Here is a 115,343-nt window from a genome sequence, read left to right on the forward strand (position 1 = left end):
GTGTCATCTTCGCTTTGGTTGCAGTGCCTGCAACAGCTTCAAGAGGAGCTACCAGCCGCAGAATTCAGCATGTGGGTTCGTCCGTTACAAGCGGAGCTCAATGACAATACTCTCACTTTGTTTGCACCCAACCGCTTTGTGCTCGATTGGGTTCGCGACAAATACATCAACAACATCAACCGCCTGTTGAAAGACTTTTGCGGTCATGATGTGCCGAGCCTACGTTTTGAAGTGGGCAGCCGCCGGGTGGTGGCGCCAAAACCGACTCAAAAACGCACCGCTGCGGATGTGGCGGCAGAGTCTTCTGCGCCTGCGCAACTGGCGCAACGTAAACCGATTCACAAAACCTGGGATGATGATGCGGCCAATGCGCCGGAAATTACCTATCGTTCCAACATGAATCCAAAGCACAAATTCAATAACTTTGTCGAAGGTAAGTCGAACCAGCTCGGCCTTGCGGCTGCGCGTCAGGTCTCCGACAATCCGGGGGCGGCCTACAACCCACTGTTTTTATACGGCGGGACGGGTTTGGGTAAAACGCACTTGCTGCATGCGGTGGGCAACGCCATCGTCGACAACAACCCGAACGCCAAAGTGGTCTACATGCACTCGGAACGTTTCGTGCAGGACATGGTGAAAGCGTTGCAAAACAACGCGATTGAAGAGTTCAAACGCTATTACCGCAGTGTGGATGCACTCCTGATCGATGACATTCAGTTCTTTGCCAATAAAGAGCGTTCGCAAGAAGAATTTTTCCATACTTTCAACGCACTGTTGGAAGGAAACCAGCAAATCATTTTGACATCCGACCGTTATCCAAAAGAGATCAACGGGGTGGAAGATCGCCTCAAATCCCGCTTTGGCTGGGGGTTGACTGTTGCGATCGAGCCACCAGAGCTGGAAACGCGCGTCGCAATCTTGATGAAAAAAGCCGAAGATCACCAAATTCATCTGCCGGATGAAGTGGCGTTCTTTATTGCAAAACGTCTGCGTTCAAACGTGCGTGAGTTGGAAGGGGCGCTGAACCGCGTGATTGCCAACGCCAACTTTACTGGTCGCCCGATCACCATCGATTTCGTGCGTGAAGCACTGCGCGATCTATTGGCGCTGCAAGAGAAACTGGTCACCATCGACAACATTCAAAAGACCGTTGCCGAATACTACAAGATTAAAGTCGCGGATCTGCTCTCCAAACGTCGTTCACGCTCAGTGGCGCGCCCTCGTCAATTGGCGATGGCACTGTCGAAAGAGCTGACAAACCACAGCTTGCCGGAAATCGGCGACGCGTTTGGGGGCCGTGACCACACGACCGTGCTGCATGCGTGTCGTAAGATCGAACAACTGCGCGAAGAAAGCCACGATATTAAAGAAGACTATTCGAACCTGATTCGAACCCTGTCTTCGTAACATCACGCGATACTGAGCGCGGATGTGTCACGTCGTTTATCCAATCTCGTTTAAGAGCACACTATGAAATTTACGATTGAACGTAGTCACTTCATTAAACCACTGCAACAAGTCTCCGGCACATTAGGCGGGCGAGCAACGTTGCCGATTTTGGGTAACTTGCTGCTGAAAGTGGAAGACAATCAGCTCTCCATGACCGCGACGGATCTGGAAGTTGAACTGGTCAGCCGCGTGACGCTGGAAGGTGATTTCGAAGCGGGCACCACCACGGTGCCAGCGCGCAAATTCCTCGACATCTGCCGTGGTCTGCCGGATGCGGCGGTGATCACTGTGGTGCTGGAAGGCGATCGCGTGCAAGTGCGCTCAGGGCGCAGCCGCTTCTCTTTAGCAACCTTACCCGCCAGCGATTTCCCGAACATTGAAGATTGGCAAAGCGAAGTGGAATTGTCGCTGACCCAAGGCGAATTGCGTGGCCTGGTTGAGAAAACACAGTTTTCGATGGCCAACCAAGACGTGCGTTACTACCTCAACGGCATGCTGTTTGAAATTGACGGCAGCACCTTGCGCAGCGTGGCGACCGATGGTCACCGTATGGCGGTGTCGCAAACCGAACTGGGCGCAGATTTCGCCAACAAACAAATTATCGTACCGCGCAAAGGGGTACTGGAACTGGTGAAACTGCTGGATGCGCCTGAGCAACCAGTGGTGCTGCAAATCGGTAGCTCAAACCTGCGTGCTGAAGTGAACAACTTTGTGTTTACTTCCAAACTGGTTGATGGCCGTTTCCCGGATTATCGCCGCGTATTGCCGCAAAATACCAACAAAACGCTACAGGCGGGTTGTGATGAACTGCGCCAAGCATTTTCACGTGCCGCGATTCTGTCGAACGAGAAATTCCGGGGCGTACGCGTCAATCTGGATGGCGGCGAAATGCGCATTACCGCCAACAACCCAGAACAGGAAGAAGCCGAAGAGATGCTTGACGTCAACTTCGACGGCGAAGCGATCGAAATCGGTTTTAACGTCAGCTACGTGCTGGATGTTCTCAACACCCTGCGGTGTGAAAACGTGCGCGTCTCGATGTCCGATGCAAACGCCAGTGCGCTGATTGAAAACGTCGATGATGACAGCGCCATGTACGTGGTGATGCCCATCCGCCTGTAATTCATGACGATTGCGCTATGCCGCTTACTCGACTGATTGTTCAGCAATTTCGCAACATTAAAGCCTGTGATATTCCGCTATCATCAGGCTTTAACTTTCTTATTGGCCCCAACGGCAGTGGCAAAACCAGCGTGCTGGAAGCCATTTACCTGCTCGGTCATGGCCGCTCGTTCAAGAGCACGCTGACGGGGCGTGTGATTCAGAATGAGTGCTCAGAACTCTTTGTTCACGGTCGTTTTTTGACCTCGGATCAATTTGAGCTACCGATTGGCATTAATAAGCAGCGCGATGGCTCAACAGAGGTTAAAATAGGCGGTCAATCTGGGCAAAAGTTAGCGCAACTGGCTCAGGTGTTACCGCTGCAATTGATTCACCCGGAAGGGTTTGAATTGCTGACGGACGGACCGAAACAACGTCGTGCGTTTATCGACTGGGGCGTGTTTCACACTGAAGTGGCATTCTTTGATGCTTGGGGCCGATTCAAACGGCTCAACAAACAGCGCAATGCGCTGCTCAAGACCGCGAGCAGTTATCGCGAGCTCAGCTATTGGGATCAAGAACTGGCCAGACTGGCGGAAAACATCGACCAGTGGCGCGGGGCCTATGTTGAGCAGATGAAACGTGTGGCAGAGGAGTTATGTCGCACATTTTTGCCGGAATTCGAGATTACATTGAAGTATTATCGAGGCTGGGAAAAAGAGACGCCGTATCATGAGATACTGCAAAAAAACTTCGAACGTGATCAATTGCTTGGATACACGTTCAGCGGTCCTAACAAAGCAGATTTAAAGATAAAAGTGAACGGAACACCAGTGGAAGATGTTCTGTCACGAGGCCAGCTCAAATTGATGGTCTGCGCCCTGCGTGTCGCGCAAGGGCAGCATTTGACCGAGCTGACCGGGAAGCAGTGCATCTATTTGATAGATGATTTTGCTTCCGAACTCGATAGCCAACGTCGTAAGCGTCTCGCTGACTGCTTGAAAGCGACGGGGGCACAAGTTTTTGTAAGTTCTATTACTGAAAGCCAGGTTGCCGACATGGTCGAGCCGAACAGCAAGATGTTTCATGTGGAACATGGCACAATAGGGCAAGGATAAATAGTGAGAGAGTAACTCATGTCGAATAATTACGATTCATCGAGTATTAAAGTACTGAAGGGTCTAGACGCGGTACGTAAGCGTCCGGGTATGTACATCGGCGACACTGATGATGGCACCGGTCTGCACCACATGGTTTTTGAGGTGGTGGATAACTCGATTGATGAAGCGTTAGCGGGTTACTGTAAAGACATCATCGTGACCATTCACGAAGATAACTCGGTATCGGTCAGCGATGACGGTCGTGGTATTCCGACCGAGCTCCACCCTGAAGAAAAAGTGTCTGCGGCAGAAGTCATCATGACGGTTCTGCACGCCGGCGGTAAGTTTGATGACAACTCCTACAAAGTATCCGGTGGTCTGCACGGGGTTGGTGTGTCGGTGGTGAACGCCCTGTCGGAAAAAGTGGTCTTGACCATTCACCGCGGTGGCAAAGTGCACACCCAAACCTACCGTCACGGTGTTCCTGAAGCGCCATTGGCGGTCGTGGGTGATACCGATCGCAGCGGCACCATGGTCCGTTTCTGGCCAAGCGCTGAAACCTTTACCAACATCGAATTCCATTACGAAATTCTGGCGAAACGCCTGCGCGAGCTGTCGTTCTTGAACTCTGGCGTGTCCATCAAGCTGGTGGATGAGCGCGAAGACAACAAACAAGATCACTTCATGTACGAAGGCGGTATTCAAGCGTTTGTAAACCACCTGAACCGCAACAAAACGCCCATCCACGAGAAAGTATTCCACTTCAACTCTGAACGTGAAGATGGCATCAGCGTGGAAGTGGCGATGCAGTGGAACGATGGTTTCCAAGAAAGCATTTACTGTTTCACCAACAACATTCCACAGCGCGATGGTGGGACGCACTTGGCCGGTTTCCGTGCGGCGTTAACGCGTACACTGAACACTTACATGGACAAAGAAGGCTACAGCAAGAAAGCCAAAACCGCGACGTCGGGTGACGATGCGCGTGAAGGGTTGACGGCGGTCGTGTCGGTGAAAGTGCCTGATCCAAAATTCTCAAGCCAAACCAAAGACAAACTGGTGTCTTCAGAAGTGAAATCTGCGGTTGAATCGGCCATGGGCGAGAAGTTGAATGACTTCTTGGCAGAAAACCCATCGGAAGCGAAAATCGTGTGTAGCAAAATCATCGATGCAGCACGTGCGCGTGAAGCGGCACGTAAAGCACGTGAAATGACACGTCGTAAAGGCGCACTGGATCTCGCGGGCCTCCCCGGCAAACTGGCGGACTGTCAGGAAAAAGATCCAGCGTTGTCTGAACTCTACATTGTGGAGGGTGACTCAGCGGGCGGTTCTGCAAAACAAGGTCGTAACCGTAAGAATCAGGCGATTCTGCCGCTGAAAGGTAAAATCCTTAACGTAGAAAAAGCACGTTTTGACAAGATGTTGTCGTCGCAAGAAGTAGCCACGCTGATCACAGCGCTGGGCTGCGGTATCGGCCGTGACGAATACAACCCAGACAAACTGCGTTACCACAACATCATCATCATGACCGATGCGGACGTCGATGGTTCTCACATTCGTACGCTGCTGCTGACGTTCTTCTACCGTCAAATGCCGGAGCTGATTGAACGTGGCTACATCTACATTGCTCAGCCACCTTTGTACAAAGTGAAGAAAGGCAAACAAGAGCAGTACATCAAAGATGAAGAGGCGATGAACCAATACCAGATCGCACTGGCGATGGACAACGCAGAGCTGCACGTGAACGCTGACGCACCAGCATTGGCGGGCGCACCGTTGGAGAAATTGGTTCAGCAATACAATGCTGCCATCAAACTGATCGAACGCATGAGCCGTCGTTACCCGCATTCTCTGATCCATGAATTCATCTACATGCCACGCATGACGGCTGAAAAATGTCAGGATGAAGCTGGCGCGCAAGCGTGGACGCAACAACTGATTGATCAGTTGAACGCCAAAGAAGTGGGCGCGAGCCAATACAGCTTTACACTGGAACACAACGCGGAACACAACGTCTACTCACCGCGCATCAAAGTGCGCACACACGGTGTGACGCACGAATACCTGCTGAGTGTGGATCTGCTGAACTCCAAAGAGTACGGCAAGCTGGCTGAATTGTCTGAAGCGATGCATGGCCTGATCGAAGACGGTGCATACATCAAACGTGGCGAGCGTACACAACCGGTGGCGAGCTTTGCAGCGGCTCTTGATTGGCTGATCAAAGAATCACGCCGTGGCTTGTCTGTACAGCGCTACAAAGGTTTGGGTGAGATGAACCCGGATCAGCTATGGGAAACCACCATGGATCCAGAAACACGTCGCATGATGCAAGTCACCATCGATGATGCCGTGGGTGCGGATGAGCTGTTTACCACACTGATGGGGGATCAAGTTGAACCTCGTCGTGCGTTCATCGAAAACAACGCCCTGAAAGTGGCGAACCTCGACGTGTAGTCGGTTCAATCTAGGTACAAAAGCAGCGACAGGTTCGCTGCTTTTTTTATTTCTTGCCGCAGACAAATTGCAACTTTATCCCTCTTTTCACCCCTTTTCGATGCTTCCTCCTTCCTTTCTGAGCCCAGTTGCCACTTTGTGTCTTTTCTTAGGGTGGGGCGCCATTTTGTTCCGCTGGGCGCTTTTGCTTTCTATGGTGAACTCGCTATAGTGCAATGAGTTGGATAACAAAGCATCAAGGAGGCAGCAGATGGTTACGTTCCTGGCTTAAGCCGGGAGTGGCGTCACTTCCGGTTTACCTACCCAAGATTGTTGAATCGGTAATGCGTTCAAAGGAGCCATCATGTTCGCTCGTTTTATCATGGCATGTGGTGATGCCATACGCACCTGGTGGCTGACCAGCCGCTTTGTGACGTATCAGTCACCGCTGCGTTTGTTGCAACTGCAACACACCTGCGCGCTGCAGAAACGCTGTCGCAATGGCACGCGTATTGCGCTGGGAGATACGGTGCATTTGGTGGATACCGAACGTTATCATCAGTATCGCATGACGCTGGTGGCGTCTCATCAGCATCAACCGCTGTCCGGCCAGTTGGCTTGGGATTCGTACCTAGGCTCTGCGCTCATGGGGCGGGCGCGCGATGACGTGTTGGAACTCCGTATTCTCGGTCGTTCTCGCCGATATGCGATTACCGAAATTGTCTATGAAGTTCAGCCGCCAGCTCGTCCTTTGCGATGTGGCTGCGTCTTATGTCAGTGAACGGAGATCCTCATGAGTAAGCAGATGCAAAAGAAACCTCAAATGACCCTGAAAGAAAAACGTCGCCAGAAGCAGGAAAAAGCGCAGGAGAACGGCGTGATTAAATTGCGTAAATCACGCGGTTAATCGCCTCGAGTCTGGATAAAGTGCGAGAAGCCCGATCAATGATCGGGCTTTTTGATGATTGAAAAAAATTTTTGGTACATGGCTTGAAAGTACGCTGCGCGACCTTATATATGAAACTGAAGGGGATGCCGAATGGATTCCCACACCGTGGTGACGCGGGATCGCTCCGATGAGGATCAACGCCACTACACCATCAACCAATCAATGGCCTCATGTCTGAAGAATGAGGACCGTGCCTTAACCGATCAAGGTTAAGACTATTGCTTAATCAAGAGGATAGTATGATGAGAACTGTAGATTTCACGCCTTTATACCGCAACGCAATTGGCTTTGACCGTCTGTTGAACATGATGGAAGCCAACACCGCCAAAAATACACAGGGCGGTTACCCTCCATACAACATTGAACAGCAAGAAGAGAACAAATACCGCATTACCATGGCGGTGGCTGGATTTGCGGAGGATGAACTGGACATTACGCAGCAAGAAAATACGCTGATTGTGCGTGGTGAACGCCAGCCGGAAGAGAATAAAAACTACATCTACCAGGGCATTGCGGAACGCGATTTTGAGCGCAAGTTCCAACTGGCAGATTACGTCAAAGTGATTGGCGCAGTGATGGAAAAAGGGTTACTGCACATCGACTTAGAACGTGAAATTCCGCAGGCAATGCAACCGCGCAAAATTGCCATCAACGGCACCCAGTTGCTTGAGAATCAATAATGAAAAAGCCCGCTTCGGCGGGCTTTTTTATGCGCGGTGGTTAACCTTCCAAGTACGCTTTTTTCACTTCCTCGGCGATGATAGCAATGCCTTGTTGCATCGCGTCATCGTTCTGCACGTAGTTCATGCGCAGGCACTGATGGGCATGCGCCCAGTCTTCTTTTTGGCCGATGAAGAAATACTCTCCCGGCACGATCAGCACGCCACGTGCTTTAAGGCGACGGTAGAGTTCTAGGGTCGTGATGGGCAGTTCATCAAACCACAGCCACAGAAAAATTGCGCCTTCAGGCTTATGAATGCGAAAACGTGGGTCGTCGATCGCCTGTTGCAGCAAGGCCACCGCGCGCTGTGATTTCTGGCGGTAGAATGGCTTGATCACATCTTGGCTAAGCCGCAGCAGATCGCCTTTTTCAATGATGCGATGCGCCACCGCTGGGCCGACACTCCCCGGCGCCAAACTGATGATGCCATTCATGTTGGTCAGCGCTTGGGTGATGGCTTCGTTGGCAATCACAATGCCGCAGCGCACGCCCGGCAGCCCTAGCTTGGACAGACTCATGCACAAAATGGTGTTGTCGTTCCAAAAGGGTTCCACGTCTTCAAAAATGATGTTGGGAAACGGCACGCCGTAAGCGTTGTCGATGATGAGTGGAATGTTGTTGTCGCGCGCCAGTTGGTCCAGCTTATGGATTTCTTCTTCCGTCAGCACGTTGCCAGTTGGGTTGGTTGGTCGGGAGGCACAAATCGCCGCCACCGATTCATCGACGGAAAGCTGCTCAAAATCGACGTGGTATTTGAACAGGCCGTTATCGAGTAGTTCGATTTCTGGGTGGTAGGAGACAAAAATATCTTCGTCGATGCCCGCATCGCCATAGCCGATGTATTCCGGGGCCAGTGGCAGCAAAATTTTCTTGAAGCTGCCGTCCGGTTGGCGCCCGGCCAGCAAATTGAACAGATAAAAGAAGCCGCTTTGGCTGCCGTTGGTCAGGCTGATGTTTTTTTCGCTGATGTCCCAGCCGTACGTGTCGCGCAATAGTGTGGCCAGTGCTTTGACCAGCACATCTTTGCCTTGTGGGCCGTCGTAGTTGGTCATGGCAGCAATCAGAGAGCCGTCGGCCAGCATCTCTTCACTGGTGAGTTTAAAATAATCGAGCATTTCCGGAATCGCGGCCGGGTTGCCGCCACCGAGCATGATGGCGCCTGGCGTGCGCAGACCATCGTTTAAATCGTCCATTAACTGGGTTATTCCGGAGTACCGATTAAATTTCTCGCCAAAAGTAGAAAACTGCATGATTCGACTGCCTAAAGTGTTGTGTTTGTATCTTGTTGGTTAGCGGGAGGAATCTCCGCCATTTAGAGTAGTTCTTGAACATACCGCAATGTTTTTGACAGGCAAAGTACTATTTTGTTTTCGATCAAAAAACAAAGCCCGACTCTCTGGAGTCGGGCTTTGAACAAACCAAGTCGAAGAACGACGTTATTTCTGCAACAGGGAGATATCCGCGATTTGCAGGAACAGGTTACGCAGGTTATTCAGCAGCGTCAGACGGTTTTTCTTCAGCGCTTCATCATCGGCCATGACCATCACGTTGTCGAAGAACGCATCGACCGGTTCACGCAGACCTGCCAGTTGGCTCAGAGCCTGCTGGTAGTTGCCAGTAGCAAATGCCGGTTCCAGAGCTTCAGTCATCACTTCGACCGCTTCTGCCAACGCTTTTTCTGCGTCTTCTTGCAGCAGCGCCAAGTCAATCTCTTGCGCCAGCTCGCCGTCGAATTTCGCCAGGATGTTACCCACACGTTTATTCGCTGCTGCCAACGCTTCGGCCGCGTCGAGGTCACGGAAGTGCGACACCGCTTTCACACGGCGGTCAAAGTCAGCCGGTTTGGTTGGGTGGCGTGCCAACACCGCTTGAATGATGTCCACGCTGAAGCCTTCGTCTTGGTACCAAGCACGGAAACGGCCCAGCATGAATTCAATCACGTCTTGCTCAACATTGTCGTTGCTCAGGCGATCACCAAACAGTGATTTCGCTTTGGCGACAAGGTCGACCAAATCCAGGTTGTAACCGTATTCCACGATGATACGCAGTACACCCAGTGATGCGCGGCGCAGGGCAAACGGGTCACTGCCTTTCGGCGCTTGGCCAATACCAAAGATACCCACGATGGTGTCCAGTTTGTCCGCCATCGCGACAGCGGCAGACACGCCATTGGTTGGCAGGCTGTCGCCAGCGAAACGCGGCATGTACTGCTCGTTCAGTGCCACAGCTACTTCTTCGGCTTCACCGTCGTGGCGGGCGTAGTGCATGCCCATCACACCTTGGGTGTCGGTAAATTCGAACACCATAGATGTCATGAGGTCACATTTGGCCAGCAGACCAGCTCGTTTGGATTTCTCGACATCGGCACCGATTTGCTCAGCAATGTAACCTGCAAGCTCGGTGATACGATCGGTTTTGTCTTTGATGGTGCCCAGTTTTTGCTGGAAAATTGCCGTTTCTAGCTGAGGCAGGCGATCAACCAGTTTGCTCTTCAGGTCGGTGTTGAAGAAGAACTCGGCGTCAGCCAGACGTGGGCGAACTACTTTTTCGTTCCCTTCAATAACATGGCGAGGCTCTTTGGACTCGATGTTGGACACGAAGATGAAGTTAGGCAGCAGGTGCTTGTTGGCGTCGTAAACCGGGAAGTATTTCTGGTCACCTTTCATGGTGTACACCAGGGCTTCCGCTGGCACTTTGAGGAATTTCTCTTCAAATTTCGCCGTCAGGACCACTGGGAATTCAACCAACGAGGTCACTTCTTCAACCAGATCGTCTTCCAGATCGGCGATGCCGCCCAGTTCTGCAGCCGCTTTTTGGGCGCCGTCGATGATCATCGCTTTACGGGTTTCGTAATCGGCAATCACTTTACCGCGCTCTAGCAGGATCGCAGGGTACTGCGCTGCCGAATCGATGGTGAATTCAGGTTCACCCATGAAGCGGTGGCCACGGATGATGCGGCCTGATTTCACGCCGAGAATTTCGCCGTCAATCAGGGTGTCGCCAAACAGAATGGTCAGGGTTTTGACCGGACGGATGAATTGCGTTTCTTTATCGCCCCAACGCATCGGTTTGGCGATCGGCAGATGAGCCAGTGCTTTGGCAGCCATGTCGACAACCACGGCAGCGGTGTCTTGGCCTTTCACTTGCTCTTTAAACAGCAGCCATTCACCTTTGTCGGTGACGAGGCGTTCAGCTTGCTCAACGGTAATGCCGTTGCCGCGTGCCCAGCCTTGTGCGGCTTTGGTTGGGTTGCCGTCGGCATCAAACGCGACGCTGACCGCAGGACCCCGTTTTTCAACCACTTTGTCCGGTTGACCTTCTGCCAAGTTGGCCACTTTCAGTGCCAGACGACGTGGGGTGGCGTACCAAGTCACGCCATCGTGTGCGATGCCCGCATTGTTCAGTTCTGCAGTAAAGTTTGCTGCAAACGCTTCTGCCAGTGTACGCAGTTGTTTTGGCGGCAGCTCTTCCGTACCCAGCTCAATCAAAAATTCTTTTGCCATGTGACGTCTTCCCCTTACTTCTCTTCGGACTTTTTGCACATTGGGAAGCCCAGTGCTTCACGGGATGCGTAATAAGCTTCAGCCACTGACTTCGTCAGGTTACGAATACGCAGGATGTAGCGTTGACGTTCCGTGACGGAAATCGCTTTGCGTGCATCCAGCAGGTTGAACGCGTGTCCGGCTTTCAGAATGCGCTCGTATGCTGGCAATGGCAGTGGTTTTTCCAGTGCTAACAGGTGGAGACACTCTTTTTCGCATTGGTCGAAGAAGGTGAACAGGAAGTCGACATCGGCGTGTTCGAAGTTGTACGTGGACTGTTCGACTTCGTTTTGGTGGTAGATGTCACCGTAGGTCACTTTACCCAGTGGGCCATCGGTCCATACCAAATCATACACAGAATCTACGCCCTGAATGTACATCGCTAGACGCTCGATACCGTACGTGATTTCGCCGGTAACCGGCTTACACTCAAGACCACCCACTTGCTGGAAGTAAGTGAACTGCGTCACTTCCATGCCGTTTAGCCACACTTCCCAGCCCAGACCCCAAGCACCGAGTGTTGGGTTTTCCCAGTTATCTTCCACGAAGCGGATGTCGTGTACTTGTGGGTCAACGCCCAGCACTTTCAGAGAACCGAGATACAGCTCTTGAATGTTGTCTGGTGACGGTTTAATGATGACCTGGAATTGGTAGTAGTGTTGCAGACGGTTCGGGTTTTCACCGTAACGACCATCTGTTGGACGGCGTGAAGGTTGAACATACGCTGTAGCGATTGGCTCTGGGCCAAGAGCTCGTAAGCACGTCATTGGGTGAGACGTACCTGCGCCCACTTCCATATCTAATGGTTGAACAATGGTACAGCCTTGTTGGGCCCAATAATCCTGCAGCGCGAGGATCATACCCTGAAAGGTTTTGATATCGTATTTTTGCATAGTCAGGTTCGCGCGATTCTTCTGTCTGAATTGATAAAAAATAACGATCAAGTATACCGAGTTATTCCCCGACAAAGTAGAGGAAATCTTGCTTAATTAATCGGCGAAATTCTCTTTTCATGGAGTTTTTTGCCTTTAAGCTGCGCAAATTTCCTCGTGTTGACGCTTTTCGTCATCTTGGGGTTGAGAATTGTGCCGAGGCTGGATAGAATTCCCCCGTCTTTGGGGAGTAGCTTCTCGATCAAATGCCCTCATTTGATCGGTTCGTTCGTCAACACAATTGGTGCACAATCACCATGGCGTTCGAGACTCGGTGCCGACCGGGTTTAGCAAGACCTTAGACAAACATCACGAACCGGGGTGGGGCGTGTCTGTTTGTCTATGGTTATATAATTATCCCTGCCCCAATGAGCAAGTCGTGAGCGTTTTAGCTATCTCTATTACTACTGTTGCACTGGCCGAAATCGGGGATAAAACCCAGCTTTTGTCGTTATTACTCGCCAGTCGATACCGTAAACCGATCCCTATTATTGCTGCTATCTTTCTGGCAACGATTGCCAACCATGCTTTGGCGGCGTGGCTTGGGGTGGTCGTGGCCGATTATCTGTCGCCTGAGGTGTTGAAATGGGTGCTGGTGGTGAGCTTTTTGGCGATGGCCGCCTGGGTGCTGATTCCCGATAAAATCGATGATGACGAAGAGATTTCCAATCGGGGGCCGTTTGTGGCCAGCTTCATTGCCTTCTTTGTGGCGGAAATTGGCGATAAAACGCAAATTGCGACCTCCATTTTGGGCGCGCAATACGCTGATGCATTGTCGTGGGTGGTTCTGGGCACCACCATCGGTATGCTGCTTGCCAATGTGCCGGTGGTGCTGATCGGTAAATTGTCGGCCGACAAAATGCCACTGGGTCTGATTCGGAAAGTCACAGCGGCGCTGTTTGCGGCATTGGCCGTGGGCGCGGCGGTTTTCTAACCGATAAATATGCTGTGAAACAAACGATTAGCGACGGTCAGGCGCACGCAATTTCCGCTCCAGAGCGTGATATTCGCCATATTCGTGTCATACTTGTCATGCTAGTGTAAAGGGCAACCATCATCGCGAGAGGGTAGGTGTATGCTGACACGTTATATGGGTATGAGCGCCAAAAGTCAGAGTTACCTGTTTACTTTGGGTCTGGCGTTAACTTTGCTTGGCATGTCGCTAACGGACATGTGGTTACCGATGGTGGCGGGGGCCATCATTATGACGGGACTCACGGTGGAGTCGTGGATTCGTGTGGCGCACATCATTCCGTTGCATGAAGAAGTCCGTGCGATGCAAAAGCAGATTCATCGATTGCAAGCGGAAGTCCGCGCCATCGAACATCAGGAATAAACCAAAGGCTGCCTCGGGCAGCCTTTTTTGTCTGCTAGTCCAGCCCTTTCTTAATCAGGTACTGGTACGGCAGTTCGTCGGTTTTCGCACCGAGCAACTGATGATCCATAAATCGGCAGAAGCTTGGAATGTCACGCGTGGTCGAGGGATCGTCGGCCTTAATCAACAGGACGTCACCGTCGTTCATGGTACGAATTGTCTTCCTGACCATCATCACTGGCTCTGGGCAGCGTAATCCTTCCGCTTCTAACACCAATGTGGCTAATTCAGGATTAAAAGTCATGGTCAAACCTAATGGATGTCACAAATCAGGTCTAGATAATACTGGCGAAGAAAAAATATTCAATAAGCGCTTGGCAAAGTGATCTTTTTGTTTTAATTTAGTTAACAAGTTGGTAACAAATAACGAGGGGGTGCAATATGTTGACAGCACTAGACAGACTGACCATCTACTCGGTTCTGTGTTTTATTTCCTTTTGCGCCCTTGTGATGCGAACGCCAACCGAAACCTCATTGATGCCGCTACTCGGCGTGAGTGCTTCGCTATTTGGGATTTGGCTCGAGATGCATCGCTGGCAAGGTGCATCTGGTGAGCAAGAACACTAACACACACTTGTCAAACTACGCTCAATTACATTCCGACACTATCCCCATTTTTCTTGGGCTTCCCCGCTGAAAGGCGGGATTTTTTTTGCCTGCGATTCGGCGTTTTAACCAAGGGACGGTTCATCGCCCGGCCTCGAGACGTCGTCATAGATAATGCGGTTACGGCCGCTGCGTTTGGCCTCATATAAGCGCGCATCGGCAAGGGAGATGGCATCAGCATCGGCGCAGGAGGCGAGCCCTGCACTGAACGTCACTTGGTGCGGGCCTTGATGCCATTGGTATTGAGCGATGCTCAGGCGCAGTTGCTCCAACATCTCCAGCGCTTGCGATGGGGTTACGCGCACAAACACAATGATGAACTCTTCGCCGCCGTAGCGATAAATGCGCGTACTTTGCGGGGGGAGTTGTGCCTCGGCAATCGCGGCAAATGTTTTGAGTACGGTGTCGCCGGTTTGATGGCCATAGGTATCATTGATGGACTTGAAATAATCGATGTCCAACATCGCCACGAGTGTTGCCCCATCCTCGATGAGTGATGGCAGGTCGTTGTCCAGCGCACGTCGATTGTTCAGGCCGGTTAAGCCGTCGATCAAACTCTCTTTCCTCAACGTGTTGCGTCGCTCAGAAACCAAGTGAATGGCGTCGGCGATATTCAGATTGCCGGGCACCTGCGTAGCTTTCATTAAGCCGGTCACGAGATGCTTTTCGACCTGCTGGATTCTTCTTCTCATATACAGCCAGCACAGGGTGTTGATTGTCAGTGAGAAGGTCAGAAAATAGACAATGCTTTTGCTCTCATGAAACACAAAGCGGTTTAAGCTGCGTTTGGGCACTTCGTAGATCACATACCATTCCGGGTTGGAGAGGTTGGAATAGTAATAAAAGGCGCAATGGCCCTCATGGATGCCTGAATAGGCCGTGAGATCCGCGGCGGTGAGCGATGCGGCTGGGGGAATGCCCGCAATCAAGGTGCCTTCGGTGTCACTCAAAGACAAGCGTCCGCTGGAGGGGCCTTGAATGGTCTGAAAAAAGTGGGTGATCAAGGATGGGCGAATCGATAACGCAATCATGCCTTTGGGTTTTAAGGCCTGAGAATAAATCGGCAAAGAGACGTGAATGGCATGACCGCCTACGTCACTCGCGCGCGTGGAAAAGCTAAACTGCGCAGGCGAGCCATACGAGATGACCTTTTTAAACCACGGCTGCTGCTGAGGCGCGTCATTGTGCGGGGCGGCGGCGTTGGGTAACGCTGCCGTCATGAAGGTTTGCCCCTGTAGATCGCTAACGGTGATCGATTCGACATACGGTAATAAATGCAATGCATCTTGCATTTTCGCGTGGTGATGGCTGTTTGGGTCGGGGAATAACGTCTCGCGCAATTGGGTGGTGATCAGCACTTGATTGAGATTTTTTTCGTAGATCGACAGTGTGCGCGCGGTGGTTCGGCTCAAGTCGAGGACGAAATCGAGATTCAAGTTGTGGTAAGAATCGACAATCACTTCACGCTGAATCCAATAGGCACTGATGCCGCCGATGATGAGTATCGAGGTCATCAACCCAAAGAGTTTGTTCACCTTGGTGGCAATGCTTAAATGTTTCATGATTGCGCGCTCGGGGTTATCGCTGACCCGTTAATGTTGTTCTTGCCGGACTGTTTCGCGTGATAGAGCAATTGGTCCACCGCCGAGATAAATTCGGGGAGTGTTTCGCCATCCCATGATTTGAGGCCGGCGCTAAACGTAATGCTAGGCATGCCTTCACGCCATGCACGTGAGGCAAATGAGTGGCGGAAATTGTCCAGCAAAGCGTGCGCGCGTGCGGCGCTGATGCCTCTGAACAGAATGGCGAACTCCTCTCCACCATAGCGATAACTGCGCACCTGAATGTGATCAAAATAGCTTTTGGCCATGGCGGCAAACGCGCGTAAAACGTCATCGCCACACTGGTGGCCAAAGGTGTCGTTGATGCGTTTGAAGTTATCAATATCGATCAGCGCCAGCAACGTCACTCCCTCATCAGACAGCGCGCTGGCGAGGTCTTTGTCAAAGGCGCGGCGATTGAGGGCGCCAGTCAGTTCATCGAGCAACACATGGCTGGCCATCAGATCTGCGGCTTTATGGCTGTCATTGATGGTGGTGTCGACGAATTTATCAATCGATTGATTGTTGTCGTTGAGTTTTCGAATCACGTGGAAATAAAACAGCTTTAATTCTTCACACAGACTCCACCAAAAAAAACACAGCAGCGAAAGAGTGATCCCGACGACCACAAACAGAATAAGGCTCTCTTTGAACAGTGAACTGGTGAGTACGTCACCGTCCACGGCCATGATGATCGTCCAGTTGAGGTGATTTAATCGACTGTAATAGATTTTTTTGTGCTGTTGGTGATCAAAATACGCGCCGTCCTCACCGAGTTGGGTTTGGCTTAAGTCAAACAGGGCATTTTTGCTGCCCCAAACCACGGCACCGACGTTATCGACGACATACACATTGGTGGGTATGGTTTCTTGCATTTTGTCGAACAAGACATTCAGCCGCGCGGGCACGATATCAATCCCGATCACCGCGTAATTGGATGGCTCGTTAAAGATCACTTTGGAGAGCGTGGCGATACGTTCTTGAGAAAATTTATCCACGTAGAGATTGGTGTATTTAATCTGCTGATGATTTTCTGTGGGATCAATAAACCAAGGCCTGGACGCATGAGCATATATTTTATTGCGATTGATGATGGGTGCGTTGCCAAGCATTTTTTCTTTATCACCAATATATATCGCTGACGCCATGGGAATTAAATCCAAATAAAACAACAGCAATTCATTTAAATGAATGGCATTGTCTGTTGGTCCATATTTTGATTCCAATAAATGAATCATGACCTCAAGTTTCATTTCAATGTTAGAAAAAACATGTTCAACTTCAACTTTATAATCATTCAGCATTCGATGGGAAATATCATCATAAATACGTTGTTGATGATGCCATTGAAATAAGCTGGACGTCACACCAACCGTCACGGTCAGGACAAGTAGACTTAGAAAAAATCTGCTCTTCATTTAGGTCGTTAATATGTTTTTAAGCGTCGATAAAAACCACGCATGATCTTTAGTTTCATGTGTGGCGCACTCTTTTTCGAGTGGAGAAAAAGGCGGCGAATATAAACGAATTTTGGTGATTTTAGAAACATTATTGATCGATATTCGCTATTTTTGCGTGATATTAATAACTCCTATTGATCATATGGGGGCATGTAATTTGATTATGAAACGCACAGCATTCGATGTGGTGATTGATGGCGTTTTCATCATTTTTAGACAAGATATTGCGCATGATGATCTGTATTTGTCGCCGGTTAAAACGGCTACTCATGTGACGGTTTTACACGATGTACTTGATGATTGAGCGCTGATTCACGTCATCTGTAGAGGATTGTGCGCGTTATCGTTTGCGTAGCGAAAAATACATGTCGCAGGACGATGAGACTGAAGCCGCTTTTTACCCAACGTAAGGTTGCGTGGTTTTTTCTACGCGATTGGTTACACTCGAGTCAATCGAACTTGATGCTGGAAAAGAGTGTGGAATTAGAAGACATCTACCGTCGCGATCTCAATTTGCTGGTGGCGCTGCGCGTGTTGGTTGAAGAGTGCAGTGTCAGCAAAGCGGCGGAGCGACTGAACCTCAGCCAATCGGCGATGAGTCGTGTGCTTGGCCGTCTGCGTGAGCTGCTGGGCGATCCGCTGTTTACTCGTCAAGGACAGCACCTGATCCCGACGGAAAAGGCGTTGGCGTTTAATCGTGAACTTGGTGAGCCGCTGGAAAGCCTGCGTCAATTGTTGTCACCGACGGAATTTAATCCGACATCCTGCGATCAAACCTTTACCATTGCGACCACCGATTATGCGATGCAGACCATTTTGCCGTTTGCGTTGCCGCGTATCTATCAGGAAGCGCCCAATGTGGCATTTGAGTTTCTGCCGCTGCAACACGAGCGCTTGGTGGATCAGCTCACTTACGATGGCGCCGATCTGGCGATTTGTCGTTTGATTCGTTCGGTCGAACCACTGCAAAGTGAAGTGTTGGGACGTGTCGGGGTGTTGTGCTTGCTTTCGCGTCACCATCCGCTGGCACAGCAGTCGATGACCTTGCAAGATTACCTCGATTTTCCCCATGCGATGATTGCTATTAGTGATGGGGTGAAAGCGCTGCTTGATCAGGCGCTGGAAGGATTGCCCCCGCGGCGTATGGTGCTCAGGGCGTATCATTTGGAAGCGGCGCTGGCGATTATCGATACCATGCCGCTGATTATCACGGTGCCGGCGGACTTGGCGTATCTGGTTGCGGAACGCTATGACTTGGTGGTGAAGCCGCTGCCGTTTTCCTTTACGCCGTTTGATTATTCGATGATTTGGCACCCGCGCTGTGAGCATTCGCCCGCGCAGGAATGGCTGCGTAGTATGGTGAAGGAAGAGTGCAGTAAATTGATTGCCAAGCGGGTTGAAGACATGGGCTTGGACGAATCAAGGCCCGATTAGGGCCTTGAGATAGAGAATGTCGCGAGCGCGCAGATTACAGCTTAATCACCACGCGGCCGGTCACTTGACCATTGGTGATGTCTTCTGCGTATTGCGGTGCTTGCGCTAGGTTAATTTCAGTGCAGGCTTGCTCGAAGTAACTTGCCGGCAGCAGCTCAACCAATTTTTCCCAAGCGGCGATGCGTTTTTCGCGCGGGCAGTTCACGGAGTCAACCCCTTGCAGGCGAACGTTGCGCAGAATAAATGGCATCACCGTGGTGGGCAGATCAAAGCCACCCGCCAGGCCACATGCGGCCACGGCGCTGTTGTAGTTCATCTGCGCCAGCACTTTCGCCAGCACTTTGCTGCCGACGGTATCGACGGCGCCAGCCCACACTTGTTTTTCCAGCGGGCGTGCTGGCTCTTCAAATTCACTGCGGTCGATGATGCGAGCTGCGCCCAGTTTTTGCAGCAGCGGACCGTTTTGTGCCACGCGACCAGTCACTGCAGCCACTTGATACCCCAACGAGGCCAGCAGGGTGACGGCAACCGAACCCACGCCACCACTGGCGCCAGTCACCAACACTTCGCCATCTTGAGGTTGAATGCCCGCATCAAGCAGGGCTTGGACACACAACATCGCGGTCAGGCCTGCGGTGCCGATCATCATCGCTTGTTTACCATCAAAGCCTTGTGGCAGAGGCACCAGCCAGTCGCCTTTTAGGCTCGCTTTTTGCGCCATGCCACCCCAATGGTTTTCACCCACGCCCCAGCCGGTGAGGACCACATTGTCACCTGCCTGATAGCGTGCATCTTGTGAGCGGATCACTTTGCCTGCCAGATCGATACCCGGCACCATCGGAAACTGACGAATGATTTTGCCTTTGCCTGTGATGGCCAACCCATCTTTGTAGTTCAGAGACGAGTAGTCGACAGCGATCAGCACGTCACCTTCCGGCAATTGCGCTTCATCAATCTGCTCAATACTGGCCAGCGTACGTTTATCTTCTTGATTCAAAATCAGAGCTTGAAACATGGGGGTCTCCACACATGGTAAACATTGACTGTAGTCTAAATCTGATAGGTCTATGAAATAAATGAAACTTTAGCATGATATCTATGCGCAAAAAGCATAGTCAAAGTAAGGATATGGCGAAGAGAGAAAAACAAGCCACCGCAGTGGGTGGCTTGAGTCTTATTTAGCGAGGAAGAAACGATAGGCTGGGTTGTCGGTTTCATCTTTCGACTGATAGCCCAGTTCCACCACGTGCGCTGAGAAGCGCGCCAGATCGTCGTCACTGAGTTCAAAACCACATAACACGCGGCCGTAATCGGCGCCATGGTTGCGGTAGTTGAACAGGCTGATATTCCAGTGAGTCCCCAACGTGCTGAGGAACTTGAGCAGCGCGCCCGGGTATTCCGGAAATTCAAAGCTGTACAAGCGCTCACGAAGGGGTTTGGATGGACGTCCGCCAATCATGTAACGAATGTGCAGTTTGGCCATTTCATCATCGGACAGATCTTGCACCGGATAACCGGACTGACGCAGTTCGTGAATGATGGTTTTCAGCTCTTCCTGACCGCCCATCAGCCGCACACCAACAAAGATGTTGGCCAGTTGGTCATCACTGTAGCGGTAGTTGAACTCGGTGACCGCACGGCCGCCGATGATTTGGCAAAATTCAAAGAACGCGCCTTTGCGCTCAGGAATGGTGACCGCCAGCAGGCCTTCCCGTTTTTCACCCAGTTCGCAACGTTCGGACACGTAACGCAACCCGTGGAAATTGGTGTTGGCACCGGACAGCACGGTCGCCAGTTGCTGGTCTTGCAGCCCATGTTGCTCGGCAAATTTCTTCAGGCCCGCCAGTGCCAGCGCGCCAGACGGTTCGGCAATCGCACGTGTATCTTCAAAGATGTCTTTGACTGCTGCGCAAATCTCATCGCTGGACACGGTGATGTGGCCATCGAGGTATTTCTGGCACAGACGAAACGTTTCATCACCGATGCGTTTGACTGCCACGCCGTCGGCAAACATGCTGACTTGATCGAGCACCACCGGTTCACCGGCATCGAGCGCGGCTTTGAGGCAGGCTGAATCTTCCGGCTCGACCGCAATCACTTTGATTTCCGGCATCAGCTGTTTGACCAGCACCGCGACACCCGCCGCGAGGCCGCCACCGCCAACCGGTACAAAGATGTAATCGAGATGGCCGTTTTGCTGCAGCATTTCCATGCCGATGGTGCCCTGACCGGCAATCACCAACGGGTGATCGAACGGCGGCACAAAGGTATAGCCAAATTCTTCAGACAAACGTTCCGCTTCGGCTTTGGCTTCATCGAAGTTACTGCCAAACAGCACCACGTTGCCGCCAAATCCGCGTACCGCCTCGACTTTAATGTCCGGCGTGGTGCGCGGCATGACGATGGTGGTTCGAATGCCCAGTTTGGTGCCCGACAGCGCCATGCCTTGCGCGTGGTTGCCTGCCGATGCGGCGATCACGCCCGCATTTTTCTGCTCTTCCGTCAGGCTAGCCACCATGTTATAGGCGCCGCGCAGTTTGAATGAATGCACCGGCTGGCGGTCTTCCCGTTTGAGTTGCACCTGATTGCCAATGCGCGCCGACAGACGCGGCATGGCTTGCAGGGGGGTCACGTTCGCGACTTCATACACTGGCGCGCGCAGGATCTGGCGCAGGTAATCTGCGCCAGTTTGTTGAGTGAGCGTCATAGATGATTAGCCCTCAAGTTTGGATTTATCGCGCACCGCTCCTTTGTCAGCACTGGTTGCCATGCTGGCGTAAGCTTTAAGTGCAAATGAAACTTCACGTTGACGATCGACGGGTTTCCAGCCGAGTTGGTCTTGCGCTTCACGACGCGCCGCCATCTCTGCATCAGAAATTTGCAGTACAATCGAACGATTGGGAATGTCGATCGCGATGGTATCGCCGTTTTTCACCAAACCAATTGCACCGCCGTTGGCCGCTTCCGGAGAGGCGTGGCCAATCGACAGGCCTGACGTCCCGCCGGAGAATCGACCATCGGTTAGCAGCGCGCACGCTTTGCCAAGGCCCATGGATTTGAGGTAGGTGGTCGGGTAGAGCATTTCTTGCATGCCCGGGCCGCCTTTGGGGCCTTCGTAACGAATCACCACCACATCACCGGCTTTGACTTTACCGCCCAAAATGCCTTCAACTGCATCTTCTTGGCTTTCAAACACCACGGCTGGGCCTTCAAACTTAAGAATGCTCGCGTCCACGCCAGCGGTTTTCACAATACAACCATCGAGCGCGATGTTGCCTTTCAGCACGGCTAAACCACCGTCTTGGCTGAAGGCGTGTTCTTTAGTGCGAATACAGCCTTCCTGACGGTCATCATCCAGCGTGTCCCAACGGCAATCTTGCGAGAATGCCTGCGTGGTACGAATGCCTGCCGGGCCTGCGCGGAAGAAAGTTTTCACTGCGTCAGAGTCGGTTTGTTTGACGTCGTATTGCGCCAACTGCTCGGCCATGGACAATCCCAGCACGGTGCGCGTGTCATCGTGCAGTAGGCCCGCGCGTTGCAGTTCACCCAGAATGCCCATCACGCCTCCGGCGCGGTGTACATCTTCCATGTGATATTTCTGGGTCGACGGCGCCACTTTACACAGGTGTGGCACCTGACGTGACATGCGATCGATGTCGGTCATGTCGAAATTCACTTCACCTTCTTGCGCTGCGGCTAGCAGGTGTAGCACGGTGTTGGTCGAGCCGCCCATCGCGATGTCCAGCGCCATGGCGTTTTCAAACGCATCTTTGGTGGCGATGTTGCGTGGCAGTGCGGTGGCATCGTCTTGCTGGTAGTAACGCTTGGTCAGATCGACGATGCGACGGCCCGCGCTCAAAAACAGTTCTTTACGGTCTGCGTGCGTGGCCAGTAGTGAGCCGTTACCCGGCTGAGAAAGGCCCAGCGCTTCGGTCAGACAGTTCATGGAGTTGGCGGTAAACATGCCCGAGCATGACCCACATGTTGGACACGCAGAGCGTTCCACTTGCTGGCTCTGCTCGTCTGAAACGTTTGGATCGGCACCCTGAATCATGGCATCGACCAGATCGAGCTTGATGATTTGATCGGACAGCTTGGTTTTACCCGCTTCCATCGGACCGCCAGAGACAAAAATGGTCGGAATGTTGAGGCGCATGGACGCCATCAGCATTCCCGGGGTGATTTTGTCACAGTTGGAGATACACACCATGGCGTCAGCGCAGTGGGCGTTCACCATGTATTCCACCGAGTCGGCGATCAGTTCACGGGAGGGCAGCGAGTAAAGCATGCCGCCGTGGCCCATTGCGATGCCGTCATCGACCGCAATGGTATTGAATTCTTTGGCGATGCCGCCCGCGGCTTCGATTTCCCGCGCCACCATCTGACCGAGGTCTTTGAGATGGACGTGGCCCGGCACGAATTGGGTGAACGAGTTCACCACGGCAATAATCGGTTTTCCGAAATCTTCTTCTTTCACACCGGTTGCGCGCCACAGTGCGCGTGCACCGGCCATGTTGCGTCCATGGGTGGTGGTGGCCGAACGATACTTAGGCATAATCTTGTCTCCTTACTTCGCTTGCTCTGGGTATACGTAATCCAACCAGCCCCACTTGTCTTCGGTGGTGCCGTTGAACAGGCCGAAGTAGGCCTTCTGCATCGCTTCGGTCACCGGACCGCGTTTGCCGATGCCCACGGTGATTTGGTCAATGCTGCGTACCGGGACGATTTCCGCCGCCGTGCCGGTCATGAACACTTCGTCGGCTAGGTACAGGGCTTCGCGGGAAATATTGGTTTCACGCACGTTGTAGCCCATATCTTTGGCCAGCGTCATGATCGAATCACGCGTGATGCCCGGTAGGATGGAGCTGGTGGTCGGTGGCGTGAGGATCTCGCCGTTTTTGACCACAAAAATGTTCTCGCCTGCGCCTTCAGACAGGTAACCATCCACGCTCAGTGCAATCCCTTCTGCGTAGCCGTGACGACGCGCTTCGCCGCCCACCAGCAGAGAAGATAGGTAGTTGCCGCCCGCTTTGGCCGCAGTTGGAATGGTGTTCGGCGCAGCGCGATGCCAGCTGGAGATCATCGCATCGACGCCGTTTTCCAGCGCTTCTTCACCCAAGTACGCGCCCCAAGGGAACGCTGCAATGATGACATCCATTTCGGTGCCGGTTGGCGGACATACGCCAAGGCCCACGTTACCGACAAACGCCAGCGGACGAATGTAGGCGCTGTCGAGTTTGTTGGCGCGCAGTGTTTCGCGGGTCGCTTCCATGATCTCTTCTTGAGAATACGGGATTGGGAAGCGGTAGATCTTGGCCGAATCAATCAGGCGCTGAGCATGCTCACGGTGACGGAAAATGATCGGACCTTTAGGCGTGTTGTAGCAGCGCACGCCTTCAAATACGGAGGTGCCATAGTGCATGGCATGGGTCAACACGTGAACGGTCGCGTTGGCCCATGGCATCAGTTCTCCATTGAACCAAATGTAATCTGCAGTTTTTGTTGCCATGATTGCCTTCCTTAAGCACAAATCTTTTGTTGTAAGTTGTTATTTGGGAGCTCGTTGCCCTTGATGGGCGTCACATCAACGCTGCGAATGTCCCATAATTTTTCAATCTGATTAATCAGTGTCGAGATCGGACGATCGCTGTCGACGATGATCTCCACACTGGCAATTTTGCTTTCGTGGTTTTGCGTTGCCGCAACCTGCTTGATGATGAAGCCACGGTGACGAACCACACGCAGAACACGCTCTAGCAGCACCGGTTTATCGTCTGCTTTGATGTCGAGTAAATATCTTTGCATGAGGGCGTCTCCTAGGTGTTCTCTAACATATCATTGTTGGACGCGCCTGGCGGGACCAACGGCCACACGTTCTCTTCTTCATCGATCGCAACGTGCAACAGGTAAGCGGTTTTGCTGGCCAGCATCTCTTTCAGCGCCGGTTCCACTTCCGCTTTCGTGGTGATGGTTTTGCCCGGAATATCGAAGGCTTTCGCCAGCATGATGAAATCTGGGTTGTCATCGAGAATGGTTTCACTGTGGCGACCATCAAAGAACAGTGATTGCCACTGGCGCACCATGCCCAGACGTTGGTTATTCAGCAGCACCATCTTGACCGGGATCTGGCGACGTTTCAGCGTGCCCAGTTCCTGAATGTTCATCATGAACGAGCCGTCACCGGTGATGAGAATCGATGGGTCATTCGGGCGAGCCACCGCCGCGCCCATCGCGGCTGGTAGGCCAAAGCCCATGGTGCCAAGACCCGCCGATGAGATGAAGTTTTGCGGATCGCGTGGCTGAATGTGCTGCGCGGCCCACATCTGGTGCTGGCCGACGTCGGTCGAGACGATGGCGCTGTCTGGCATCATGTCTGACAGTTGTTTGAGCAGTAGTGGGGCAAAAATCGCGTCGCCCGGGTGGTCGTAACGCCATTTGAATCCGCTGCGCAGGCTTTCACTGTGGTGAACCCAAGGCGAGATATCGTGGCTCAGTTCAAGCTGAGGCAAAATGGTGTTGATGTCGCCGCGCAGCGCCGCATTGGCTTGACGCAGTTTGTTAAATTCCGCCGCATCGATATCGATGTGAATGACTTTGGCGTGGGGCGCAAAGGTATCCAGTTTTCCGGTCACGCGGTCATCAAAGCGCGCGCCGACGACGATCAACAGATCGCTTTCCTGCACCACTAAGTTTGCTGCCTTGGTGCCGTGCATGCCCAGCATGCCCAAATAATGCGGATCGTGACGCTCGATGGTGCCGAGGCCTTTCAATGTGCTGACGGAGGGCATCGGGTTCAGGCGCAAAAACTCGCGCACGGTGTCGGTGGCTTTGGCCAGTTGTACGCCGCCGCCGACATATAACACCGGGCGCTCGCTGTGCGCTAATAACTGCTGTGCATTCACCAGTTGTTGGGCATCGACCTGCGGGATCGCAGGCGGTGTAAACGCCGGCAAAACGGAAACCGGCGCTTGCCCCAATTGCACATCTTTGGCGATATCGACGATCACAGGGCCGGGACGACCCGCTTTGGCGACTTCAAACGCTTCCGCCAGCGTGGGGGCGAGTTCATGAATGTCGGTCACGAGGTAACTGTGTTTGGTACACGAGAGTGACATACCAATCACATCCATTTCCTGGAAGGCGTCAGTGCCGATGTGAGAACTGGCAACCTGACCGGTTATTGCAACGAGAGGGACTGAATCGAGGAAGGCATCGGCAAGGCCGGTGACTAAGTTGGTGGCGCCTGGGCCGGAAGTGGCCATACATACTGCCACGTCCTGTGTGGCTCTGGCCATGCCGATGGCGGCCATGGCGGCTCCCTGTTCGTGCCGACACAAGATGTGTTCGACACCGCCATCATACAACGCATCATAGATGGGCATGATGGCGCCGCCGGGGTAACCAAAAACGGTTTTGATTCCCTGTTGTCTTAATGCGGCTACGACTAATTGAGCTCCGGTCATCGTAAGCCTCCTGTACAGCGATCCGACTCGCTGTCTGTTGTGTTGTGTTTGCACCTCATGTGCGGCTCCCCATTCTTCCTGCCATGTCTGGTGAGAGATTCATCAGCATGTGCTTTTTTTAAGTCTAACAGTTGTAAAAAAACCCCCGGACTTTTCAGTGCGGGGGTTTTTTGAATCTGGTGTCTATTTTGCGCCCACAAGCCCCCGCGCGGTCATAATCAGGACCACGATAATAAGGCTAATCAGAGAGTTGAAACGGGCGTATAAGTTCATCGTAATAATTCTAAATGTTGTCGTAATATCATACGAAATTGTTTGCGTCTCTAGTGGTAACACACATCTCTGTTACATGACAAGAAAAAAGTCATTCTTTTTTCACATTCTCGTTTTAACCCGCCGCGTTATATAACAACTGTCGTCACCCGCAGCCGAGCTCAATCGGTGCGGTGAATGGTTTTTAATCAGTAACGAAGGAACGTCATGGGACTCGCAATTATTCACAGCCGCGCCAGCATTGGGGTACAGGCGCCGGCTGTGACGGTGGAAGTGCACATCAGCAACGGCATGCCGGGGTTTACGTTGGTCGGTTTGCCCGAGACCACCGTCAAAGAATCCCGCGATCGCGTGCGCAGCGCCATCATCAACTCCAAATTTGAATTTCCCGCCAAACGCATCACGGTGAATTTAGCCCCCGCCGATCTGCCCAAAGAGGGCGGCCGTTTTGATTTGCCGATCGCGCTCGGTATTTTGGCCGCTTCGGATCAGATAGCGCTGCCCAAACTGAGCGATCATGAGTTCATTGGGGAATTGGCACTGTCGGGGGAAATTCGCAGCGTCAAAGGCGTGCTGCCTGCGGCGCTGGCTGCCAATCAAGCGCAGCGCAGTTTGGTGGTGCCTCATCACAATGGCGATCAAGCTGCGCTGGTGGGGCAAGAGCAACATAAATCGGCGCGCACGTTACTTGAAGTGTGCGCTGACTTGTGCGGCCAGCAGACGTTGTCGCTGTTTCAAAGTGACGCGCATGACGCTAGCGCGCCGCGCGAGCGCGATTTGCAGGACATCATTGGTCAGCAGCAGGGGAAGCGCGCGTTGGAGATCGCAGCGGCAGGTAATCACAATTTATTGTTTCTCGGTCCGCCGGGCACGGGCAAAACCATGTTGGCCTCACGGTTGTGCGATCTGCTGCCGGAGATGACCGAGGCCGAGGCGATGGAAACTGCGTCGGTGGCCTCGTTGACGCAACAAGAAATCAATCAGCACAACTGGAAACAGCGCCCGTTTCGCGCGCCGCATCATTCCAGTTCCATGGCTGCACTGGTGGGCGGCGGTTCGATTCCTCGCCCCGGAGAAATTTCGCTCGCCCACAATGGGTTGCTGTTTTTAGATGAAATGCCGGAGTTTGAACGCAAAGTGCTCGATTCGCTGCGCGAACCATTGGAATCGGGCGAGATCATTATCTCGCGCGCGCAGGGTAAAACTCGTTTCCCAGCACGGTTTCAGTTGGTTGGCGCGCTCAATCCGAGCCCGACCGGGTATTACGAAGGCAATCAGGCGCGGGTGAATCCGCAGGGGATTTTGCGTTACTTGAGCCGTTTGTCGGGGCCGCTGCTGGATCGCTTTGATATGTCGATTGAAATTCCGGCATTGCCCAAAGGCACTTTGTCACACGGCGGCGATCGCGGTGAGCCGACGGCAGTGGTGCAGGCGCGGGTCTTTCGCGCGCGTGAAACCATGCTGGCGCGCAGTGGGAAAGTCAATGCGCTGCTCCACAGTCGTGAAATTGAAACTTACTGTCCGCTCAGCCAGCCGGATGCGGAGTTTCTGGAAAATGCACTGCATCGCTTGGGGTTATCGATTCGCGCCTATCATCGCATCATCAAGGTGGCACGCACCATCGCCGATCTCAGTGGCGAAGCACACATTCAGCGCGCGCATCTGGCCGAAGCGCTCGGTTATCGCGCCATGGACCGGTTACTCAAGCAGCTGACCGCCCAGTCCGTCTAAGCGCACACTGCGCTGACCTTTGGCTTGTGTATTTCTTTCAGCGGGCAAGCGCGTATAATGGCCCGCTGTTTTTTTACTCAATTCATTGATTCCTATAAATTCTATGCTTGCTTACCTTCTGCTTGTGCTCAATATTGTGCTGGTGATCCTCAATACGGCCTTCAGTTCGCTGCTGATCTGTGCGATTGCGCTGATCAAAGTGCTGCTGCCCACACCGAAACTGAAAGTCCTGGCCACTCGAATGGCAGACAAAGCGATGTGGCTGTGGGCAACGCTCAATGCGCGTATTTTATCGATGTCGAATCGGGTCGAGTGGGACATTGAGGGCGGGGAAGGCCTGAATCAGCAGGGCTGGTATTTGATGATCAGCAATCACCTCAGTTGGACGGATATTGTGGTGCTGTGCTGCGTGTTCAAAGACCGCATTCCGATGCCGAAATTTTTCCTCAAACAGCAACTGCTGTACGTGCCGTTTGTCGGCATGAGCTGTTGGGCGCTGGACATGCCGTTTATGCGTCGCTATTCGCGCGAATATTTACTGCGCCATCCCCACAAGCGCGGTCAAGATTTGGCGACCACGCGTCGCTCATGCGAAAAGTTTAAATTTCACCCGACGACGGTGGTGAATTACGTTGAAGGCACGCGTTTCACGGCGCACAAACAGCGCGCGACGCGCTCGCCGTATGACCATTTGCTGATGCCCAAAAGCGGCGGCATTGCCTATACGCTGGCGGCGATGGGAGAACAGTTTTCCAATATCATTGATGTCACGCTGGCCTATCCGGACAACACCGAGAAACCCTTTCGCGACATGTTGATGGGCCGCATGACGCGCATTGTGGTGCGCATTCGCGTGTTGCCCGTCGATGCGCAGGTGCGCGGTGATTATTTTCATGACAAACCATACAAACGCCAGTTTCAGCAGTGGTTAGGGCAGCTATGGCAAGAGAAAGACCAGCTGTTACGCACGCTGTATGCGCCAAAATCCGATGCATAAAAAAGGGAGCCAGCGGCTCCCTTTTGCAATGCGTTGAACTTACTTACCCAGCAGGAAGTTGATCAGCGCGAAGTATTCGTCGGTCGATTTCACGCCTTGGGCTTGTACTAAGTAGTGATTGTTGACGATCACTGACGGCACGCCAGTCAGGCCGCTGTCTTGGAACTGCTTGTCAAAGCGGCGTACCATAGAATCCACCGCGAACCCGTTGAAAGCTGCGTCGAATTTCGCACCATCGATGCCTTCATCGACAAAGATTTGGCGCAGTTCGGCATCGTTTTTCGGTGCTTTGTGCATGGTGTGAATGCGGTTAAACATCACTGGAATCATTTTGTCTTCGACATTCAGCGCAATCATGGTCGCGTAAGCTTTGCTCATCGATTTACCCATGTTGCCGCCCATGAATGACACGTGATTTTTTTGCAGTTTCACGCCTTCAGGCAGCTCTTTTTTCAACTGAGACATGATCGGCTCGAACGCATTGCAGTGCGGGCAGTAGAACGAGAAGTACTCGGTCACGCTCGGTTTCGCGGACGGTTCCAGGTCGAGCACTTTGTAATGCACCCCTTCTTTGAACTGTGCGGCATGGGCCGACAGGCTTAACATCAGGGTTGCAACCAGTGCAAACAGCTTTTTCATTGTGAACTCCATTATTACTTTGAAGGCTTGTTACCATTGTGGCATCAGAGAGAGCGGTGGCTCTTCCAATGCCGCGATTTGTTCTTTGAATGCCAGCACCTGGCTCTCCCAGTATTTTGGATCATTAAACCAAGGAAAGGCGAGCGGAAAGGCTGGATCTTGCCAACGTTTTGCCAACCATGCCATGTAGTGCACCATTCGTAGACCGCGCAGCGGCTCGATAAGTTTCAATTGATTCATGTTAAAATCGCAGAACTCTTGATAGCCTTCCAGCACGAGATCCAGTTGCATCAGTTTGTCGCTGCGCTCGCCGTTGAGCAACATCCACACATCTTGTACCGCAGGGCCATTGCGCGCATCGTCGAGGTCGACGAAGAGTGGGCCGTCACGCCACAAAATATTGCCGGGATGGCAGTCGCCGTGCAGGCGAATCAACGCTTGATCTGGTTGCCAATGCTGCTCAATGCGGTTGATCAGTAGATCCAGATCGTGGAAAAAGCTGTTTTCCAGATGCATGGGAATACATTGCGCGTTGTGCAGCAGCGCGCGCGGTTGATACAAGTATTCGTCCAACCCGATGGTCGGGCGATGCAGGAACGTTTTACTCGCGCCCACTTTATGAATGCGGCCGAGAAAGCGTCCGACCCACTCCAGCTGTTCTTCGTTGTCGACTTCAAACTGACGGCCGCCGACGCTGTTAAACAGCGCAAAATGGTACCCCTGATAATGGTGCAGTGACGCGCCGTTGATCACCAGTGGCGCGGCGAGTGGAATCTCGGCCTCGGCCAGCTCCAGTGCAAAGTCGTGCTCTTCCTGAATCTGTTCGATGCTCCAGCGCTGCGGGCGGTAGAACTTCACCACGAAGCGGCGGCGATCTTCATCGCTGAATTGATACACACGGTTTTCGTAGCTGTTGAGTGCCAGAAACCCTGATTCGGCGCGAATACCTATGCTCTCTAAGGCGTACCACATAAAATCGGGCGTCAGGGCATCAAACTGAAAATTTGCTTGTGTCATTGATTAAAAAGGGCTCATTGCTGAGCCCTTTTCCATGTCGAGTGTTTAAAGCTTTTTGATAAATCGGCTTTCCACTTGCATTGTGAATTGGTTGCTGTCATCGGTGAGTATAAACTGAATTGTCGCAACCGGAGAGCTGAGATTGTCAGGTTTGACCCCCAAACTCATCGGCAGGTTGAGCACTTCGCCCGGTTCGACCTGCACCGTTTGCTTGCCGTACCACGAGACGTCGGTCAGACCGCTGACATCAAGCGTATAGGTTTGGATGTGCTGCGTTTTGTTGATCACCTTGAGGGTGTAGGTGTTTTCAATCTCGCCGGAGCTGTTGGTGCGGAACAACTGGCTGCGGTCGCGAATCACACTGAGCCCGGCTGGATCCACCGCGGCCACCTGAGCAAAGAACAAGCCGATCATCACCAGTAACACCGCACCATAACCCAGCAGTTTCGGCCGCATCACTTTGGTGTGTTTGCCCGACAAGCGGTGCTCGGTGGTGTAGCTGATCAAGCCTTTATCGTAGCCCATGCGTGCCATGGTGGTGTCACATGCGTCAATGCAAGCCCCGCAGTTGATGCACTCATATTGCAGGCCGTCACGAATATCGATACCGGTTGGACACACCTGAACGCACAAATCACAGTCAATGCAGTCACCCAAGCCGAGCGCTTTGGGATCGGCTTTGCGTGAACGCGGGCCGCGCTGTTCACCCCGTTCGGTGTTGTAACCGACGATGAAGGTATCTTTGTCGAACATCGCCGATTGGAAGCGTGCGTACGGGCACATGTGAATACACATAATCGAGCGCATCCACCCCGCGTTGCCGTAAGTGCAGATGGCGAAGAACATCACCCAGAACACCGGCCAGAAGGTGGCGTTGAAGGTAAAGAAATCGATCACCAAATCGCGCACTGGCACAAAGTAGCCGACAAAGGTAAACCCGGTCGCCAACGCAATCGCAAACCAAGCGATGTGTTTGGCGGTTTTGCGCATCGCCAAATTGGCGGTCATTTTGTTGCCGTCTTGCTTGCGGCGTTTGTTGGCGCTGCCTTCGAGTTTCTCTTCAAACCAGATGTACATGAAAGTCCATACGGTTTGCGGGCACAAGTAACCACACCACACGCGGCCTAAAAAGGTGGTGATAAAGAACAGGCCAAACGCGGCGATCATAAACAGCAGCGCGAGCAGGGTTAAATCCTGCGGGTATAAGGTGGTGCCAAAGAAGTTGAACTGCTGATGACCGAGGTCGAGCAAAATGGCTTGGCGGTTGCCGTAGGAGATCCACGGAATCAAACCAAACAGCAGCAAGAGAAACCAGCCACCGTAACGGCGCAGTTTCTGGTAGGTTCCTTTGCTTTCGCGCACGTAAATGCGATTGCTCGGGTTGAATCGGTCGCCTTCCTGACCCTTGTGGGTCTTTGGGTTAAAGACTTTCGGAGTCACATCTTTGATGTCGATCTTATCCTGACTCATCAAATTATCCTTTTGGGCATCATGGTGTGATTTCTGGTGATCACACTCTTTTTGACATGGCTTAACCCGTCATACGCAAATGGCGCAGCAGGGGAGTATGGTTGCTTCATAAAGTGGTGATTATAGCGGCAATCACATTTTTATTTCTTTAACGCAATCAACCTTTAACAACAAATATCCTTACATTTTTGCCAGTTATCATTAACATTGCGGATAAAAAAAGAGCGGCCATGGGCCGCTCTGCATAATGAGGATGAGATTACTTGATGATGCCGCGGGCGCGGAGGATCGCGGTTTTAAAATCGTCTTCGTAGTCTTTTTTCAGGCCAGGAATGACCGCATCTTTGGCGCTGTTGCGCATCTTGAGATGGTAGATCAACACATCATCTGTGAGCTCTTCCAGTGGGCCTTGGTAACCGGCTTCCGCGGCCAGTTTGCAGATAAACGGGATCAGATTCAGCTCGGAATCTTTATGCCATTCTGGCTCCAGCAATTGCAACAATTCTTCGACGCGATGACACTTCATACTTTCTCCACATTTTTTGTAATGGTTTGGTGTAAAGGTATCAAATTGCGCACGGAATACAATCGGTGAAGGGGCGACACACTCAAATTGAGGACAAGAAAAAAGCGCAGGGTAAGCTGCGCTTTTTAATTAAGCGGCCTGGACCACTTTTGTTTCTGGCGATGCAGAGACTGCATTTTTCTCGACAAGAGTAGGCGCGGGCGCGATTTTTTTCGCAACCGGTGCAGCAGCAAAACCACTGCGACGGCGCATTGCACTACGGTTAGTGTGCGAAAACCTGACAGCTGTTGGGCGCATTCAGTAACCTAACGGTCAGGCATATCCATTGCCGATGTAATGGCCTGAATCATTATGAGTTGCTCTTCTGCATCTGAACAAAAATGAAGAAGGATGGCTCATTCTGGCGAACGCCAATCCAAATAATGACTCAGGAATAACGATATGCATGCATATCGAAGTTAGAGTAGCACCAAGTTTGCAAATGATCGATAGTTAACCAATGTTTATGTTAAAGAAATGCTTGTGGTGTGTGAGAATCGCCATTGTGTTCGCAATCTTTTCCGCTTTACACTGGGCGCTCAACAACAGGAGGTGTGTATGTCATTTCTGAAGAAAACCCTCGCCAGTTTTGGCATCGGTTCGGCGAAAGTCGACTCCGTCTTGCAGCAGGAAGCCTTGATCCCGGGCCAAACGGTCAAAGTGACCATTCACGTGTACGGGGGCGCTACAGCGCAAGCGATCGATAACATCGAACTCAAACTCTGCTGTCGTTACATTGCAGAAGTGACCATGGCGCGGGGCCGTGAAGAGGGCGGCAGCACGCGTCGCATGCCGCAAGCGCACACGCTGGCCAGTTGGTCGCTGCCGTATGCATTTACCATTGCAGCGGGAGAGACGCGCGATTTTGACGTCGAACTCGCCGTGCCATGGAACACGCCCGTCACCATTGGCGATGCCAAAGTGTGGCTCGAAACCGGGTTGGACATCGCCATGGCGATCGATCCGGCGGACAAAGACATGCTCACCGTCCGCCCTGATCCATTCATGGATGGCATTTTTACCGCCTTGGAAGAGCAAGGATTACGCCTGCGCCAAGTGGAGTGCGAAGCCGCCAAAGGATTTGCGCTGCCGTTTGTGCAGGAGTTTGAATTTGTGCCCACCGACGGCCCGTTTCATGGCCGCTGGCGTGAATTGGAAATCGTGGCTTATCGCGATAAAGACCAGCTGCAGATGTGGTTTGAGATCGACCGTTTTCAACATGGCGCAACGGGAATGTTGGCCAGCTTGCTGGGCAAAGGCGAGCTGAAACGTCAGTTGACGCTCCCCTGCACCTTGTCGCCAACGCAGGCGGGTGAACGCGTATTGCGGTTTCTAGATAGCCATTCCTAAGGTGAACATCGGTGTGAAACTTCTGGCTTACATGTGTACGCTGAATGTGCCATACTAGCGCCGAACTATCGCACGGATTGGGAAATCGTATGTCGAGTACTGCTTACAGCGTCAAAGAAGAAGTTGCCAATGCGATCAGCCATGGCATCGGCTTCATTTTGGGGATTGTCGGTTTGGTCCTGTTATTGGTCAAAGCGATGGATCACCGTGCGGATGCGCTGACTTTGGCCAGCATGAGTATTTATGGCGGCAGCATGATTGCGTTGTTTCTCGCTTCGACGCTGTATCATGCGATCCCGCATCAAAACGCCAAACGGTGGTTGAAAACCTTTGATCACTGCGCGATTTATCTCTTGATTGCCGGCAGTTACACGCCGTTTCTGTTGGTCAGCCTGCGCACGCCGTTGGCGTTTGGGCTGATGATCGTGATCTGGCTGATTGCGCTATTTGGCATCATCATGAAAATTGCGTTTGTGTACCGCTTTAAGCGTTTATCGCTGGTGACCTATCTGATCATGGGGTGGTTGTCGCTGATTGTGATTTATCAGCTGGCCCTGAATCTGGATGTGGGTGGGTTAACCTTGCTGGCTGCGGGTGGGGTGGTGTATTCGCTGGGCGTGATTTTCTATGTGGCGAAACGCATTCCGTACAATCATGCCATTTGGCATGCGTTTGTTTTGGCCGGATGCGCTTGCCACTTTCTGGCGATCTACCTCTATATCGACCCGGTTTAACGGGTCTCGACTTGGTTCACGCTGACGCGGATTTGATAGCGCGGCGCTTCAGCCACGTTCACTTCAATGGCTTTGCCGGCCACTGAGGCCTGCGGGCGCAGGTAGGTGTCGGCCATCCGTTTGATCGACTGCCAAATGGTGCTGGTTTGTGTGGCGAGCACTTGGCCTTGCTCATCCAGAATTTCAACTTTCAGTTCAATGTTGATCACCGATTGGCTGCTCTGGTTGGTGATCGCGGTGGGAAGCACTAAGCGGCCATCACGATAGCGCGCGCTGCCCAGCACAATGTCGATGCCAGAATTGCTTAGTTGCAGGGTCGGTTTGTCGCTGCCGAGCTCAATCATGCTGGCGCGCTGCGCTTTGACCAGCGGCGCTGCGATCACGGGTGCGGCGGCCACGACTGCTGTGTCGCTGGGTTGGACGGTGGGGGCGACCGGCTGCACGTATTGCCAAGTAAAGTCATCGTTCAGTTGTACGTCACGGCCATCTTGTAGCGTGACCACTTCGCTCGCCAGGGCAAGCGGTGCCCAGCTTGCCATCATCAACGTGATTAGGTTTTTCATCTGTATCCTTAACGTCGCCAGAACGCAGGGAAGAACAACACCAAAATGGTGAGGATTTCCAAACGCCCCATCAACATACCAAAACTTAAAATCCACTTCGCTGCGTCAGGCAGCGGAGCAAAGTTACCGGTTGGGCCAATCACACTTCCCATCCCCGGGCCAACGTTGGCCACGGCGGTGATTGCCCCCGTAATACTGGTGGTTGGGTCAAGCCCCATGACTGACAATGCGCCAGCGATGAGAATAATCGTGATGATGAACGTCACGCCAAACGCTACCACTGAGCGCACGATGTCTTCGTTCACTGGGCGCTGATTGTAGCGTTGCACGAACACGCCAGAGGGATGAATCAAGCACATCATCTGGTTTTTGAGCAGCGCAAAACAGATCTGAAAACGGAAAATCTTAATCCCGCCCGAAGTGGAACCGGAACACGCCCCCGCCATCATCAAAAATGCAAACAGCGTACTGGGCAGGGCGCCCCAAGCGGTAAAGTCATCCAAGCCAAACCCCGTGGTGGTCACCACCGAGACGATGTTAAACATCGAGACGCGTAGCGCATCCAACATTGCGTAGCCGTTATTGAAGTGGAGCCAGAAGGCGACAATCAGGCTGCTGATGATAAACAGCAGGAAGAAGCCTTGGACTTGTGCGTCTTTGAACAGCTCTTGTGGACGGCGCTTGCGCAGAGCTGTCACAAACAGCAGAAATGGCAGACCACCGAGGAACATAAACAGCGTTGCAACCCAATGCGAGCCGTTGGAGAAATGGTTCATGGAGCCGTCAGAGGTCGAGTAACCACCGGTAGACAGCGTGGTGAAGGCGTGGTTAATCGCGTCAAACAATCGCATGCCCGTCAGCATGTAACCGACAATGCACAGCCCGGTGAGCACCAGATACACCGCCACAATGTTTTTTGCCACAGTTTTGGCGCGCGGGCTGCTTTTATCGGACCAGTCGGAGGATTCGGTTTGGAACAAGCGCATCCCCCCCACGTTGAGCATCGGCAATACCGCCACCGCCATCACGATGAACCCAACCCCGCCAAGCCATTGCAAGATGGAACGCCACAGCAAAATACTGGGCGCCATGGTGTCGAGGCCACTCAGCACGGTGGAACCAGTGGTGGTTATGCCAGACATGGTTTCGAAGTAAGCGTCAGTAAAGCTGATGTGATTGATGAACACAAACGGCAACGCCGCGAACGCACTGGCGATGGTCCACACCAAACTGGTGATGAGGAACATATCGCGCACACTGAGGCGGAAATTCGACGTTCGGCCAATCGACAGGCAGATAAACGCCGCGATGTGGGTGATGATCACCGCTTGTGCGAAGTCGAGAAAGCCGCCGGTCCCGGTGAAAAAAGCCACCAGCGTGGGCACGTACATAAACAGGGCCAGTTTGGATAAAACCAACCCAATAACAAACATTATGGGGCGTAAATTCAGCATAACGCCAACAACCTATAGGAAAAACGGACTCGGTTGGAACAGGGCTTCCACGTCAGGCACGTATTTCTTGTCGACGAGGAACATCACCACGTGATCGTCCTGTTCAATGACCGTGCGATCGTGGGCGATCAGCACTTCTTCGCCACGCACGATGGCACCAATGGTGGTGCCTGGTGGCAGTTTGATATCACCCACCGCACGACCCACCACTTTGGAGGTGGTTTCATCGCCGTGCGCAATCGCTTCGATCGCTTCGGCAGCGCCGCGGCGCAGGGACGACACGTTGACGATATCGGCACGACGAACGTGCGTCAGCAGGGCTGAAATCGTGGCTTGTTGCGGTGAAATGGCGACGTCGATGACGCCCCCTTGCACCAGCTCAACGTACGCACCGCGTTGAATCAGCACCATCACTTTTTTCGCGCCCATACGTTTGGCCAGCATGGCGGACATGATGTTGGTTTCATCTTCGTTGGTCAGGGCAATAAATACATCGACCTGATCGATGTTCTCTTCGGTCAACAGCTCTTGATCGGCGGCATCGCCACAGAACACGATGGTGTTTTCCAGCTCTTCCGACAGCTGTTCAGCGCGTTGATAGTTGCGCTCAATCAGTTTGACGCTGTAGCTGTGTTCCAAACGCATGGCTAGGCTCGCACCGATGTTGCCCCCGCCGACAATCATGATGCGGCGATACGGTTTTTCTAGGCGTTGCAGTTCACTCATGACCGAGCGAATGTGATTGCTGGCGGCGACGAAGAACACTTCATCGTCCGCTTCAATAATGGTGGTGCCTTGCGGGCGAATCGGGCGTCCTTGGCGGAAAATCGCGGCGACGCGCGTGTCGATATGCGGCATGTGCTCTCGCAGTGCTGACAAAGCATTGCCCACCAACGGGCCGCCGTAATAAGCCTTGACCGCCACCAGACTGACTTTTTCATCAGCAAAGCTCACCACTTGCAGCGCGCCGGGGTATTGCACCAAACGCTCAATGTAACTGGTCACCAGCTCTTCTGGAGCGATCAGGTGATCGACCGGAACCGCGCCGGATTGGAATAAGGCTTCTTTCTCGGCCAGATATTCGGGCGAGCGAATGCGGGCGATACGGTTTGGCGTGTTAAACAGCGTGAACGCCACTTGGCAGGCCACCATGTTGGTTTCATCGGTGTTGGTCACGGCCACGAGCATGTCGGCGTCTTGTGCGCCGGCTTCACGCAGCACATCCGGGTGGCTGGCATGGCCGTTCACCACGCGTAAATCATATTTATCTTGTAGTTCGCGCAGACGGTCGCTGTTTTTATCCACGACGGTGATGTCGTTGTTTTCTCCGACCAGGTTTTCCGCCAGCGTGCCGCCGACCTGACCTGCACCAAGAATGATGATTTTCATACCTTATTCTCTTGTGATTGCACGCCAAAGGCAGCTCGAGAGCTGCCTTTGCATCGTTTTTTACGCTTGTTTTGTCAGCACGGCGTAGTAGAAACCGTCCATATCCTCTTCACCAGGAAGAATCTGGCGGCCCGGATTGTCGAGCTCTGATCCCACCAGCTGCGCGTTCGATGTGCGCGTTAAGAAGTCTTTCACCTGCAGTACGTTTTCCTGCGGTGTAATTGAACACGTTGCGTACACCAAAGTACCACCCGGTTTCAACTGTTGCCACATTGCGTCGAGAATTTCGCGTTGTAGCTCCGCTAATGCCGCAATATCTTCTCCGCGACGCAGCCACTTGATGTCCGGGTGACGACGAATCACGCCCGTTGCTGAACACGGCGCATCGAGCAGAATGCGATCAAACTGACCGCCTTGCCACCACTGTTCTGGGTAACGCGCATCGCCGCACACCACTTTTGCGCTCAGGTTCAAGCGCTTGAGGTTGTCATGCACACGCTTGAGGCGCGTGTCATCGCAGTCAATCGCCACGACGTCGCACCCGTGGGTCCGTTCCAGAATGTGCGCAGTTTTGCCACCCGGTGCGGCGCAGCAATCCAGGATCAGTTCGCCGTCTTGCGGTTGCAAATAGTGCAACGCCAGCTGTGCCGCGGCATCTTGTACCGACACCCAACCTTGGGCAAAGCCCGGCAGTTGCGTCACATCGCACGGTGCGGCCAATTTTAATGCGTCATGTGCTTGCGAATGCACACTGCTATCAATGTTTTCATGATTGAGCAGCGCTTGATAGGCATCGCGCTCATGGTGCTGGTGGTTGACGCGCAGCCACATCGGCGCTTTGCTGTTGTTGGCTTCAACAATCGCTTCCCACTGCTGTGGGTAAGCGTTTTGCAGCAATTTGAGCAGCCAACTTGGGTGGCCATATTTGCCCGCATTGTGGCTCATCGCCTCGGCATCTAACGCATCTTGGTTGCGTTGGTAGTTGCGCAGCACGGCGTTGATCAGACCACGCAAGCGTGGGCCTTTGAGATCTTGAGCGCCTTCAACCGTTTCACCCACGGCCGCGTGCGGTGGAATCCGCATAAAGCTCAGTTGGTAAATGCCGACCAAAATTAGATGGTGGAACACACGTTGTTTGCCCTTGAGTGGCGAGTCCATCAACGCATTGGCGATTGACTCCAAACGTGGCAAATAGCGCAGCGCACCGTAGCAGATCTCCTGCAGCAGCGCGTGATCGCGAGGACGGATGTTTTGTTGAGCCGCCGGAAGCGCCATCGACAAAGACTGACCTTTATCAACAACTTGAAACAGAACCTGAGCGGCTGCAGCGCGAACATTCATAGTTAAACCTAATACAAAAAGGAACGACCCTACGCTGTAGGGCCGTGAAATTAATTCAGTTGAGTGCCAACCTCAAACCAGCTGGCTCTGGCGTTGAGAATATCCTGCACCGGCAGGGCTTTTTTGCCTGGGATTTGCAGGCTTTCCAGCACCAGAATGCCTTCGCCAGTCGCGACATAAATGCCGGTTTTATCCGCTTGGATGATGGTGCCCGGCGCGTGTGTGCTGTTGCCCGTTTCAACGCGGCTTTGCCACACTTTGATCTGATTCTCGGCCACTGAAAAATGGCTCATCGGCCATGGATTGAAGGCTCGTACGCAACGTTCAATTGCTTGCGCGCTCAGTGTCCAGTCGATCTTGGCTTCTTCTTTACTCAACTTCTGCGCGTAGTTCGCCAGCGCGTCGTCTTGTTTGACGGCAACCGCTGTGCCTTGCGCGATGTCGCTCAAGCAGTCAACCAAGGCTTGTGGACCCAATTCTGCCAGCTTGTCGTACATGGAACTGCTGGTGTCAGAGGCGTCAATCGGCAGCTTGGCAATCTTGAGCATATCGCCGGTATCGAGGCCTACATCCATCTGCATGATGGTCACGCCCGTTTCTGCATCCCCCGCCCAAATCGAGCGTTGGATCGGTGCGGCGCCGCGCCAGCGTGGCAGAATAGAACCGTGCACATTAATGCAACCCAATTTTGGGGTATCCAAGACGGCTTTAGGCAAGAGCAAGCCATACGCGACAACGACCATGATGTCGGCATTCAATGATGCCAGCGCTTGCTTGGCTTCATCCGATTTGAAATTTTCGGGTTGATAGACCGGAATGTTGTGCTCGAGCGCCAGGTGTTTGACCGGGCTGGCGGTGAGTTTTTTACCGCGGCCAGCTGGGCGATCAGGTTGAGTGTAAACCGCAATCACCTCGTGCTCCGAAGACAATAACGCCGCCAAGTGACGGGCGGCGAAATCCGGAGTACCTGCAAAGACAATACGTAATGATTGGCTCAAGGTAACCTCTCTATATGCTTATTGATTCTTATCGTTGAAGCGTTTGATTTTTTCCAGCTTCTCTTTGATGCGCTTGCGTTTGAGTGGCGATAGGTAGTCGACAAACAGTTTGCCTTCTAGGTGGTCCAGCTCGTGCTGAACACAAATCGCGAGCAAGTCGTCGGCGTCAAAGGTGTACTCTTCACCATCACGATTCAAGGCTTTGACGGTAACTTCAGCAGCGCGTGCAACCAGCGCACGGGCGCCAGGTACTGACAGGCAGCCTTCTTCAATGCCGTCTTCACCGCGTTTTTCCAGAATCACTGGGTTGATCAGCACCATCGGCTCATCACGGGTTTCTGAAATGTCGATCACGACGATGCGCTGGTGAACATCCACTTGAGTTGCAGCAAGGCCAATGCCTTCTTCGTCGTACATGGTTTCAATCATGTCGTCGACGATCTTCTGAATCTCTGGGGTGACTTTCTCAACCGGCTTAGCAACGGTGCGAAGACGATCATCAGGGAATGTTAATACTTGTAATACAGACATATACACTCGAAAAATTGAACTGTGCCGAAACAGCTTAACGCTTGTTGGCTCAATTCTAGACATTTTATGACCTAAATGACAGCATCCTGCGAGATTTCTCCGAATCCTTCTTAATTCTTTCGACCAGGGAAGCAAGGTCATGCGTAAACTGACACGCCGTTTCGCCTCTATTTTATCCCCCCGATTATGGCCCGTTTGGTTGGCTTCATTGAGCGTTTGGGCGCAGCCTGCCCCGCCATTGGCGTTGAAAAAAGATGCGCCGACAACCTACACCGTGGTTCAAGGGGACACCTTATGGGACATTTCGGCGTTGTATCTCGACAGCCCTTGGTTGTGGCCGCGTTTGTGGCAAATCAACCCCGAGATCCACAATCCGGATTTGATTTATCCCGGCGATAAACTGACCTTGATTTGGCGCGACGGCCAGCCACTGTTGAGTCTCAAACCGATGGTGACGTTGAGCCCCAAAGTGCGTGTGGTAGAAAAACAATCCCTGCCTGCGGTGGATGAAGGGCTCTTGTTGCCGTATTTGCAAAATGACCGCTTAGTGAACAGCGCAGCGCTGACCCAAAGCTTGCGCGTGATGGGGGCGGGCGATGGACGACAATACCTCACGGCATCTGAGGCCGTGTACATTCCTGGCCCACAAACGCATGCGCATTGGGGGATTTATCGACCGATGGCCGAGTTTGTTCGAGACGATCAGGCGATGACGGCGATGCGCTTAATTGCCACGGCAGAGCTGGGTGAAAGCGGCCAGAACACCAGCGCGTTGCGGGTGCGTCAATTACGACATGAAATTCGCGTCAATGACATCGTCTTGCCAGAAACGGGGTTGGAAAGCCTCAACCTCACCACCTCTTTTTTCCCGCAACCAGCGCCGACTCAGTTGCAAGCCCGTATTCTTGGCGCGCTTGAAGGCAGTCAGTATGCCGGGCAACATGATGTGGTGGTGATCGACAAAGGCACGAATGATGCGTTGGTGCAGGGCAGCATGTTTACGCTCTATCACGCAGGTGTCTCGGTGTACGCGGATGATGGTCAGTATCGCTACGAGGCCAAGCGCGGCGATGATGAGGTGGCATTGCCTGCTCACCCCATTGGCAGTTTGATGGTGATTCGTCCTTATGCTGCGTTTAGTCTGGCGTTGGTCACGGAAAGCCGTGAGCCGATCGATATTACCGTGTTGGCGGTGGCGCCTGAGGCGGCGGATTTGGACGTGGCGGCAAACGTGCCCCACGCTGAGCCGGCGAGTTAATGCTAGAACGTGATCTGGCGGCGTGGCTGGCATTTAGCTTTGCTCCCCAATTGGGAATGCATCGATTACAGCGTTTGGCCAGCCGCCATGCGTTACATGACCTCAAACAACAGCTGGGTCGAGAAGGCGAAGCGGCCGGGCTCAAAGCCCATCAGATTGACTACCTACAGCAGCAAGCGGATCGTGAAGTTGATGCTTGCCTGCTTTGGTGTCAGCAAGCGGAACATCGCCACATCGTGACCCCATTTCATGCCCATTATCCGGCGCGATTAAAAGAGATTGCCGCAGCGCCTCCGGTGCTGTTTGTGGCCGGTCGACTTGACACGCTGTGCGCGCCACAAATCGCGATTGTGGGCAGCCGCAATGCCAGTATCGACAGTCAACACATCGCTCATCAATTTGCTGCGCAACTGGTTGAACATGGTTTGGTGGTCACCAGTGGGTTGGCGCTGGGCATCGATGGTTATGCCCATGATGGCGCCCTGAAAGCGGGCGGCGAAACCATCGCGGTATTGGGTTCAGGGTTGGGATGTATTTATCCGGCGCGTCATCGCACGTTGGCGGAGCGGATTATGGCCAGTGGGGCGGTGGTGTCGGAGTTTCGCCCGGATGCCAAACCGCGGCCTGATCACTTTCCGCGTCGCAATCGTATTATTAGTGGCTTGTCGTTGGGTGTTCTGGTGGTGGAAGCGGCCGAGAAAAGTGGCTCGCTCATCACCGCGCGTTACGCTGTTGAACAGAGCCGAGAGGTGTTTGTGGTCCCGGGCTCGATTCGTCATCCCAATTGCCATGGCAGTAACCAGTTGATTCGGCAAGGCGCGTGTCTGGTTCAGCACATCGACCACATACTCGATGAGGTTGGCCCCATGATGGATTGGAGCCGAAATCAGTCACAACCTGAGCAGACAGAACTTTTTTCTTGCTCATATCACGAAGAAGAATTGCCATTTCCCGAGCTGTTAGCTAACGTAGGGGAAGAGGCTACACCAGTTGATATTCTTGCAAACAGGACCCATATACCTGTCCAGGATGTCATGATGCAGCTCCTGGAGCTTGAGCTTTCAGGGCATGTTGTTGCAGTTTCCGGTGGCTATATTCGTAAGGGGAGGGGCTAGCTATGATGATGGATATTCTGATGTATCTATTTGAAACTTACATCCATAGCGATGCAGAGTTACAAGTGGATCAAGATGAACTCGAAGATGAACTGCTTCGAGCGGGATTTCACCAAAAAGACATCTATAAAGCCCTTCACTGGTTAGAAGAGCTGGCTGCGTTGCAGCAGACTGATGCACATTCCGCGATCGCAACCAGCGCGGCGACCTCTGTGCGTATTTACACCGCACAAGAAATGGAGCGTTTGGATACCGAATCGCGTGGTTTTCTGATGTTCCTTGAGCAGATCAAAGTGCTGACGCCTGAAACGCGTGAGATGGTGATTGATCGTGTCATGGGCTTGGAAACCAATGAGTTTGAACTCGATGACCTGAAGTGGATCATTCTGATGGTGCTGTTTAACGTGCCGGGGAATGAAAATGCTTACACGCTAATGGAAGAGCTGCTGTACAGCAAAGAGCAAGGTATTGTGCATTAAGCAGATCGGCGCGTGAGTAGTCCCCATGAGCGGTAAAATTGATCACCAGTTATTTTCAGCACAGGCGCTGACGCAAGAACCGTGTCCAAAATGCGGCGCAGCGTTACAACTGCGTCACGGCAAACACGGTCCTTTTCTTGGGTGCAGCCAGTATCCCGGCTGCGACTTCATCAAACCCCTGCATCAAAACGATGGTCACATCATCAAAGAGCTGGGTGTGCCGTGCCCAGCATGTGGGCATGAGTTGGTGTTGCGTCAGGGACGTTACGGCATGTTTATTGGCTGCAGTCATTACCCAGCGTGTCACCACATCGAATCATTTGATACAGCGCCTCAGGCGCAGGCCGAGGAAACGCAAATCCCCTGTCCGGATTGTGGTAAAGGCCATTTGGTTGAACGCAAAAACCGCTTTGGGAAAGTGTTCTATGCCTGTGATGCGTTTCCCAAATGCAAGTTTGCACTCAATCAACCACCCATGGTGGGGCAATGCGAGGCGTGCGGTTATCCGTTGCTGATTGAAAAGAAACTCGCCAATGGCACCAAGTATCAGTGTGCCGATAAAAAATGCGGTCACACCCAAACGGAAATAAAAAACGGCGCTTAATTGCGCCGTTTTTGTCCGTATGAAATGCTGGGGTTAGTGCTTGATTTGCTGAGCGACGGCCTGCACCGCCGGAAAAGCTTTGGGATCGAGAACTGCTGCCAGTTGACATAGTTTACGCTGCAATTCGCCACTGTAATCTGCAGTGACGTTGATGTGGCCCATTTTGCGTCCGGGACGTTTGTCTTTGCCGTACCAGTGAATGTGGCAGCCTTCCATCGCCAGTAGCGCTTCGGGCAAGGTGTCTTCACCCAGGATGTTAATCATCGCTGTTTCGCGAACCAGTTTGGTACTCCCCAATGGTAGCCCACACACCGCACGCAGATGATTTTCAAACTGACAGGTTTCTGCGCCTTGCTGTGTCCAGTGGCCAGAGTTGTGCACGCGCGGGGCAATTTCATTGACCAGCAACGTCTCCTGGACGTCGAAAAACTCCAGCGCCAGCACGCCAACGTAATTCAGGCTTTCAGCCACGGCAGTAAACATCTGCTTCGCTTGCTCTTGTAATTCTGGCGCATCAATAGCGGTCGACAGGCTGAGGACGCCGTTCACGTGCACATTCTCGGCCAGTGGATAGACCGCAATCTCGCCATCTTTGCCACGCGCGCCGACCAGTGACACTTCGCGGTCAAAGGGCACGAATTCTTCCGCCACAATCGCCTGATGCTCAGACGCCGCCAGTGCTTGTGCCATGTCGGCCCATATTGCGTCGCTGTCTTGTGGAGTTTTGAGGCGCCATTGACCTTTGCCATCGTAACCACCCAAGGCGGTTTTCAGCACCATGGGAATGCCGACGTCATCAATCGCAGCATCAAATTCAGCGCGGTTGGTGATCACTGCGTATTTGGCGTTGCGTACGCCTGCGTTGTCCAGCAGCGCTTTTTCCAGACGGCGATCGCCACCGGCTTTAATCGCGTCGGTACTTGGCAGAAATTTTCCGCTGCGCTCACACACGGCCAATACATCGTGAGGAATGTGTTCAAATTCAGCGGTAATCACATCCGCACCGGCAATTGCCTGTTCCAAACCATGGCCCAGCACCGCCTGAGTCAGCGGATGCACCACGTTCTGGGTATTGACGTCAAAGGCGGAAATGTCAAGGTTGAGCGGTGCCCCGGCCAGAGACATCATGCGCGCGAGTTGACCGGAACCTAAGACTAATACGTGCATGGATTAGTCCTCGGCTGGGTTTGGGTGAGCCAGTACGGCTTCGGTTTGTGCGGCGCGGAACGCTTCCACTTTTGCCATCACGCTTTCATCGAATGCACCAATGATTTGCGCGGCCAGTAACCCTGCATTTGCGGCACCCGCTTCACCAATTGCCAGCGTGCCAACCGCGATGCCTTTGGGCATCTGCACGATAGAATAAAGGGAATCGAGTCCCGATAACGCACGCGACTGCACCGGAACGCCCAACACGGGGAGGCTGGTGAATGCAGCGGTCATGCCGGGAAGGTGCGCGGCACCGCCAGCGCCAGCGATGATCACTTTTAGTCCACGCTCTTTGGCACTGGTGGCGTAATCGGCCAGAAGTTGAGGGGTACGGTGCGCGGAAACCACTTTGGTTTCGTAAGCAACACCAAATTGATCCAGCATCTCTGCTGCAAGCTTCATGGTTGGCCAATCCGATTTTGAACCCATGATAATGCCGACGGTCATCTCAAACTCCTTCAAGCGTTATAAATTAAGTGAGCGTTTGTGCGCGCATTATACGGGGATTTTGCTTTCAAGCAAACGTTTGCGCGGTGATTGAAAGCGTGGCGGTATAATTTATCCCGAATTAGATTTAGCCGTTGCGCCGGATAATTTGTACACTAGGCCGCAAATAAGAAAGTCAGCTCAATTTAGGAAACTCTGGTGAATAATTTTGAACATACACTGCAAGCGTTGCAGTCCGGTGAAGTGATCGCTTATCCCACGGAAGGTGTGTTTGGTGTCGGGTGTGATCCGGACAATCCGCAGGCGATTGAAAAGTTGCTGCAACTCAAGCAGCGTCCGGTCGAGAAGGGCTTGATTCTGATCGCGGCCTCATACCAACAACTGCTGCCTTATGTTGATGAAAGCCAACTGACGCAAGAGCAGTTGGAGCGAGTGCAATCGACTTGGCCGGGCCCGGTGACTTGGATCATGCCAGCCAGCGAGCGTGTTTCGCATTGGGTGAGCGGCCAGTTTGATACCATCGCCGTGCGCGTGACCGATCATCCGTTGGTGCAGAAGCTGTGTTTGGCGTATGGCAAGCCACTGACGTCAACCAGCGCGAATCTGTCGGGCCTGCCGCCGTGCATGACCACGCAGGAAGTCGAACAGCAACTCGGTGATCAGCTGGTGGCGATTCTGCAAGGCGAAACGGGTGGTCGTAATAAGCCCAGTGAAATTCGCGATGCCAAAACGCTCCAGGTTTTGAGACAAGGCTAAGTCAACAAAGGAAGTAACGATGCCAACCATCAATAAAGAAGCCGTCAAACAATTTCTGTTGTCGCTACAAGACAGCATTTGCCAGCAGTTGGAAGCCGTCGATGGCGGTGCCACATTTGAAGAAGATGCTTGGCATCGTGAACCTGGCGAAAAGCTCGGCGGCGGTGGTCGCACGCGCGTGATGCGCAACGGCCATGTGTTTGAACAGGGTGGGGTGAATTTCTCCCATGTGGCAGGTCAGCAGATGCCCGCATCGGCAACTGCGCACCGCCCGGAACTGGCCGGGCGCCGCTTTGAAGCCATGGGCGTGTCATTGGTGATGCATCCCAATAACCCGTACGTACCGACTTCGCACGCGAACGTGCGCTTTTTCATTGCGGAAAAAGAGGGTGAGGCGCCGATTTGGTGGTTTGGCGGCGGATTTGATCTCACGCCTTTCTATCCGTTTGAGCAAGACTGTCATGAGTGGCACCGTGTGGCAAAAGCGCTGTGCGCGCCGTTTGGTGATGAAGTCTACGCTGAGCATAAAGCGTGGTGCGATCGTTACTTCTACCTGCCGCATCGTGAGGAAACTCGCGGTATCGGTGGGTTGTTCTTTGACGATCTCAATCAGTGGAGCTTTGAGCAGTGCTTTGACTATATAAAGGCGGTCGGCAAAGGGTACACGCAGGCGTATCTGCCGATTGTTGAGCGCCGCAAAGTGACCCCGTATGGTGAACGCGAACGCGAGTTCCAGCTTTACCGCCGTGGCCGTTATGTCGAATTTAACTTGGTCTTTGACCGTGGCACGCTGTTTGGCCTGCAATCGGGTGGTCGCACCGAGTCGATTCTAATGTCGATGCCGCCGTTGGCGCGCTGGGAATACCGTTATCAGCCACAGGCGGGGAGCGCCGAAGCGGAATTACAGCAATTTTTAGTACCGCGCGAGTGGTGACAGCGCCAGTAGTGAGTGATAGGGTCGCATACAGCGACCCTCTTTTATTTCAGGCAGGAACATGGATTTTCAACACGATCAGTATGCGGTGTTCGGCAACCCGATCGGCCACAGTAAATCACCTTTCATTCATACCCTATTTGCCCGTCAAACCAATCAGGCCATGACCTACACCGCGCAACTCGCGCCCGTGGATGGTTTTGTGCAAGCCGCGACAGATTTCTTTGCCCACGGCGGTAAAGGGTGCAACATCACCGTTCCGTTTAAAGAAGCGGCGTTCACGTTTGCCTCGCGGCTGACGGAACGGGCGCAACTGGCTGGCGCGGTTAACACGCTCAAAAAACTCGATGATGGCGGCATTCTGGGGGACAACACGGATGGTGAAGGTCTGGTGCAGGATCTGATGCTGCATCAGGTGCCGTTGCAGGACGCGCGAATTCTGTTGATTGGGTCCGGCGGCGCGGCGCGTGGCGTGCTTAAGCCTTTATTAGATAAACAGCCCGCCAGCGTGACCATTACGAACCGCACCTTTGTCAAAGCGCAGCAGTTAGCGGAGAGCTTTGCGCCGTACGGTAAGGTGAACGCTGTGGAAATGGCGCAGTTGAATTCTGGTTTTGATGTGATCATCAACTCGACGTCGGCCAGTCTGGATGGTGCCCTTCCAAACATTTCCGTCGCGATTTTCAAGCCGACCAGTGTGGCGTACGACATGATGTATGGCAAAGGTCACACCATTTTCAACCAATGGGCATTAGACAGTGGTTGCGCTGAAGCGTATGACGGTTTGGGGATGCTGGTGGGGCAGGCGGCAGAAAGCTTTATGTTGTGGCGCGGTTTGCGTCCGGGGACGAAACAGATTCTGCGTGAACTGCGCAAAAATTTAGAAGGTTAATCATGAACCAATCGATCTTATTTCCGGATATACAAACTTGGAATGAGGAGCTGCAAGCCGTGGTGTTTCCGGCGCAACAAGCTGGTGCGTTGATTGAGTGTGTGGTGACGCTTGCCGAACTCAGCCGTCTGGCGGCACAGCCGATTGATGGTGAGCAACAGGCTTTAGCCATTTTTCAGACACTGCGTTTTGATTTGGAAGAGATAGCGGAAGCGCTGATTGAAGAAGAAGACTACAACCAGCGCGGACAAATCGACGTGATTAGCTAATATTCTCAACGGGCATTAGGTAGTCATTTTTACCGTTGACGTAGTTCTCAGCAGACTTCACTAGAAAAGCTCTCTCTTTCTCATTGAGGGGGCGAGCCTGTTTCACCGGACTACCTATATAGAGATAACCACTTTCTAAACGTTTTCCCGGCGGAACTAAACTGCCGGCACCAATCATCACATCGCTCTCGATGACGACGCCATCCAGCACAATGGTGCCCATGCCCACCAATACACGGTCGTGAATTGTGCAGCCATGCAGCATGACCTTATGCCCGATGGTCACATCTTCACCGATAATCAACGGATAGCCGTCGGGATTCTCGTGATTCTTATGCGTCACATGCAACACACTTCCGTCTTGAATATTGGTGCGCGCGCCGATCTCGATGTAATTCACATCGCCGCGCGCCGCGACCAATGGCCAAACACTGGCGTCATCGCCAAGCTGAATGTCGCCGACCAGAACTGAACTTTCATCGATATAGACACGTTCACCAATCTGCGGAGTGATACCTTTATAACTACGAATTGCGCTCATGACGCCTCCTTATTTGGGCTGTTCAGGGCAGTGTAAAAGAGAAATAGTAGTCGAAATAACCTGTGACGAATAAAAAACAGTCAAACAATTAAAAAATCAAAAAAAACGTGAAAAAGCGCTTGCCAATGTGAACTCGATCTCTATAATGCCCCCTCGCTGACACGGCAAAGCTTCGAAAGAAACGAAAGCAGTGGTTCAGCAAGGTCATTTTCAGAGCTGAAAAGCTCGCGAAAATAAACTGAAAAAAGTGTTTGACACGACAGTTTATCTCGCTAAAATGGCCGCCTCTTCCACGGTGACTCAGTCGCTGAAGCAGGAAGAAAGCTCTTTAACAATATAAACCTATCAATCTGTGTGGGCACTCGTTGATGATAATCAAAGATGATTCTAAAGAATCAACTTAGGTATCAATGAACTGAGTGACCAAGCGATACTTCGGTATCGGCACAGTCAATTCATTATCGTTCTGTTGGAACGATAATAGCTTTGAATTACTAAGGTAATTTGAAGTCAGTATTCATTGAGCCACAAAATCTTAAATTGAAGAGTTTGATCATGGCTCAGATTGAACGCTGGCGGCAGGCCTAACACATGCAAGTCGAGCGGCAGCGACAACATTGAACCTTCGGGGGATTTGTTGGGCGGCGAGCGGCGGACGGGTGAGTAATGCCTGGGAAATTGCCCTGATGTGGGGGATAACCATTGGAAACGATGGCTAATACCGCATGATAGCTTCGGCTCAAAGAGGGGGACCTTCGGGCCTCTCGCGTCAGGATATGCCCAGGTGGGATTAGCTAGTTGGTGAGGTAAGGGCTCACCAAGGCGACGATCCCTAGCTGGTCTGAGAGGATGATCAGCCACACTGGAACTGAGACACGGTCCAGACTCCTACGGGAGGCAGCAGTGGGGAATATTGCACAATGGGCGCAAGCCTGATGCAGCCATGCCGCGTGTATGAAGAAGGCCTTCGGGTTGTAAAGTACTTTCAGCAGTGAGGAAGGGGGTGTCGTTAATAGCGGCACTCTTTGACGTTAGCTGCAGAAGAAGCACCGGCTAACTCCGTGCCAGCAGCCGCGGTAATACGGAGGGTGCGAGCGTTAATCGGAATTACTGGGCGTAAAGCGCATGCAGGTGGTTTGTTAAGTCAGATGTGAAAGCCCGGGGCTCAACCTCGGAATTGCATTTGAAACTGGCAGGCTAGAGTACTGTAGAGGGGGGTAGAATTTCAGGTGTAGCGGTGAAATGCGTAGAGATCTGAAGGAATACCGGTGGCGAAGGCGGCCCCCTGGACAGATACTGACACTCAGATGCGAAAGCGTGGGGAGCAAACAGGATTAGATACCCTGGTAGTCCACGCCGTAAACGATGTCTACTTGGAGGTTGTGGCCTTGAGCCGTGGCTTTCGGAGCTAACGCGTTAAGTAGACCGCCTGGGGAGTACGGTCGCAAGATTAAAACTCAAATGAATTGACGGGGGCCCGCACAAGCGGTGGAGCATGTGGTTTAATTCGATGCAACGCGAAGAACCTTACCTACTCTTGACATCCAGAGAACTTAGCAGAGATGCTTTGGTGCCTTCGGGAACTCTGAGACAGGTGCTGCATGGCTGTCGTCAGCTCGTGTTGTGAAATGTTGGGTTAAGTCCCGCAACGAGCGCAACCCTTATCCTTGTTTGCCAGCGAGTAATGTCGGGAACTCCAGGGAGACTGCCGGTGATAAACCGGAGGAAGGTGGGGACGACGTCAAGTCATCATGGCCCTTACGAGTAGGGCTACACACGTGCTACAATGGCGCATACAGAGGGCAGCCAACTTGCGAAAGTGAGCGAATCCCAAAAAGTGCGTCGTAGTCCGGATTGGAGTCTGCAACTCGACTCCATGAAGTCGGAATCGCTAGTAATCGTGGATCAGAATGCCACGGTGAATACGTTCCCGGGCCTTGTACACACCGCCCGTCACACCATGGGAGTGGGCTGCAAAAGAAGCAGGTAGTTTAACCTTCGGGAGGACGCTTGCCACTTTGTGGTTCATGACTGGGGTGAAGTCGTAACAAGGTAGCGCTAGGGGAACCTGGCGCTGGATCACCTCCTTATACGAATGATTATTGCGATGAGTGTTCACACAGATTGATACGGTTTAGATGTGAAGAGTATCTTAGTGTCCCGTTCGTCTAGAGGCCTAGGACACCGCCCTTTCACGGCGGTAACAGGGGTTCGACTCCCCTACGGGATACCACGGGTCGTTAGCTCAGTTGGTAGAGCAGTTGACTTTTAATCAATTGGTCGCAGGTTCGAATCCTGCACGACCCACCATTTCCTGCCACAGGAAATCAAATAATGTGGGCGATTAGCTCAGTTGGGAGAGCACCTGCCTTACAAGCAGGGGGTCACTGGTTCGAACCCGGTATCGCCCACCACTCTCTAAGTATTTTTGGATAGGATAGCCAAACCACTTCAGTAAAACGGGTGTGGTTCGGATTTCTGACGCTGAGGATCCTTAGAAAGTGTTATTTTCGATAGAAAGTGGCATTGCTCTTTAACAATTTGGAAAGCTGACAAAACAACAATTTATTGTTGTTTGTAAAGTTCTCAATGTATTCCTTAACGGAATACACCAACAAACACATTCAAGTGTGCTTGGTATCGAAGCTTACTGATTCAGTAAGTCTTCAAATTGAGTCCGGCAAAATCAGTCACACACTCATGTAAATTAAATGTGTGACACCTAGGTTGTTTAACAACAACCCGAAACTCCTTCGGGTTGTATGGTTAAGTGACTAAGCGTACACGGTGGATGCCTTGGCAGTCAGAGGCGATGAAGGACGTAGTAACTTGCGATAAGCTCAGATTAGGCAGTAACAGCCACTTGAGTCTGAGATTTCCGAATGGGGAAACCCAACTGCATAAGCAGTTACTGTTAACTGAATACATAGGTTAACAGGGCGAACCGGGGGAACTGAAACATCTAAGTACCCCGAGGAGAAGAAATCAACCGAGATTCCGATAGTAGCGGCGAGCGAAATTGGATTAGCCCTTAAGCTTTACATGCGTCAGGTGAAGGTTCTGGAAAGGACCGCGAAACAGGGTGATAGCCCCGTAGCCGACAGCGCATGTTCAGTGAAATCGAGTAGGGCGGGACACGTGTTATCCTGTCTGAATATGGGGGGACCATCCTCCAAGGCTAAATACTCCTGACTGACCGATAGTGAACCAGTACCGTGAGGGAAAGGCGAAAAGAACCCCTGTGAGGGGAGTGAAATAGAACCTGAAACCGTGTACGTACAAGCAGTAGGAGCCTCCTTTGTGGGGTGACTGCGTACCTTTTGTATAATGGGTCAGCGACTTATATTCAGTGGCAAGGTTAACCATATAGGGGAGCCGTAGGGAAACCGAGTCTTAACTGGGCGTTCAGTCTCTGGATATAGACCCGAAACCGGGTGATCTAGCCATGGGCAGGTTGAAGGTTGAGTAACATCAACTGGAGGACCGAACCGACTAATGTTGAAAAATTAGCGGATGACTTGTGGCTAGGGGTGAAAGGCCAATCAAACTCGGAGATAGCTGGTTCTCCCCGAAAGCTATTTAGGTAGCGCCTCGGACGAATACTACTGGGGGTAGAGCACTGTTAAGGCTAGGGGGTCATCCCGACTTACCAACCCTTTGCAAACTCCGAATACCAGTAAGTAATATCCGGGAGACACACGGCGGGTGCTAACGTCCGTCGTGGAGAGGGAAACAACCCAGACCGCCAGCTAAGGTCCCAAATTACAGCTAAGTGGGAAACGATGTGGGAAGGCTCAGACAGCTAGGATGTTGGCTTAGAAGCAGCCATCATTTAAAGAAAGCGTAATAGCTCACTAGTCGAGTCGGCCTGCGCGGAAGATGTAACGGGGCTAAGCTGTAAACCGAAGCTGCGGCAATGCGATTTATCGTATTGGGTAGGGGAGCGTTCTGTAAGCCGTTGAAGGTGTGTTGTAAAGCATGCTGGAGGTATCAGAAGTGCGAATGCTGACATGAGTAACGACAAGGGGGGTGAAAAACCTCCCCGCCGGAAGACCAAGGGTTCCTGTCCAACGTTAATCGGGGCAGGGTAAGTCGACCCCTAAGGCGAGGCTGAAAAGCGTAGTCGATGGGAAACGGGTTAATATTCCCGTACTTCTTACAATTGCGATGGGGGGACGGAGAAGGCTAGGTGGGCCTGGCGACGGTTGTCCAGGTTCAAGTGCGTAGGCTTGAGAGTTAGGTAAATCCGGCTCTCTTTAAGGCTGAGACACGACGTCGAGCACCTACGGGTGTGAAGTCATTGATGCCATGCTTCCAGGAAAAGCCTCTAAGCTTCAGATTGTAAGGAATCGTACCCCAAACCGACACAGGTGGTCGGGTAGAGAATACCAAGGCGCTTGAGAGAACTCGGGTGAAGGAACTAGGCAAAATGGTACCGTAACTTCGGGAGAAGGTACGCTCTTGATGGTGAAGTCCCTCGCGGATGGAGCTGATGAGAGTCGCAGATACCAGGTGGCTGCAACTGTTTATTAAAAACACAGCACTGTGCAAAATCGTAAGATGACGTATACGGTGTGACGCCTGCCCGGTGCCGGAAGGTTAATTGATGGGGTTAGACTTCGGTCGAAGCTCTTGATCGAAGCCCCGGTAAACGGCGGCCGTAACTATAACGGTCCTAAGGTAGCGAAATTCCTTGTCGGGTAAGTTCCGACCTGCACGAATGGCGTAATGATGGCCACGCTGTCTCCACCCGAGACTCAGTGAAATTGAAATCGCTGTGAAGATGCAGTGTACCCGCGGCTAGACGGAAAGACCCCGTGAACCTTTACTACAGCTTGGCACTGAACATTGAACCTACATGTGTAGGATAGGTGGGAGGCTTTGAAGACGTGACGCCAGTTGCGTTGGAGCCGACCTTGAAATACCACCCTTGTATGTTTGATGTTCTAACTTAGACCCGTTATCCGGGTTGAGGACAGTGCCTGGTGGGTAGTTTGACTGGGGCGGTCTCCTCCCAAAGAGTAACGGAGGAGCACGAAGGTGGGCTAATCACGGTTGGACATCGTGAGGTTAGTGCAATGGCATAAGCCCGCTTAACTGCGAGAATGACGGTTCGAGCAGGTGCGAAAGCAGGTCATAGTGATCCGGTGGTTCTGAATGGAAGGGCCATCGCTCAACGGATAAAAGGTACTCCGGGGATAACAGGCTGATACCGCCCAAGAGTTCATATCGACGGCGGTGTTTGGCACCTCGATGTCGGCTCATCACATCCTGGGGCTGAAGTCGGTCCCAAGGGTATGGCTGTTCGCCATTTAAAGTGGTACGCGAGCTGGGTTTAGAACGTCGTGAGACAGTTCGGTCCCTATCTGCCGTGGGCGTTGGAAGATTGAAGGGGGCTGCTCCTAGTACGAGAGGACCGGAGTGGACGAACCTCTGGTGTTCGGGTTGTGTCGCCAGACGCATTGCCCGGTAGCTAAGTTCGGAATCGATAACCGCTGAAAGCATCTAAGCGGGAAGCGAGCCCTGAGATGAGTCTTCCCTGACGGTTTAACCGTCCTAAAGGGTTGTTCGAGACTAGAACGTTGATAGGCAGGGTGTGTAAGCGTTGTGAGGCGTTGAGCTAACCTGTACTAATTGCCCGTGAGGCTTAACCATACAACACCCAAGGGGTTTTGTAGTGGACTCAAAGCTAAGCGCATAAGAATGTGTTGAGAGAATAGAAAACAGCTTTCCGAATTTTAAGAATTTGCTTGGCGACCATAGCGTTTTGGACCCACCTGATTCCATTCCGAACTCAGAAGTGAAACGAAACAGCGTCGATGGTAGTGTGGGGTCTCCCCATGTGAGAGTAGAACATCGCCAGGCTTTAATATCGTTTTCAGATATTCATTTTAAGGAATAATTTGAAAACACAGCTAAAGATCCAGCATCATCTGTATAAGACTCGATTTTTAGTGACAATTTGTGGAGAGATGGCTGAGTGGTTGAAAGCACCGGTCTTGAAAACCGGCGATGGTTAATAGCTATCCTAGGGTTCAAATCCCTATCTCTCCGCCACTATTCAAAAAGCCCGCTGAGCAATCAGCGGGCTTTTTGTCATTTGTCATGGTGAAAATGAATCGTAAAAAAAGCCGCAGTGATTGCGGCTAGCATATTCAGTCAACAATACTGCGTTTGGATGACACCACTCGCCACAACGCTCGAACCAACGGATCATCGAGCTGTGAGCGCTTACAGCACACCCCAAGCTTGAATGGTTTGATCGGTGAGAAGGCGAGTCGCTGTACTTTCTCTCGCACAGGGCTGTTGTTGATCACCACGTCCGGCGCAATTCCGACACCACACCCCAAAGCCACCATGCTCACGATCGCCTCATGTCCGGCAATCTGTGCGTAAATGTTGGGCTTAATCTTCATCTTCTTAAACCAAGCATTCGCTCGATCCCGTGCGGTTCCGACTTCTGGCACAATGAAAGGTACTTGTGTCCAGTCAGGGTGCTCTTTTTGTACTTCTTCGACAAAGCTGCTGATGCCAATCGGCGCGATCACCGACAGTGGGATTTCGCTGATGGTTTCAAACTCAACCCGGGATGGCAGACTTTCTGGCATGGCGGAGATGGCGATATCTGCTTCATCATTGAGGATTTTATCGATCGCTTGTGCTGGATCGCCTGTCAGCAGTTTGAATTCGATGTAGGGATGCTTTAAACGAAAAGCATTCAGTAGTTCAGGCAGATGACTGTAGCTAGCGGTCACGGAGCAAAAAAGGCGAATCTCACCTTTTAATTTGGCTTCTTGATCATTGAGTTCGAATTGAAACTGACGCCATTCATTGATCATGCGCATCGCGACAGGCAGCAGTTTGCTCCCTGCTGGCGTGAGCTCAACGCTTCGGTTGTCGCGGACAAACAGAGCATGACCAATCTCTTCTTCCAGTTTCTGGACCTGACGGCTGAGCGCTGATGGACTGACGTGCATCGCGGTCGCGGTTTTACTGAAATTCATGCTGTCACACAGATGCAAAAACAGCTGTAAAGTTTTAATGTTCATGGGAACTCGCACGTTGCATTAATTGCAATAACTAATTGTGAATATATCACTTTGAGCAACTGAATGTCTGTTTTAGTATGAATTCATTCGGTGCAGAGCCACCGGCCTAATGGAATAACGATAAAGGAGCACCCTCATGGCTAACTATTTCAATACGCTAAACTTACGTGAACAACTTGATCAACTTGGCCGCTGCCGCTTTATGGCGCGTGAAGAATTTGCAACCGAAGCAGATTACCTGAAAGGCAAGAAAGTCGTCATCGTGGGGTGTGGTGCTCAAGGCCTGAACCAAGGTCTGAACATGCGTGATTCGGGTCTGGACGTTGCTTATGCTTTGCGCCAAGCGGCAATCGATGAAAAGCGTCAGTCGTACAAAAACGCCAAAGACAACGGCTTTGTGGTTGGTAGCTATGAAGATCTGATTCCACAAGCTGACCTCGTAGTTAACCTCACGCCAGATAAACAACACTCTAATGTGGTTGAAACGGTGATGCCATTGATGAAACAAGGTGCAGCACTGGGTTACTCACACGGCTTCAACATCGTGGAAGAAGGCATGCAAATTCGTCCAGACCTGACGGTTGTGATGGTGGCGCCAAAATGTCCAGGTACGGAAGTGCGTGAAGAGTACAAACGTGGCTTTGGTGTGCCAACACTGATTGCGGTTCACCCAGAAAACGATCCAAAAGGTGAAGGTTGGGATATCGCGAAAGCATGGGCTGCTGCAACTGGCGGTCACCGTGCGGGTTGTCTGGAATCCTCGTTCGTTGCGGAAGTGAAATCGGACCTGATGGGTGAGCAAACCATCCTGTGTGGCATGCTGCAAGCCGGTTCTATCGTGTGTTACGAGAAAATGATTGCTGACGGTATCGAACCAGGTTACGCCGGTAAACTACTGCAATTTGGTTGGGAAACCGTGACTGAAGCGCTGAAGTTTGGTGGCATCACGCACATGATGGATCGTCTGTCGAATCCGGCGAAAATCAAAGCGTTTGAACTGTCTGAAGAGCTGAAAGATCTGTTGCGTCCACTATACAACAAACACATGGATGACATCATCTCGGGTCACTTCTCAAGCACCATGATGGCCGACTGGGCGAACGATGACGTGAACCTACTGGGCTGGCGTGCAGAAACGGCGGAAACAGCGTTTGAAAACTACCCAGCAACGGACGTGAAGATCGCAGAACAAGAGTACTTCGACAATGGCATTCTGATGATTGCGATGGTTCGCGCTGGGGTTGAACTGGCCTTTGAAGCGATGACGGCATCTGGCATCATTGATGAGTCGGCGTACTATGAATCACTGCACGAATTGCCACTGATTGCGAACACCATCGCTCGTAAGCGTCTGTACGAAATGAACGTGGTGATCTCTGATACGGCGGAATACGGCAACTACCTGTTCGCTAACGTTGCGACGCCGCTGCTGCGTGAGAAGTTCATGCCAAACGTCGGCACGGACGTGATTGGTAAAGGCTTGGGTGAAACATCAAATCAAGTGGATAACGCGACGCTGATTGAAGTGAACAGCATCATCCGCAACCACCCTGTGGAATATATCGGTGAAGAACTGCGTGGCTACATGAAAGACATGAAGCGCATCGCAGTGGGTGATTAATCACTCGGCTTAAAAGAATTACAAAAGCAAACACAACAACATAAAAAAGAAAAAGGGCTTAGTCGCAAGACTAAGCCCTTTATATATTCAGCGTATCCGCTGCCAATGACATTCTGGCCGAATGGCCTTATTTATCCGCCAGTTTAGCTTCCAGCTCGGCGAGCTTGGCTTCCATCTCGGTCAGTTTTTGACGTGTGCGCAGCAGGACTTGAGTTTGAACGTCGAACTCTTCGCGGCTAACAACATCCAGTTTATTCAACTGTCCTTGAATCACTTGGCGCACTTTTTGTTCCACGTCCGCACCCAGCTCTTTCACTGGCTGAGGCATGGATTCGTGAATCTGCTTGGCAATTTGCTCAAGTTTTTTTGGATCAAACATGCGGTTTTCACTCCTATATTTATTCCGCTCATTCTATGCAATTCGTCGTGGAATGTCGTTAATTGCGACCATAAAAAAGGCCACCGAAGTGGCCTTTTGTGAGTCAGAAACTCTTTAGTGATTTACTTGTTCTCTGCCAGTTGGCGTTGTGCGGCTTTCGCTTCATCAACTCGGGCCAGTTTCTCCAAGTCTTTGTCTTCGACAAACACAGGCAGCGGTTTGTGTTTCTCTGCCAAGTAGCTGTAAATCACTGGCAGGACGAACAGGGTAAAGATGGTCCCGATCGCCAGACCAGCGACGATGACAATCCCGATACTGAAACGCTGCGCGGCACCGGCACCGGTGGCGTACATCAACGGGATCAGACCTGCAATCATCGCTGCGGTGGTCATCAGAATCGGACGCAGACGCACTTTAGCCGCCGCCATGACGGCATCAATACGATTGAGTTTGTTGTGCAACTGCTCTTCTTTGGCCACTTCACAAATCAAAATACCGTGCTTGGTGATCAGACCCACGAGGGTAATCAAACCGACCTGCGAGTAAATGTTCATGGTTGCCATCCCCCACGCCAGCGCAATCAATGCACCACAAATGGCAAGTGGCACCGACACCATGATCACGATCGGGTCTTTGAGTGATTCAAACTGAATCGCCAGCACCAAGAAGATGATCGCCAGGGCCAGACCAAACGTGGCATACAACGCGCTGCCTTCGGTCACGTACTGACGGGCTTCACCCATGTAATCGTGATTGTACCCTTTCGGCAGTTTGGTATCAGCGATGTTCTCGAACCACGCGATGGCATCCCCCATGGCAGTGCCGGGCGATGGAACCGCTCCTACGGTTGCTGAGTTCAACTGGTTGAAGTGTGGCAGCGCACGCGGCTCAGCCACGACATCAATGTTGATCAAGCTACCCAGCGGCACCGCTTGCCCATCTGCGCCGCGAACGTAGTAATTGTTCATCGACTCTGGGTTCAAGCGCCATTTACGTTCAACCTGTGGAATCACTTCGTACGAACGGCCGTTCAGGTCGATACGGTTGACGTAACCGTCCGCCATCATGGTGCCGAGCGTGACACCGATGTCTTGCATGGTGACACCATACGCGCCGGCTTTGTCCTTATCGATGTTGATTTTCATCGTGGCCGAGTCGTAGTTCAAATCCAAGTTGGAGTACACAAACAGCGGACTGTTTTGAACTTCGGTCAGCACGTCGGTTGCAATGGTAAACAAGCTCTCAAATGCGTTGGGCGTCGTGATGACAAACTGAATCGGCAGGCCTGAACCTGCACCCGGCAATTCCGGCATCTGGAAGGCGGTGACTGCCATCCCCGGAATGTCTTTCACCAAGTTACCCACGCGTGTGGTCACTTCAGCCTGGCTCGCTTCACGCTGGCTCCAAGGGACCATTGACGCGATACCAAACGCTTGGTTGGAATCTGGCACCCCGGTGAAGACCTGCGCAAATTGCACTTCTGGCTGATCGGAGAGAATCTTGTTCACATCCGCCATGGTGTTGGACAGGTAATCCAAGTTCGCATTGGATGGACCGGTACCCAGCAGCATGACCACGCCTTTATCTTCCGATGGTGCCAGTTCACTTGGAATGAACTTGAACAGCACCGGCAAGCTACCAAACACGATGATCGCAAACGCAATGACCACCGGTCGGTGTTGCATGACCGCACGCAGCATTTTTTCATAGCGGTTAGTCATTTTGTCCAGCACGTGGTGCACTTTCTGTTCAAAGCGATTCGGTTTTTCATTCGCTTTGAGCATTTTTGAACACATCATCGGCGACAGCGTCAGTGCGATAATACCGGACACAAACACGGAACCGGCCAGCGTGAGGGCAAACTCTTTAAACAGCGACCCGGTGATCCCGCCCATCAGCGCGATAGGCGCGTATACTGCACCCAGCGTGAGCGTCATGGCAATCACGGGCACGGCGATTTCACGCGTCCCGATAATCGCGGCGCGGAATGGGGATTCGCCTGCCTTGATATGACGGTCGACGTTTTCCAGCACCACGATCGCATCATCCACCACCAAGCCGATGGCGAGTACCATCGCCAGCAGGGTCATCAAGTTCCAGGAGAAGCCCATCGCCTGCATCACCATCGCCACACCAATCAGCGACAGCGGAATGGTGACGATAGGAATGATCACGGCGCGGAACGAACCCAGGAACAAAGTGATCACCACCAGAACGATCACTGCCGCTTCGATGATGGTTTTAATCACTTCATGAATCGATTCGTTGATCGCAACGGTGGAGTCATACAACACGTTCATCTTGATGTTGCTTGGCATGTTGCGTTGTAGCTCTGGCAAGATCTCCAACACATCTTTGGCGATGTTGATTGGGTTTGCACTGGGCGCAGCGTTGATTGCGGCAACCACCGCTTCTTGGCCGTTGGCACTCGCCCGGTATGTGTCGTGGCTTTTCGCCAATGTCACGTTGGCAATGTCGCCCAGACGAGTCACGTTCCCGTCTTCGGTTTTCACCACCAGACTTTTCAGCTCGTCGACGTTCGAGACTTGCGTATCGGCACTACCGTTAAACAGCACGAATTCGCCTATCGCTTGACCGGTAGCCGATTGGTAGTTGTTGGCACTCAGAACACTCATCACGTCGGTGGCGGTCAGGTTAAACGCAGCCATTTTGGCTGGGTCGAGCCACACGCGCAGGGCGTATTTCAGACCACCGTACAGATCGATACTGGAAATCCCGTTGATCGAGTACAGCTGAGGGTTGGTTACACGTTGCAGGTAATCGGTGATCTGACTCGAATCCAGTTCATTACTGGTAAAGCCGATGTAGAGAACCGCGGTGGTGGAACCGGTCGACATGGTCACTGTTGGGTCTTCCGCTTCTTTAGGAAGCTGAGAGCGCACCGAGTTGGTTTTGGCCAGCACGTCAGACAACGCCGCATTCGGATCGGTGTTGAGCTTCATGTTGACCGTGATTTTCGAAGTCCCCAAGACGGATTGCGACGTCATGTAGTCGATGTTATCGGCCTGAGCAACCGCCTGTTCCAAAGGCTGGGTAATAAAGCCTTGAATCAGATCGGCACTCGCACCGTAATAACTGGTACTGACGGTAATCACCGTATTGGTCATTTCCGGATATTCACTGACCTGCATTTTGAACACCGCTTGCAAACCAAGCAGCGCAATCAAAAAGCTGATCGAAATCGCGAGTACCGGACGTTTAATAAAAACATCAGTAAAGCGCATACATCCTCCGCTTACAGCATTGGGGTTTCAGCAGGAGGCGTTGTTGCATTGCTTTCGACAATGCGAACTTTGGCGCCATTACTTAAACGAACCTGACCTGAGGTCACCACCACATCGCCGGCTTTCACGCCATCAAGAATGTGGGCAATGTCTTTGGTTCGCTCACCCACTTTCACCACATGCTGCTGCACGCGTTTCACGCCATCTTCTTCGGTCACAACAAACACGTTGTTGCCGTACAGTGTAAAGGTGATTGCGGTTTGTGGCAGCGTGACCTGATTTTCCAGTTTCGGCAGAATGATGCTGGCGCGCGCAAACATACCGCTGCGCAGCTTCCCGTCGCTGTTTGGAATATCGGCTTGCACTTGAATCAGACCACTTTGCACGCTCACTGCCGGTTCAATGGCCGTGATCGAGCCGTGGAACGAAGTGGCTGGGTACGCATCGACAAAAATGTTCACGTCCTGACCCATCGAAATGCGCGAAATGTCTGTTTGTGGCACGGTAAAACGTAAACGCATCACGCTGGTGTCTTCCAGACGCACGATGTCGGTGCCCGGTTGCAAGTACTGACCCAGGTAAACATTACGAATACCGACCACGCCAGCAAATGGCGCTTTGATTTCGCGACGGGCAATCGAGGCTTTCAGGCTTTCGATGTCGGCAGACAAGGAGTAGTAATTCGCTTCGGCATCATCAAATGATTCTTTAGAAATGGAGCCTTTTGCGTACAGACCTTTGTAGCGTTCGTATTTGGCTTTCGCTGCCGGTAAGCGGGCCTGAGAACTTTTCAGGTTCGCTTTCTCGACGTCGGAATCCAGCATGACCAGTGGTTGGCCTTGAGTCACTTGTGTGCCTGACTCAAAGGTGATTTGGTCGATGACACCGCTGGTTTCTGTCGTCAGCGTGACGCCCTGATTGGGTTCAATAAAGCCGATGGCATCAATGACCGGAATCCAATCCACAGGTTTCACTTCGGTCACTGTGATTGGAAATTCTGCTTCAGGGCGATTGGCCATGTATTCAGCAATTTTCTTTTGCTTAAACAAATTGAAACCTATCACGCTGCCAAACAGCAGAATCACGATAAGTATCATGAAGAATGTCCACTTTTTCATTCTAGTGAGAACCCCAGTTTAGTGTTGAATGATTGTGTCCCAACAGGCTTCAATTACTGCCTGAAGGTCGTCGTTGCTTAGTTGGTACAAGCCGGACGCATGTTTTTGCGCCAAGGCGACAGTCGTTTCAAAACTTAGCGCCGCGAGGATTTGATTATCCAGCGGTTTGAATAAGCCTTGTGCTTTACCTTGATCGAACAGCAAATCGACTTTGGTAAACATTTTCCTCTCAAGTTCCTTAATGTTGCAACCAGTTGTTGTGGGTAATGATTCATATTGAACATAGTTGCAAATCAGATCACTGTCCGAGTTCGCCAAACTCCAGATGTTCAGCCACATGGTACGAAAACGCTGTTTCAGCGGCATGTCATCGCTGACATTGTCCTGCACAGCATCCGCAATTCGGCGACTGACATGTAAACGCACTTCACGCAGCAGATGTTCCTTATCGTCGAAGTAGCGATACAACGTTCCTGCGGCTACATCGGCTTTTCTCGCTAATTTGTGCATCGACAAACCACGAAACCCCAATTCTGCAATCAGGGTTTCCGCCGATTCAAGAATCGCCAGTCGCTTGTCAGTTAGTTGATCAGGCACAGAAAAATTCCGTAGTGAATGAACGTTCATCCATTATAGCTTATATTCTGCTCCTTTTTGCAACACAAATGTGCAGTAAAAATAAAGCCACGGTTTTTTCTTTGTGTGGAAAGCAGCGCCGACGGGCATTATCATTAGCAGCTTGAATAAGCAGACCCAGAGAGCAACATGAAGCTGAATCCAAGACAAGATGAAGCCGTGAAATACGTATCCGGTCCGTGCCTGGTTTTGGCGGGGGCTGGCTCGGGCAAGACTCGAGTAATCACCAATAAAATTGCCTATTTGGTTCAGCAGTGTGACTACAAGGCGCGCCATATCGCAGCCGTGACGTTTACCAATAAAGCCGCGCGAGAAATGAAAGAGCGCGTGGGTCAAACATTGGGGAAAGCCGAATCCCGTGGTTTGATGGTTTCGACTTTCCATACTCTGGGGCTCAACATCATTCGTCGCGAATACAAACAGCTGGGCTTAAAAGCGGGTTTCTCGCTGTTTGATGATCAGGACCAGTTGGCCCTGCTCAAAGAGCTGACCGAAAAACAGCTCGATGGCGACAAGGATTTGCTGCGCCAATTGACGAGCACCATCTCCAATTGGAAGAACGACATGCTGTCGCCGGAGCAGGCCAAAGCGCAGGCGCAGGGTGAGCAGCAGCAACTGTTTGCGTTTTGCTACGAGATGTATCAAAAGCAGATGCAGGCGTACAACGCACTCGATTTTGACGACTTGATTTTGATGCCGGTGCTGCTGTTGCGTCATCATGATGAGGTGCGTCAGCGTTGGCGCAACCGCATTCGTTACCTGTTGGTCGACGAATACCAAGACACCAACTCCAGTCAATATGAGCTAGTGAAATTGTTGGTTGGGGAGCGTGGCCGTTTAACCGTGGTGGGGGATGATGACCAGTCGATTTACTCATGGCGCGGCGCGAAGCCCCAAAACCTGGTGTTGCTTGGCCAAGATTTTCCGAATCTGCGTTTGATTAAACTGGAACAGAACTACCGCTCCACCAGTCGGATTTTGCGCGCGGCGAACATTTTGATCGCCAACAACCCGCACGTGTATGAGAAGTCACTGTTTTCCGAGATTCCCGACGGAGAAAAACTCAAAGTCGTGCTGGCGAATAATGAGGATCACGAAGCGGAAAAAGTGACGGCGGAGATCATCGCGCACAAATTCCTCAACCGAACCGAATATCGTGATTATGCGATTTTGTATCGCGGGAACCATCAGTCACGCTTGATTGAAAAATCCTTGATGCAGAACCGCGTGCCGTACAAGCTCTCCGGCGGCACCTCGTTCTTTTCGCGCGCTGAAATTAAAGACATCATGGCTTATCTGCGCGTGTTGGTGAATCCGGACGATGACAACGCGTTCTTGCGTATTGTGAACACGCCGCGGCGTGAGATTGGGCCAGCGACCCTAGAAAAACTGGGTAGTTACGCCAACATGCGTGGCAAAAGCTTGTTTGAGTGCAGTTTTGAGTTGGGGTTGGAGCAGCACCTGTCCGGTCGTGGTTTGGAGAATTTGCGCCGTTTTACCCAATGGTTGGTGGCGATCGCCGACAATGCCGAACGGGGTAATACCGTCGATGCGGTGCGTTCGTTGGTGCGTGACATTCATTACGAAGACTGGTTGTACGAAACCTCCTCCAGCGCTAAAGCGGCGGAGATGCGGATGAAAAACGTCTCGGATCTCTACTCGTGGATTGTGGCGGATTTGGAAGGTGACAATTACGATCAGGAAGAGAAAACCCTCAAAGAGGTGGTGCAACGCCTCACCCTGCGCGACATGATGGAGCGCGGTGAAGAAGATGACGACAGCGACGCGGTGCAACTGATGACGCTGCATGCTTCCAAAGGGTTGGAGTTTCCGTATGTGTATTTGATTGGTGCGGAAGAGGGCATTTTGCCCCATCAAACCAGCATTGATGAAGATAACGTCGAGGAAGAACGCCGTTTGATGTACGTGGGTATTACTCGGGCGCAGCGGGAACTGACATTTGTGATGTGCAAAGAGCGGCGCCAGTTTGGTGAATTGCTCAAGCCGACGCAGAGCCGCTTTTTGGATGAGCTGCCGTTTGACGATGTCGAATGGGAAGTGAAGAAAAAACCGCTGTCGCAAGAAGAGCGAATGGCCAAAGGTCAGGCACACATTGCCAACATTCGCGCCATGTTTAAGAAGTGATTGGCGACCGCACGTGAATAAAAAAGGCTTGGAATCTCCAAGCCTTTTTTGTGTCTGGTCTACTTACAAACCTTCAATCATGTGCTCGATGGCAGCCATGATTTCATCATCGCTACAATCCATACATGTGCCTCGTGGCGGCATCAGGTTCAGACCGTTAATCGCGTGTTGTTGCAAGACGTCTTTCCCTTGTGCAATACGCGGAGCCCAATCACCGGCGTTACCTTTGATGGGCGCGCCACTGACGCCAGATGCGTGACAGGCAATACAAAATGTGCCATAAACTTTAGCGCCATCACGAGGTCCGGTCGGTTCAGCGACAACCGGTTCACTGCCCGCCAAGTACACATCCCCAACGGGTTTGATGCGTTCGGCAATGGCGTCGTAATCGGCTTGGCTGGTGGCAAATGCTGCAGTAGAAAAGGTTAGTGCAGCGAACAATACGCTTAAGACTGATCGAGACATATCCATTAAACTCACTTTACATTCCAAAGGTAAGTGCTGCTTACCCAATTATTATTTAGCGTAGGGCGATTTAAAAAGCGATCAAAGCTGTTAAATCAATGTAAATATTGGGTGATTATATCCCGATAAGTTGTTGCAATAAACAACAAGTTGCGATCTTCAGGGGCTTAGTCACATCCTTTGTGTGGGGTTATTGGCAACTAACTGACGAAAAAGACGCCAAACGATAAAAAAAGTTGAAAAAGTACTAGACGCCCTTGGGGGATATCCGTATTATTCCACTCCGCCGATAGGGCATGCGCCCGTAGCTCAGCTGGATAGAGCGTTGGCCTCCGGAGCCAAAGGTCGAAGGTTCGAATCCTTTCGGGCGCGCCATTTCCCGGAGGAAGATCGGTAACAATTGATAGTGGTGGCTATAGCTCAGTTGGTAGAGTCCCGGATTGTGATTCCGGTTGTCGCGGGTTCGAATCCCGTTAGCCACCCCATTTGTCGGTGAATAGCGCAGTTTGGTAGCGCATCTGGTTTGGGACCAGAGGGTCGGGGGTTCGAATCCCTCTTCACCGACCACTCTTTATCTAGTTAGGCTTTAATCGCGTGACTAGTTCGGCAAGCAGCCGGTTACACAAATTGATGGTGGCTATAGCTCAGTTGGTAGAGTCCCGGATTGTGATTCCGGTTGTCGCGGGTTCGAATCCCGTTAGCCACCCCATTCTTTTAAAGAATAAAAGCTCGGTGAATAGCGCAGTTTGGTAGCGCATCTGGTTTGGGACCAGAGGGTCGGGGGTTCGAATCCCTCTTCACCGACCACCATTCAAAGCCTCGTCAGAAATGACGGGGCTTTTTTGCATTTGTAATTTGTAGGATGTTGGAAGCTGCGTTTGCTTTTAGCAGGCGCGAGTCGTGGGCTGGAGCGCCAGTCCGATCGAATCCTCATTCACCGACCATCATTCAAAGCCTCGTCAGAAATGACGGGGCTTTTTTGCATTTGTAATTTGGATGTTGGAAGCTTGGGCACTTGGAGGCTGAGTTTGCTTTTAGCAGGCGCGGGTCGTGGGCTGGAGCGCCAGTCCGATCGAATCCCCGTTCACCGACCACCATTCAAAGCCTCGTCAGAAATGACGGGGCTTTTTTGCAATTGTAATTTGGATGTTGGAAGCTTGGGCACTTGGAGGCTGCGTTTGATTTTAGCAGGCGCGGGTCGTGGGCTGGAGCGCCAGTCCGATCGAATCCTCGTTCACCGGCCATGATTCAGAGCCGCGTCAGAAATGACGGGGCTTTTTTACGTTTGTAGTTTGGAAGCTGGAAGCTGAGTTCGCTTTCATCACGCTCGGGTCGTGGGCTGGAGCGCCAGTCCGATCGAATCCCCGTTCACCGGCCGTTATTCAAAGCTTCGTCAGACATGACGGGGCTTTTTTGCATTTGCATGTGTGGTTTAGATACTTGGTAGCGCATTGGTGCACTCACTGGTGAGCTCGGCTTGAATGCGGCGTGGCAACGAGCGTGATGGTAGTGAAAAGGTTTTCCTGGGTGCGAGCGTCCACCGTTTGCGGGGCGATGAGGTGGGGGCATCCGTCACGAAGATGCCGGAATGGCATGCGCTTAGCGGTGATTAATTTTATCGATGTCAGGGAATGGTGCTGTTTCTGTGGTTCATTTGGCATTTTCTGGTTTTATGCGTTTGCGACGCCTGAAAGCCATCTAAGCTCTATGAGTCGAGTGAACCGCGAATGGCGAGTGTTGGGTCGTGGTGACGGTGAAATCCCTGCTTTTTTGTTTTAGATAGTTCTCGATAATCATGCTAATTAGTTTTGAAAGTTTGGTTTTATACACTGGTTTTTGATTTTAATTCCAAGATCTAACGCTTAGGTAATGGATTTCACTTGGCGGTTGTTTCTTTATTGTTAAAAGTCATTGTTTGCATAATTGTGAACAAATATGCGTACAGTCCTATTTACAATATTTTTATATTTACTCGGAATATAGAGTTTAAAACTATATGAATCGGTATGAATTGGCGTGCTAGAAACGGCTTTGATTATTTATATATGTAATTTAAATGCATAACAATTCGACAAAGCTGCTTTATTTTTGGCCGTTATCGATTTTTTATCCTCTCAATGTTGCTTTTCTGTGAAATATTTGCCAAATTGATGACCTTGTAAATTGCCAGAATAATGTACTGGTAAGAATGGATTCACTTGTACTCGTGGTGAGACGACCAATTCAGGTCGTGCGCCGTGAGTCTCAGACAGGGCAGAAAACTGCCGAAGCAGTAGAGGTCTGGTTAGATGTCACTTTTAGAAGTTAAAAACCTTCGTATTGAATATCCGTCACGTCACGGCGTCCATGCCGCGGTGAAATCGCTGTCATTCAACATTGAACGCGGTGAAATCGTGGGTGTGGTTGGCGAATCTGGCGCGGGTAAATCGACGGTGGGCAATGCCATCATCGACTTGCTCAGCCCACCGGGAACCATCGCCGGAGGCGAGGTGTTCCTTGATGGCCAAAAAATCTCCGGTTTGTCCGCAGACAAGATGCGCGCGGTTCGTGGATCTAAAATTGGCTTCATCTTCCAAGACCCAATGACGTCTTTAAACCCACTGTTTACCGTCGAGCAGCAGCTCAAAGAGACCATTCACGCCAACATGAAGGTGAGTGATGATGAGGCGTACCAACGGGCGCTGTCTCTGATGCAACAGGTGGGGATTCCTCAACCGGAAAACCGTCTGAAACAGTACCCGCACCAATTTTCAGGCGGCATGCGTCAGCGTGTGGTGATTGCCATTGCGCTGGCGGGCGAGCCGGATCTGATCATCGCTGATGAACCCACCACCGCGCTGGATGTGTCCATTCAGGACCAAATCTTGAGCCTGATTCGCGAGCTGTGCATTCAAAACAATGTGGGCTGTATGCTGGTGACGCATGATATGGGCGTGGTGTCGAACGTTACGGACCGCGTGGCGGTGATGTATCGCGGGGAGCTGGTGGAATTTGGCCCAACCGCCAAAGTGCTGGGCGACCCCGATCACCCCTACACGCGCAGCCTGATTTCGGCCGTGCCACGTTCAGACATCAAACTGGATCGCTTCCCGCTGGTGACCTACATCGAAGATGTGGGCGATCATCAATCACTGGATATCAAAAATCACTGGTTGGGTCAGAGTCAGGATCAGCGCCAATACACCGGCCCGCTACTGAACGTTGAACATGTGAACCTGCGTTTTGTGACCAAAGACTCGCTGTTTGAAAGCCGCCGGGAGTATGTTCAGGCGTCAAACGACGTAAGTTTTGAAGTGTTTGAAGGCGAAACTTTTGGTTTGGTGGGAGAATCGGGTTCGGGTAAATCGACCATTGCGCGTGTAATCGCGGGGTTGTATGAACCGAATGATGGTCGCGTGACCTTTGAAGGCATCGACCTCACGGCGATGAAATCCGAGAAAGAGCGGCGTCCGATGCGTCGTCAGATGCAGATGGTGTTCCAGAACCCATACACGTCCATGAATCCGCGCATGAAGATTTTCGACATCATTGCCGAGCCGATTCGTTTCCACAAATTGACACGTAACGAAGCGGAAACTCGCCAGATCGTGAACGATCTGTTGGATCATGTGGGTTTGGGGCGTCAATCGGGCGTGAAGTATCCTCATGAATTTTCGGGCGGTCAGCGTCAACGTATTTCGATTGCACGTGCGCTGGCGACGCGTCCGCGTCTGCTGATTTGTGATGAACCGACGTCAGCGCTGGACGTGTCCGTTCAGGCGCAAATTCTTAACCTGCTGAAAGACCTTCAGGATGAGCTGAATTTGACCATGCTGTTTATCAGTCACGATTTACCCGTGATTCGCCAGATGTGTGATCGCGTGGGTGTGATGAAGATGGGTACGTTGCTGGAAGTGGCACCGACCGAACAGCTCTTTAATTCACCGTCGCATGAATACAGCAAGCAACTGATTTCCTTGATGCCTGAATTTACAGGCTTGAGAGAAGATGTAAAAACGGCATAAGCCGTATCGGATTACCCATTCATTGGAATGGGGATTGATAAACAGAAGCAAATACAACAACTAGGGATTCGGATTCCCGCATAAGGAGTTATGCAATGAAAACCATGAAAAGCAAACTAGCAGTGGCTTTAATGGCAGCTGGCTTGAGCTTTGCGGCAAGTGCTGCAGACATCACAGTGGCTTACGACGCAGACCCAGTGTCTCTTGACCCACATGAACAGCTGTCTGGCGGTACGCTGCAACTGTCTCACATGGTGTTTGATCCACTTGTTCGTTACACGCAAGATCTGGATTTTGAACCTCGCCTGGCGACCAGCTGGGAACGTTTGGATGACAAAACCGTCCGTTTCCACCTGCGTGAAGGTGTGAAATTCCATTCGGGCAACACCATGACTGCAGATGATGTGGTGTGGACGTTTGACCGCCTGCAGAACTCTCCTGATTTTAAAGCGATTTTTGAACCGTACGAGAAGATGGTGAAAGTGGATGCTAACACCGTTGATTTGGTGTCAAAAGGCGCGTATCCGCTGGTGCTGCAAACGGCCACTTACATCTTCCCAATGGACAGCAAGTTCTACACGGGCAAGACTGAAGACGGCAAAGACAAGAGCGAAATCGTGAAGCACGGTAACTCGTTCGCTTCTACGCACATTTCGGGTACCGGTCCGTTCATCGTGACGCAACGTGAACAGGGCGTCAAAGTGGACTTTGAACGCTTCAAAGATTACTGGGATAAAGATTCCAAAGGCAACGTGGATCACCTGAAACTGGTGCCAATCAAAGAAGACGCGACTCGCGTGGCAGCGCTGCTGTCTGGCGACGTGGACATGATTGCCCCGGTTGCGCCAAACGATCACAAACGTGTGGAATCGGCGAAAGGCGTTGATTTGGTGACCCTGCCGGGCACGCGTTTGATCTCGTTCCAAATGAACCAATCCAATAACGAAGCGCTGAAAGATGTGCGCGTTCGTCAGGCGATTGTCTACGCGATCAACAATGAAGGTATCGTGGACAAGATCATGAAAGGCTTTGCGACAGCAGCCGGTCAACAGAGCCCGAAAGGTTACGCGGGTTACAACCCTGAGCTGGTGCCGCGTTACGACCTGAAGAAAGCCAAAGCGCTGATGAAGGAAGCGGGTTACGAGAAAGGCTTCACGTTGACCATGATCGCACCGAACAACCGTTACGTGAACGATGCGAAAGTGGCACAAGCAGCGTCTGCGATGCTGTCTAAGATCGGCATCAAAGTTGACCTGAAAACCATGCCAAAAGCGCAATACTGGCCTGAGTTCGACAAATGTGCGGCAGACATGCTGATGATCGGCTGGCACTCAGACACCGAGGATTCAGCGAACTTCTCTGAATTCCTGACCATGACGCGTAACGAAGAGACTGGTAAAGGTCAGTACAACTGTGGTCATTACTCGAACCCAGAAGTCGACAAATTGGTGGAAGCGTCTAACGTAGAAACTGACCCGGCGAAACGTGCGCAAATGCTGCAAAACGTAGAAAGCATTCTGTACAAAGATGCGGCATTCGTGCCACTTCACTGGCAGAACCTCGCATGGGGTGCGAAATCAACACTGGATATCAAACCAATCGTCAACCCGATGGAATTCCCATACTTCGGTGACTTGGTCGTGAAAGAGTAATTTCGCACACACTGCGTGAATGAGGCCTTTCGAGCTTCGGCTTGAAAGGCCCGTTGACGGCTTTGGTACTTAACTTTGTTTCAGTCGGGTTAGGTGCCATTTTTGAGACTGAATTTAATTCATGGGCGGTGCGTTGACCCGCGGTGAATTTTTCATGGAAAGTTAAGGGGCAAGGAATGTTTTCGTTTCTGGTCAAGCGCCTGTTTCAGGCACTGATAGTGATGTTTGTGATCAGTTTGGTGGCGTTTGCCATTCAGGATAACCTGGGCGATCCGCTGCGTGAGCTTGTCGGTCAATCGGTTTCGGAAGCAGAGCGTCAAGCGCTGCGTGATGAGCTGGGCCTCAACGATCCTTTCGTGACTAAATACGCTCGTTTTGTGACCGCTGCAGTGCACGGTGACTTGGGCACATCTTACTTCTTCAAGCGTCCTGCGGTAGAAGTGATTCTCGATAAATTGGTGGCGACGCTGGAACTGGTGTTCGGGGCTTCGTTAATCATTGTTATCTGTTCGATTCCGCTTGGGGTGTATTCGGCAATACATCCGAAAAGCTTCTTTACCAAACTCATCATGGCGGGCAGTAGTATCGGTATCTCGATCCCGGTGTTCCTGACGGCCATTATGCTGATGTATGTGTTCTCGATTGAGCTTAACTGGCTACCGTCCTACGGCCGGGGTGAAACCGCCAACTGGCTGGGCTGGGATTCGGGCTACTTTACACTCGATGGCTTGGCGCATCTCATTTTGCCGTGTGTATCACTGGCTTCCATCATGCTGCCACTGTTCATTCGCTTGGTGCGTGCGGAAATGCTCGAAGTGCTGAGCTCGGAATACATCAAGTTCGCGACCGCCAAAGGCTTGCCGATGAACAAGATTTACTATCAGCATGCGTTGAAAAACACCATGCTGCCTGTATTGACGGTCGGTGGGGTGCAAATCGGCACCATGGTGGCCTACACCATTTTGACCGAGACCGTCTTCCAGTGGCCGGGCACCGGCTTTTTGTTCCTTGAAGCGATTAACCGAGTGGATACGCCGCTGATCACCGCTTACGTCATTTTTGTCGGCCTGATTTTTGTGGTGACCAACACCATCGTCGACCTGCTGTATGGTCTCATCAACCCAACCGTTAACCTGACTGGCAAAGGAGCATAATCATGAGTCAAGTAGCTGCTGCTCCTTCACGTTGGGAGCGTTTTAAACAATCGGATTTTCTGTACTACTTCTTGCGCGACAAAGTGGCGATGTTCAGCTTCGCTGTCTTTATGGTGGTGCTGGTGGTCTCTTTGGTGTCGCCGCTGGTGGCGCCGACCAACCCGTATGATTTGTCGTCGATCGACATCATGGACTCCGAGTTGCCGCCATCGTGGATGGAAGATGGCGACGCGCGTTTCCTGTTGGGGACGGATAACCAAGGGCGCGATATTTTATCCACCATTCTGTACGGCTCACGTTTGTCGCTGACCATCGGCTTTTTGGCGGTGGGGCTGCAACTGTTCCTCGGCATTGTGATTGGTTTGTCTGCGGGTTACTTCGGTGGCCGTATCGACAGCTTCCTGATGCGTTTTGCGGACGTGCAGTTGTCGTTCTCGACCATGATGGTGGCGATCATTGTTTCGGCCATTTTCAAGGCCAGTTTTGGCAGTGAGTTCTTCAGCGAATACGCGGTGATCATGCTGGTGGTGATCATCGGGGTGGCGGAATGGCCGCAGTATGCGCGGACCATTCGTGCGTCGGTATTGGCCGAGAAGAAGAAAGAGTATGTCGAAGCGGCACGCGTGATGGGCTTTAAATCGCCACGCATCATGTTCCGCCATATTCTGCCCAACTGCTTGTCACCGATTCTCGTGATCTCGACTGTGCAAGTGGCAAACGCCATCATGTCGGAAGCGGCACTTTCTTTCCTCGGATTGGGGTTGCCGGTCGACCAACCATCGCTTGGATCGCTGATCAGTATCGGTTTTAACTACATCTTCTCGGGGTCTTGGTGGATCACCATCTTCCCGGGGATTGTGCTGGTGACACTGGTGTTGGTGATCAACCTACTCGGCGACTGGTTGCGTGATGTATTTAACCCAAAAATCTACAAAGGTTGATCAGAGTCGATTGATTTTGTTCATATAATCTACCTAAACTAAGAGTCGTAAGTGATTACGGCTCTTTTTTTGCATCTGTCACTGAACATTGAGCCATAACCATTGTCACTAGAATAGGATAACCATGGATATGAGAGTGGTCGTGATGCCTAAAGTCACCCATCGAGTTCTATTAAGCCTGTCTTGTTGTGCCGTGCCTTTCGTTACTTTACCGGCGCACGCCAAGGATTTTCTGTGCGATGCGACACAAGCATCAAGTCAGCAGTTGCCCGTACTGGATAAAGCTTGTCCGATCGGTCAAGGCTTATGGGGGAACTCGGCCCCGAAAGGCAAGGAATCAAATTTCTGGATTCAGTGTGGTTTGCTGGCGGAACCGCTGTCAGTCGACAAAGCCAAAGTGCTGTATCAAAACATGTCGACCGATGTATGGATGAAGCCGGAAGCCAAAGGCCAACGGTGTTTAATTGGTCCGTACACCGATTATGCCAAAGCGAAACGCGATCTCGCTGGTGTGCGCAGTGTGCCGGGTTACAAAGAAGCCTTTATCCGTGAAGTGCGAAAATCGGGTTCGGTGACGGCGCCCGTTGCGAAAAAACCGGCGACCGCAGCCCCCCGTACGCCCGCCGCAGCGCCGAAAAAAGTGACCCAACCGGCGCCCGTTCAAGCCGCGCCAGCGCCAGTCAAGGCCACCGCAACGGTACCGAGTCAAACACGCCCCACGCCTCCCAAAGCGGCCAATGGCGATGTACTGCTGCGCCATCAAACCACGTTGAATGGCCTCACGTACGCAGTGCCATACACCATGGCGGACAACGTGCAGTTCTACATGGAACACAATTTGGCGTGGAACCGTTTGAGCTACGATGGGGCAGAAAAGCTGTGCCGGAGCCAAGGCATGCGTTTGTCGACCGAAGAGGAGTGGAAGCAACTGCTCAACTCGAAAGTGATGGAAAACGAACAGTGGCCGGTCTATTTGCCCTATTGGGGATTCAACAAGAAAGGTTTGTTTACCAACGGCAAGATCACCAACCTCAAAGGCACGTCGCTGCTGAATGTGTTGTGTGTTCAGTAACGGAACGCCACATTGGCTGAGCCATATCAGCCCGATGACATAGAAAAAGGCCGAATCTGAGATTCGGCCTTTTGGTGATCACTTGCGGTGACTCGCGTCGCGTGATTAATCTTTAGAGATTGGCAAGGATTCCACGACCGCATTCATCAACGCTTTGTCTTCGCTAAAGAGGCGGAAGAACGGTGCCGATTGGTATAGATACTGCGCTTCTTCATCCCAACCCATGGAAATGTAGAAGTCACCAAAATCGCGGTACACATAGCGAATGCGTGTTTTTTGGTCTTCTTCTGTTTCGATAAACTCAGCGTAGCTGTAGCCTTGCTCATCGGTTGAAATCGACCACGTCCCTGGCGTATAGAATCCCGTTGGCAGAACCGAGTTGGTTTCAAACTCACCTTCGGTCAGTTGGTTCTCCGCGTATGAGTAGCTCAGCTCTGGGCCATCCAACGCTTCAATGAATTCTTTACCCGCTTCGACGAACATCTGGTATTCCGTCACACCCGCATAAACTTTGGTCTCTGCCGCAATCTGGTTGGCGAATTTAGTCGGCGTTCCGTCCAACCAGAACAGTTCTTGGCTGCCCACTTGAATCAGGAATTGGTCGCCATCGGTGTTTTGGTACAACACTTTGGCCTCAAAACCACCGAAGTTGCTCAAAGAACCATCGCTTTGCAGTTCGACGCTCCAACAATCTTTATCCGCCGCTTGCACGTAGGTGCCGCTCACTTCGTCCAGTTGGGCTAGGCGATCAAACGCGGTTTCGTTGTTCCACGTGTTGGTGTCACTGATGTTGGTTTTGTATGGGTCACTTTGTGCGTCCGTTCCCCAACACATTTGCAGTTGACCATCGTTGTTGAGTAGCGCCGCGTAACCTACTTCGCCATCGATGTCAGCAAAGCTGCCCATTTTCCACTCTTGGTTATTGAACTGCTTGAGGGTAAAACCAAGTTCTGGTGTTTCTGGCTCTGGTTCCACGCCGTCCATAATTTCAGGCAAAGTGAAGCTGGCGCTCACTTTGGCGGCTTCGTTATCCAGGCCGTAAACCACGAACGTTTGTCCGGCTGGGTAGGCCTTGTTGGGTGTCCCAGCAATCGTGACCACGGCTTGGCTGGCATCCACGTTGATACTGAGGCCGTCTGCGCTGATGGTGCCGACTTGGTAGTCGCTGATGGTGCCATCGCTGTCGCTAAATAGGCCCGCTAGGCTTAATGTCTGTTCGAACGCGACCCCTTGTTGGAGTTGCCATCCATCGACGATCGCTTGCAATTGCTCTTGTGTGTCTTCTTCCACAACAGGCAGTTGGTTGGTCGAGGTAATGGTGAGCGTCAAAACCACCTGGAGGGGAGAGGTCAGCGTCTCACCTTGTGAATCCACATCGTTGGCTTGCAAGGTGATGGTGAATGAACCGCTTGCCGCGACTGGGTTGACCGCGCCCAATTGGAGTGTGTTGTTCGAGACACTGACAGAAATACCGGTGTCCCCCAGTTGCGTGGTGCTTGTGCTGACGGTTGGGGTGGTATTGTCTTTATCATTGAACAGACCGTCGAGCGCCAACGAAAGGCCCGCAAAGCTCTCGTTTTTCGCAAGGGCGGCTGCACTGAGCTGCAATTGCAGTGATTCTGCGACGGTTTTATCCACCGTCAATTTGTAGTTCAACTGCGTGCTGGCGTTGTTGCTGTCATCGATGGTGATCACCGGTTTGTAGGTGTTGGACGTCAACTGCTCTTCATCCATGCTTTCCACTTGCGTTTGCGCTGCCGCCACGATGGTGGCCGCTTGAGCATGGTAGTTGTCACCCGCCACGGCTTTCGATTCTGTCAGGATCTGCGCGGTTTTGTGCAGTTTGCTGTTGGCCTTATCGCCAGACACAAAGTCACTGTAGACGTCGTCGACTTGATCGGAAATCCCAAGGCTCACGGCGACACTGGTTTTCGCGGCTTCTTCATCTCCGCCGTTGCTGCTCATTTCAATCGCCACCAAATCGGTGATCGGCGAAATCACGGTAGATGAGCTAGGGGCACGGAAGACGACTTCATGGGTCATCACCTGATCAGCATTATCCGAATCGTAGGTGTAGATGCCCACGTATTTTGAGTTGTAGTTTGCCAAGGCAGTTTGCGCCGTCCCGCCCGGGATCAGGGTTTGCAGGGCAAGTGAGCCGCTGATTTCGGTGTCGGCCGGTAACGTGTATTGACCGTTCTCATCGGTTAAATCGAAAATCGTATCGGTGCCGATGGTGAGCACGCCATCGTTGTTGGTGTCATCGAACACAACCGCCTGATAGAAGTAACCATCGAATGCGGTGATGGTGGTACCTTGCGCCGCGGTCTCGCCGCTGCTGCCATCAGAACCACCGCCACAGCCACTCAATGCCATCGCCACTGACACTGCCAGTAAAGTCATTTGTTTCATTATTATATCCCTGTCGATTTCAAATCAGATCGCTGACACATTGTTATTCCGCACTGCCACTGCTGAGTACGGAACGAAATACGTTGTGGGCAACTTTCTACCTGTTTGAATTCGCGCTTTCAATATACGGAAATTAAATAAAAACCCGTAAAATAATTTATTTTTTTATGATTCATGCGATGTGTGACAACGATGAACAAATAAGCATCAGCGGTTAGTGCACCGGTTGGCGATAAATCAGGTTGATTTTGAACGTTTCCAATAAATGGGCATATTCCGGCCGCGGGCGCAAAATGTAGGTGTATATTTCGCCATCTAACGGGATGTCGTATTCGGAATATTCCAGATCGGAGGACAAATTGGTTAGGTGCTGCGGGTTTTGATATTCAAAGCAGGCGGGCGGATAGTTGCCATAATAATCCCCCGAAAAGACCATCAAGGTTTGCTGATATTCCGTCATGCCCGTCAGTGAGGAGAACGCAAAATACGGTTCAAACTGGCGACACGATAAGTTACCAACTTCAGCGGTAATATTTAAGTCGGAATCCGCAGGTTGATAATAGTCCGGATTATCGAGGCGGCGGTTATAGATGTAATTCATCATGCTCACCCAGTAATAATGGTGTTGTTCATTCAGCATCAGGTAGTCAAACCGGCTCGTTTGATACAAATATTGGCCGGTCGTGACGTTGAGGCGCGCTTCGGCAGCGGCCGGGACGTCCATCAAGGTGTCGGTTTCATAGCGGTCACCGTTGTAGCTGGTGACCAGAAAATTCGTCCCCGACCCCATTCGCGCGGTGTAGCTTTGTCGAAACGTCCAACGCATGAAGGTGTTGGAGTCGAGATCGAAATCAATGTCTTGAGGGCGCCGTTGGTAATAGCCCACCTTTTTAAAGTCACTTGGCGTTGGGCAAGTGAGGCGGCTTTGGCTCATGGCATAGAGCACCGTGCCATGGTCAAGATAGAACCCTTCGCAATACAGGACGTCGAAGTCATAGCGTTTTCCACCTAATTCGCGGGTGGTGTGAATGCGATATAAATACTTGTTCTCCAGCTGTTGGCTGTCTTGCTGCTCTTCGACATCAATGTTGGCGAGAGTAAAACTCACGCTTTGCCACGCCTCTTCCTGATGGTGGTCGTCGTTGGCTTCGATCAACACCGTGACGGCGCTTAAGTCCGGTTCAACGAGGCCGTTGAGTGTCAGAGACTGCGCCAGTGCCAACTTGAGCGAACGACTGTTGATGGAGACACGGTAAGTGATCAAATCCCCCTCCGGATCGCGAAACAAATCATCGATGTTGATCTGGTAATGCGCCGAATCGGTGGTGCTGAGTTGCCACGTTGCCATGTCCTCGCTGATGCGCTGGTAAGCTTGTTGATTGAGTTCAGGCGGTTGATTGGGGGGCTCGTCGCTGGCGAGTGCATGTTCGCCTGCGCTGATGATGATCTCGGTGCCGATGCCGCTGGACAGCAATGCCTCCAGTGGTGTCTCTTCCTCGGCGGCGTCTGGCAATGGTGCGGTGGGTAGTGGCGTGGCATCCAAGTCGCGCTGGGCGTTGTCAGGATCGGCTGCCGATGAGGCGCGCTGGCTTGGGGCGGCCGAGTCGGTCAAATTCAAAGCGTCACTGCGCGCCGCCTGAGGACGTGCTTGGGATAGAGCGGCTTGAATGGCGCGCTCGATGGTATCGAGCGGGTTGGAATGACTCGGCCAGCATAACCACACGCCGAGTACCGTGGAGGCGAGGGGCAGCAGTAGGCGCATCATGAACTGAGTCTCGATTGAAACCAACACAGCGCGAATTTGAGGTCTTTTTCAATCAGGCTGCGGCTGCACTCGAGCAGCTCACTGATTTCATCGATTTTCATGCCAATCAGGTATTTCAGCTTTAAGGCGTTGGATTGGCGTGGGTAGCGTGCGCTAAAGGTGTCCAACGTTTTGTCCATGATGATCAGTTGTTCAAACGACGCCGCGGCGTTTTTCTCGGCTACTACCGTGACGGGCAGGCGTTTTTGTGCCTGCTTATGACGGGCATGATCAATCAAAATTTGGCGCATGATTTTGGCCGCTTTGAGATAAAAGTCGCGGCGGTGATGAACATCATCCAGCGTCGATTGTGATAAACGCAAATAGGCTTCATGCACCAAGGCGGTAGTGCTGTGAATGCTGTCGTTGATGACGGGATTGCCATCGCCGTATTTGCTGATATTGCGGGTTTGCTCTTGCTCGGCCAAACGGCGTAAATGGGCATAGGCGATGCGGTATAGCTCGCTCTCGGCACGTTTGTCACCTTGTTTCCAGTGATGTAGCACTTGGGTAAAAGGGGTGTGGTTCATTGGCTGTCCTTATGTTGCCGTGTGAATTCGTCGACGCTGAGGGTTTGCATCGACTCTTGCCCATCCATGGCACGATGTTTTCGTTGTTGATAGCGATAGAGAATGCCTTGATCCCATTGCGCGCCCGCGGGCAGGTATTCCCAGCTGGTGTATTGGGGGCCGCGTTGAGGGTCAAACCAGGTCACCGTGAGGTTGAGGTCGGCCAGGGTCAGTGCCGACGCGTTGGTGTTCAGCCACCACATGTCTTTGTACTCAGTGGTCACGTCCTGTGAGTAAGCGCTGGGCTGCTCAGGGCATTGCGTGGTGCCGGTTGGCCCCCGCAACACCGCATGTGGGCCGACTTTCAAACATTGATGCGCCATGCCCGAAGCAAGGTAGCGGGTGCGTAACCAGATCCCTTGATACGGGATGTGATCCCCTTTGCCTGTGGGGTAGGTGAACCACATCATCTCACTGCGATTGCTGTGGCGGACGTTGGGGGTGTGGCCCAAGCCTTGTGCTTTTTCCATATACAGCTGCGTGGTCGGGTCGAAGTTCATCGCGATGGTGCGGTACTTCCAATCCCCGTCGTCGTCAAAGTCTTCAATATAGAAGCCGTTCAAATCGTTACGCGTGCAGCCGTGCCGGGCGCAGCCAATCAAGCCGCCTTTAAACGAAAAATCATCCAGCGGGGTCGATTGCATTTGGCGCAACCCATGTTCCGGTCGCAATTGGCAGCCGTTGAAGAAGTCCCCCAACGCCGGGTATTCGATCAGCGTGTTCCCACGAACGGCAAAGCGGACGATGCCCACCGGGCGGTGGTAATTCGGGTGATTAGCACGGTCGAGGTTATAGGCGCAAATTTTGCCCTGCCAGTCTTTTTTCGGCACCAGGGTACTTTCAAACTGCACGCCGAGTGGGCGGTAGACGATTTGATCCGACGTGAAGTTGTCGGTGATGTATTGCTGGCTTTGGGTCAGGTGTTCGATGGCTTCGCGGGCGGAAACCAAGGGTAAATCCAGTTCGTCGAGGTGCTCGTCGATGAACGACAAATCAATCTGCTTAAGTTGCTGCAGAAATTTTTTATCCGTTAAGGCATCGCTGAGCAGTTTGATCTCAGCGTTGTTTTGCGGCGTCGCGTCGAGGGTCAGTAACAGCCGAGTCATGTTGATGCTGCGGTTGACCTGCGTGCTGGCTTGCGTGGGTGTGATGACCTCCTGACCGCTGAGCGTACTGAGTAAGTATCCGTTGTCATCTTGACCGAGGTAAAAATAGATGATGTCACCCGGTCGGTATGAAAATTTCCCTTGGTGCGTGGTGCCACTCAGCCCCGACGTGGTTTTATAAAATAAACCCGTGACCGGCGCGTCAATGAAGTGGCCTTCTCGCGTCTCGGCGCTCGCCAACACAGGAGGGAGGGAAAGGAGGCCGAACATCAGCCAAAACAGGGCAAATCGGGTGGTCATGGTTTCGTCGTCGCGGTGGAATCGGCCAAGGCCGTGTCATCGGGTGGTGTAGGAACCGGTGTGATCAACGCCAGCAGCATTTTTTGTTTGATGTGCTGGGGCAAGTCGGGGTTGGAGAGCACGCGTAAGCGCGTGATGGCCAACATGGCTTCAATGGTCAAGGGTTGATCGTGGGAATCTTTGCTGTGAAACAGCAGCTGCGTGAGTTCAAACAGCATGTTCTCGGAGATTTTCTTCTCTTGTGAGAGCTGGTGGTTTTTGTCCACTACGGCGTAAGTAAAGCTCGCTCCTGATGCCAAGAGTAGCGAGACCAGCAAGCAATAAAATGGCCGCCGCTGTATCAAGCGACGCAGGATATACACCGGTTGATGCTGCTTGAGTGAGATCGGTCGCAGCGCCAGAATGTGTTCTAAGTCGTGGCGCAGGTCGCCAACGCTGAGATAGCGCTGCTCAGCTTGAGGGGCGATGGCTTTCTCCACCACGTGTTGCAAATCCGAGTTGGCGCGTAGCCTTGGAAACAAACACTGCAGAATCTTGCCCAATGAATAGACGTCACTTTGCTGCGTCAGGTAGTCCCCTTGCTTTTGCTCTGGGCTGGCGTATTGATCACTAAACGCCAAAAGTGACGAGTCCTCGTTGGGCAACGTATTCTGCTTGAGCTTCTGCGTCAGGTTGAAGTCGATGAGCTTCGGCTGACGCGCTGCATCAATCAGTATATTTTCCGGCTTGAGGTCGGCGTGCAGAATGTGATGGTCATGGGCATGCTCAACCGCCTGACACACCTGAATGAAGAGCTTGAGTTTCTCTTGAACCGATAACGTCTGCTGCTGAAGATACGCATCCAGCGTTTGCCCCTCAATACGCTCCATCACGATGTACACCTGATCGCGAAACAGACCGCCATCGTAAACTTTCGCGATGCCGGGGTGGTTGAGGCGCGCCAGAATCTGCGCTTCGGTAAACAGCGCCCGTTGGTCGAGGTGGTGCACGATATGAGGCTGAATCAGCTTGATGGCCAGTTGCTGTTCATAGGTGTTGTCATCACGCGTGGCAGAATAAACCAGCCCTAAGCCGCCACGTCCAATCTCTTGATGCAGGCGATATTTGTCGATGACTTGGCCGCTGTAATCGTAGTGGTCTTGCACCCAGTCGTTGGCGTGCTCGGTGAACACATGTGGTAGCTGAGTGGTTTGTAGCTGATGAATCAATGGGAGCACTTGCGCATGTAAGGCGGGCTTCTGTTGGCGAAGCTGGCCGAGTGCGGCCGTTTGTTCAGCGTCAGTGAGATCAAGCCAATCATAAAAAAATTGGGTTGGAGAGTCAGTCGAGCACACGGATTTGTTCAGAATGGATCGTAATGCGCCGTAGTGTATCGAAAATGTGTGCAAAAGGTGAAATATTTCTTAATCTTGGTACGTTTTGTTGCGGAAAAACTAAGCAATACGGGTGAAATTCATCACTGAGCGGAATGAAATAAAAAAGCCACTGACCCGCTTGCGCGGATCAGTGGCGAGGGTTCGCTTGTGTGTCTCTTAGGCGTCGGTTGGAATCTTATGCGGTTTGGTGCGGAACAGTTTCATCACCATCACAAAGAACACCGGCACGAAGAAGATCGCCAGTATGGTTGCGGCTAACATACCACCGACCACACCCCAGCCAATCGCGTTACGGCTGGCAGCACCTGCACCGGTACTCAGTGCCAGTGGCAGTACGCCGAGGATGAACGCGAACGAGGTCATCATGATCGGACGCAAACGCATTCGACACGCTTCGACCGTTGCGTGCACCAGATCCATGCCGTCGTCATACAAGTCTTTGGCAAACTCCACGATCAAGATGGCGTTTTTCGCCGACAGACCGATGGTGGTCAACAGACCCACTTGGAAGTAGATGTCGTTCGAGAGCGACTTCATCGTCGCCGCTGCAATCGCACCAAAGACGCCCAGTGGTACCACCAAGATGATGGAGAACGGGACGCTCCAACTTTCGTACAACGCAGCCAGGCTGAGGAATACGATTAAGATAGACAAGGCGTATAGGAACGGCGCTTGTGAACCGGTTTGGACTTCTTGGTACGAGGCGCCCGTCCATTCTAGGCCAATGCCTTCCGGCAGTTGCTTCACAATGTCCAGAATCGCCTGCATGGCATCACCGGTACTCTTACCCGGCGCAGCGGAACCTTGAATGTTCACGGCCGGTACACCGTTAAAGCGTTCCAGACGAGGTGAACCAAAGGTCCATTCGGTGGTGGCAAAGGCATCAAACGGCACCATGTCGCCATCGGCGTTCGCCACATGCCACAAGCTCAGGTCATCTGGATTCATGCGGTAAGGCGCATCGGCTTGTACGTACACTTTCTTCACACGACCGTTGTCGATGAAGTCGTTGACGTAGCTCGAACCCAGCGCTGTTGACAGGGTGGAGTTGATGTCAGACACGGACACACCCATGGCCATCGCTTTTTCGTAGTCGATATCAATGCGGAACTGTGGCGTATCTTCCATACCGTTCGGACGTACTTGAGTCAGGTTCGGGTTAGAACCGGCCATGCCCAAGAGCTGGTTACGTGCTTCGATCAGTTTGTCGTGGCCCAAGTTCGCGGTATCGGTCAAGTAGGCATCAAAACCACTCGCGCTACCCAAACCTTGAATGGCGGGCACGTTGAACGAGAAGATTTGCGCTTCTTTGATTGGGGCAAACGCCGGATAAGAGCGTCCAACCACAGCATCTACCGACAGCGCCGGATCCGTCCGTTCACTCCAGTCTTTGAGACGCACGAACGCCATACCCATGTTCTGACCTTGACCGGCGAAACTAAAGCCAGCCACGGTAAACACCGATTCAACCGCGTCTTTTTCATCTTCTTGGAAGTGTTTACGCACTTTGCCCATCACTTCCAGCGTTTGTTCTTGTGTGGCACCCACAGGCAATTGAACAATCGACAAGAAAATACCTTGGTCTTCTTCCGGTACAAAGGAAGTGGGCAGACGTGTCCACAACGTGGCGAGTACACCAATGATCACGATGTACGCCAGCATGTAGCGTACGCGGTGGTTTACACCACGATTCACCGTGTTCTGGTAGCTCTCAGTGCCGCGATCAAACCATGTGTTGAACCAAGCCAGCGGGCCGCGTTTTACGTGGTGCGCTTCGCCTTTCTTGATCGGTTTGAGCAAGGTCGCACACAGGGCTGGCGTCAGAATCATCGCCACCAGGACCGACAGAACCATTGACGAAACAATGGTCAGCGAGAACTGACGATAAATCGCCCCCGCGGCGCCCCCGAAGAAGGCCATCGGAATGAATACCGCACTCAGGACCATCGCGATCCCCACCAGCGCGCCGGTGATTTGCCCCATCGATTTACGCGTCGCTTCACGCGGTGACAACCCTTCTTCGCTCATCACCCGTTCCACGTTCTCAACCACCACGATCGCATCGTCCACCAGCAAGCCGATGGCGAGGACCAGACCAAACATGGTCAACGTGTTAATCGAGAAGCCAAACGCCGCCATCACCCCGAAGGTCCCCAACAGAACCACCGGAACGGCGATGGTTGGGATCAAGGTGGCGCGGAAGTTTTGTAGGAACAGGTACATCACCAAGAAGACCAGCACAATCGCTTCCATCAGCGTGTGCACCACTTCCTCAATCGAGATTTTCACGAATGGGGTGGTATCGTACGGATACACCACTTCGATGTTCGATGGGAATGTGGGTTGCAGTTCAGCCAGGCGTGCTTTCACCGCATCGGCGGTTTCCAGTGCGTTGGCACCGGTGGCCAGTTTCACCGCAATACCAGAAGCGTATTTGCCGTTGTACAGCGCAACCGCTTGGTAATCTTCAGCGCCCAGTTCCACACGCGCCACGTCTTTGAGACGAATTTGCGCGCCGTCGGTGTCCACTTTCAGCAGAATGTTTTCAAACTGTTTGACGGTGGTAAAACGGCTTTGTGCAGTAATGGTCGCGTTCAGCTGTTGACCTTCAAGCGCGGGTGTGGCGCCCAACTGGCCCACAGAAACTTGCGTATTCTGTGCGCTGATGGCGGTTTTCACTTGCGCAGGCGTCAGCTGGAAGTTGTTGAGTTTATTCGGGTCGAGCCAGATACGCATCGCGTGCTGCGCACCGAACACCTGAACTTCACCCACCCCTTGTACACGGCTGAGCGGGTCTTTGACCTGCGAAACCATGAAGTCGGCGATTTCGGTGTTGTCCATGCTGCCGTCGTTAGAAATAAAGCCTACCACCATCAAAAAAGCCTACCACCATCAAAAATGAGCTGGAGGACTTCGCGACGGTGATCCCTTGTTGGGTCACTTCGGTCGGTAGCGTTGCTTCCGCCAAAGACAGCTTGTTCTGTACTTGAACCTGCGCGATATCAGGATCGGTACCTGATTCAAACGTCAGTGTGATGCTAAAGTTACCCGCCGAGTCACTGGTGGCCGACATGTACAAGAGATTGTCGATACCATTCATGTTCTGTTCGATGGTCTGCGTCACGCTGTTTTCCACCGTTTCCGCAGAGGCACCTGGGTATGAACCGGACAACGACACCGCTGGGGGCGCGATATCCGGGTATTGCGAGACGGGCAGTGTCATGATTGACAGCACACCGGCCAGCATGATGATTATGGCGATCACCCACGCAAAGATGGGGCGATCTATGAAAAATCGAGCCATATCTTATTGTTCCTTAGAGGCTTCCAGGACGTTCGCGGTCACCGCGCTGCCCGCATGAACTTTTTGCAGGCCTTTGACAATCACAAGATCACCTGCGTTCAAACCCGAATCAATCAACCATTGGTTGCCAATCGCACGGCTGGCGACCACAGTGCGGCTTTCCACTTGGTTTTGATCGTTAACGACGAATACGGACGCCTGACCACGCGCATCGCGGCTGACGGCCGATTGCGGGATCAAAATGCCGTTGTCACGATGTTCGGTCGGTACCGCTGCACGCACATACAAACCCGGCAGCAGGAACTGATCGGGGTTCGGAATGGTGGCGCGCACGTTGACGGTGCCGGTTTTCTCGTTGACAGACACTTCGGCAAATTGCAGCGTAGCGCGTTGCTCGATTGGCGTACCATCATCCAAGAACAGTTTGATGCCAGCGAGTTCCTGATTCTCTTTACCCGCAGACTGGCGCAGTTTCAGCAGTTCATTACTTGGCTGAGAAAGGTCGACGTACAGTGGATCTAGTTGCTGAATGGTAGCCAGCGCATTGGTTTGGTTGGCAGTCACCAGCGCACCTTCAGTAATCAGGGTACGACCGATACGACCAGAAATCGGCGCGGTAATTTTGGTGTAATCCAGATTGATTTGCGCTGAATTGACGTTCGCTTTAGACGCTTCTACAGAAGCCAAGGCTTCTTTGTAGCTCGCTTGAGCATCTTCGTAATCTTGTTGGCTGACCGATTTTTTGGCCACCAGTTCACGGTAGCGTTTCGCTTGAAACTCTGCCTGAGCCAGGGTGGCTTCTGATTTCGCCAGATTCGCTTTGGCACTCGCCAATGCGGCTTTGTAAGTGGACGGATCGAGTTCAAAGAGCACCTCGCCCTTGTTCACCATGCTGCCTTCAACGAACAGACGATTGGTCACAATGCCACTCACCTGTGGACGCACCTCCGCAATGCGGTAGGCACTGGTCCGGCCCGGTAGCGTACTGGTGACTTCAACTGGTTGGGTGTTAATTTGAACCACATCCACCGCAACTGGGGGTGGCGCACCATTGCTGGCGGCTTGTGGTGTGGCTTCTGGCTGACATCCAGCAAGCGCAACTGCGGCAACAATTGCGGTCAGCCATTGTTTAGAAAAGGCTTTACCGTCGCCCATAATCTTTCTCTCCTTTACCACTTAGAACGCATTAAGCTCAGTGACTCATGTGGGTATACGTACAATTCAACGCTTTTGATTCACAGGCTCAAATGTCTTTGTGAGAACGCTATTTAATCGCAAGGCCGCTCGAAAGGATAATGTAACCCTAGTTAACAATGGGTTAAGAATCGTCATGAATCGGCTGCTGACTGAACTCTGTCATTTATTGCACAAATGGACAAGCGAATTTTACTATACAGTTGGATAATTAACTACAGAAGTTTATTTCCCGTACAAAATTGGCTCATGATTGTCGCATTGAATGCATGATGATGCATGCGCAAATTTTATCCATTGGCGATTTTTTCATCGATGAGAATGACATGACGCGATCAAAAAAGCGATGCCGGAAAACCGAACATCGCTTGTGTGGGCCGGGGGTTAGCGGCGTTTGAGCCGTTGCCAATGCGGCTGCACGTGTTTCAGCCCATCGGCGGCACGGCGCGCCATCCTTGCCGGTTGCGGCGTGCGTTGGTGCTCTTGCGTGGCGTAACGATTGAGCAGGGCAATCGTCGCTTGCGGCGAGTCACGCAGCGCACGTTCTAGCCGTTGCAACCACACATGATGACGTTGTTGATGGTACGTGCTGGTGCTGTGGGTCGCGATCTGCTGCCAATGCTGAATACATTGCCCCAGCATGATCAGAGTCAGGCCACTTTCGCCATGTGCGGCCCAATTGAGGCCATTTTTTCGCGTGATGGCAATCAACTTGAGCACACGATGCTTCATGCGCGCTTGCCAGAAGTGAAAGGGGATTGCATGTTGAATCAGGGTGGGCAGCGCATGCCACATGGCATCCATCAAACGTTGTTGGCGGCGCAACAAGTTGGTGGGGAAAATCAGTTTAAATGCCAGCAGCGCCAACATGGGGCCAGCGATGACCGCCAGCGACATGGTGATGGCGTGCGCAGCATCGGCGCTGTAGGGTTGGTGCGGCTGCGACATCAACAAGAAAATCATAAAGTAGTCCATTGACCCCGAACTGAGGCGGCGATGGGCAAACGGCACCACGCCCAACAGAATCAGCGGCACCATCATTAGCAGCATCTGCAATTCATTGGCCGCCATCGGCCACAGCACCAACTGACAAATCAGGTTCGAAATACCGCCGACAATCTGCCACCAGAAGATATGCGTCATGATCAGCGCTGGGTTTTCAAAGGTGGAGAACAGCGTCACCATCACTGATGCTCCCAGTAGCACGTACGCGCCAATTGGCGATCCGGTCCATGCCCAACCGAGGCCCAGCAACACCATTAAACTGGTGGTGCGATACATGGCCTGCGTGGCGCCAACCCAGTCGCGGTGGAGCACCACTTTGCCGGTCGCAGCAGTGATCTCCAGTTTGCCTGATTGACGAAACGTCTTGCGGCCTTGCAAGGCTTGGCTCAGTTCATTCAACGCTTGTGACAGCAGCAAATCGTCGCACTCTTCATCGGCGCGTTGCAAATGCACCACCACCTGATCGAGCGGCGATTGCAGTTCGTGCGCGTTGATGGCGTGTTGAATCTCGCGCAGGAAAGCGTTGTGGTTGACGCGCGAACCTTGGTTCATCAGCCAAGTCAGTATCGAGATCAGGGCAAACACCACCGAACGCAGGGTTTGCACCGTGCGGCGTGAACGAATTGACCCGACGCTGTGCGGATCCAGCGCTTCTTCAATCTGCGCGGCTTCCAGCATCAAATGTTCTAGTGGCTGAGAGAGGGGCTGCTGCCGCGAATGCTGGGTGAGCGCTTGCAAGACCGCAATGGTGAGCGAGCGCACGCGCCACACCAAGGCATCTTCATCGCTGCGACGGGCAAACAGCAAGCCCACCAACAGCGCGATGAGCACCCCGGTCATCACGGTGAGCAAGCGGTCGGTGCCCAGCTCGAACATGTCGGTTTGGTTGGCGGTACCGAGCAGCGCCACCAGCGAAGCCGAGTAGCCAGACAGCAGCGTCGCGTAACTGAACAGGCCATGAATCACGTTGCCCGCGCCGGCGCATAAGCCGACCCACACCGACAGCCCCAGCGCCAGCAGCAAAATGTTGTCCCCGGCGACTGACACCAGCGTGACCCCGACGATTGTACCAACCAGCGTGCCGATAAAGCGGAACAAGCTTTTTTCCAGCAGCATGCCGCGCCCGGGTTGTGATGCCGCCCAAACGGACATCGCTGCCCATTGCGGGTGCTCTAAACCAAGCGCCCAGCCGACGAACAGCGCCGCGCACGATGCCAGTGCGGTGCGCAGCGCAAACGCTAAGCGACCCGCATCCAAGCCGAGATTTGCAAGTTGAGCGTTCATGGTGTGCCCTCAGTCCTTAGTGCTTGAATTTGGTGATGAGGCCGCCGAGCACTTGCCGCATGACCTCAATCTGTTCATCGGATACATCGGCCAACATGTCGGTTTCGATCGCCAGCAGTTCTGCGCGCAGCGACACGACGTGCTCACGCCCGGCTGCGGTGAGAAAAATGCGTTTCGCGCGGCGATCGTACGTATCTGCTTGACGCTCAATCTGGCCTTTTTGTTCGAGCGTATCGAGCAAGCGGACCAAGGTGGAGCCTTCCATGCCAACTGAAGCGGCGAGTTCTTTTTGGCTGATGCCATCGCCAAATTCATCTAAATGCAGCAGCGGGGCCCAACTGATGTCTTTGATGCCCGCTTGCGCCAGACGTTGATCGAGGTGGCGGCGCCACAGACGCGCCGCGATGGAAAATTGAATACCAAATTTGTGTCGAGACATAATACGTTTGATTGATATAGTTTGAATTCAAACTATATGGATAAATCCGCTGCGGATCAACGCAGAATTGAGGGCCAAGGCTGAAATGCAGGCATAAAAAAGCCCCGCAGTCTCTGCAGGGCGTTGATATGTTTGGCGTAAGCCAAATGCATGCTTATGGCTTCAGCGGTTGAAGCATTAACGCATGGTCACGAATTCTTCGCTGCCTGTTGGGTGAATCGCCACGACCGCGTCGAAATCGGCTTTGGTGGCGCCCATCTTCATCGCGACGCCAAAGCCTTGAATCATCTCATCGACCGCAAAACCGATGCCATGTAGGCCAACCACGGTTTCTTCTGGTCCTGCGCACACCAGCTTCATTTTGCAAGGCTGACGGTGCTGAGTCACCGCGGTGTACATGGCCGTAAAGCCGGATTGGTACACTTTCACGTTGTCTGCGCCGAATTTCGCGATCGCGTCGGTTTCTGTCAGGCCGATGGTACCGATGGGCGGGTGGCTGAACACCACGGTCGGCACCAGATCGTAATCCATTTTCGCATCCGGCTTGTTGTTAAACAGGCGCTCAGACAGCTGACGACCCGCTTTCACGGCCACAGGCGTCAGTTCGATGCCGCCTTCCATGATATCGCCAACACAGTAAATGCCGTTAACATTGGTGGCTTGGTAAGCATCGACTTTGATGTAGCCTTGCGCATTGGTTTCCACACCCGTCGCCGCGAGGTTAATCGCATCGGTCGCTGGGTGACGGCCAATGGCCCAAATCAGGGTATCGACATTGCAGCTTTCGCCGTTTTCTAGATGCAGGGTCAGACTGCCATCGGCTTCCTTAACCACTTCTTTTGGCACGCTGTGCGTGTGCAGTTGCGGGCCTTCTGCCGCCATCACTTCCACCAAGGTGTCGATGATCATCGGGTCAAAGCTGCGCAGGGGCGACTCTTTACGGCAGAACAGGTGCGTTTCGGTGCCCAGTGCGTTGAGTACGCCCGCGATTTCTACCGCGATGTAACCCGCGCCGACGACCGCAACTCGTTTTGGCTGTGCGCTCAGTTCAAAGAAACCGTTGGAGTCGATACCGAATTCGGCACCCGGAATATTCGGAATGGTTGGGCGGCCACCGACGGCGATCAGAATATGATCGGCGGTGTAATGCTCCCCATTGACTTCCACGGTGTTCGCATCGACGAACTTGGCAAAACCGCGAATCACTTCGACTTTGTTGTTGCCCAGCACGCGATCGTAAGACTGGTGAATACGACCGATGTACGCCTGGCGGCTTTCTACCAGTTTGGCCCAGTCGAAGTGTTTCACGTCCACATCAAAACCGTAATCTGCCGCGTATAGGTTCATCGCTTCTGCGACCTGAGCGCCGTGCCACATCACTTTCTTCGGCACACAGCCGACGTTCACACAGGTCCCGCCAAGATCTTTGGCTTCAATCAGGGCGACTTTGGCGCCGTACATGGCTGCACGGTTGGCTGAGGCGATACCGCCGCTGCCGCCACCGATACAGATATAGTCAAAATGTGTTGCCATTACTTTCTCCAATTTGGGCTCATCGCGAACAGGTTCGCATTCAGCCTCTGTTATGCATATATCCAACGACCTAATCTAGGTTAGTTGGGGGTGGATTGCCAAATTGCAATCCCAGTCGCTGAGTCTTGTTGAGCGGTCGCGACCTTATTCAGGCACAATCCAGTCCACTTTATAGTGACCGGTGGCCGGCGCAATTACTTCTTTCAGGAACGGCAGAATGCTTTGCATCTGGCTTTCCAGTTTCCACGGCGGGTTGATGACAATCATGCCCGAGGCGGTCATGCCGCGCTCGTTGGTGTCGGGGGACACGCCGAGTTCAATTTGTAAGATTTTGCGAATGCCGAGGCCTTGCAAACCTTCAATCATGTCCTCGATGTCGCAGCGGTTCACCACCGGATACCAGATGGCGTAAATGCCGGTCGCCCAACGCTTGTAGCTTTGCGCGATCGCCTGCACCACATCGCGATACTCTTTGGCGAGCTCATACGGCGGGTCAATCAGTACCAGACCACGGCGCTCTTTCGGCGGCAGGCTGGCTTTCAGGCGGGCAAATCCGTCTTCTTTGAAAATTGCCACTTGGCGATCGCGGTGAAACTCCTGCTCCAGCAGCGGGTAATCGCTCGGATGCAGTTCCGTCAGCACCATGCGGTCATGGCTGCGCAGATGCGCGCGTGCCACACGTGGTGAACCTGGGTAGTAACGCAGCTCGCCATCGTCGTTGAGCGCTTTAATCGCCTCGAGATAGCTGTGAATATCTTCCGGGACTTCGGTTTGTTGCCACAGGCGGGCGATACCTTGTTTGTATTCACCGGTTTTTTCTGACCATTCGTGGGTCAGATCGTAGCGGCCGACACCCGAGTGCGTGTCGTGGTAGACAAAGGGTTTGTCTTTCTGCTGCAGGGCAGACAGGATCAAGCTCTGTACGATGTGTTTCACCACATCCGCGTGGTTTCCGGCATGGAAACTGTGTCGGTAACTTAACAAATTGCGCTCTCTCACCCAAAGCCGGGTGCTGGTCAGTTCAAAAAACAGTTCGCCTGATTATACGCCAGTATTGAAAATTGCTGAACCTGACTATATCTATTAACGTAATAGCCAAAGTCTTCTTTGCTGGCGCACAGGTGTATTGATAACGTACGCTTAGCAAATCATCGAATGAATGAAGGCGCTTCGTCGCGCCCGTCTCCATGACTTCAGGTACCGTGATGGTTCGTCACGGACTCTCTTTTATGAAAAGGAACGTTATATGTCTAATCCACTTCTGACCTTTACGGATTTGCCACCGTTTTCTGCGATTAAGCCAGAGCACGTCAAACCAGCGGTTGAGAAGGCGATTGAAGATTGCCGCGCGCGCATTGATGCGGTGCTGGCAGGCAACGCCGAGCCAAGCTGGGAGAGCGTGATTGCGCCGATTGAAGAAGTGGATGATCGCTTAAGCCGTATCTGGTCGCCGGTCAGCCACATGAACTCCGTGATGAACAGCGATGAGCTGCGCGATGCCTACGAAAGCTGCCTGCCGATTTTGTCGGAATACAGCACCTGGGTTGGCCAGCACAAAGGGCTGTTTGACGCCTACAAAGCGATCAAGGCCAGCAAAGCGTTCGCCACCTTGAGCCGCGCGCAGCAGAAAACCATCACCGACGGCCTGCGTGATTTCGAGTTGTCGGGCATCGGTTTGCCAGCCGCTGAGCAAAAACGCTACGGCGAAATCAGCAAACGCATGTCGGAGCTGGGCTCTAAATTCTCCAACAACGTGCTTGATGCCACCATGGGCTGGACTAAGCAAGTTACCGACGTGAACGAACTGTCAGGTATGCCGGAATCGGCGTTGGCGGCGGCGCAAGCGGCGGCAGAAGCCAAAGGGCTGGAAGGTTACCTGCTGACGCTCGACATTCCGTCTTACCTGCCGGTGATGACTTACTGCGACAACCAAGCGCTGCGTCAGGAACTGTATGAAGCGTATGTGACCCGCGCCTCCGATCGCGGCCCGAATGCCGGAAAATGGGACAACAGCGAAATCATCGCTGAGCAGTTGAAACTGCGTCACGAAATCTCGCGCATGCTTGGGTTTAATACTTACAGTGAAAAATCACTGGCGACCAAAATGGCTGAATCGCCAGAGCAGGTGCTGAGCTTTTTGAATGATCTGGCCACCAAAGCCAAGCCGCAAGGCGAGCGCGAAGTGGAAGCGCTGCGCCAGTTCGCCGAGCAAGAGTTTGGCGTCACAACGCTTAACCTGTGGGACATCGCGTACTACAGCGAAAAACAAAAGCAGCATCTGTTTGAAATTTCCGACGAAGAGCTGCGCCCTTACTTCCCAGAACACAAAGTGGTGAGCGGCCTGTTTGAAGTGCTCCATCGCGTGTTTGGGATGGATGTCAAAGAGCGTCAGGGCGTGGATACTTGGCACGAATCGGTGCGTTTCTTCGATATTTTCGACAGCGAAGGCGCGCTGCGTGGCAGCTTCTACCTTGATTTGTACGCCCGTGAACACAAACGTGGCGGCGCGTGGATGGATGAGTGCCGTGTGCGCCGCATCAACGCAGACGGCGAACTGCAAACGCCGGTCGCGTACCTGACCTGTAACTTCAACCGTCCGGTGGGCAACAAACCGGCGCTGTTTACCCACGATGAAGTGGTCACGCTGTTCCATGAAACTGGCCACGGCATTCACCACATGTTGACGCAAGTTGAGGTGGGGTCGGTGTCTGGCATCAACGGTGTGCCGTGGGATGCGGTCGAGCTGCCAAGCCAGTTCCTCGAAAACTGGTGCTGGGAAGAAGAGGCGCTGGCATTTATCTCTGGTCACTACGAAACTGGTGAACCACTGCCGAAAGCGATGCTGGAAAAAATGCTGGCTGCGAAGAACTTCCAATCGGCGATGTTTATTCTGCGCCAATTGGAATTCGGTTTGTTCGATTTCACTCTGCACACCACGTACGATCCGGAAGCCGGTCCGAAAGTGCTGGAAACGCTTGCCGACGTGAAGAAGAAAGTGGCGGTGCTGCCAAGTTTGGAATGGAACCGTTTCTCGCACAGTTTCAGCCATATTTTTGCTGGTGGCTACAGCGCGGGTTACTACAGCTACTTGTGGGCTGAAGTGTTGTCGGCTGATGCGTTTTCTCGATTCGAAGAAGAGGGGATTTTCAACCGTGAAACGGGTTTGAGCTTCCTCAATCATATTCTTGAAATGGGCGGCAGCGAAGAGCCGATGGAGCTGTTCAAACGCTTCCGCGGCCGTGAACCGCAGATCGATGCGCTGCTGCGCCACTCCGGCATTGCAGCCTGAGTCGCGATCTTGGCGCAGTTAACCAAAGCATGACAATAACCCCGCTCCATGGAGCGGGGTTATTTGTTATGGTAAAGCCCATGACGGATGACGTCGTTCACAGGAGATCGATCATGAAGGGAATTTACGGCGCGCGATGGGGTCAAGCGCTCTCGATGAGTGCGTTGCTGGCGTTACTGACATTGACGGCGGGCTGCGCTGAGATGAAACAAGCAGGCACCGACGTCGGTCACGCCACCCGCGACGCAGCGACCGCCATTGGTCATGCCACCCGCGACACCACCAAAGCGATTGGGCATGCGACGCGCGATGCGGTTAACTCGGTAAAAGACGATCTCAATGCTGCAGAATAACGCGCTGCCACTTGCGGCTCAGCCAGTGATCCAGCGACAGACGACCCGGCCCCCACACGACCACCATCAATAACATGAATCCCCACAGCTGGTGGTCGGTAAATCCTTGTTGCCATAACAGCGGATACGACACCACTGCCATCGCATTGACCGCAAACAGCGCCAGTGCGCTGAACCGACCGAAAAGCCCCGGCATCAACAGCAGCGGCAGCGCCAGTTCGGCGCCGGTGGCCAGATACGCGGCGAGCTGCCACGGTAGCAGCGGCACCTGATATTCCAGTTCAAACAAGTACAGCGTGCTGTCCCAGTTGGCGATTTTACTCATCCCTGATTGCCAGAACACCCAGCCGGCCCAGATGCGGCACAGCAGTAAAAGCAGGCTGGCGAAGTCGCGTTGCAGCCAGTGGCACAGGGCATGATAACGGTGCATGAAGTCAGCCATGTCGGGCTCCTTAGTTAATCGTGAGTATTGGGGGCGGCTACACGAAAGCCAGCGACAATTTCCATCGCCATGATGGCGGGCAACGCTGCCAGTGCATCCGGATGAATCTGCCCCAGTGGCGCGCGCTGATGCATCGCCAGCAGCAGTTGATACGTCGGCTCATCCAGCGCTTGCGTCCACGGCTCGCCCTCGGCCGTGCAGGCGATGATCCCCGACTGAAGCGCATTGATAGTGAGCTGGTTCAAGTCGTCATCCCGCATCGCACGCTGCAAATCAAACAGCGCAAACGGCGCGCAAAATGGTGTGGCCCACGGCACCAACTCAAACACCAGCTGTGGTTGCTGTTCCGGCGTGACCTGACTCAGCGTGCTGAGTGGCTGATAGTTATTGCGCGGTGCCTGTGCGTATTGTTGCTGCACGTGGTCCAGCGCCCATTCAAACCGCGCCAGTGCCGCGGCATACGGCGCGGCCTGCATCACGGGCTGCGCGCGTTCAATCACCGCCGCAAACCCTTCGCCATAGTGGCTGACATCACCGCGGGTCAGCGGATGCGACAGCACGTATTCGCGCGCCAGCGCGGCAAAACACTCGTCGCCCAGCACCGCCAACAGCATCGGATAGGTGGCTTCGAGCACTTCGCTCAGGCTGATCACACGGTTGTTGCTATAAATCTGCAGTCGCTCATCGGCGCTCAAGCCGTCCGCGATAATCGCGCATTCGTCGCCGCCCGCCTGATAGTTGAGGCCGCGGGCAAACTGCGCCTGCAATTGCGCCAGCGTCATGAGGCGCTCCTTATGCCGCGTTCGGCATCAATCGCATGCAGGCGTGCGGCCGCTTGGTGCGCTTCGCCCAGCAGGACTTCAGGCGCTGGAATATCCAGATCCCACTCAATCAGGGTGCGGCGCGTGCCGTGCTGACGGCACCAGCGTTCAAACAGTTGCCACACCGCGTCACTCACCGGGCGGCTGTGCGTATCAATCCAGATGTCGCCTTGCGGCAGCGTTTTGACTGAGTAACCCGCAAGATGAATTTCATCCACGGCACTGGCGGGAATGGCATCCAGATACGTCTGGCTGTCAAAGCCATGGTTAAACGCCGACACATGCACGTTGTTGAGATCGAGCAGCAAACGGCAATCGGTGCGCTGCTGCACCGCGCGCAAAAATTCCCACTCCGGAATGGTGGAGTGGGAAAAACGCAGGTAGCTGGACGGGTTCTCAATCAGCAGCGGGCGACCCAGTGCGTGCTGCACCTGATCGACATTGCGGCAGAACACCGCCAGCGCCTCTTCGGTGTAGGGCAGTGGTAGCAGGTCGTTAAAATAGTGGCCGCCGTTTTCGCTCCAGCTGAGGTGATCGGAAATCAGGATGGGATCGATGTCATCGACTAACGTTTTGAGCTGTGCCAGATGTTGCGTATTGACCGCCGCCACCGAACCGAGTGATAAGCCGATGCCGTGGCAGCTGATGTCGTAGCGCTCACGCAGGCGGCGCAAATCGCGCCTGGCCGGGGCGTGCGGCTGAAAATAGTTTTCGCTGTGAATTTCCAGCCAGTTCAACGGGGTCGGTTGGCTGAGAAAATGGCTCATGTGTGGGCTGCGTAACCCCACGCCGACCTGAGGGTGAGAGTGCGTTGAGTGCATGGCCATGTCCTTATCACGGGGTCAGGGAGAGAAATCGAGTGCGCCGCCAGCGCCGCGCACTCAAGTCGTCGCGTGCGATTACTTCGCCATGGTGCTGCCGCCAGCCAGTTTGTCGCACAGCCCTTTGGGGACCACGACAAATGCATCTTTCTGATGATCCATTTTTGACGTGCCGGCGCAGGAGCTGGATTTGGTCGCGCAGTCATTTTTGCCCGCTTTCGCCACGCCGTAGCATTTTTCTTTCTCTGCCGCGGCAGCTGGCGCTGCGGTTAATAGAGTGCCCCCCATGGCTAGGAGGCCAGTGATTGCTGCGGTGACGGCTAGGTTTGATTGTTTCATCTTTATTTCCTCGAGACGGTTCCTTGGTCGTTAGCGTCGCAGGCCGTTGTTGTGGCTTGCTTACCCAAAAAAGAGAGGCAGGCGCGCGGAAAACTTTCACCACGCAAATAGGAAAAATCGAGATATTGATAAAATAAATAACTAAAGCGATGATTTATCGAGTGATTTAATGTGTGATTTTTTTTGAGATTTTTTGCACGCCGCAGCCGTTTGCGGCAAAGCGCAGGGAAATTCAAGGCAAATTTCGCTCGCTTGGGTCTCGCTGCGTTTAGGGGTATAATCGTTCAAATTATGTATAAATAACCAGTAGCTAAGCCATGATCGATCCCTCTCTTTTACTTGACGGTTTAAACGACAAACAACGCGAAGCGGTGGCCGCACCGCTAGAAAACCTGTTGGTGCTGGCAGGGGCCGGTAGTGGCAAAACCCGGGTGCTGGTGCACCGCATCGCTTGGTTGATGTCGGTTGAACAGGCCTCGCCGTTCTCCATCATGTCCGTGACCTTTACCAACAAAGCGGCGGCGGAAATGCGCGGCCGTATTGACGAGCTGATGATGGGCAGTTCATCCGGAATGTGGAACGGCACGTTCCATGGCATCTGCCATCGCATTCTGCGTGCCCACTATCTCGACGCCAAACTGCCGGAAGATTTTCAGATCATCGACAGCGATGACCAGCAGCGTCTGCTGAAACGCCTGATCAAAGCGCAGAATCTGGATGATAAACAGTGGCCAGCGCGTCAGGTGTCGTGGTGGATTAACGGCAAAAAAGATGAAGGATTGCGTCCGGCGCACATCGATGCGTATCGCGATCCGGTGACTCAGACTTACCTACAACTCTATACCGCGTATCAAGATGCCTGTGACCGCGCGGGGCTGGTCGATTTCGCTGAAATTTTGCTGCGCGCGCTTGAGCTGCTGCGCGACAACAAACACATTCGCGAACATTATCAGGCGCGCTTTAAGCACATTCTGGTCGACGAATTTCAAGACACCAACAACATTCAATACGCGTGGCTACGTATGATGGCGGGGCCGCAGTCGCACGTGATGATCGTGGGTGATGACGACCAGTCAATTTACGGCTGGCGCGGCGCGAAAGTGGAAAACATCGAGAAATTCACGCTCGAATTTCCAAGCGTGAACACCATTCGTCTTGAGCAGAACTACCGCTCGACCAAAACCATTCTTGAAGCGTCCAACACCCTGATCGCCAACAACACCGAGCGTATGGGCAAAGAGCTGTGGACCGATGGCAACGTCGGCGATCCGATTTCGGTCTATTCGGCGTACAACGAGCTGGATGAAGCGCGTTTTGTGGTCGGCAAAATCAAAGAGTGGCAGGACAAAGGCGGCATTCTCAATGACTGCGCCATTTTGTACCGCAACAACGCCCAGTCGCGGGTGCTGGAAGAAGCCCTGCTGCAAACCGGATTGGCGTACCGCATTTATGGCGGCATGCGCTTCTTCGAACGTCAGGAAATCAAAGATGCGCTGAGCTATCTGCGCCTGATGAACAACCGCAACGACGACACCGCCTTTGAGCGCGTGGTCAACACGCCCACCCGTGGTCTGGGCGATAAAACGCTGGATACCGTGCGCTTTGCGGCGCGCGATCGCGGCTGCACGTTGTGGCAAGCCAGCGTGCAGTTACTGGAAGAGAAAGTACTCACGGGCCGCGCGGCCTCAGCACTGAGCCGATTTGTTGAACTGATCAACGCGCTGGAAGATGACAGTGCCGAGATGTCGCTGCATAGCCAAACCGACCATGTGATCAAAACCTCGGGTCTGTTTGAGATGTACCAGCAGGAAAAAGGCGAGAAATCCAAGGCACGTATTGAGAACTTGGAAGAGCTGGTGACCGCAACGCGTCAGTTTGAAAAACCGGAAGAAGCGGACGAAATGACCATGCTGACCGCGTTCTTGACTCATGCGGCACTGGAAGCGGGTGAAGGACAAGCGGATGAATTCGACGATGCCGTGCAACTGATGACGCTGCACAGTGCAAAAGGTCTGGAGTTCCCGTTGGTATTTATGGTCGGCGTGGAAGAGGGCATGTTCCCGAGCCAGATGTCGGCTGAAGAAGCGGGGCGCCTCGAAGAGGAGCGTCGTCTGTGCTACGTGGGCATGACCCGTGCGATGCAGAAGCTCTACATCACGTACGCGGAAATGCGCCGCCTGTATGGACAGGACAAATACCACAAGCCATCACGCTTTATTCGCGAGTTACCGGAAAGCTGCCTTGATGAAGTGCGCATGAAAGCGCAAGTCAGCCGCCCGGCCAGCAGCGGCCGGTTCAGCCAGAGCGCGGTGAAAGAGAACTTCAACGAAACCGGCTTTACCCTTGGGTCACGTGTGCTGCATCCGAAATTTGGTGAAGGCACCATCATTAACTTTGAAGGCAGCGGCCCGCAAAGTCGCGTGCAGGTTGCCTTTAACGGCGAAGGCATCAAGTGGCTGGTCACGGCGTATGCCAAGTTGGAAAAAGTCTAACTCGACGGATGAGTCACGAAAACCCGGTCAGCGTACCGGGTTTTTTATGTCCGCCGCCGACGGATTTTGAGCGTCAGAAAAAGAAAAACCCCGAGGGGCCAAAGCCCTTCGGGGTTATAGTCTTACTCGCAGCAATCCGGCTACTAATAGGTGCTCCCTGCATCTATTCCTTGATAAGTATGCTGTATCCGTCAGCGTAATCCGTTCATCGCCATCCTAGCGGTGTCCTTGATCGTCCTGATCTGCTAACTATCCTGGTTAGCTCTCATCACTTGGTCCTTGAGCGGTGTCCTTGGCATCATCCTGATGCTGAGTCCTTGCCTCGTCCAGAGGAGTCCATTGCCATTCCCTTGTCGTCACCATCCTAGTCACGATTGAGTCCGTTCAATGTCCTGTTTGCTATCCGTGCCGATCATTCATCCTGAATAACCGTATCTTCTTCCTGAAGATCACCAATCCGTAGTGATTTCCTGTTCCGTGTCAGCATCCTTCCGACACGATTCATCTTACGGATTTCGTACTTTGGAGCAATGCTAGGAAATCGTTTGCTTAGCGATTTATTTTGCGCTCACACGATGATTTTATTTAAAAACAATCACTTAAGTTTTACGGTGTGCCATTTTGCCAGATAAAAAGCGAGATTGCCCCATTGCTTTGTGCGAGATCTCTTACACGGCGAGGGGCAAATCGATGACACAAAGATCACTCGCCGATCGCGGCCCCTTCACGGCGAGGATCCGCTGCGCCTTCCAGACCTTGTGCCGTGATGCGAATCGCGTGCAAGCCGGAGTTGAGATCGCGCACGGCGACTTTCACGCCCATCTGCTCCAGTGCTGGTTTGAGCTGCTCCGCTTGGGTGCCCTGTTCGACATCGGTTTCCCCAAAGCGGTTGAGCACATGCGGCTGGTCAATCGCGCGCTGAATGTCCATGCCCCATTGTAGATGGGCAATCAACGCCTGCGCCACATAACCGATGATGCGGCTGCCACCCGGTGACCCGATGGCTAAGTAAGGTTGCTCGTTGTGTAGCACAATGGTTGGAGCCATCGAAGAGCGCGGCCGCTTGCCCGGCTCCAGACGGTTGGCGATTGGGCGGCCGTTCTCGTGGGTCGCAAAGGAGAAATCGGTCAGTTCGTTGTTGAGCAAAAAGCCGCGTACAAACAGACGGGAGCCGAACGCGTTTTCGATCGTGGTGGTCATCGACACCACATTCCCATCGCGGTCGACGATGTTGAAATGGCTGGTGGACGGCAGTTCGATGGACTGATCGGGGCTTTGCAGCATCGCATGTTGCCAAGGGGGCGTGCCAGCTTCGGCGTGGGTTAGGGCTTTACCCGGCTGAATCAGCTTGGCGCGCTGTGCCAGATAGCCGGGGTCGAGCAGTCCTTCCGTTGGCATCGGCACATAATCCTGATCGGCCATATACAAGCCGCGGTCGGCAAACGCCAGGCGTGAGGCATCACCAATCACCTGCCACGATTTGGCGCTGCTGGCGCCCCAGCCTTTGAGGTCATATTGCTCGGTCAGTGCCAGAATCTGGCCGACGGTCAGTGCGCCGGAGCTTGGCGGCCCCATGCCACACACCTGATAGCTTTGATACGGCGCGCACACGGCTGCACGTTGTTTGATTTGGTAAGCATCGAAATCATGCTGCGCCAGCACACCCGGATTGCCCATCGCGGTCTGAACCGTGTGGATGATGTCTTCGGCGATTTCGCCTTGATAAAACGCTTTGTCACCGCGCTGGGCGATGGCGCTCAACGTGGCGGCGTACTCGGGGTTTTTCAGCACGCTGCCTGCGGTCAGCGGCGAGCCATCGGGCTGAAAGAAATAGGCTTTGGTGGCGGGGAAACGGCTCAACCGCTGCTGATCGTCGGCAATCAGCGTGGCAAGGCGCGGGCTGACTTCAAATCCCTCTTGTGCCTGTTTGACCACTGGCTCAATCAAGCGCGCCCAAGCCATTTTGCCGTACAGACGATGCGTCTCCCACAGCAGTTTGACGGTGCCCGGCGTGCCGACGGAGCGGCCACCGACCACGGCATCGTAAAATTTCAGCGGCTGGCCGGCGCGGTCGAGAAACAGTTGCGGCGTGGCGTCGAGCGGCGCGGTTTCGCGGCCATCAAAGGTCGTGAGCGCCTTTTGCTTGGCATCCCAATACACCAGAAAGGCGCCACCGCCAATGCCGGACGACTGCGGTTCGACCAAGCCCAGCATCAGTTGCACCGTTACCATGGCGTCGATGGCGTTGCCGCCATCGCGCAGAATTTGCGCGCCCGCTTCGGCGGCGAGCGGGTTAGCCGCGGTCACCATCCAGTTCTGGGCGTTCACCAGCTGTTTGCTTGCCAGTCCGCTGCTTTGCTCAGGGGCAATCGCGTCGGTGGCTTGATTGGGGGCGGCTTGCGCGGCGAAAGAAAATATCAGCCCTGACGTGGCGAGTGTGGCGAGAGTCCACTGCATACGCTTCTCCTTGTTGTCATGATCAACAATCAGCGTGGCAGGGGACGTGGTGTTTTTCTAGCCAAAGATGATAAATATGCAACCTTGACTCAGAATTGAGGTCAACCGAGCAAGTCCGTCAGCGATTGCCACAGAATCATCACGCCGATCAGGGTGAAGATCACGCCGCACAGCAGATCGATATACCGGCTGGCGGCCTGCAATTGACGCTGCAAACGTGGGGTGGACAGCATCCACGCCAGCGTCGCAAACCACAGCAGCGACAGGCTCCATAAGATCAGTAAGGCTAGGCTTTTGCCCCCCGGTGACATGCCTGCCGGCACCAAGGTCGACATCAGACTGACGAAAAACACCAGCGCTTTCGGATTTAGAAGATTAGTCATCAAGCCGCGCGAGAAGGCTTGGCGTTTGTTGCTCAGCAGCAGCGCCGGTTTGCTCGATAACTCGCCCGGGGCTTGCGACCAGTTGGCCAGCGTCGCCCGCAGAGCGCCGCTGCCGAGATAGAGCAGATAGCTGCCGCCACACAACTGCACGAGGGCAAACAGCAACGGCTGCTGATGCACCAGATAGCTGACGCCAGTCAGGCTCAGCAGCGAGTGCAGTAAAATACCGAACGACAAACCGAGGGCAATGTAGACACCGGTCTGGCGGCCATAACGCGTGGCATTTTGGACCACCAGCGCGACATCGGGGCCGGGGCTCATCAGGGCGATAAAGTGCACCGTCGCAAGGGTCATAAGAATACTGGCTTCATTCATAAACGGATCTCCAACAACTGATGCCGTCATTGTGCCAAGCGCGCGTTCGCGCCGCTTGTAAAATTCTGACACTCAGTGCGCGTTGACCGCGGAAGGAGAGACGCCGTAGGTGTGTTTGAATGCTTTGGTGAAATGCGCCTGATCGTAAAAGCCGACCTGATGAGCCACGTCGGTGCCGGGCAGTCCTGCTTTCACCAGTTTCATGCCTTGTTCGAGACGCAGGCGGGTCAGCCAGGCATACGGTGTCATGCCGGTGCGCGCTTTAAAATGGCGCTGCAATTGCGTTGGCGTGAGATCGCACAAGCTGGCCAGCTGCGCTAAGCGCACGGCTTGGTCGAGGTTGGCGAGCAGATACTCTTTTAAGGTGGCCAGCGACTGGGTGCCAAGTGCGACGGCAGCTTTTTCTTGGATGGCGCCATAGCGCGAGACTAAACCGGAAAATCCTTCATACGGCAGACAATCTTTGGCGAGCTGACACAAATCCGGCTGCGCCAGTTTCTGATGCAACTGAGTCAGGGATGCAAATATCTGCGGGTCACTGACGATCAGGCGATCAAAGCTCATCACATCGCTGGGTTGACTCAGTTCGAGCGTGTGGTGAAACCATTCAGGTTCAATTGCGAACACGCGTACCTGATAGCCCGAATCGAGCAGTGAACGGCCGTCGTGGAGTTCATCCGGCGGCATGATCACCAGCTCGCCGTGGCCGACGTTGTGATGTGTGCCCTGATGGAGAAAACGCTGCTGCCCCTGAGTGATGAGCCCGAGGTGAAAATCGAGGTGATAATGGCGCTCGAACGCGAACTCCTGATAGTCCGCTTCAATCAGGCTGATTGCCTGATGAGGGGTGGTGCTGTAGCGAACGTTGTCCATGATGATGCGTGCCCGGCGCTAAAGGCGTGCGCAGCGGCACGCGGTGAAAACAGGGGTGAAAAAATCGTCAAACACTTCTAGCGTAGCGAGGCGGGCGCCGTTTGTCTTGTAAAAAACGATCACCCGCCGTTGCGGTCTGTTTTCAGCACTGAATGGCTTCAGCGCGAAATGGTTTCAGCACGATTTCACTTCGCCGCGGCGCTACTTGGCGATCACATTGGCCAATGGTCGTTTACGCCCTTGGGTCAGGCCATCGATGCTGAAAATCACCAACGCGCTCCAGATAAACGCAAAGGTAATCGCTTTGTCAGCACTGAAGGCTTCGCCGTACACCAGCACCGCCAGCAGGAACATCAGGCTGGGGCCGATGTATTGGAAAAAGCCCAGCGTCGAGAGTTTGAGTTTGGTCGCCGCGCCAGTAAAGCACAACAACGGCAGCGTGGTGACGATACCGGCTGAAATCAGCAGCAGGTTGAGATGCCAGTCGTTCGCCAGCATCGAGCTGGTGGCCGAATCGGCAATCCACAGCAGATAAATCGCCGCCGCTGGCACCAGCACCAATGTTTCAATAAACAGGCCGGTTTGCGCATTCACGCCGACTTTTTTGCGTAGCAGGCCATACAAACCAAAAGTGATGGCCAGCGAGAACGCCACGATTGGCACTGAGCCGAACACCACCAATTGAATGGCGACGCCGATGGCTGCCAGCGCCACGGCAAACCACTGCAATTTGCGCAGCCGCTCGCCGAGAAACAGCATGCCGAGCACCACGTTAAGCAGCGGGTTGATGTAATAGCCTAAGCTGGCGTCGAGCATGTGATTGGCGTTGATCGCCCAGATGAAAATCAGCCAGTTACCGCCGACCAGCAGCGCGGTGGCCAGCAGGTACATCATTTTCTTTTTGTCGCGGAATACACTCACCATACCGCGCCAATGGCGGCCGAAATGCAGCAGCGCGGCCAGCAGGAAGAACGACCAAATCACGCGGTGGCTGAGAATTTCTAGGGCAGAAACGGAACTGATCGCTTTAAAATAGATGGGCGCGATGCCCCACATGGTGTAGGCGCTGATCGCCAGTATCACGCCTTTCTTGGCGTTTTGTTGTTCTTCGGATGTCATGCTTTACTTCTCACTCAGATCGCGCACCGAAGGGTGGCGAGTTAGCGGGCAGTATACAGGGCAAATCGTTTTCCTCGAACAAATATGCACCATTTCCGGTGGTGACCCGCGCACCTTGCCCACGCGGGCGGCGCAATTACTTTGCCAATAGCGGTTTAATTCACCGCTAAACGTCTCTACAATATCCGGCTTATTGAAATGCCCAATCGTCTGCTTGCAGACCGCCACTGAGACCCAGCATGACCGCTACTTTAATCGCTGAACAATCCGACGCGTTGCCCGATCCGCAGACCATTCTGCGCGATGTGTTTGGCTACCAGACCTTTCGTGATGGTCAGCAAGAAGTGATCGAATCGGCTGTTATGGGTCGTGATGCGCTGGTGATCATGCCCACCGGCGGCGGTAAATCGCTCTGTTATCAGATTCCGGCACTCGCGCGCGAAGGTGTGACGGTGGTGATTTCGCCGCTGATTTCGCTGATGAAAGACCAAGTCGATCAGCTCAAGGCCAACGGCGTGGCGGCGGAGTGTGTCAACTCGACCCAGAGCCGCGAGGCGCTGATGGGCATTTACAATCGCATGCATTCCGGCCAGCTGAAATTGCTGTATGTGTCGCCAGAGCGCGTGCTGACTGGCGAATTTATCGAGCGTTTGCACAACCTGCCGCTGGCGATGATTGCCGTCGATGAAGCGCACTGTATTTCTCAGTGGGGACATGATTTCCGCCCGGAATACGCGGCGCTTGGCCAGCTTAAACAGCAGTTTCCGCAGGTGCCGATCATGGCGCTGACGGCGACCGCCGACGATGCCACTCGCAGCGACATTCTGTCGCGTCTCAACCTGACTGACCCGCACGTTTATCTCGGCAGCTTTGATCGGCCGAACATTCGCTATACGCTGATGGAAAAACACAAGCCGGTGTCGCAGGTGATTCGTTACCTCGACACGCAAAAAGGCCACTGCGGCATCATCTACTGTGGTAGCCGCAAGAAAGTGGAAATGGTGACGGAAAAACTGTGCAACAACCACATTCGCGCCGCTGGCTATCACGCCGGAATGGACGCCGATGAACGGGCGTATGTGCAGGAAGCGTTTCAGCGCGACGACATTCAAATTGTGGTCGCCACCGTGGCATTCGGCATGGGCATCAACAAACCCAACGTGCGGTTTGTGGTTCACTTTGATATTCCGCGCAACATCGAATCCTATTATCAGGAAACCGGTCGCGCTGGCCGCGATGGCTTGCCTGCAGAAGCCGTGATGTTGTATGACCCGGCAGACATTGCCTGGCTACGCCGCATGTTGGATGAGAAAAGCGACGGCCCGCAAAAGCAGGTGGAAACGCACAAGCTGACTGCCATGAGCAACTTTGCCGAAGCGCAAACCTGCCGCCGTCAGGTGTTGCTCAACTATTTTGGCGAATATCGCGACAAGCCGTGCGGCAACTGCGATATCTGCCTCGATCCGCCCAAACATTTCGATGCCACTGAAGAGGCGCGCAAAGCGCTGTCGTGTGTCTATCGCGTCAATCAAAGCTTTGGGATCGGCTATGTGGTGGAAGTATTGCGCGGCATGCAGAACATTCGCATTCGCGAGCATGGTCACGACAAGATTTCGACTTACGGGCTTGGGCGCGATCACAGCCACGACTACTGGGTGAGTATCTTCCGCCAGTTGATTCACAAAGGCATGTTGCATCAGAACATCACGCGGAACTCGACACTGCAACTGACCGAAGAGGCGCGTCCGCTGCTGCGCGGCGATATGTCGCTGGAACTGGCGGTGCCGCGTTTGGATACTGCGGTGCGCGCAGCCAAATCGGATAAGTTGTCGAGCAAAAATTACGACAAGAAGCTGTTTGCCAAACTGCGCAAGCTGCGTAAGTCGATTGCCGATGAAGAAGGGTTGCCGCCGTACGTGGTGTTCAGTGACGCGACCTTGATTGATATGGCGGACATTCTGCCGACATCGTATGGCGAAATGCTGGCGGTGAGCGGTGTGGGCCAGCGCAAACTGGAAAAATACGCCGACCCGTTTTTGGACTTAATTCAGGAGCATCTGACCTATCATGGCTGAGTTTGGTTTACGTGAGTATCTGGCCAGTGACGGCCGCCTGATTGTGGCAACGCCCGCGTTTGATTTTGACTCCTTTCCCCCGCTCGGTGAGCGTTTGGTCGCGCTGTTGTCGGCGCGCGTGCTGGAAAAGCAGAGCGATGCCGATTTGCACTCGTGGCTGATTGATTTTGAAGGTTGCCACCTGATGCTGCGTGCCGAACACTACAGCGAATGTGTGTGGCTCGAAGCGATGGGAGAAGGCTTGGCCACAGAAGAGCTCGATTTTATCGCCAGTCTCCTGCGCCGCGGCATCTGAGCGCCAAAGCGCGACGGCTGTTCCATCTCACCGCCATTTCCCTTTTTCTTTATTTTTCAACGCTTATGCTACTCCTACTCGGTTGAGAACAAGGAGAGCACCATGCGTCTGGAATCCATTCATCAGGATGTCATTTCGTTTGAGCGTTTTATCGGGCGTTGTATCCGTTACGCGCTGATTGCGCTGGGTGTGTTGCTGCTGGGCCTGTTGCCGGGCGTGCTCGGTTTTCTGCTGCTGGCGGAACTCACCGCTGTGCAGGCATGGCTCAATGCGCTGTCGATGGTCAGCGGGCTGGCGCTGCCGTATCCGGTGGCGGATTTTCACCAGTCGGCGTCGCTGCATCTGTTTCTCGCGTTTTATAGCCTGTTCATCGAAACCGTCTTCTTCGTTGCGCTCGCCACGCTGTTTGCGCCGATCATTCACCGCGTGTTTCATCGCATGCATTGCGCTGAAGAGGCCTAGCGGGCGCATATAAAAAAAGCCCCAAACGGGGCTTTTTTGTTGTGAAACGTTTTAAACTTCGCCGATAAAACCGCCCGTCTGGTGCGCCCACAACTGCGCGTACACGCCGTTTTGTGCCAGCAGCTCTTGGTGGGAGCCTTGTTCGACGATGTGACCTTGGTCCATCACAATCAAACGGTCCATGGCAGCAATCGTCGACAAACGGTGCGCAATCGCAATCACGGTTTTGTTTTCCATCAGCTTGTCCAGATTCTCCTGAATCGCCGCTTCCACTTCTGAGTCGAGCGCTGAGGTGGCTTCGTCCATGATGAGGATCGGCGCGTCTTTGAGCAGCACGCGCGCGATGGCAATGCGCTGGCGCTGGCCGCCGGAGAGTTTCACCCCGCGTTCGCCCACTTGCACGTCGTAGCCCGAGTGGCCGTTTTCGTCTTTCAGCAATTCAATGAAATCATGCGCTTCCGCTTGGCGACTGGCGTGCATCAGCTCTGCTTCGCTGGCATGCGGGTTGCCGTAGAGAATGTTTTCACGAATCGAGCGATGCAGCAGTGAGGTGTCTTGCGTGATCATGCCGATTTGCTGGCGCAGCGATTCTTGCGTGACTTGCGCGATGTCCTGACCGTCGATCTCAATGCGGCCCGTATTCAAATCGTAGAAGCGTAGCAGCAGGTTGACCAGCGTCGATTTACCTGCGCCGGAGCGGCCGACAATGCCGACTTTCTCGCCCGGTTTGAGGTGCAGATCGAGCCTGTCAAACACCGCTTTTTGTTCGTTGTATTGAAAACCAACCTGATGGAAGCGAATGTCGCCTTGAGTGACAGCCAGCGATTTGGCGTGCGGCGCGTCTTCAATTTCAATGTCGTTGGCGATGGTGTTGATGCTGTCGATGACCATGCCGATGCTCTCAAACATGCCGCGGATTTCCCACATGATCCATTTCGACATGCCTTGCAGGCGCAGCGCAATGCTGATGCCTATCGCGATCACACCGACGGTCACGCTTTCCGCCAACCACAAATGAATCGACAGCGCCGCCATCGAAAACAGCAGCAGGTAGTTAATCAAATCGACGCTGTAGAGCAGACTGGTGAGGGTGCGCATCTGCTGATACACCGTCGCCAGATAGTTTTTCATCCCTTTTTGCACGTATTGGGTTTCGCGCTGCGAATGCGAAAACAGCTTCACGGTGGTGATGTTGGTGTAGGTATCGACAATGCCGCCAGTCATAGACGATTGCGCGTCTGCCTGCGCGGTGGAGATGCGTTTCAGGCGCGGAATGAAGAACACCTGAATCAGCACATACAAACATAGCCACGCCAGAATCGGCAGCACCAGTACGTCGTCGGCACTGGCAATCATCACCAGCATCGAGACGAAATAGACCGCGATGTAGACCGACAGATCGACCAGTTTCATCACCACTTCGCGCACCGAATGGGCGCTTTGCATCACTTTGGTGGCGACGCGCCCGGCAAAATCACGCTGGAAAAATCCAACACTCTGTTTGAGCAGGTAACGGTGCACCAGCCAGCGAATCGACATCGGGTAGTTGCCGAGAATGGCCTGATGCAGCAAGTTGGAGTGGATAAACGCCAGCACCGGCATCACCACCAACACCAGCAGCGCCATCGACAGCAGCGCGCTGCCATTTTCTGCCCAGAAGTTGGCGCGCGAGCTGTTGCTCAGCATGTCGACCAATTCCCCCATGTAGCGTACCAGCGTGACTTCGGCGATCGCCACACAAGCGCTGAGCAGCGACATCAACAACAGCGGTTTTTCAAACCCGCGCGTGTAGTAGCGGCAGAAGCCAAACAGGGTTTTAGGGGGTTGTTGCGGCTCGTGATCCGGAAACGCGTTGGTGAGATTTTCAAACCAATGAAACATGAAAGAATTGACCTGGGTTAATGAAATTGAGATTGGTTCCTATTTATACTTTTAATTGTGAGAATTGTAAGTAAAATGGCTGACTAATAGTAATGATAACTAAAATGATTCTCAAATATTTAAAGCAGAGGTAATTCCAATCATGGTTGATGTACGACCAAATCGACTGGCGCAGTCGATTCGCAACGCACTGCGTTTTAGCCTAGTGCCCTTGTCACTGTGCATGGCACACAGCGCACTGGCTGCCGACGAGCAACAGGCGTCCAACGAGGTTGAAACCATCGTGGTGACCGCATCGGCCTCGGCGTTGAAAGTGGATACGCCTCTGCAAGAAGCACCGGTGTCCTTGTCGGTCATCACTCACGATGACATTGCTGCGCGTGCGCCTGCGAAATTGGATGAAGCACTGCGCTATACCTCGGGCGTGATGTCGCAACCGTACGGCTCAGACAACGACACCGATTGGCTGAAAGTGCGCGGTTTTGATGCTGCAACGTACCTCGATGGCAGCCGTTTATTCAAAGATGGTTACTACACTTGGTTGGTTGAACCGTATGCTTTAGAACGCATTGAAGTGCTGAAAGGCCCTGCGTCAATTTTGTACGGTGAAGCACCTCCGGGTGGGGTCGTGAATGCGGTCCAGAAGAAACCCACGGATGTGCCACAGGGTGAAATTGGCCTGCAAATCGGCAACGACAATCTGCGCACGCTGTCTTTGGACATTTCTGATTACGCGAATGATGACGGCTCAGTGCGTTATCGTTTAGTGGGGTTAATGAAAGAGAACGATGGTGAACTCAACGGTACGGAAAACAGCCGTTTCTTCCTCGCGCCAAGTTTGACCATCGACGTTTCTGATCGCACCCGTTTGACGTTACTGACGAGCTATCTAGAAGATAGTGGTATTCCAACCAACCCATTCTTTCCTGCGGCGGGAACGTTGATTGGCTCAAATTTTGGTTCAATTGATCCTTCGACCAACTTAGGCCAGCCAGACTACGACAAGTACGAACGCAAGCAAATTTCTGCCGGTTACATTCTAGAGCATGACGTGAATGAGGCCCTGTCTGTCTCGCAGACGTTTAACTACGGTTACAACGAACTCTACTTGCGTAGCAGCTACGTGTTTCCGAACTCCGATCCGTCAACAGATTCCCTGACGCAGGGGTTGGTATTCCGGGACGGTAAAACAGAAAGTTTTAGTTTGGATAACAAGGCGGTTGCGAACTGGGCTTCGGCACGTGTTGAACATACTGCATTGGTGGGTGTGGAATTCCAGCATCACAAAATGGATGGTGTTGAAGCGGATGAGTTTGGGTTTGGTTCGATCAATCCGTTTAACCCAGTCTACGGGAACTATACTGCGCTCGATGAATCGGCGGCTGCGGATCGCGAAATTTCCAAAATGCAGTCCAGTTTGTATGCGCAATATCAGTTGAAGTTGGATCAGCAATGGGTTGGCGTTTTAGGCGGCCGTTTTGATGTGGTGTCGACGGACAACAAAAGCCTAGCAAAATCGCAAGATCTCAGCCGCAATGATTCAGAGTTTTCTCTGAATGCGGGCTTGATGTACTTGGCGAAAAATGGGCTATCACCGTACGTCAGTTATTCTCAGTCGTTTGATGTCTTAACCACCATCGACCCAACCACGGGCAAGTTGTACAAACCGTTAGACGGCGAACAGACGGAAGTTGGGGTGAAATACGAACCTGATTTTTATAATGGCTTTATCAATTTAGCGCTGTTTGATATTACCCAGAAAAACGCTCTGGTCACCAATCCAACGACTTGGGTGGCAACACAAACGGGTGAAGTCACCTCGAAAGGTTTAGAACTGGAAACGGTTGGCTACCTCACGGACAGCTTGAAACTGACAGCCAGTTATACCTACACCAAAGCGAAAACTGATGACACGGGTGGTCAAGGTAAAAAACAAGCGGGCTTAATTCCTAAACACATTGCGTCAGCTTGGTTGGATTTTGATGCCAACCGCGTGGGTTTGAACGGTTGGAAATTCGGTTCTGGCGTTCGTTACATTGGTGAATCAAAAGATAGTCCAGCGTCAAGTAATCTCACTGTGCCCGATGTGACGTTAATGGACGCGATGGCCTCTTACGATATCAATAAAAACTGGCAAGCCCAGTTGAACGTGAATAACGTGTTTGATAAAGAGTATGTTTCTGCGTGTGATTATTACTGCTACTTTGGCCAATCGCGCACGGTTGTCCTGAGTGCAAACTATCGCTGGTAAGCTCAATCACACACTCACACCCATCGTGGTGTGAGTGTTCGTTTTACACATTCCCGCGCTCTGCGGGATTTGTCGTTTTTGTGGATCCCGAATAATGAGGGGGAGAGATGTATCATTTAGCTGATATTCAAATGATTCGAGGCGGTCGAACGATTCTGGCCATCGATGAGCTGAATATTCCCACCAACGAGCTGACGGTGGTGCTGGGCCACAATGGTTCCGGGAAGTCGACCTTGGTCAGTTTGTTATCCGGTCAACAAGCGCCGGATACTGGGTCGGTGTTGCTGAATGATGCACCGCTGGCGTCGCTCAGCAGCAAGTCTCTGGCCAAAGCGGTGGCGTTCTTACCACAAAAACTGCCAGCCAGTGCTGGTTTAACGGTGCGCGAATTGGTGCGTCTGGGCCGTTTCCCTTGGCGCGGCGCGCTGGGGTTTTGGCGCCAACAAGATGCCGAGATGATTCATGCGGCGATGGAGAAAACCGGTGTCAGCGCGTTCGCGGAGACGTTTGTGGATGAGCTGTCGGGCGGCGAACGTCAACGGGCGTGGGTGGCGATGCTGCTGGCGCAAGAATCCCCGATGTTGATTTTGGATGAACCGACCTCGGCACTCGATGTGCAGCATCAATACCAATTGATGGCGCTGCTCGCAGAACTCAATCAACAGCAGGGCTGTGGCATCATCGTGATTTTGCATGACCTCAACCTCGCGCTACGTTACGCCACCCACATCGTGGCGCTCAAGCAAGGGCGCATTGCTTTTGACGGCCCGGCATCTGCACTGGCTGATGAGCAGCGCCTGTCTGATTTGTACCAAACGCCGATTACGCTGATCGACCACCCGCACGCGGTGGGCGATGCCTCGACTCATAAGGTTGCGATTGTATGTGCTTGAAACTTAGTTTGAAAAAAACGCTGATGCTGCTGGGCCTGTTGGTGAGCAGTGTGCCGTCGGCGCTGGCCGCAATTTCGGTCACCGATTCATTAGGCCAGCACACACTGGCGGCCGTGCCGCAACGCGCCGCGGTGCTGGATTGGGATTTGATGGAGCAGGTGATTGAACTGGGCGTTGCACCGGTGGCGGTGACCGATGCGGAGTCGTACCGCGATTGGGTGGTGAAGCCTGCGATTCCAGCGAGTGCGGAAAACGTCGGCACCCGCGGGGAGCCGAATTTGGAACGAATTGCGGCTTTGCAACCGGACATCATTTTGATCACGGGTTCACAGCGCGATCTCAAACCGCGCTTAGAGCAGATCGCACCGGTGCTGCTTTACACCAACTTCAGTGCGCGGGATGCGCAAGCGGAAGTGGCGATCGCCCAGTTCCAACAACTGGCGCAAGTGTTTGGCAAGCAAGCGGTCGCGGCGCAAAAACTGGCGTTCATGGAGCGCCGTTTTGCGGAACTCAACGCGCAGTTGAAAGCGCATTTTGGTGCGACGCTGCCGCCGACCTTGGTGATGCGCTTTGCGGATACCAAATCGACCTTCATCTACACCCAAGATTCGATGGCCTATTACGTGGTGGAAAAACTCGGCCTGACGCCAGCGATGGTGGAAGCGCCGAAGCAGTGGGGCATTGTGCAAAAGCCGATTACCGATCTGCGCCACATTCGTGACGGCTACGTGCTCTATATCGAGCCGTTCAGTGATGAGAAAAAACTGAAAAATTCGGTGTTGTGGAAAGCGATGCCGTTTGTGCGTCAGCAACACGTGAATTCAGTGGCGTCAGTTTGGAGCTACGGCGGCGCGATGTCGCTGATGTACACCGCAGAAGCGATCACCGCCAGCTTGCTTGATATGGCGCCGGCCTCATGACCGCCAAGCACTTGATGGCGGTAGTGCTGGTGTTGGCCGCCACGTCGCTGGCCAGCCTGCAATGGCATCAACCGCTGGCCTTGAGCCATCAATGGCAGTTACTCGGTAGCCCGCAGCTTGCGGAGTCGTTTGATGAGTTTAACTTTGCTTACGCGCAGTTGCCTCGTTTGGTGATGACGCTGATTGTCGGCGCCATGCTGGGTTTGGTCGGCAGCTTGATGCAGCAACTGACACAGAACTCGCTCACCTCACCGCTCACCATGGGGACTTCTTCTGGCGCCTGGTTGGCGCTCATTATCGTCAGTATCTGGTGGCCGGATGCGATCGCCGATTACAGTGCGATGGCTGCAATGACCGGCGCGCTGGTGGCGTTTGGCCTCATTTTGCTGATCGCGGGGATCGACAACATGACCGGGTTGCCGATGGTGATTTCCGGTATGGTGATCAACATTTTGCTGGGGGCGATTGCGGGGGCCATTATTCTGCTGCATCAAGATTACGCACAAAACGTCTTCATGTGGGGTGCGGGCGATCTGGCGCAAAACGGCTGGGAGATGATTGAATGGCTGGTGCCACGGTTGTCGCCGTTGGTGGTGCTGTTGCTGCTGGCGCCGCGCGTACTGACGCTGCTGCGGTTGGGGCATCAAGGCGCACAGGCGCGCGGCTTGTCGGTGATTCCGGCGTTCTTTTTGCTGATGACCCTTGGGATTTGGTTGGTGTCGGCTTCGATTACCGTGGTCGGCTTGATTGGTTTTATCGGCCTATTAACGCCCAATATCGTGCGCGCGTTGGGCGCGCGAACCCCCCGCATGGAACTGCTGGCGAGTTTGGTGTTTGGCGCGCTGCTACTGCTGCTGACCGACATGTTGGCGCAAGGGCTCACGGGGTGGCTCGGGCAAGTGGTGCCCAGTGGCGTGACCGCCGCCGCGATTGGCGCGCCAGCGCTGATTTGGTTTAGCCGCCGTCAGCTCAAAGCGCAAGATGGGATTGCCGTGGCATTGCCCGGTTCACGCCGGCGGGTGAGTCGCGGATTGACGGCGATGGTGACCGGCCTGCTGGTGGCGGGTGTGGCACTCTATTTCTGTTATCAACCGGACAGCGCGCACGCTTGGCTGGCATTGCCAAGTGATTATCAGTGGTCACTGCGTTGGCCGCGTGCGTTAACGGCGCTGTGCACCGGTATTGGCCTCGCGCTGGCGGGCACCATTTTGCAGCGCTTGATCTACAACCCGCTCGCCAGCCCCGATATTCTCGGTGTGTCGGCTGGGGCGAC

The 115,343-nt window shown here is 53.0% G+C and carries 93 protein-coding genes, 9 tRNA genes, 3 rRNA genes and 1 riboswitch (1 of these 106 running past the window's edge); of the genes, 53 read left to right on the forward strand and 52 right to left on the reverse strand.

The window, feature by feature from the left end; genetic code table 11:
• The 7 genes from dnaA (at position 1) to ACS18Q_RS00035 (ending at position 7,712) form a co-directional block, all read left to right on the forward strand.
• The gene (gene dnaA / locus ACS18Q_RS00005; protein ID WP_004728727.1) at positions 1-1,407 is read left to right on the forward strand and encodes a chromosomal replication initiator protein DnaA; all 1,407 of its coding nucleotides are present in this window, start codon (positions 1-3) and stop codon (positions 1,405-1,407) included.
• Between the two features lie 63 nt (positions 1,408-1,470).
• Positions 1,471-2,571 carry a DNA polymerase III subunit beta gene (gene dnaN / locus ACS18Q_RS00010; protein WP_004728728.1) on the forward strand — a complete coding sequence of 367 codons (1,101 nt, stop codon included), beginning with the start codon at positions 1,471-1,473 and terminating at the stop codon, positions 2,569-2,571.
• Between the two features lie 17 nt (positions 2,572-2,588).
• Entirely contained in the window at positions 2,589-3,668 is a 1,080-nt protein-coding gene (recF, locus tag ACS18Q_RS00015) for a DNA replication/repair protein RecF (protein ID WP_004728729.1), read from the forward strand.
• 18 nt (positions 3,669-3,686) lie between these two features.
• Complete coding sequence (gene gyrB / locus ACS18Q_RS00020; protein WP_038152652.1) at positions 3,687-6,104, forward strand: DNA topoisomerase (ATP-hydrolyzing) subunit B; 2,418 nt, start codon at positions 3,687-3,689, stop codon at positions 6,102-6,104.
• 343 nt (positions 6,105-6,447) lie between these two features.
• Positions 6,448-6,864 carry a GreA/GreB family elongation factor gene (locus ACS18Q_RS00025; protein ID WP_441257215.1) on the forward strand — a complete coding sequence of 139 codons (417 nt, stop codon included), beginning with the start codon at positions 6,448-6,450 and terminating at the stop codon, positions 6,862-6,864.
• 258 nt (positions 6,865-7,122) lie between these two features.
• The gene (locus ACS18Q_RS00030) at positions 7,123-7,245 is read left to right on the forward strand and encodes a hypothetical protein (protein WP_004728733.1); all 123 of its coding nucleotides are present in this window, start codon (positions 7,123-7,125) and stop codon (positions 7,243-7,245) included.
• Positions 7,246-7,274: 29 nt separating this feature from the next.
• Entirely contained in the window at positions 7,275-7,712 is a 438-nt protein-coding gene (locus ACS18Q_RS00035) for an Hsp20 family protein (RefSeq protein WP_038152653.1), read from the forward strand.
• Between the two features lie 40 nt (positions 7,713-7,752).
• Here ACS18Q_RS00035 and ACS18Q_RS00040 read toward each other — a convergent pair whose 3' ends face one another.
• The 3 genes from ACS18Q_RS00040 to glyQ all read right to left on the reverse strand — a co-directional run bounded on the left by ACS18Q_RS00040 (position 7,753) and on the right by glyQ (position 12,188).
• Positions 7,753-9,003: a valine--pyruvate transaminase gene (locus ACS18Q_RS00040; RefSeq protein WP_441257216.1), complete on the reverse strand. Its 1,251-nt coding sequence runs from the start codon at positions 9,001-9,003 to the stop codon at positions 7,753-7,755.
• 186 nt (positions 9,004-9,189) lie between these two features.
• On the reverse strand, positions 9,190-11,256 hold the full coding sequence (gene glyS, locus ACS18Q_RS00045) for a glycine--tRNA ligase subunit beta (protein ID WP_004728736.1): 2,067 nt from the start codon (positions 11,254-11,256) through the stop codon (positions 9,190-9,192).
• Positions 11,257-11,270: 14 nt separating this feature from the next.
• A complete protein-coding gene (gene glyQ, locus ACS18Q_RS00050) occupies positions 11,271-12,188 on the reverse strand; it encodes a glycine--tRNA ligase subunit alpha (RefSeq protein WP_004728737.1) in 918 nt (305 codons plus the stop codon).
• A 212-nt stretch (positions 12,189-12,400) separates the two neighbouring features.
• Positions 12,401-12,516, forward strand: a riboswitch (yybP-ykoY riboswitch).
• A gap of 90 nt (positions 12,517-12,606) precedes the next feature.
• Here glyQ and ACS18Q_RS00055 point away from each other — a divergent pair.
• Both ACS18Q_RS00055 and ACS18Q_RS00060 read left to right on the forward strand, forming a co-directional pair.
• A complete protein-coding gene (locus tag ACS18Q_RS00055) occupies positions 12,607-13,161 on the forward strand; it encodes a TMEM165/GDT1 family protein (RefSeq protein ID WP_004728738.1) in 555 nt (184 codons plus the stop codon).
• A 141-nt stretch (positions 13,162-13,302) separates the two neighbouring features.
• Positions 13,303-13,563: a hypothetical protein gene (locus tag ACS18Q_RS00060; RefSeq protein WP_014204166.1), complete on the forward strand. Its 261-nt coding sequence runs from the start codon at positions 13,303-13,305 to the stop codon at positions 13,561-13,563.
• Positions 13,564-13,597: 34 nt separating this feature from the next.
• Here the strand turns inward: ACS18Q_RS00060 and tusA are convergent, their stop codons facing one another.
• Positions 13,598-13,846 (reverse strand): sulfurtransferase TusA, encoded by a 249-nt coding sequence (gene tusA, locus ACS18Q_RS00065; RefSeq protein ID WP_004728740.1) that lies wholly within the window; start codon positions 13,844-13,846, stop codon positions 13,598-13,600.
• 137 nt (positions 13,847-13,983) lie between these two features.
• Here tusA and ACS18Q_RS00070 point away from each other — a divergent pair, with 137 nt between their 5' ends.
• Positions 13,984-14,169 (forward strand): hypothetical protein, encoded by a 186-nt coding sequence (locus ACS18Q_RS00070; RefSeq protein ID WP_038152659.1) that lies wholly within the window; start codon positions 13,984-13,986, stop codon positions 14,167-14,169.
• Between the two features lie 104 nt (positions 14,170-14,273).
• Here ACS18Q_RS00070 and ACS18Q_RS00075 read toward each other — a convergent pair whose 3' ends face one another.
• A complete protein-coding gene (locus ACS18Q_RS00075; protein WP_441257217.1) occupies positions 14,274-15,770 on the reverse strand; it encodes a sensor domain-containing diguanylate cyclase in 1,497 nt (498 codons plus the stop codon).
• Positions 15,767-16,957 (reverse strand): diguanylate cyclase domain-containing protein, encoded by a 1,191-nt coding sequence (locus ACS18Q_RS00080; protein ID WP_441257218.1) that lies wholly within the window; start codon positions 16,955-16,957, stop codon positions 15,767-15,769. Before ACS18Q_RS00080 ends, ACS18Q_RS00075 begins: the two co-directional genes overlap by 4 nt.
• 331 nt (positions 16,958-17,288) lie before the next feature.
• Between ACS18Q_RS00080 and ACS18Q_RS00085 the strand changes: the two genes are divergently transcribed.
• Both ACS18Q_RS00085 and ACS18Q_RS00090 read left to right on the forward strand, forming a co-directional pair.
• On the forward strand, positions 17,289-17,573 hold the full coding sequence (locus ACS18Q_RS00085) for a hypothetical protein (RefSeq protein WP_441257219.1): 285 nt from the start codon (positions 17,289-17,291) through the stop codon (positions 17,571-17,573).
• A 173-nt stretch (positions 17,574-17,746) separates the two neighbouring features.
• Entirely contained in the window at positions 17,747-18,703 is a 957-nt protein-coding gene (locus tag ACS18Q_RS00090; protein ID WP_038152669.1) for a LysR family transcriptional regulator, read from the forward strand.
• Positions 18,704-18,737: 34 nt separating this feature from the next.
• Here ACS18Q_RS00090 and acuI read toward each other — a convergent pair whose 3' ends face one another.
• From acuI to ilvG, 6 genes are all read right to left on the reverse strand, one after another.
• Positions 18,738-19,718 carry an acrylyl-CoA reductase (NADPH) gene (gene acuI / locus ACS18Q_RS00095; RefSeq protein ID WP_441257220.1) on the reverse strand — a complete coding sequence of 327 codons (981 nt, stop codon included), beginning with the start codon at positions 19,716-19,718 and terminating at the stop codon, positions 18,738-18,740.
• A gap of 159 nt (positions 19,719-19,877) precedes the next feature.
• Entirely contained in the window at positions 19,878-21,410 is a 1,533-nt protein-coding gene (gene ilvA, locus ACS18Q_RS00100; protein WP_004728748.1) for a threonine ammonia-lyase, biosynthetic, read from the reverse strand.
• Between the two features lie 6 nt (positions 21,411-21,416).
• Positions 21,417-23,258, reverse strand: a complete 1,842-nt coding sequence (ilvD, locus tag ACS18Q_RS00105; protein ID WP_004728749.1) for a dihydroxy-acid dehydratase — start codon at positions 23,256-23,258, stop codon at positions 21,417-21,419.
• Positions 23,259-23,270: 12 nt separating this feature from the next.
• Positions 23,271-24,212: a branched-chain-amino-acid transaminase gene (gene ilvE, locus ACS18Q_RS00110; RefSeq protein WP_441257221.1), complete on the reverse strand. Its 942-nt coding sequence runs from the start codon at positions 24,210-24,212 to the stop codon at positions 23,271-23,273.
• An 11-nt stretch (positions 24,213-24,223) separates the two neighbouring features.
• Positions 24,224-24,508 carry an acetolactate synthase 2 small subunit gene (gene ilvM, locus ACS18Q_RS00115; RefSeq protein ID WP_004728751.1) on the reverse strand — a complete coding sequence of 95 codons (285 nt, stop codon included), beginning with the start codon at positions 24,506-24,508 and terminating at the stop codon, positions 24,224-24,226.
• Positions 24,509-24,519: 11 nt separating this feature from the next.
• A complete protein-coding gene (ilvG, locus tag ACS18Q_RS00120) occupies positions 24,520-26,166 on the reverse strand; it encodes an acetolactate synthase 2 catalytic subunit (protein WP_441257222.1) in 1,647 nt (548 codons plus the stop codon).
• A 480-nt stretch (positions 26,167-26,646) separates the two neighbouring features.
• Between ilvG and ACS18Q_RS00125 the strand changes: the two genes are divergently transcribed.
• Positions 26,647-28,170, forward strand: coding sequence for a YifB family Mg chelatase-like AAA ATPase (locus ACS18Q_RS00125; RefSeq protein ID WP_441257223.1), 1,524 nt, complete (start codon positions 26,647-26,649; stop codon positions 28,168-28,170).
• A 103-nt stretch (positions 28,171-28,273) separates the two neighbouring features.
• Positions 28,274-29,167 carry an acyltransferase gene (locus tag ACS18Q_RS00130; protein WP_286279724.1) on the forward strand — a complete coding sequence of 298 codons (894 nt, stop codon included), beginning with the start codon at positions 28,274-28,276 and terminating at the stop codon, positions 29,165-29,167.
• Positions 29,168-29,206: 39 nt separating this feature from the next.
• Here ACS18Q_RS00130 and ACS18Q_RS00135 read toward each other — a convergent pair whose 3' ends face one another.
• The 4 genes from ACS18Q_RS00135 to ACS18Q_RS00150 all read right to left on the reverse strand — a co-directional run bounded on the left by ACS18Q_RS00135 (position 29,207) and on the right by ACS18Q_RS00150 (position 32,819).
• On the reverse strand, positions 29,207-29,806 hold the full coding sequence (locus ACS18Q_RS00135) for a thiol:disulfide interchange protein DsbA/DsbL (RefSeq protein ID WP_004728756.1): 600 nt from the start codon (positions 29,804-29,806) through the stop codon (positions 29,207-29,209).
• Between the two features lie 30 nt (positions 29,807-29,836).
• Positions 29,837-30,823, reverse strand: a complete 987-nt coding sequence (locus ACS18Q_RS00140) for a serine/threonine protein kinase (protein ID WP_143680915.1) — start codon at positions 30,821-30,823, stop codon at positions 29,837-29,839.
• 45 nt (positions 30,824-30,868) lie between these two features.
• A complete protein-coding gene (gene ccoG, locus ACS18Q_RS00145) occupies positions 30,869-32,293 on the reverse strand; it encodes a cytochrome c oxidase accessory protein CcoG (RefSeq protein WP_004728760.1) in 1,425 nt (474 codons plus the stop codon).
• Positions 32,294-32,552: 259 nt separating this feature from the next.
• The gene (locus ACS18Q_RS00150; RefSeq protein ID WP_004728762.1) at positions 32,553-32,819 is read right to left on the reverse strand and encodes a YihD family protein; all 267 of its coding nucleotides are present in this window, start codon (positions 32,817-32,819) and stop codon (positions 32,553-32,555) included.
• Between the two features lie 597 nt (positions 32,820-33,416).
• Between ACS18Q_RS00150 and ACS18Q_RS00155 the strand changes: the two genes are divergently transcribed.
• Positions 33,417-34,208, forward strand: coding sequence for a sporulation protein (locus ACS18Q_RS00155; protein ID WP_441257224.1), 792 nt, complete (start codon positions 33,417-33,419; stop codon positions 34,206-34,208).
• Positions 34,209-34,297: 89 nt separating this feature from the next.
• Positions 34,298-34,942: a PAQR family membrane homeostasis protein TrhA gene (trhA, locus tag ACS18Q_RS00160; RefSeq protein ID WP_004728768.1), complete on the forward strand. Its 645-nt coding sequence runs from the start codon at positions 34,298-34,300 to the stop codon at positions 34,940-34,942.
• On the opposite strand, the gene ACS18Q_RS00165 is transcribed toward trhA, so the two are convergent.
• Genes ACS18Q_RS00165 through def form a run of 6 tightly spaced genes read right to left on the reverse strand, consistent with a single transcriptional unit; the run spans position 34,939 to position 41,218 of the window.
• Positions 34,939-35,505 carry a DUF3157 family protein gene (locus tag ACS18Q_RS00165; protein ID WP_441257225.1) on the reverse strand — a complete coding sequence of 189 codons (567 nt, stop codon included), beginning with the start codon at positions 35,503-35,505 and terminating at the stop codon, positions 34,939-34,941. The genes trhA and ACS18Q_RS00165 overlap by 4 nt on opposite strands.
• An 8-nt stretch (positions 35,506-35,513) precedes the next feature.
• Positions 35,514-36,959, reverse strand: a complete 1,446-nt coding sequence (locus ACS18Q_RS00170) for a TrkH family potassium uptake protein (protein ID WP_004728772.1) — start codon at positions 36,957-36,959, stop codon at positions 35,514-35,516.
• Positions 36,960-36,971: 12 nt separating this feature from the next.
• Complete coding sequence (gene trkA, locus ACS18Q_RS00175; protein ID WP_004728773.1) at positions 36,972-38,348, reverse strand: Trk system potassium transporter TrkA; 1,377 nt, start codon at positions 38,346-38,348, stop codon at positions 36,972-36,974.
• A gap of 60 nt (positions 38,349-38,408) precedes the next feature.
• Positions 38,409-39,689, reverse strand: a complete 1,281-nt coding sequence (rsmB, locus tag ACS18Q_RS00180; protein ID WP_441257226.1) for a 16S rRNA (cytosine(967)-C(5))-methyltransferase RsmB — start codon at positions 39,687-39,689, stop codon at positions 38,409-38,411.
• 50 nt (positions 39,690-39,739) lie between these two features.
• Positions 39,740-40,687, reverse strand: a complete 948-nt coding sequence (fmt, locus tag ACS18Q_RS00185; protein WP_055466797.1) for a methionyl-tRNA formyltransferase — start codon at positions 40,685-40,687, stop codon at positions 39,740-39,742.
• Between the two features lie 18 nt (positions 40,688-40,705).
• A complete protein-coding gene (def, locus tag ACS18Q_RS00190; RefSeq protein WP_004728778.1) occupies positions 40,706-41,218 on the reverse strand; it encodes a peptide deformylase in 513 nt (170 codons plus the stop codon).
• A gap of 139 nt (positions 41,219-41,357) precedes the next feature.
• Here def and ACS18Q_RS00195 point away from each other — a divergent pair, with 139 nt between their 5' ends.
• From ACS18Q_RS00195 to ACS18Q_RS00210, 4 genes are read left to right on the forward strand one after another with little or no spacing between them, the layout of a single operon-like run.
• Positions 41,358-42,476, forward strand: coding sequence for a LysM peptidoglycan-binding domain-containing protein (locus ACS18Q_RS00195; RefSeq protein ID WP_441257227.1), 1,119 nt, complete (start codon positions 41,358-41,360; stop codon positions 42,474-42,476).
• Positions 42,476-43,591: a DNA-processing protein DprA gene (gene dprA, locus ACS18Q_RS00200; RefSeq protein WP_143680919.1), complete on the forward strand. Its 1,116-nt coding sequence runs from the start codon at positions 42,476-42,478 to the stop codon at positions 43,589-43,591. Before ACS18Q_RS00195 ends, dprA begins: the two co-directional genes overlap by 1 nt.
• A 2-nt stretch (positions 43,592-43,593) precedes the next feature.
• Positions 43,594-44,070 (forward strand): DUF494 family protein, encoded by a 477-nt coding sequence (locus tag ACS18Q_RS00205; protein ID WP_004728783.1) that lies wholly within the window; start codon positions 43,594-43,596, stop codon positions 44,068-44,070.
• A gap of 25 nt (positions 44,071-44,095) precedes the next feature.
• Positions 44,096-44,674 carry a DNA topoisomerase family protein gene (locus ACS18Q_RS00210; protein ID WP_004728785.1) on the forward strand — a complete coding sequence of 193 codons (579 nt, stop codon included), beginning with the start codon at positions 44,096-44,098 and terminating at the stop codon, positions 44,672-44,674.
• Positions 44,675-44,707: 33 nt separating this feature from the next.
• Here ACS18Q_RS00210 and ACS18Q_RS00215 read toward each other — a convergent pair whose 3' ends face one another.
• Both ACS18Q_RS00215 and purE read right to left on the reverse strand, forming a co-directional pair.
• Positions 44,708-45,841 (reverse strand): 5-(carboxyamino)imidazole ribonucleotide synthase, encoded by a 1,134-nt coding sequence (locus ACS18Q_RS00215; RefSeq protein WP_441257228.1) that lies wholly within the window; start codon positions 45,839-45,841, stop codon positions 44,708-44,710.
• A gap of 3 nt (positions 45,842-45,844) precedes the next feature.
• On the reverse strand, positions 45,845-46,330 hold the full coding sequence (purE, locus tag ACS18Q_RS00220) for a 5-(carboxyamino)imidazole ribonucleotide mutase (RefSeq protein ID WP_004728789.1): 486 nt from the start codon (positions 46,328-46,330) through the stop codon (positions 45,845-45,847).
• Between the two features lie 198 nt (positions 46,331-46,528).
• Between purE and ACS18Q_RS00225 the strand changes: the two genes are divergently transcribed.
• The 4 genes from ACS18Q_RS00225 (at position 46,529) to ACS18Q_RS00240 (ending at position 49,181) form a co-directional block, all read left to right on the forward strand.
• Positions 46,529-47,086, forward strand: coding sequence for an L-threonylcarbamoyladenylate synthase (locus ACS18Q_RS00225; RefSeq protein ID WP_004728791.1), 558 nt, complete (start codon positions 46,529-46,531; stop codon positions 47,084-47,086).
• A gap of 19 nt (positions 47,087-47,105) precedes the next feature.
• A complete protein-coding gene (hemF, locus tag ACS18Q_RS00230; protein WP_441257229.1) occupies positions 47,106-48,020 on the forward strand; it encodes an oxygen-dependent coproporphyrinogen oxidase in 915 nt (304 codons plus the stop codon).
• Between the two features lie 61 nt (positions 48,021-48,081).
• Complete coding sequence (gene aroE, locus ACS18Q_RS00235) at positions 48,082-48,912, forward strand: shikimate dehydrogenase (RefSeq protein ID WP_441257230.1); 831 nt, start codon at positions 48,082-48,084, stop codon at positions 48,910-48,912.
• A 2-nt stretch (positions 48,913-48,914) separates the two neighbouring features.
• On the forward strand, positions 48,915-49,181 hold the full coding sequence (locus ACS18Q_RS00240; RefSeq protein ID WP_232658313.1) for a DUF1488 domain-containing protein: 267 nt from the start codon (positions 48,915-48,917) through the stop codon (positions 49,179-49,181).
• Here ACS18Q_RS00240 and ACS18Q_RS00245 read toward each other — a convergent pair.
• Positions 49,174-49,722 carry a gamma carbonic anhydrase family protein gene (locus tag ACS18Q_RS00245; RefSeq protein ID WP_004728799.1) on the reverse strand — a complete coding sequence of 183 codons (549 nt, stop codon included), beginning with the start codon at positions 49,720-49,722 and terminating at the stop codon, positions 49,174-49,176. The genes ACS18Q_RS00240 and ACS18Q_RS00245 overlap by 8 nt on opposite strands.
• Before the next feature lie 537 nt (positions 49,723-50,259).
• Here ACS18Q_RS00245 and ACS18Q_RS00250 point away from each other — a divergent pair.
• The 7 genes from ACS18Q_RS00250 (at position 50,260) to ACS18Q_RS00280 (ending at position 55,779) form a co-directional block, all read left to right on the forward strand.
• Positions 50,260-51,812, forward strand: a 16S ribosomal RNA gene (locus ACS18Q_RS00250).
• A 67-nt stretch (positions 51,813-51,879) separates the two neighbouring features.
• Positions 51,880-51,955 (forward strand) — tRNA-Glu (locus ACS18Q_RS00255).
• Position 51,956: 1 nt separating this feature from the next.
• Positions 51,957-52,032 (forward strand) — tRNA-Lys (locus tag ACS18Q_RS00260).
• Positions 52,033-52,060: 28 nt separating this feature from the next.
• Positions 52,061-52,136: transfer RNA gene (locus ACS18Q_RS00265), tRNA-Val, on the forward strand.
• Between the two features lie 350 nt (positions 52,137-52,486).
• Positions 52,487-55,377 (forward strand): 23S ribosomal RNA (locus ACS18Q_RS00270).
• Between the two features lie 94 nt (positions 55,378-55,471).
• Positions 55,472-55,587, forward strand: a 5S ribosomal RNA gene (gene rrf, locus ACS18Q_RS00275).
• Together the 16S, 23S and 5S rRNA genes with 4 tRNA genes alongside form the textbook arrangement of a ribosomal RNA operon.
• A 101-nt stretch (positions 55,588-55,688) precedes the next feature.
• Positions 55,689-55,779 (forward strand) — tRNA-Ser (locus ACS18Q_RS00280).
• 98 nt (positions 55,780-55,877) lie between these two features.
• Here the strand turns inward: ACS18Q_RS00280 and ilvY are convergent.
• Positions 55,878-56,771: an HTH-type transcriptional activator IlvY gene (ilvY, locus tag ACS18Q_RS00285; protein WP_004728351.1), complete on the reverse strand. Its 894-nt coding sequence runs from the start codon at positions 56,769-56,771 to the stop codon at positions 55,878-55,880.
• Positions 56,772-56,907: 136 nt separating this feature from the next.
• Between ilvY and ilvC the strand changes: the two genes are divergently transcribed.
• On the forward strand, positions 56,908-58,392 hold the full coding sequence (gene ilvC, locus ACS18Q_RS00290) for a ketol-acid reductoisomerase (protein ID WP_004728352.1): 1,485 nt from the start codon (positions 56,908-56,910) through the stop codon (positions 58,390-58,392).
• Positions 58,393-58,519: 127 nt separating this feature from the next.
• On the opposite strand, the gene ubiK is transcribed toward ilvC, so the two are convergent.
• From ubiK to ACS18Q_RS00310, 4 genes are all read right to left on the reverse strand, one after another.
• Positions 58,520-58,771 (reverse strand): ubiquinone biosynthesis accessory factor UbiK, encoded by a 252-nt coding sequence (gene ubiK / locus ACS18Q_RS00295; protein ID WP_004728353.1) that lies wholly within the window; start codon positions 58,769-58,771, stop codon positions 58,520-58,522.
• A gap of 122 nt (positions 58,772-58,893) precedes the next feature.
• Positions 58,894-62,016 carry a multidrug efflux RND transporter permease subunit gene (locus ACS18Q_RS00300; protein ID WP_004728354.1) on the reverse strand — a complete coding sequence of 1,041 codons (3,123 nt, stop codon included), beginning with the start codon at positions 62,014-62,016 and terminating at the stop codon, positions 58,894-58,896.
• Between the two features lie 11 nt (positions 62,017-62,027).
• Positions 62,028-63,134, reverse strand: coding sequence for an efflux RND transporter periplasmic adaptor subunit (locus ACS18Q_RS00305; protein ID WP_038152543.1), 1,107 nt, complete (start codon positions 63,132-63,134; stop codon positions 62,028-62,030).
• Positions 63,135-63,152: 18 nt separating this feature from the next.
• The gene (locus tag ACS18Q_RS00310) at positions 63,153-63,761 is read right to left on the reverse strand and encodes a TetR/AcrR family transcriptional regulator (protein WP_050780285.1); all 609 of its coding nucleotides are present in this window, start codon (positions 63,759-63,761) and stop codon (positions 63,153-63,155) included.
• A 138-nt stretch (positions 63,762-63,899) separates the two neighbouring features.
• Here ACS18Q_RS00310 and rep point away from each other — a divergent pair, with 138 nt between their 5' ends.
• Positions 63,900-65,915 (forward strand): DNA helicase Rep, encoded by a 2,016-nt coding sequence (gene rep, locus ACS18Q_RS00315; protein WP_004728357.1) that lies wholly within the window; start codon positions 63,900-63,902, stop codon positions 65,913-65,915.
• A gap of 63 nt (positions 65,916-65,978) precedes the next feature.
• Here rep and ACS18Q_RS00320 read toward each other — a convergent pair whose 3' ends face one another.
• Positions 65,979-66,386, reverse strand: a complete 408-nt coding sequence (locus tag ACS18Q_RS00320; RefSeq protein ID WP_004728358.1) for a c-type cytochrome — start codon at positions 66,384-66,386, stop codon at positions 65,979-65,981.
• Between the two features lie 292 nt (positions 66,387-66,678).
• Here ACS18Q_RS00320 and ACS18Q_RS00325 point away from each other — a divergent pair.
• The 10 genes from ACS18Q_RS00325 to ACS18Q_RS00370 all read left to right on the forward strand — a co-directional run bounded on the left by ACS18Q_RS00325 (position 66,679) and on the right by ACS18Q_RS00370 (position 75,203).
• A tRNA-Arg gene (locus ACS18Q_RS00325) sits at positions 66,679-66,755 on the forward strand.
• A 34-nt stretch (positions 66,756-66,789) separates the two neighbouring features.
• Positions 66,790-66,865, forward strand: a tRNA-His gene (locus ACS18Q_RS00330).
• A 5-nt stretch (positions 66,866-66,870) separates the two neighbouring features.
• Positions 66,871-66,947, forward strand: a tRNA-Pro gene (locus ACS18Q_RS00335).
• 66 nt (positions 66,948-67,013) lie between these two features.
• A tRNA-His gene (locus tag ACS18Q_RS00340) sits at positions 67,014-67,089 on the forward strand.
• 21 nt (positions 67,090-67,110) lie between these two features.
• Positions 67,111-67,187: transfer RNA gene (locus ACS18Q_RS00345), tRNA-Pro, on the forward strand.
• Positions 67,188-68,668: 1,481 nt separating this feature from the next.
• Positions 68,669-70,384 carry a dipeptide ABC transporter ATP-binding protein gene (locus ACS18Q_RS00350; RefSeq protein ID WP_154180554.1) on the forward strand — a complete coding sequence of 572 codons (1,716 nt, stop codon included), beginning with the start codon at positions 68,669-68,671 and terminating at the stop codon, positions 70,382-70,384.
• 95 nt (positions 70,385-70,479) lie between these two features.
• Entirely contained in the window at positions 70,480-72,036 is a 1,557-nt protein-coding gene (locus ACS18Q_RS00355) for an ABC transporter substrate-binding protein (protein WP_004728361.1), read from the forward strand.
• A 176-nt stretch (positions 72,037-72,212) separates the two neighbouring features.
• The gene (locus ACS18Q_RS00360) at positions 72,213-73,190 is read left to right on the forward strand and encodes an ABC transporter permease (RefSeq protein WP_004728362.1); all 978 of its coding nucleotides are present in this window, start codon (positions 72,213-72,215) and stop codon (positions 73,188-73,190) included.
• Positions 73,191-73,192: 2 nt separating this feature from the next.
• Positions 73,193-74,131, forward strand: a complete 939-nt coding sequence (locus ACS18Q_RS00365; RefSeq protein WP_004728363.1) for an ABC transporter permease — start codon at positions 73,193-73,195, stop codon at positions 74,129-74,131.
• A 124-nt stretch (positions 74,132-74,255) separates the two neighbouring features.
• Positions 74,256-75,203, forward strand: a complete 948-nt coding sequence (locus tag ACS18Q_RS00370; RefSeq protein ID WP_158141269.1) for an SPOR domain-containing protein — start codon at positions 74,256-74,258, stop codon at positions 75,201-75,203.
• Between the two features lie 105 nt (positions 75,204-75,308).
• Here ACS18Q_RS00370 and ACS18Q_RS00375 read toward each other — a convergent pair whose 3' ends face one another.
• The 12 genes from ACS18Q_RS00375 to ACS18Q_RS00430 form a co-directional block, all read right to left on the reverse strand.
• Positions 75,309-77,615 carry a hypothetical protein gene (locus ACS18Q_RS00375; protein ID WP_441257231.1) on the reverse strand — a complete coding sequence of 769 codons (2,307 nt, stop codon included), beginning with the start codon at positions 77,613-77,615 and terminating at the stop codon, positions 75,309-75,311.
• 214 nt (positions 77,616-77,829) lie between these two features.
• Positions 77,830-79,380 carry a hypothetical protein gene (locus ACS18Q_RS00380; RefSeq protein WP_441257232.1) on the reverse strand — a complete coding sequence of 517 codons (1,551 nt, stop codon included), beginning with the start codon at positions 79,378-79,380 and terminating at the stop codon, positions 77,830-77,832.
• On the reverse strand, positions 79,377-79,949 hold the full coding sequence (locus ACS18Q_RS00385) for an ECF-type sigma factor (protein WP_014204133.1): 573 nt from the start codon (positions 79,947-79,949) through the stop codon (positions 79,377-79,379). The genes ACS18Q_RS00380 and ACS18Q_RS00385 overlap by 4 nt, the downstream gene beginning before the upstream one ends.
• Positions 79,946-81,394 (reverse strand): chromosome partitioning protein ParA, encoded by a 1,449-nt coding sequence (locus tag ACS18Q_RS00390; protein WP_441257233.1) that lies wholly within the window; start codon positions 81,392-81,394, stop codon positions 79,946-79,948. Before ACS18Q_RS00390 ends, ACS18Q_RS00385 begins: the two co-directional genes overlap by 4 nt.
• A complete protein-coding gene (locus ACS18Q_RS00395) occupies positions 81,391-82,728 on the reverse strand; it encodes a serine/threonine-protein kinase (RefSeq protein WP_441257234.1) in 1,338 nt (445 codons plus the stop codon). Before ACS18Q_RS00395 ends, ACS18Q_RS00390 begins: the two co-directional genes overlap by 4 nt.
• Positions 82,729-82,926: 198 nt before the next feature.
• The gene (locus tag ACS18Q_RS00400) at positions 82,927-85,644 is read right to left on the reverse strand and encodes an efflux RND transporter permease subunit (protein ID WP_441257235.1); all 2,718 of its coding nucleotides are present in this window, start codon (positions 85,642-85,644) and stop codon (positions 82,927-82,929) included.
• Positions 85,622-86,074: an efflux RND transporter permease subunit gene (locus tag ACS18Q_RS00405; protein ID WP_441257236.1), complete on the reverse strand. Its 453-nt coding sequence runs from the start codon at positions 86,072-86,074 to the stop codon at positions 85,622-85,624. Before ACS18Q_RS00405 ends, ACS18Q_RS00400 begins: the two co-directional genes overlap by 23 nt.
• A 3-nt stretch (positions 86,075-86,077) precedes the next feature.
• Positions 86,078-87,229 carry an efflux RND transporter periplasmic adaptor subunit gene (locus tag ACS18Q_RS00410; protein ID WP_004728371.1) on the reverse strand — a complete coding sequence of 384 codons (1,152 nt, stop codon included), beginning with the start codon at positions 87,227-87,229 and terminating at the stop codon, positions 86,078-86,080.
• A 423-nt stretch (positions 87,230-87,652) separates the two neighbouring features.
• The gene (locus ACS18Q_RS00415; RefSeq protein ID WP_441257237.1) at positions 87,653-89,557 is read right to left on the reverse strand and encodes an FUSC family protein; all 1,905 of its coding nucleotides are present in this window, start codon (positions 89,555-89,557) and stop codon (positions 87,653-87,655) included.
• Between the two features lie 16 nt (positions 89,558-89,573).
• The gene (locus ACS18Q_RS00420; protein WP_154180561.1) at positions 89,574-89,996 is read right to left on the reverse strand and encodes a MarR family winged helix-turn-helix transcriptional regulator; all 423 of its coding nucleotides are present in this window, start codon (positions 89,994-89,996) and stop codon (positions 89,574-89,576) included.
• A gap of 177 nt (positions 89,997-90,173) precedes the next feature.
• A complete protein-coding gene (gene gorA / locus ACS18Q_RS00425) occupies positions 90,174-91,529 on the reverse strand; it encodes a glutathione-disulfide reductase (protein ID WP_238809153.1) in 1,356 nt (451 codons plus the stop codon).
• 144 nt (positions 91,530-91,673) lie between these two features.
• Entirely contained in the window at positions 91,674-92,513 is an 840-nt protein-coding gene (locus ACS18Q_RS00430; RefSeq protein WP_441257238.1) for a 23S rRNA (adenine(2030)-N(6))-methyltransferase RlmJ, read from the reverse strand.
• 262 nt (positions 92,514-92,775) lie between these two features.
• On the opposite strand from ACS18Q_RS00430, the gene prlC reads away from it, so the two are divergent.
• Together prlC and ACS18Q_RS00440 are read left to right on the forward strand one after the other, a co-directional pair.
• On the forward strand, positions 92,776-94,818 hold the full coding sequence (prlC, locus tag ACS18Q_RS00435; RefSeq protein ID WP_441257239.1) for an oligopeptidase A: 2,043 nt from the start codon (positions 92,776-92,778) through the stop codon (positions 94,816-94,818).
• A 113-nt stretch (positions 94,819-94,931) separates the two neighbouring features.
• Positions 94,932-95,171, forward strand: coding sequence for a hypothetical protein (locus ACS18Q_RS00440; RefSeq protein ID WP_199251349.1), 240 nt, complete (start codon positions 94,932-94,934; stop codon positions 95,169-95,171).
• Here ACS18Q_RS00440 and ACS18Q_RS00445 read toward each other — a convergent pair.
• The 4 genes from ACS18Q_RS00445 to ACS18Q_RS00460 all read right to left on the reverse strand — a co-directional run bounded on the left by ACS18Q_RS00445 (position 95,155) and on the right by ACS18Q_RS00460 (position 97,594).
• Entirely contained in the window at positions 95,155-95,613 is a 459-nt protein-coding gene (locus tag ACS18Q_RS00445) for a DoxX family protein (protein ID WP_441257240.1), read from the reverse strand. The genes ACS18Q_RS00440 and ACS18Q_RS00445 overlap by 17 nt on opposite strands.
• A 14-nt stretch (positions 95,614-95,627) precedes the next feature.
• Positions 95,628-96,395 (reverse strand): HvfC/BufC N-terminal domain-containing protein, encoded by a 768-nt coding sequence (locus tag ACS18Q_RS00450; RefSeq protein ID WP_441257241.1) that lies wholly within the window; start codon positions 96,393-96,395, stop codon positions 95,628-95,630.
• Positions 96,392-97,261: an MNIO family bufferin maturase gene (gene bufB / locus ACS18Q_RS00455; RefSeq protein WP_172561795.1), complete on the reverse strand. Its 870-nt coding sequence runs from the start codon at positions 97,259-97,261 to the stop codon at positions 96,392-96,394. Before bufB ends, ACS18Q_RS00450 begins: the two co-directional genes overlap by 4 nt.
• 72 nt (positions 97,262-97,333) lie before the next feature.
• Entirely contained in the window at positions 97,334-97,594 is a 261-nt protein-coding gene (locus ACS18Q_RS00460) for a BufA1 family periplasmic bufferin-type metallophore (protein WP_004728380.1), read from the reverse strand.
• 317 nt (positions 97,595-97,911) lie between these two features.
• Here ACS18Q_RS00460 and uvrD point away from each other — a divergent pair, with 317 nt between their 5' ends.
• The gene (gene uvrD, locus ACS18Q_RS00465) at positions 97,912-100,086 is read left to right on the forward strand and encodes a DNA helicase II (RefSeq protein WP_004728381.1); all 2,175 of its coding nucleotides are present in this window, start codon (positions 97,912-97,914) and stop codon (positions 100,084-100,086) included.
• A 702-nt stretch (positions 100,087-100,788) separates the two neighbouring features.
• Here the strand turns inward: uvrD and ggt are convergent.
• The 4 genes from ggt to rarD all read right to left on the reverse strand — a co-directional run bounded on the left by ggt (position 100,789) and on the right by rarD (position 105,293).
• Positions 100,789-102,543, reverse strand: a complete 1,755-nt coding sequence (gene ggt / locus ACS18Q_RS00470) for a gamma-glutamyltransferase (protein ID WP_441257242.1) — start codon at positions 102,541-102,543, stop codon at positions 100,789-100,791.
• Between the two features lie 101 nt (positions 102,544-102,644).
• The gene (locus tag ACS18Q_RS00475) at positions 102,645-103,301 is read right to left on the reverse strand and encodes a LysE family translocator (RefSeq protein ID WP_441257243.1); all 657 of its coding nucleotides are present in this window, start codon (positions 103,299-103,301) and stop codon (positions 102,645-102,647) included.
• A gap of 72 nt (positions 103,302-103,373) precedes the next feature.
• A complete protein-coding gene (locus ACS18Q_RS00480; RefSeq protein WP_004728384.1) occupies positions 103,374-104,174 on the reverse strand; it encodes a helix-turn-helix domain-containing protein in 801 nt (266 codons plus the stop codon).
• A 201-nt stretch (positions 104,175-104,375) separates the two neighbouring features.
• Complete coding sequence (gene rarD, locus ACS18Q_RS00485; protein ID WP_206982251.1) at positions 104,376-105,293, reverse strand: EamA family transporter RarD; 918 nt, start codon at positions 105,291-105,293, stop codon at positions 104,376-104,378.
• 239 nt (positions 105,294-105,532) lie between these two features.
• Here rarD and recQ point away from each other — a divergent pair, with 239 nt between their 5' ends.
• The 3 genes from recQ to ACS18Q_RS00500 all read left to right on the forward strand — a co-directional run bounded on the left by recQ (position 105,533) and on the right by ACS18Q_RS00500 (position 108,125).
• Positions 105,533-107,368 carry an ATP-dependent DNA helicase RecQ gene (gene recQ / locus ACS18Q_RS00490; RefSeq protein ID WP_208550456.1) on the forward strand — a complete coding sequence of 612 codons (1,836 nt, stop codon included), beginning with the start codon at positions 105,533-105,535 and terminating at the stop codon, positions 107,366-107,368.
• Positions 107,361-107,663 (forward strand): DUF3630 family protein, encoded by a 303-nt coding sequence (locus ACS18Q_RS00495; RefSeq protein WP_004728387.1) that lies wholly within the window; start codon positions 107,361-107,363, stop codon positions 107,661-107,663. The genes recQ and ACS18Q_RS00495 overlap by 8 nt, the downstream gene beginning before the upstream one ends.
• A 102-nt stretch (positions 107,664-107,765) precedes the next feature.
• The gene (locus tag ACS18Q_RS00500) at positions 107,766-108,125 is read left to right on the forward strand and encodes a hypothetical protein (protein ID WP_004728388.1); all 360 of its coding nucleotides are present in this window, start codon (positions 107,766-107,768) and stop codon (positions 108,123-108,125) included.
• A gap of 51 nt (positions 108,126-108,176) precedes the next feature.
• On the opposite strand, the gene ACS18Q_RS00505 is transcribed toward ACS18Q_RS00500, so the two are convergent.
• Positions 108,177-110,006 (reverse strand): ABC transporter ATP-binding protein, encoded by a 1,830-nt coding sequence (locus tag ACS18Q_RS00505; protein WP_441257244.1) that lies wholly within the window; start codon positions 110,004-110,006, stop codon positions 108,177-108,179.
• Positions 110,007-110,229: 223 nt separating this feature from the next.
• Between ACS18Q_RS00505 and ACS18Q_RS00510 the strand changes: the two genes are divergently transcribed.
• The 4 genes from ACS18Q_RS00510 to fhuB all read left to right on the forward strand — a co-directional run.
• A complete protein-coding gene (locus tag ACS18Q_RS00510; RefSeq protein WP_441257620.1) occupies positions 110,230-112,257 on the forward strand; it encodes a TonB-dependent siderophore receptor in 2,028 nt (675 codons plus the stop codon).
• Between the two features lie 107 nt (positions 112,258-112,364).
• Entirely contained in the window at positions 112,365-113,150 is a 786-nt protein-coding gene (locus tag ACS18Q_RS00515) for an ABC transporter ATP-binding protein (protein WP_055466430.1), read from the forward strand.
• On the forward strand, positions 113,141-114,070 hold the full coding sequence (locus tag ACS18Q_RS00520; RefSeq protein WP_055466429.1) for an iron-siderophore ABC transporter substrate-binding protein: 930 nt from the start codon (positions 113,141-113,143) through the stop codon (positions 114,068-114,070). The genes ACS18Q_RS00515 and ACS18Q_RS00520 overlap by 10 nt, the downstream gene beginning before the upstream one ends.
• Positions 114,067-115,343, forward strand: the 5' portion of a protein-coding gene (gene fhuB, locus ACS18Q_RS00525; protein WP_441257245.1) for a Fe(3+)-hydroxamate ABC transporter permease FhuB. 700 nt of this gene lie beyond the right edge of the window; the window shows 1,277 of its 1,977 coding nt (coding positions 1-1,277); its start codon is at positions 114,067-114,069; its stop codon lies off the right edge, out of view. Before ACS18Q_RS00520 ends, fhuB begins: the two co-directional genes overlap by 4 nt.

The organism is Vibrio sp. Vf1514, assembly GCF_052076135.1.
GTDB lineage: Bacteria > Pseudomonadota > Gammaproteobacteria > Enterobacterales > Vibrionaceae > Vibrio > Vibrio furnissii.

Coding starts and splice junctions, on each gene's coding strand:
- ACS18Q_RS00420 (WP_154180561.1), bottom strand. CDS start 89,996: ATGTCTCGACACAAATTTGGTATTCAATTTTCCATCGCGGCGCGTCTG.
- ACS18Q_RS00195 (WP_441257227.1), top strand. CDS start 41,358: ATGCGTAAACTGACACGCCGTTTCGCCTCTATTTTATCCCCCCGATTA.
- dnaN (WP_004728728.1), top strand. CDS start 1,471: ATGAAATTTACGATTGAACGTAGTCACTTCATTAAACCACTGCAACAA.
- ACS18Q_RS00300 (WP_004728354.1), bottom strand. CDS start 62,016: ATGCGCTTTACTGATGTTTTTATTAAACGTCCGGTACTCGCGATTTCG.
- ACS18Q_RS00390 (WP_441257233.1), bottom strand. CDS start 81,394: ATGACCACCCGATTTGCCCTGTTTTGGCTGATGTTCGGCCTCCTTTCC.
- rarD (WP_206982251.1), bottom strand. CDS start 105,293: ATGACATCCGAAGAACAACAAAACGCCAAGAAAGGCGTGATACTGGCG.
- ACS18Q_RS00520 (WP_055466429.1), top strand. CDS start 113,141: ATGTGCTTGAAACTTAGTTTGAAAAAAACGCTGATGCTGCTGGGCCTG.
- ACS18Q_RS00445 (WP_441257240.1), bottom strand. CDS start 95,613: ATGGCTGACTTCATGCACCGTTATCATGCCCTGTGCCACTGGCTGCAA.
- ACS18Q_RS00480 (WP_004728384.1), bottom strand. CDS start 104,174: ATGGACAACGTTCGCTACAGCACCACCCCTCATCAGGCAATCAGCCTG.
- ACS18Q_RS00350 (WP_154180554.1), top strand. CDS start 68,669: ATGTCACTTTTAGAAGTTAAAAACCTTCGTATTGAATATCCGTCACGT.
- ACS18Q_RS00405 (WP_441257236.1), bottom strand. CDS start 86,074: ATGGCTCGATTTTTCATAGATCGCCCCATCTTTGCGTGGGTGATCGCC.
- ACS18Q_RS00415 (WP_441257237.1), bottom strand. CDS start 89,557: ATGAACGCTCAACTTGCAAATCTCGGCTTGGATGCGGGTCGCTTAGCG.
- ACS18Q_RS00125 (WP_441257223.1), top strand. CDS start 26,647: ATGGGACTCGCAATTATTCACAGCCGCGCCAGCATTGGGGTACAGGCG.
- prlC (WP_441257239.1), top strand. CDS start 92,776: ATGTCTAATCCACTTCTGACCTTTACGGATTTGCCACCGTTTTCTGCG.
- ACS18Q_RS00215 (WP_441257228.1), bottom strand. CDS start 45,841: ATGCACGTATTAGTCTTAGGTTCCGGTCAACTCGCGCGCATGATGTCT.
- ilvC (WP_004728352.1), top strand. CDS start 56,908: ATGGCTAACTATTTCAATACGCTAAACTTACGTGAACAACTTGATCAA.
- ACS18Q_RS00025 (WP_441257215.1), top strand. CDS start 6,448: ATGTTCGCTCGTTTTATCATGGCATGTGGTGATGCCATACGCACCTGG.
- trhA (WP_004728768.1), top strand. CDS start 34,298: ATGTCGAGTACTGCTTACAGCGTCAAAGAAGAAGTTGCCAATGCGATC.
- aroE (WP_441257230.1), top strand. CDS start 48,082: ATGGATTTTCAACACGATCAGTATGCGGTGTTCGGCAACCCGATCGGC.
- ACS18Q_RS00205 (WP_004728783.1), top strand. CDS start 43,594: ATGATGATGGATATTCTGATGTATCTATTTGAAACTTACATCCATAGC.
- bufB (WP_172561795.1), bottom strand. CDS start 97,261: ATGGCCATGCACTCAACGCACTCTCACCCTCAGGTCGGCGTGGGGTTA.
- trkA (WP_004728773.1), bottom strand. CDS start 38,348: ATGAAAATCATCATTCTTGGTGCAGGTCAGGTCGGCGGCACGCTGGCG.
- ACS18Q_RS00310 (WP_050780285.1), bottom strand. CDS start 63,761: ATGAACGTTCATTCACTACGGAATTTTTCTGTGCCTGATCAACTAACT.
- ACS18Q_RS00320 (WP_004728358.1), bottom strand. CDS start 66,386: ATGGATATGTCTCGATCAGTCTTAAGCGTATTGTTCGCTGCACTAACC.
- gorA (WP_238809153.1), bottom strand. CDS start 91,529: ATGGCAACACATTTTGACTATATCTGTATCGGTGGCGGCAGCGGCGGT.
- rep (WP_004728357.1), top strand. CDS start 63,900: ATGAAGCTGAATCCAAGACAAGATGAAGCCGTGAAATACGTATCCGGT.
- ilvY (WP_004728351.1), bottom strand. CDS start 56,771: ATGAACATTAAAACTTTACAGCTGTTTTTGCATCTGTGTGACAGCATG.
- glyS (WP_004728736.1), bottom strand. CDS start 11,256: ATGGCAAAAGAATTTTTGATTGAGCTGGGTACGGAAGAGCTGCCGCCA.
- ACS18Q_RS00070 (WP_038152659.1), top strand. CDS start 13,984: ATGTTGACAGCACTAGACAGACTGACCATCTACTCGGTTCTGTGTTTT.
- recQ (WP_208550456.1), top strand. CDS start 105,533: ATGACCGCTACTTTAATCGCTGAACAATCCGACGCGTTGCCCGATCCG.
- glyQ (WP_004728737.1), bottom strand. CDS start 12,188: ATGCAAAAATACGATATCAAAACCTTTCAGGGTATGATCCTCGCGCTG.
- ACS18Q_RS00305 (WP_038152543.1), bottom strand. CDS start 63,134: ATGAAAAAGTGGACATTCTTCATGATACTTATCGTGATTCTGCTGTTT.
- ACS18Q_RS00150 (WP_004728762.1), bottom strand. CDS start 32,819: ATGAAGTGTCATCGCGTCGAAGAATTGTTGCAATTGCTGGAGCCAGAA.
- ACS18Q_RS00040 (WP_441257216.1), bottom strand. CDS start 9,003: ATGCAGTTTTCTACTTTTGGCGAGAAATTTAATCGGTACTCCGGAATA.
- ACS18Q_RS00130 (WP_286279724.1), top strand. CDS start 28,274: ATGCTTGCTTACCTTCTGCTTGTGCTCAATATTGTGCTGGTGATCCTC.
- def (WP_004728778.1), bottom strand. CDS start 41,218: ATGTCTGTATTACAAGTATTAACATTCCCTGATGATCGTCTTCGCACC.
- ACS18Q_RS00210 (WP_004728785.1), top strand. CDS start 44,096: ATGAGCGGTAAAATTGATCACCAGTTATTTTCAGCACAGGCGCTGACG.
- ACS18Q_RS00140 (WP_143680915.1), bottom strand. CDS start 30,823: ATGACACAAGCAAATTTTCAGTTTGATGCCCTGACGCCCGATTTTATG.
- ACS18Q_RS00035 (WP_038152653.1), top strand. CDS start 7,275: ATGAGAACTGTAGATTTCACGCCTTTATACCGCAACGCAATTGGCTTT.
- ACS18Q_RS00385 (WP_014204133.1), bottom strand. CDS start 79,949: ATGAACCACACCCCTTTTACCCAAGTGCTACATCACTGGAAACAAGGT.
- recF (WP_004728729.1), top strand. CDS start 2,589: ATGCCGCTTACTCGACTGATTGTTCAGCAATTTCGCAACATTAAAGCC.
- ACS18Q_RS00170 (WP_004728772.1), bottom strand. CDS start 36,959: ATGCTGAATTTACGCCCCATAATGTTTGTTATTGGGTTGGTTTTATCC.
- gyrB (WP_038152652.1), top strand. CDS start 3,687: ATGTCGAATAATTACGATTCATCGAGTATTAAAGTACTGAAGGGTCTA.
- ilvM (WP_004728751.1), bottom strand. CDS start 24,508: ATGCAAAGATATTTACTCGACATCAAAGCAGACGATAAACCGGTGCTG.
- ACS18Q_RS00245 (WP_004728799.1), bottom strand. CDS start 49,722: ATGAGCGCAATTCGTAGTTATAAAGGTATCACTCCGCAGATTGGTGAA.
- ACS18Q_RS00410 (WP_004728371.1), bottom strand. CDS start 87,229: ATGGGCGACGGTAAAGCCTTTTCTAAACAATGGCTGACCGCAATTGTT.
- ACS18Q_RS00380 (WP_441257232.1), bottom strand. CDS start 79,380: ATGATGCGCCTACTGCTGCCCCTCGCCTCCACGGTACTCGGCGTGTGG.
- tusA (WP_004728740.1), bottom strand. CDS start 13,846: ATGACTTTTAATCCTGAATTAGCCACATTGGTGTTAGAAGCGGAAGGA.
- ACS18Q_RS00500 (WP_004728388.1), top strand. CDS start 107,766: ATGCGTCTGGAATCCATTCATCAGGATGTCATTTCGTTTGAGCGTTTT.
- ilvG (WP_441257222.1), bottom strand. CDS start 26,166: ATGACCGGAGCTCAATTAGTCGTAGCCGCATTAAGACAACAGGGAATC.
- rsmB (WP_441257226.1), bottom strand. CDS start 39,689: ATGAATGTTCGCGCTGCAGCCGCTCAGGTTCTGTTTCAAGTTGTTGAT.
- ACS18Q_RS00355 (WP_004728361.1), top strand. CDS start 70,480: ATGAAAACCATGAAAAGCAAACTAGCAGTGGCTTTAATGGCAGCTGGC.
- ACS18Q_RS00400 (WP_441257235.1), bottom strand. CDS start 85,644: ATGGTGGTAGGCTTTATTTCTAACGACGGCAGCATGGACAACACCGAA.
- ccoG (WP_004728760.1), bottom strand. CDS start 32,293: ATGAGTCAGGATAAGATCGACATCAAAGATGTGACTCCGAAAGTCTTT.
- ubiK (WP_004728353.1), bottom strand. CDS start 58,771: ATGTTTGATCCAAAAAAACTTGAGCAAATTGCCAAGCAGATTCACGAA.
- ACS18Q_RS00365 (WP_004728363.1), top strand. CDS start 73,193: ATGAGTCAAGTAGCTGCTGCTCCTTCACGTTGGGAGCGTTTTAAACAA.
- ACS18Q_RS00510 (WP_441257620.1), top strand. CDS start 110,230: ATGGCACACAGCGCACTGGCTGCCGACGAGCAACAGGCGTCCAACGAG.
- ACS18Q_RS00515 (WP_055466430.1), top strand. CDS start 112,365: ATGTATCATTTAGCTGATATTCAAATGATTCGAGGCGGTCGAACGATT.
- ACS18Q_RS00440 (WP_199251349.1), top strand. CDS start 94,932: ATGAAGGGAATTTACGGCGCGCGATGGGGTCAAGCGCTCTCGATGAGT.
- uvrD (WP_004728381.1), top strand. CDS start 97,912: ATGATCGATCCCTCTCTTTTACTTGACGGTTTAAACGACAAACAACGC.
- ACS18Q_RS00360 (WP_004728362.1), top strand. CDS start 72,213: ATGTTTTCGTTTCTGGTCAAGCGCCTGTTTCAGGCACTGATAGTGATG.
- acuI (WP_441257220.1), bottom strand. CDS start 19,718: ATGTTTCAAGCTCTGATTTTGAATCAAGAAGATAAACGTACGCTGGCC.
- ACS18Q_RS00375 (WP_441257231.1), bottom strand. CDS start 77,615: ATGAAACAAATGACTTTACTGGCAGTGTCAGTGGCGATGGCATTGAGT.
- ACS18Q_RS00030 (WP_004728733.1), top strand. CDS start 7,123: ATGGATTCCCACACCGTGGTGACGCGGGATCGCTCCGATGAGGATCAA.
- ilvE (WP_441257221.1), bottom strand. CDS start 24,212: ATGGCAACAAAAACTGCAGATTACATTTGGTTCAATGGAGAACTGATG.
- ACS18Q_RS00165 (WP_441257225.1), bottom strand. CDS start 35,505: ATGAAAAACCTAATCACGTTGATGATGGCAAGCTGGGCACCGCTTGCC.
- ACS18Q_RS00135 (WP_004728756.1), bottom strand. CDS start 29,806: ATGAAAAAGCTGTTTGCACTGGTTGCAACCCTGATGTTAAGCCTGTCG.
- ilvA (WP_004728748.1), bottom strand. CDS start 21,410: ATGACGCTCACTCAACAAACTGGCGCAGATTACCTGCGCCAGATCCTG.
- ACS18Q_RS00240 (WP_232658313.1), top strand. CDS start 48,915: ATGAACCAATCGATCTTATTTCCGGATATACAAACTTGGAATGAGGAG.
- ACS18Q_RS00370 (WP_158141269.1), top strand. CDS start 74,256: ATGGATATGAGAGTGGTCGTGATGCCTAAAGTCACCCATCGAGTTCTA.
- ACS18Q_RS00460 (WP_004728380.1), bottom strand. CDS start 97,594: ATGAAACAATCAAACCTAGCCGTCACCGCAGCAATCACTGGCCTCCTA.
- dprA (WP_143680919.1), top strand. CDS start 42,476: ATGCTAGAACGTGATCTGGCGGCGTGGCTGGCATTTAGCTTTGCTCCC.
- ACS18Q_RS00080 (WP_441257218.1), bottom strand. CDS start 16,957: ATGGCGTCAGCGATATATATTGGTGATAAAGAAAAAATGCTTGGCAAC.
- ACS18Q_RS00060 (WP_014204166.1), top strand. CDS start 13,303: ATGCTGACACGTTATATGGGTATGAGCGCCAAAAGTCAGAGTTACCTG.
- ACS18Q_RS00450 (WP_441257241.1), bottom strand. CDS start 96,395: ATGACGCTGGCGCAATTGCAGGCGCAGTTTGCCCGCGGCCTCAACTAT.
- ilvD (WP_004728749.1), bottom strand. CDS start 23,258: ATGCCTAAGTATCGTTCGGCCACCACCACCCATGGACGCAACATGGCC.
- purE (WP_004728789.1), bottom strand. CDS start 46,330: ATGACCGTCGGCATTATCATGGGTTCAAAATCGGATTGGCCAACCATG.
- ACS18Q_RS00475 (WP_441257243.1), bottom strand. CDS start 103,301: ATGAATGAAGCCAGTATTCTTATGACCCTTGCGACGGTGCACTTTATC.
- ggt (WP_441257242.1), bottom strand. CDS start 102,543: ATGCAGTGGACTCTCGCCACACTCGCCACGTCAGGGCTGATATTTTCT.
- ACS18Q_RS00495 (WP_004728387.1), top strand. CDS start 107,361: ATGGCTGAGTTTGGTTTACGTGAGTATCTGGCCAGTGACGGCCGCCTG.
- hemF (WP_441257229.1), top strand. CDS start 47,106: ATGCCAACCATCAATAAAGAAGCCGTCAAACAATTTCTGTTGTCGCTA.
- ACS18Q_RS00155 (WP_441257224.1), top strand. CDS start 33,417: ATGTCATTTCTGAAGAAAACCCTCGCCAGTTTTGGCATCGGTTCGGCG.
- ACS18Q_RS00075 (WP_441257217.1), bottom strand. CDS start 15,770: ATGAAACATTTAAGCATTGCCACCAAGGTGAACAAACTCTTTGGGTTG.
- ACS18Q_RS00505 (WP_441257244.1), bottom strand. CDS start 110,006: ATGTTTCATTGGTTTGAAAATCTCACCAACGCGTTTCCGGATCACGAG.